Origin of the sequence: Saccharopolyspora ipomoeae, from assembly GCF_029952525.1 — a bacterium.
GTDB classification, from domain to species: domain Bacteria; phylum Actinomycetota; class Actinomycetes; order Mycobacteriales; family Pseudonocardiaceae; genus Saccharopolyspora; species Saccharopolyspora ipomoeae.
Genome location: NZ_JASAOF010000010.1, coordinates 55766 through 171108, shown reverse-complemented (window position 1 = coordinate 171108; position 115343 = coordinate 55766). Strand labels below are relative to the sequence as shown.

Here is a 115343-nt window from a genome sequence, read left to right as displayed (position 1 = left end):
TCCTCGTCGTCCGGACGCGACTCGGGACGCGGCCGGGTCGACGGGGACGACGCGGCAGACGGGGACGACGGGGACGACGCGGCTGACGGGGCGGGATCGGAGTCCTCCGGGGCCGCGGTGAACACGCTCTCCGGTTCGTCGTCGTCCGGGGGCAGGTGCCGGTTGATCAGCCGCATCGCCTCGGTGTCGCCGCCGTAGGGCGCGAAGACCTCGGCGACCTGGTGCGCGGCCTGGCGCTGCGCCTGACCGGCGACGTCGAGGATCATCTGCTTGATCCGGGTCGGCGAGCACTCGGTGATGCGCTTGCCGAGATCCAGGTCCAGCAGCGCCCCCGTCGGACTCACCGTCACCACGACGGTCCCGTCCGGGGAGCTGGCGGTGGCGTTCGCCCCGGCCAGCTCCTCCTGCAGACTCGCGGACTTCTCCGCCATGTCACCGATGCGCCGCTGGAAATCGTCCAGCCACTGCTGAGGGTCCACCTGCTCCTACTTCGTCGCCGAGTTCGGCGCGCACCGGACTCGCTCGGCGCGGAAGCAGCGGCCTCCCCCGAAAAGCCCTCCGGCGCACCGGTCATCCCTGTTCTATCACGATCAGCGGAACGCCCCGGCCACCAGCACCGGATCCGCGCAGCCGCAGGCCACCTTCCGGCCTCAGGAACTCGCGGCTTCCCGGCTGCGGAAGGTCAGAAGTCCTTCCACCCCGCGCAGGAACGTCTCGCAGAGCGGTTCCGGAGCGGTCAGGCAGCCGGCGGACATGGCGCCGTCGCGCATCATGACGAAGTGCCGGGCGGCCGGTTCCGGGTCGATCTTGCCGGTGCCGGAGAAGAGGTCGACCATCGTCTCCAGGAACCACTGCCGGTGCGCGAGAACCGCCCGGTGGACGGGATGTTCCGGGTCGGGGTACTCGGCGGCGGCGTTGAGGAACGCGCAGCCCCGGAACCCGGAGGTGCGGATGTCGGAGGCGATCGTCCGGCCGATCTCCTGGATGCTGCGGGCCGAACTCGACTCCGCGGCGCGGACCTCGGCCACTCGCGCGCGGAAGCTCTCGTCGACCTCCGTCAAGTACGCGACGAGCAGGTCGTCCTTGCTCGGGAAGTGCCGGTACAGGGTGGCGCGCGTGACCTGGGCTTCGGCGATGACCCGGTCGACGCCCACGGCGTGCAGGCCTTCGGCGTAGAAGAGCCGAGTGGCCGCCCTGAGCAATCGCGCCCGCGCCTCCGACATCGGTCCCCCTGCTCCGACAGCGTGCAGATTCGCAGCTCAGGCTAGCAGATAGAACGATCGTTCTTGACAACCCGGGCGCACAGGTCCACGCTGAATGAGACCGATCGTTCTATCTACGTGCTCCACTCCGAGGGGATCAACCCGATGTCCCGTTCTCCTGAAGCAACCCTCGCCCAGGGCGCGAGCCCGACGCCGGACGCCTCGCGCGGCCTCAGGTCGTTGCGAACGCTCTACTACGCGCGCTTCGGATTCGCCGCGGCCTGGGCCGCCCTGGTTCTCGCGACGGCCGAGACCACCGGCCCTGCGGTGATCGCCCTGCTCGTGGTCTACCCGCTGTTCGACGTCGCGGCCGCTGTGATCGACTTCCGCTCCTCCGGGACCACCCGCGCGAAAGCGCCGCTGTACCTCAACATGGCGCTGAGCCTGCTCGCGGCGATCGGGCTCGTCGTCGCGTCCACGTCCGGGATCCCCGGCGTGCTGCGGGTGTGGGGGCTGTGGGCGATCACGGCAGGTATCGTCCAGCTCGTCGTCGCGATCCTGCGCCACCGGCTCGGCGGCCAGTGGGCGATGATCCTCAGCGGCGGGCTCTCCACCGCTGCAGGCGGCGGCTTCATCCTGACGGCCGACAGCCCGAATGCGTCGCTGAGCGGGGTCGCCGGGTACGCGACCCTCGGCGGCATCTTCTTCCTCATCTCCGCGATCCGCCTGCACCGCATCCGGTGACGGCCTCGCACCGCTGAAGCTCCTGCCGCCGGCGCCTGCCGTGCAGCTCGCCCGAGCGCACGGCGAGAAGATCCTGCGCCAGAAGGTCGAGGCCGCCCTCGACATCAGACGCGTCGCGCGACTAGTGCGTGCTGCGGCGGAGTTTGACGCGGTAGGAGTACTGCTCGGGCAGGAAGTGGTTGATGGCCAGCTCGACCGGGTGCTGGTCGGTGGTCAGGTAGATGCGGTCCACGCGCAGCAGCGGGTCGCCGATGGTGCAGCCCAGCGCGTCCGCCAGGTGCTTCTCGGCGGCAGCCGCGGTGATGCTCTGCTCGGCCTCGGCGATGGGGTTCGACAACCGGGTGTCGAGCAGGCCGATGATGGTGGCGTCGCTGACCGCGCCCCTCTCGGTCAGCTCCGGCACGTCGGCGAGCACGGCCGCGGCGGCCGGGTGCAGGTGAACCGCGGTGTGGCAGAACGGCTCTCCGTCGTGGGTGCGGCGGAACACCACGGTGTGCACGGCGTCGCTGTCGAGCCGGAGGCGGCTGGCGGCGTCGATGTCGACCCGGCGGTGCAGCGGTCGCAGCACCTCGAGCTGGGTGTCCAGCGACAGGCCCATCAGGTCCTCGATGGACCCGAACTGCCGCAGGTACTGGCCCTCGCGGGGCGCGGCGAACGTGCCCCGCCCCGGTACCCGGTAGACCATGCCCTCGGCCACCAGGTCGTGGAACGCGCGGCGCACGGTCTGCCTGCTGACCTGGTGCTCGGCGGCGAGCTCGGCCTCGGTGGGCAGCCGCGTGCCGTCGACGTAGCGGCGCTGCAGGATCGCCTCCCGCAGTTCGCGGGCGAGCACCTTGTACGCCGCTTGACCGGTCTGCTCCTTGCTGCTCATCCCACCTCGCCGCACCCGTGGACTCACCGGTGATTGTGTCAGCTCCCCGGCGGCGCCGTCCCGGTCACGGGTCGAGCCCGCCGCGGGCGATCAGCTGGGAGCTGATGACGTTGCGCTGGATCTCGTTGGTGCCCTCGCCGACGATCATCAGCGGCGCGTCCCGGAAGTAGCGCTCCACGTCGAACTCGGTGGAGTACCCGTAGCCGCCGTGCACCCGCACGGCGTTGAGCGCGATCTCCATCGCGGCCTCGGAGGCGAACAGCTTGGCCATGCCCGCTTCCATGTCGCAGCGCTCGCCGCTGTCGTAGCGCTCGGCGGCGTGCAGCACCAGCTGCCGGGCGGCGCTGTACTTGGTGGCCATGTCGGCGAGGTGGTTGCCGACGGACTGGTGCTTCCAGATCGGCTTGCCGAAGCTCTCCCGCTCCTGCGAGTAGCGCAGCGCGTCGTCGAGCGCGGCCCGCGCCACCCCGAGCGCCCGCGAGGCGACCTGGATGCGGCCGATCTCCAGGCCCTTCATCATCTGCGCGAACCCGCGCCCCTCCTCGCCGCCGAGCAGCGCCTCCACCGGTGCCCGGTGGTCGGTGAACGACAGCTCGCAGCTCTCCACGCCCTTGTAGCCGAGCTTGGGCAGGTCGCGGGAGACGGTCAGCCCGGGACCGTGCTCGACGAGGACGATGCTGATGCCCCGGTGCCGGGGCTCGGCCGCGGGATCGGTCTTGCACAGCAGGGCGATGAGCTGCGAGCGGCGGGCGTTGGTGATCCAGGTCTTCGACCCGTTGATCACGTAGTGGTCGCCGTCGCGGCGCGCGTGGGTGGTCAGCGCCTGCAGGTCGGAGCCGCCGCCGGGTTCGGTCAGCGCCATCGTCGCGCGGATCTCGCCGGTGGCCATCTTCGGCAGGTAGCGCTGCTTCTGGTCCTCGGTGCCGAAGGTGTGGATGAGCTTGGAGACCACGGTGTGCCCGCCCATCGCCCCGGCGAGGCTCATCCAGCCGCGTGCGAGCTGCTCGGTGACCCGCGCGTAGCACGGCGCGGACACCGCGACCTCGCCGTATGGCTCGGGAATCGCCAGGCCGAAGATGCCGAGCCGCTTCATCTGCTCGATGAGCTCCTCGGGGTAGTCGTTGGCGTGCTCCAGGTCCCGGGCCGCGGGACGCACGTCGCGGTCGACGAAGTCGCGGACGGTGTCGACGATCGCCTGCTCTTCTTCGCTCAGGGAGCTCACGCGGGTTCCTTCTTCTCGGTTCCGGGGAGGTGTTCGGCGAGCAGCGGCGCGGCACCGCACCAGTCCACATCGGACAGCAGTGATCCGGCTCCGCAGTCGGTGATCTTGGCGGTCAGGTCCTCGTCGGACGGCGGGCGCCCGGGTGATCCCGGCGGGAGTTCCAGCGCGGCCGCGTGGCGCGTGCCGTCGCGCAGCCGCACCGAGATCTCGACCCGACCGTCGAGGAGCCAGTCACCACCCGGTGTTTCGTCCACCGTCACCTGGCGAACGAGCCGCTGGGCCTCAGCCCTGGTCACGGCCTCGTCCGTGAAGCTCGCGAATCCGGGGTGCGGGTCGAGCAGCGCCGCCGCCACGGCGTACTCCATGCTGAACTTGCCCTGCAACCCGGTGCTCGGCCGGTGGTGGATCAGCGGCTGAACGGTCCCGGCGGGCGTGCGCACCCGGACCTCCTCCACGGTCGCGGCCTCGACGTCGGGGAGCTGCTCGCGCAGCGCGCTGATCGGGCGCTGCAGCGCGTAGCAGCAGGGGAACATCTTGATCGCCAGCCCACCCGGCACCGCGGGACCGGAGAGGTCCACCCGGTCCGGGTCGCCTCCGACCAGCCGCAACCAGGCGTCCAGCGCCGTCGGGTCGGCGGTCGCGCCCGCGGCGGCCAACCTCGCGGCCCGCACCCCCGCCTCGGCGGCGAAGCCGACCTGCAGCGACTTGCCGGAGGTGCCGAAGGCCCGCTGCACGCCCCCGGCCGCCGGCACGGCCAGCGCCATCGCCGTGGCCAGCCGCTCGGCAGACAACCCGAGCGCGACCCCGGCGCACACCGCGGCGGCCGGTGCACCGGCCGTGCAGGTGGCGTGCCAGCCGCTGCTGTAGTGCGACCAGCCCAGCGCCACCCCGATCCGCGCCATCACCCCGGCCCCGGCCAGGTAGGCGCGGGCGTCACCACCGGCCGCCAAGGTCGCGGGCACGCACACCACGCTGATGTGGGTGGTCGATTCCACGTGCAGGTCGTCGAAGTCCAGCACGTGCCCGACCGCCGCCCAGCGCGCCGCGTCGGGCAGCTCGGCGGAGAGCCGCACCAGCTCGTCGTCGCGGGCGGCCAGGGTGACCGCGAGGGTGTCCAGCAGCGAGCGCCGCGCCAGCGCCAGGTCGTGGGGGTCCGGGTCGAGTTCGTGCGCCCACCGCGCCAGCGCCTCAGCGGTCGAGTCCATCCGCGCTCCCGATCGTGCGCAGCGCACGCCGCGCGGGCCGGTTCCGGGCTCACCGAGACCGGAAGAATGTACGGCCAATCGTGCGAGCCCGAACGCGGCCTGTCAACGCCCAACCGAAGGGCTGAACTGCGTTGGCACAAGTCGCTTTCGCGCTGCTACCTTGACACCCGACAAGGCCGGAGTGAAACTGACCGAGTTTTGGCCGTACATATCCAGGCGTGATGTCCCGGTGTGCGGAGCCAGCTGATCCGTCCAGCCCTCGATCCCGCCCGTCCCACCGGCCGGCGCGCGTGCGGGCTGGATCCCGAGCGCATTCAGAGCCCGTCCCACTCGTTCCGTCCGAATCCGCAGAGGTGGCCGATGAAGTCCCGTGCTGCAGTCCTGGAAGAAGGAAGCAAGGAGTTCGAGATCGTCGAACTCGACGTCGACGAGCCGCGCGTCGGCGAGGTGCAGATCAAGTTCACCGCCTCCGGGCTGTGCCACTCGGACCTGCACCTCACCGACGGCGTCTACGGCGACTCACCCCGATATCCCATCGTCGGTGGTCACGAGGGTGCCGGGATCATCGAGGCCGTGGGTCCCGGCGTGACGCACGTCGAGCCGGGTGATCACGTGGTGTGCAGCTTCATGCCGAGCTGCGGGGTGTGCCGCTACTGCGCCTCCGGGCATTCGAACCTGTGCAACCTCGGGGCGAACATCCTCAAGGGCCACATGCCGGACGGGACCTTCCGCTTCCACCGGGACGGCCGCGATCTGGGCGGGATGTGCATGCTCGGCACGTTCTCCGAGCGCGCCACGATCCCGGCCCGCTCCGCGGTGAAGGTCGACCCGTGGCTGCCCCTGGAGGTGGCGGTGCTGGCGGGCTGCGGCGTGCCGACCGGCTGGGGTTCGGCGGTCAACGCGGGCGGGGTGAAGGCCGGCGACACGGCGGTCATCTACGGCTCCGGCGGGGTCGGCATCAACTCGGTGCAGGGCGCGGCCTACGCGGGCGCCAAGTACGTGGTGGTCGTCGACCCGGTGGAGTTCAAGCGCAAGACCGCGCTCGAACTCGGCGCGACCCACGTCTTCGCCGACGCCGACGAGGCCGCGGCCAAGGTCAACGAGCTGACCTGGGGCGAAGGTGCCGATCAGGCGATCCTGACGGTCGGGGTGATGGACGAGGTCGTGGTCCGGCAGGCGTTCGACATCGTCGGCAAGGGCGGCACGATCGTGGTGGTCGGGCAGGCCAACCCGGAGAACCTGACGATCCAGCTGCCGAGCGCGATGTTCACCCGCAACGAGAAGGTCATCCGGGGCGCGCAGTTCGGCTCCTGCAACCCGCAGTACGACATCGTGAAGCTGCTGCGGCTGTGGAACTCCGGGCGGCTCAAGCTCGACGAGCTCGTCACCAAGAACTACACCCTCGACCAGGTCAACGAGGGCTACGAGGACCTCAAGGCGGGCAAGCTCATCCGAGGCGTGATCGTGCACGAGTGAGGGAGGTTCGGCATGTCCGACAACGACAAGATCAAGGTCACCATCATCCCGACCGGAACGATGCACGCCGATCTCACGTGGCTGCTCATCGACCCGTCCCGGATGGCCACCCAGGCGCAACCGTCGAAGCAGCGCGACTGGGTCCCGGTGCCCACCCACGTCGTCTACCTGGAACATCCCAACGGCCAGAAGCTGATGTGGGACGCGGGCGTGCCCCGCGACTGGGAGGACCGCTGGGGCCCGACGGGCCTCGACCAGTTCTTCCCGGTCGACACGGTGCCCGAGGAGGAGTGGCTGGATTCCCGCCTCAAGCAGCTGAAGCTGGAGCCCAGCGACATCGACTACCTGGTCCTGTCGCACCTGCACATGGACCACGCCGCCAACGCGAAGTTCTGGCAGCGCGCGGGCACGAAGATCCTCGTCGACGAGCGGGAGAAGGAGGGCGCGTTCTCCTTCGACGGCTACAACAAGGGCGCCCACATCAAGTCCGATTACGACGGCCTGGAGCTCGACACGGTCCGCGGCGACACCGAGCTGCTGCCGGGCGTCACGCTGCTGAGCACACCGGGCCACACGTGGGGCACGATGAGCCTGCAGGTGGACCTCGCCGACAGCGGGACGATGATCTTCGCCTCGGATGCCTTGTACCGCAAGGAGTCCTACGGCCCACCGGCGATCGGCGCCGGCATCGTCTACGACTCGGTGGCGTGGCTGGAGTCGGCCGAGAAGATCCGCGGCATCCAGGAGCGCACGAACGCCCAGGTGATCTACGGCCACGACCCGGAGCAGATCACCCAGCTCCGCACGGGCCCGGGCAACTACTACACCTGACGCGCTTCCCGGTCGGCCCCGCGCGCGGGGCCGACCGGTCTCCTGGAGGAGCAGCCATGCCGATGTACGACTACACCTGCACCTGCGGCATCACCTTCGAGCGGAGGGTCCCGTCGTGGTCCTCCCCCGCTCCGCCCTGCCCGGCCTGCGGCACGACGACCCGACGCCGCCCGCCGTCGCCGGCGATGCACGGCCGAGCCGCCCCACCGCCGGACCTGTCCGCGACCCCGAAGTCCTGGGAGGGACTCAACAACGGCGACCGCGACACGATCACCCACTGGCGCCGCGCAGCGGAAACCCGCCGCGACTTCGAGTCCCGCCACCCGGAGCACCGCACCCGCAAGGAAGCCATCGCAGCCCACGAAGGCCACTTCGAACGAAACCCCCTCACCTACAGGGAACTCGCCGCCAGAGCGGCCACCACCGGCAACGCCAACGAAGCAGCCCGAGAAGCCACCCGAGCCCGCAAGACCGGCAGCGAGCAGGTTTAGCGGGTGGTGAGCAACTGGTAGCTTGTCAACCGCGTCTGCCAGCACCCGCGGGATCCGGGCTGGCCTGTTCGAACACGTCACGACCGAGGCGAACCGGTGAGCGGTGAAGGCACCACGAGGCTGAGCCGGTCCCTCGTGGCCACGGCGTTGGCCGGGGCGGTCATCGGGAGCGTCGGGGCGCCGCTGATCACTCCGGTGGCCACCGGGTTGCACGTGTCGTTGAGCGCCGCCCAGTGGACGTTGACGGTGCCGCTGCTCACCGGCGCCATCGCCGGTCCGGTTCTGGGCAGGCTCGGCAGCGGGCCGTACCGGCGAATCACGATCCTGATCACGCTCGCCCTGGTCGTGGTGGGCGGGCTGCTGACCGCGCTGCCCCTCCCCTTCGCCGCGCTGATGATCGGCCGTGGTCTGCAGGGGCTCGGAGTGGCGGTGGGTGCACTTCTGATGAGCGTCGCCCGCGCGCACCTGCCGCCCGAACGCTCGGGATCGACGATCGCGGCGCTGTCGGTCGCCTCGACCGTCGGAATCGGTGTCGGCTACCCCGTGATCAGCCTCCTCGACCAGGTCGCGGGACTGCGCGCTGCCTACGGTCTCGGGTTCCTGCTGTCCGCCGCAGCCCTGGTGATCGCCTGGCGCGCGTTGCCGGTCGAGGCGCCCGGCGCGCGGCCCCGCATCGACGTCCCCGGTGCCGCGCTCCTCGCGCTCGGCACGCTCGGCGTCCTGCTCGTCGTGGCCGAACCGGCGATGTGGGACCCGCCCTGGCCGGCCGGAGGTGTTCTCGCGGGTTCGGCCGGGATTCTCGTCGGCTGGGCGGTCATCGAGCTGCGCACCCCGGATCCGCTGGTGAACCTGCGCCTGCTCGTTCGAGGCCCGGTGCTGCGCGCGAACCTGGCGATGCTCATCGCGGGGATCGGCTTGTACCTGCTGTTCAGCCTGCTCACCCGCTACGTGCAAACGCCCGCAGGGGCGCACTACGGGTTCGCCTTGCCCAGTGTGGCGGCCGGTGCGGCGCTGATCCCGTTCTCCCTGCTGGGGTTCGCGGCGGGCAAGGCCCAGCCCGCGCTGGTCTCACGCCTTGCCGAGCGCGGAACTTACGCGCTCTCGACGGGAATCGCCCTGGCCGCCGCGCTGCTGTTCGCCGTCGCCGACCAGTCGCTGCCGCTGGTGCTCGGGGCGATCGCGCTGCTCGGTTTCGCCGTCGGAGGCATCTCGTCGGTGATGCCTCGACTCGTTCTGACCGGCGTTCCGCACGGCGAGACCGCCAGCGTGCTGTCGATCAACCAGATCTCCCGCAGCATCGGCTTCAGCACCGGCAGCGCCACGGCCGGATTGCTGCTGACCACCGCCACACCGAGCGGAACGCTGCTCCCCGCCCAGAGCGGCTACACCGCGGCGGCGCTGTGGGCCTCGCTGCCGCTGGTGCTCAGCGCGCTCATCGTCGCGGGATTCCGGCCCGGTCGGATGGACTCCGGGTGATCCGTGAGCGACGGTGGGGGGATGGACACCGAAGTTCCCGATGACGTCTTCCGGGACGTTCTGGCGCAGGTCTCGGACTTCGTGCGCAGTCGTGTGCTGCCGCGCGAGACCGAGATCATGAACGCCGACGCGATCCCCGCGGACCTGCGGGCGCAAGCCGCCGAGATGGGTTTGTTCGGCTACGCCATCCCGCAGGAGTGGGGCGGGCTCGGCCTGAACCTGGTGCAGGACGTCGAGCTGGCGATGCAGCTCGGCTACACCTCGCTGGCGCTGCGGTCGATGTTCGGCACCAACAACGGCATCGCCGGTCAGGTGCTGGTCGGTTTCGGCACCGACGAGCAGAAGGCCCGCTGGCTGCCGCGCATCGCCTCCGGTGAGGTCGTCGCGTCGTTCGCGCTCACCGAGCCCGGCGCCGGGTCCAACCCGGCCGGGCTGCGCACCACCGCCACGGCCGACGGCGACGGCTGGACCATCGACGGCGGCAAGCAGTTCATCACCAACGCCACCGAAGCCGGGCTGTTCGTGGTCTTCGCGCGGATGCGACCGGCACCGGAGACCGGCAACGGCATCGCGGTGTTCCTGGTTCCGGGTGATACGCCGGGCATCGAGGTCAGCGGCCACGACGCGAAGATGGGTCAAGAGGGCTCGCGGACCGCGTCGGTGACGTTCTCGCAGGTCCGGGTCGGCCCGGAGGCGCTGGTGGGCTCCGACGGGGACGTCGGCTACCGGGCGGCCATGACCTCGCTGGCGCGGGGCCGCATCCACATCGCCGGGCTCGCCGTCGGGTGCGCGCAGCGGGCCCTGGACGAGTCGGTGTCCTACGCCGCCACCGCCACCCAGGGCGGGACCGCGATCGGGGACTTCCAGCTGGTCCAGGCCATGCTCGCCGACCAGCAGACCGGGGTCATGGCCGGGCAGGCGCTCGTCCGCGACGCCGCCCGCAAGTACCTCACCGGCGAAGACCGCCGCATCGCCCCGTCGGCGGCGAAGCTGTACTGCACGGAGATGGCGGGCAGAGCTGCCGACCTCGCCGTGCAGATCCACGGCGGCACCGGCTACATGCGCGAAGTCCCCGTCGAACGCCTCTACCGCGACGTCCGGCTGCTGCGGCTCTACGAGGGCACCAGCGAGATCCAGCGCCTCATCATCGGCGGCGGCCTGGTCCGCGCCGAGCAGAAGCGCACGTCGTGACCACCGCTCCCGCAGAGAGGAAACCCATGCTGTCCGGACGCACCGCCGTCATCACCGGAGCCGCCCAGGGCATCGGTCTGGCCATCGCCCGCCGGTTCGCCTCGCACGGCGCCCGAATCGTCATCGGTGATCTCGCCGAGGACACCGCCCGCGGCGCCGCCGAATCCCTGCCCACCGAGGCGTTCGGAATCCGCTGCGACGTCACCTCCAGCGAAGACGTGTCCCGACTGCTCGACGCCGCCACCGACCGCTTCGGCTCGCTCGACATCATGGTCAACAACGCCGGCATCACCCGCGACGCGACCATGCGCAAGATGACCGAGGACCAGTTCGACGAGGTCATCCGAGTCCACCTGCGCGGCTGCTGGAACGGCACCAGCCAAGCCGCGGGCATCATGCGCGAAGCAGGTGGCGGCTCGATCATCAACCTGTCGTCGATCTCCGGCAAGGTCGGCTTCATCGGCCAGACCAACTACTCCGCCGCCAAAGCGGGCATCGTCGGCCTCACCAAGGCCGCCGCCAAGGAAGTCGCGTCCAAGAACGTCCGCGTCAACGCGATCCAGCCCGGCTTCATCGAAACCCCGATGACCGAAGTGATGCCCGACCACGTCAAGGACCAGAAGCTCGCGGAAATCCCGATGGGCCGCACCGGCACGGCGGACGAAGTGGCCGACGTCGCCACCTTCCTCGCCAGCGACATGTCCAGCTACATGACGGGCGCGGTCCTCGAAGTCACCGGCGGACGCCACATGTGACCCGTCTCGTGGGTGGGGGAAGTTTTCATGAAAACTGCGCTCTGTCTCAGGACGGGAGGTTTTCATGAAAACTTCGTCTCTCCTGGGGACGGAGCCCCCTCAGGGGAGTCCCGTGGCCCTAGGTGTGGGGACAGTTTTCATGAAAACTGTCCCCACTCATGCGACCGCACCGATCGTCTGATCCGGCCTGCGGTAGCGGCAGTCAGGTCGTCCTGTCGCATCGCGCGGTGCGCCTGGACTCAGTGCGGTCACCAACCGGTGCGCGTCGTCGGCTTCCAGAGCCAGCACCGCTGCTCGATCCAGGTGAACCTTCGAAGCGTCCCAGCGGTTCACCGGCATGCTCAACCACCCGAGGTATTGGTGGAGTTCGGAGAGCAGACCCACGGCGTGACGACGCACGTCGCTTCGCGCGCATCGGGCCATGCGCTGGACGAGGTCGGCGCTCCCGGTGCGACGACCGCGTCCGCTTGGAGTCGGCGATGACGCCCGAACGCCGACTCGCGGTGCTGGTCCGCAAGACCCAACGGCTCCTCGACGAGGTCGCCTACCAACTCGCGGGCCACCAGTGCACCCGAGCCGATCGGGACTCCACGGCCGAGGTGCTCGACGAACTCGCAGCAGCGCTGCGACAGCGGCCACTCCCCGCACAGGTCATCGACGGGACGCAAACGGAATGATCGAGCCAGGACCGGTTCTGATCGGAATCGGCCCCCGCACTACAGAAGACCCGCTTTGCGGGCTTCGTGGACTGCTGCTGTGCGGTTTCGGACTCCGAGTTTTCGGGTGGCGTTGCGGAGGTAGGTCTTGACCGTCTCGGGGCTGAGGCCGAGGCGGGCGGCGATCTCGACGTTGGAGGCGCCGATCTCCACCAGGCGGAGGGCTTCGAGCTCGCGGGGTGCGAGGGTGATCGCCGGAGCGGCGTCGTCGCCGGCGAGCCGGCGGTGGATGCGGGTGAGGCGGGCGCGCAGGGCGTCGTCCCCGGTCTCGGCGATGACGGCGGCGAGCTCGGCCAGCGGATCACCCGCCAGGCCCGGATCGGGGCGCAGGCGCTCCTCGACGTCCCGGGCGAGTTGCGCGGCGGCGACCTCGGCCGTGCGCAGGGCGCGGTCGCCGACCGGCCGGTGGTCGCGGGCGGCGCCGTAGAGGACGCCGCGGACCGACTCGCCGATCGTGATCGGCAGGGCGAACACCGACGTCAGCCGCTCCTGGCTGACCACGATCGGGTCATACTCGTGGGTGATGTCGGCGGTGCGGGCGTAGTCCTCGACCCGGTGCGCGGCGCGGTCCCGCAGCACCCGGCCGCCCAAGCCGCTGCCGGAACCGACCTCCAGACCGCGCAAACCAGTCCCGAACGTGCCACGCAACCGGCCGATGACCAGGCGTTCCGGTGTCGTCGACGTGCCGCCGCCGAACACCACCGGGATGCCGGTCGAACGCGCCAGCCAGCGCAGCCGCTCCGGCAGCAGCCGATCGATCCACTCGGCCGCCGCGACGTCGTCGTCCATGCGCCCTCCCCGCCGGTGCATCACGCTGGAATATCCGGTGAGCACACGATCGCGCTACCCCCATGTGTGGGTAGTGTCCGACCCGGTGGTCGGTGCACCCTGCTCACCGACAGCGTCGTCGCACTCGAAGGGGATCCGCATGGACGTCACCGGCGCCTACCGGGAAAGTCGCGACCAGCTCCTGGGGCTGCGCGGTGAGCACGCGCGGGCGGTCACCGAGTTCCGCTGGCCGGAGCTGGGCGACCGGTTCAACTGGGCGATCGACTGGTTCGACGCGATCGCACGAGGCAACGACCACCCCGCGCTCGTGATCGTCGAGGAGGACGGCTCCGAGCTGCGGCGCAGCTTCGCCGAGATGGCCGCCGCCTCCGACCGCCTCGCCGCGTGGCTGTCCGACCGGGGCGTCCGCCAGGGCGACCCGGTGGTGCTCATGCTCGGCAACCAGGTCGAGCTGTGGGAGTCGATGCTGGCGATCATGAAGCTGGGCGCGGTGATCGTCCCGACCACGACCGCCGTCGGGCCCGCCGAGCTGATCGACCGGATCGCGCGCAGCGGCGCCGAGCACGTCATCGCCAACGCCGAGGACACGGGCAAGTTCGCCGAGGTGCCCGGCGACTACGGGCGGATCAGCGTCGGCCCGGCCGACGGGTGGGCCGACCTGCGCGAGGCCGCGAAGCTGCCCGCCTCGCCGGTGGATCACCCGGGGACCGCTCCGGGCGACCCGCTGCTGTACTACTTCACCTCCGGCACGACGTCGCGGCCCAAGCTCGTCGAGCACACCCAGATCTCCTACCCCGTCGGGCACCTGACGACGATGTACTTCCTGGGCCTGCAGCCCGGCGACGTGCACCTCAACATCTCCTCGCCCGGCTGGGCCAAGCACGCGTGGTCGTGCTTCTTCGCGCCGTGGATCGCCGAGGCCACGATCCTGGTGGTCAACTACCGCCGCTTCGACCCGGCGATGCTGCTGGGACGGCTCCGGGAGCAGGAGGTCACGACGTTCTGCGCGCCGCCGACGGTGTGGCGGATGCTCATCAACTCCGACCTCGGCGAACGCCCCGGGACGCTGCGCGAGGTCATCGGGGCCGGCGAGCCGCTCAACCCGGAGGTCATCGACCAGGTCCGGCGCGCGTGGGGGCTGACGCTGCGGGACGGGTTCGGGCAGACCGAGACCAGCGCGCAGGTCGCCAACACGCCCGGTTCGGAGGTGCGGCCCGGTTCGATGGGCCGCGCGCTGCCGGGCGTGCCGGTGGTGCTGGTCGACCCGGCCACGGGTCAGCCGGTGGCGGGCACCGGGGAGGGCGAGATCTGCCTGGACCTCTCGCAGGAGCCGCTGTCGCTGATGACCGGCTACCGCGACGACTCCGAGCGCAACGACGCGGCGATGGCCGACGGCTACTACCACACCGGTGACGTCGCCACGATCGACGCCGACGGCTACATCACCTACGTCGGGCGCACCGACGACGTGTTCAAGGCCAGCGACTACAAGATCAGCCCGTTCGAGCTGGAGTCGGTGCTCATCGAGCACCCGGCGGTGGCGGAGGCGGCCGTGGTCCCGGCGCCGGACCCGGTGCGGCTCGCGGTGCCCAAGGCCTACATCGCGCTCGCGCCCGGGCACGAGGCCGACGAGTCCACGGCGTTCGAGATCCTGCGCTACGCGCGCGAGCACCTCGCGCCGTACCAGCGGGTTCGGCGGGTGGAGTTCTTCGAGCTGCCGAAGACGATCTCCGGCAAGATCCGCCGCGTGGAGCTCCGCGCCCGCGAGGAGGACGAGAGCACGCACCCGACCGAGTGGCGCGACGACCAGTTCCCCGACCTCAAGAGCTGAGTCCTGGGCAGCGGGACGGTTTTAGCCATAATCACCCATGATCAATGTCCGTTTTGTCCGGACAATTATGGCTAAAACTGTCCCGATGCCGGACCCTCACACCAAGTCCGGGACGCGCTCGGACTCAGGCGGCGGGCCGGGTGGGGTGCCGTTGCCGAAGGGGCGGCCGCCCAAGCGGTCCCGGCCGTGCGGGTGCAGGAGGTCGGACAAGTCCGGACCTGCCGGGACGATGCCGGACGGGTTGAGGTTGCGGTGCACCACGTAGTAGTGCTCCTTGATCTGCGGGAAGTGGATCGTGTCGCCGAAACCCGGTGTCTGGAACAGGTCTCGCGTGTAGTCCCGCAGCACCGGCATCTCGGTGATCTTGTGCCGGTTGCACTTGAAGTGCCCGTGGTAGACGGCGTCGAACCGCACCAGCGTCGGGAACAGGTGCACGTCGGCCTCGGTGATGGTGTCGCCCACGAGGTAGCGCTGCCCTGCCAACCGGTCGGAGAGCTGGTCCAGGGCTTCGAAAAGGTCGGTGAAGGCCTTCTCGTGGGCTCCCTGGGTCCGGGCGAAACCGGTCTTGTAGACGCCGTTGTTGACCCGGAACACCAGGTCGCCGATCTCATCGATCTCGCCGCGCAGGTCCTCCGGGTAGAGGTCGGGTGCGCCGGGCCGGTGGTGCTCGCGCCACTCGCTGGACAGGTCGAGCGTGATCTGCGGGAAGTCGTTGGTGACGACCTGACCGCTGGGGATGTCGACGATCGCCGGGACCGTGATGCCCTTGGCGTAGTCGGGGAAGCGCGCCAGGAACGCCTCCTGCAACCGCTCGATGCCCAGCACCGGATCGCGCCCGCCGGGGTCGAGGTCGAAGCGCCAGCTGCGCTGGTCGTGGGTGGGACCGGCGATGCCCATCGACAGCACCGGTTCCAGCCCGAGCAGCCGCCGCACGATGACGGCGCGGTTCGCCCACGGGCAGGCCCGGGCCACCACCAAGCGGTAGCGCCCGGGCTCCACCGGATATCCGTCCCGCCCGTCCGCGGTGATCCGCGTCTTGACGTAGTTCATGTCCCGTTCGTACTCACCGGCCATGCCCCGATCGTCCACTGCCGACCGCGCTCCCGCCAAGCTCGGCGGGACGACCGGCGCGTCAGGCGGGCACGGCCTCCACCGGTGCGGGTGCGCGGGCGGTGTCGGCCAGCAGGACCGCCGACAGCACCGAGACCGCGGCGACTCCGATGAGGTAGTAGGCCGGGGCCATCGGGTTGCCGGTGGATTCCACGAGCGTGGACAGGATCAGCGGCGTCGATCCGCCGAAGATCGACACCGCGGCGCTGTAGGCCAGCGACAGCCCGCTGTAGCGCACCTTGGTCGGGAACGCCTCGGCGATCGCCGTGGAGATCGCCGCCAGGCTCGGCGCCATCAGCAGCCCCAGCAGCACGTACGCGAGCGTGATCAGCGCGAACTCGCCGGAGAGGATCAGCTGGTACATCGGCACGGCCAGCGCCATCAGCGCCAGCGGGGTGGCGATCAGGAACGGTTTGCGCCGTCCGATGCGGTCGGCCAGCAGCGCCCAGGCCGGGCAGGTCAGCAGAAGCGCGGCGATGCCCACCAGCATCGCGCTGAACATGTCCACCTGCGGGATGTGCAGGTTCTTCACCAGGAACGCCGGCCAGAACGCCTGGACCATGTAGGTGCACGTCGTACCGGAGATGATCAGACCGATCACCTTGAGCACGTTGGGCCAGTGCTCCCGCAGGGTGATCAGCAGCGGAGCGCCGCTGTCCTCGGCGGATTCGGCCTGGAACTCAGGGGTCTCGTCCAACTTCAGCCGCAGGTACAGCCCGATCGCACCCAGCGGCAGGGTGATCAGGAACGGGATCCGCCAGCCCCACTCGGTGAGCGCCTCGGGCGTCAGCGCCAGCGACAGCAGCGCGCCGATCACGGTGGCCACGAGCGTGGCCGCGTACTGGGTGAACATCTGCCAGCTGCCGTAGAAGGTGCGCCGGTTGCGCGGCGCGTACTCGACCATGAACGCCGTCGCGCCGCCGAACTCGCCACCCGCGGAGAAGCCCTGCACCACGCGGGCGATCACCAGCAGGATCGGAGCCGCCAGGCCGATCCCGTCGTAGGTGGGCAGCAGGCCGATGATGAAGGTGGCCACCGACATGCCGATGATGGAGATCGACAGCGTGGTGCGCCGCCCCATCCGGTCGCCGTAGTGGCCGAAGATCAGCGCGCCCAGCGGGCGCAGCACGAACGACACGCCGAACGCGGCGAAGGTGGCGATCAGGCTGTTGCTGCCCGGGAAGAAGTTCGCCGCGATCGCGGCGGCGAAGAACCCGTAGAGCCCGAACTCGAACCACTCGATGAAGTTGCCGATGGAAGCCGCGAGCACCGCCTTGCGGCGCACCGGCCGGGGCACGGAGTTGGTCATGATCATCTCCCCACGTGGGTGCGGGCCAGGGCGAGTTCGGCGTAGGCGGTGGCGCCGTCGGCGAGCACCGCGTCGTCGAACAGCGCTGTCGGCGAGTGGTTGTAGTCGGCGGAGTCCGGGTCGATGCCCTCCGGAACCGCGCCGAGGCCGATGAAGCTGCCGGGCACCTCGTCGAGCACGCGGCAGAAGTCCTCCGAGCCCGACAGCGGGTTCACCAGGGTCTGCTGCCGCTCCTCGCCGAAGAGCTCGCGGATGGTGCGGTCGGCGAAGGCCGTCTCCTCGGCGTCGGTGCTGGTCGGCGGGTATCCCGGCCGGTAGTCGACCTCGACGTCGACGCGGTGCGCCGCGGCCACCGCGCGCAGCACCTCGGCGGAGCGCTCCCGCATCCGCTCGCGGGACTCCGGCGAGAAGGTGCGCACGGTGGCGCCGAAGGTCGCGACCTCCGGGATGACGTTCACCGCGGTTCCGGCGTGCAGCGAACCGACGGAGAGCACGACCGGGTCGAACATGTCGAACTGCCGGGTCACCATCGTCTGCAGCGAGGTGATCATCTCGCTGATCGCGGCCACCGGGTCCTGCGTCCGGTGCGGCGCCGATCCGTGCCCGCCGGTGCCGCGCACCTCCACGTGCAGCTCGTCGGACGCCGAGAGCATCGTGCCGGGCCGGGTGACGAACAGGCCCTGCGGCGCGTTCGAGGAGAACACGTGCATGCCGTACGCGGCGTCCACCCGGCGTCCGGAGGCCTCCAGCACGCCCTCGTCGACCATGATCCGCGCGCCGTCGCAGCCCTCCTCCCCTGGCTGGAACATCAGCACCACGTCGCCGCCCAGCCGGTCGCGGTGCGCGCTCAGCAGCCGGGCCGCGCCGATGAGCATCGTGGTGTGCAGGTCGTGGCCGCAGGCGTGCATGGTGTCGCCGGTCCGCGAGGCGAAGTCGAGCCCGGTGCGCTCGCGGACCGGCAGCGCGTCCATGTCGGCGCGCAGCAGCACGGTCGGCCCGTCGCCGCCGCGCAGCACGCCGGTCACCGAGGTGGTGTCCCGCCCGGTGCTGATCTCCAGCGGGAGGTCGTCGAGCGCGGCCAGAACCCGTTCCTGGGTTCGCGGCAACCGCAGCCCGACCTCGGGTTCCCGGTGGAACTCGTGGCGCAGCGCGATCAGCTCGTCGTGGATCGCCCGCGCGTCCTCGTGCACAGTCAACTGCTACCTCCGGACGTGACCTGCTTCATAACGGCATCGGGGCGCGTCAGTGTGCGATGTCTGCCGGGTCCGAGGTGTTGAATCGCAGGATTCGTGCAACGACCGCCGTCCGGAGAGGTGATTCGTGCGTTCCCGTGCGCCCGAGCTGGCAGAAGAGGACCTCGCGCTGATCCACGCGCTGCAGATCGCGCCGCGCGTGAGCTGGGCCGAGGCCGCGCGCGTGCTGGATTCGTCGCCGACGGCGCTGGCCGCCCGGTGGCAGCGGCTGCGCGCGGCGGGCCTGGCGTGGGTGACGGTGCACTCCGGCGAGCAGTCGCGGGACGTGGTGGCGTTCGTGGACCTGCGGGTGGACCCGATCCACCGGCCCGAGGCCATCGAGCGCCTCTCCCGCGATCCGCGAGCGGTCTCCGTCGAGGAGACCGCCGGGGGCCGCGACCTGGTGCTGACCGTGATCGTCCCGGACTACGACTCGCTGGCCGCGTTCACCCTCGACGACCTGCCGACCACCCCGGGCGTGCGCGAGGTGAACACGCACGTGGCCACCAAGGTGCACCGGCAGGGTTCGGACTGGCGCCTCGACGCCCTCGACCGCGAGCAGCAGGCCGCGCTGCGCGACGCCGCCCGCCACGCCGAAAGTCCCGCGCGGGGGCGGATCCCGGACTCGTACTGGCCGGTGGTGCAGCGGCTGGCGCAGGACGGCAGGCAGAACGCGGCCGAGATCGCCCGCGCGCTGGGCCGCGATCCGGCGACGGTGCGCAGGCAGGTCGCCAGGCTGCTGGCCACCGACGCCCTGGCGTTCCGCTGCGAGGTCGCCGGACTGCGCAGCCGCTGGCCGATCGTGTGCACGTGGTTCGCGCAGGTCCCGATGACCGACCTGGACCACACGGTCCGCTCGCTGTCGACGCTGCCCGAGCTGCGGCTGCTGGTGTCCACGGCCGGCCAGTCGAACCTGATGTTCCTGCTGTGGGCGCGCTCCTCCGGCGACCTCATGCGCGTCGAGCGCTCGGTGAACGAGAAGCTCCCGTGGCTGCGCCTGTCCGAGTCGGTGCTGACGCTGCGGACCCGCAAGCGCATGGGCTGGATCCTCGACCGGCACGGACGCGCCACCGGGGAGCTCGTCCTCCCCCGCACCCTCCAACCCGGCTGACCGGGGAGGTGGTCACCGAGGGCGTCGAGAATTCGCCCCGGCACCACCGCTTTCAACTTCTCCGGAGAACGTCTCCGCGAATCGATTCGCGCCACTGTGGACACTCCCCGGATGGCGGTCACACATTTATCTGTACTGGCGCGAAATTCACTGCCCTAAACTCACAGCTGCCCAAGAGGAGAACGATTCCGCGGGAGAGCACTGCGTTCCCGCGCGTCGAACTCACCTCCGGTGAACCACTTTCATCCACGCATCAGCGATTTCCACCTCCGCAGAACGACATCGACGATCTCGTCGCCGCGCGCCCGGACCACGCCTCGGACGCTCGGAAACCGCGCGGTCGAGTTCACCGACGAAAGGTTCGTGACGTGACTGCACCCCCAGAGGACCAATTCTCATCGTTGCAGACCGAAGCGGCCCGGCTGCTGGCGACCACGACCAAGACCCCGCCGCAGATGCAATCCATCAGCTCGCGGCACCTGCTCAACCAGCTCCCCTGGGAGACCGTCGAAGGCGGCACCTACCGGGTGAACCGGCGCCTGCAGCACAAGGTCGGCCGCGGGCGCGTCTCGTTCGTCCAAGAGGGAACCGACGTCCGCGTCATCCCGGAGACGCTGGTCGAACTGCCGCCGCTCCGGGGTTATTCCGATGTGGACGTGCTGGAGCGCATCGCCCGGTCGTTCACCACGCGAGCGGTCGCGCCGGGCGACGTCCTCGCGGAGGAGGGTGCTCCCGTCCGGGAGGTGTTCATCGTCGCGCACGGCCGGGTCGAGCGGCTCGCGACGGGCGAGTACGGGACGGTCGACAAGTTGGGCGTGATCACCGATGGCACGCATGCCGGTGACGAAGCGCTCGGCACCGAGGAGCCGACCTGGTCGACCACGCTGCGCTGCGCCACCGCGGGCACGGTCCTGGTGCTGAGCTGGAACGCCCTGGTGGAACTGCGCGCCAACGCACCGGGGCTGAGCGCGCACCTCGCGGAGTTCGCCCGGCGGCGGGACCTCCCGCAGAACCGCAAGGGCGAGGCCGAGGTCGCGGTCTCCGCCGGCCACGCGGGCGAGGTCGGTCTGCCCGGGAGCTTCGTCGACTACGAGCTGGCCCCCAGGGAGTACGGCCTGTCGCTGACGCAGACGGTCCTGCAGGTCCACACCAGGGTCGCCGACCTCTACAACGACCCGATGAACCAGACCGAGGAGCAGATCCGGCTCGCCATCGAGGAGATCCGCGAGACCCAGGAGCACGAGCTGGTGCACAACCACGACTTCGGGTTGCTCCACAACACGGCCTTCGACCAGCGGATCTCCACCCGCGGCGGGCCGCCCACCCCGGACGACATGGACGACCTGCTGTCCATGCGGCGCTCCACCGACGCCTTCTTCGCGCACCCCAAGGCGATCACGGCGTTCCTGCGCGAGTGCAACCGCCGCGGCCTGATCGTCAACGCCACCGAGCTCGACGACGGTTCGAAAGCCCTCACCTGGCGCGGTGTTCCGGTGTACCCGCTGGGCAAGATCGGCGTCACCGAGCACAACACCTCGACGATCATCGCGATGCGGCGCGGTGCGCGCAGGCAGGGCGTCGTGGGCCTGCAGCCGGGGCCGCTGCCCGACGAGGTGCAGCCGGGGTTGAACGTGCGGTTCATGGGCATCACCGAGCAGGCCATCGCCCGCTACCTGGTCACCGCCTACTACAGCGTCGCTCCGCTGGTCCCGGACGCGGTCGGCCTGCTGGAGCACGTGGAGATCGGACGGGAGGAGCCGCTGTGATCGAGCTCGTCCAGCACGACACACCGGTGCCCTCCCGGCAGCAGCACACCGACGGTGTGTGGGGCACCAGCGCGTGCACCCCGCCGGGGGCGCAGCCGAGGACGACGCCGTTGTACTGCCCGCCAACACCGCCCGAACGGCCAGAGCTGGCCGCGGAGCTCAACCGCCGGGTCATCGTCTGGATGACCGAGATGGGGCTGGCTTCCGAGGAGAACGTCGCCGGCGTCCACGACCACGATCCGGGGCGCGGGATCACGCTCTGCCACCCGGGCGGCGACGACGTCGAGCGGATGACCGCGGCGACCAAGATGATCATCGCCGAGACCGTGGTGGACGACTACTACTGCGAGACCAACAGCCGCCGCGCCGCCGACGACCAGCAGATCGGACCGAACCTCTCGATGGCCCAGTCCGCGATCGACGCGCCGTGCCTGACCGGCACCCACCAGGCGCAGTGGGACAAGCGCCGCGACGACGACCCGGTGCTCAGAGCCCAGCACGACGCCTTCAACGACCTCAAGAGGTTCAGCACGCCCGCCCAGGCGCGGCGCACCACGCACGACATCGCCCAGCTCTACCTCGGCTACAACGCCGAGAACGGGTGGCGGCTGATCAACCGGCTGCCCCCGGCCTGGCAGTACCTGGCCAACCGGCAGATGAACTCGTTCCGGCCGTGCCTCGCGCTCACCGACATGCTCGACGGCTACGAGCTCCCGCCGGAGCTCTACGCCCATCCCCTGGTCCAGGACTGCACCGCTCGCGCTTCGCTGATCGCCACGCTGCACAACGACCTGGCCTCCTGCGAGCGGGAGATCCGCGGTCCCGGGCTGCCGTTCAACCTCCCCGCCGTGATCCAGGCCGAGGAGCACATCCCGCTCGACGAAGCGTTCGTCAAGTCCTGCGAGATCCACAACGAGCTGATCCAGGAATTCGAGGCCGACACCGAACGCACCACCAGCGCCCTCCCCGATCCGACGGTGGCCCGCTACCTGACCGGTCTGTGGGCGTGGATCGCCGGATGCAGGCACTGGCACTTCACCACCGCACGCCACACCGCGTAACCAGGAAGGACTAGGCCCACATGAGCACGAACACCTCGGTCGCCAGCCACTACCAGGGCAGTGTCGCGGACTACTGGAACAGGGAGGCCAACCCGGTCAACATCGAGCTCGGCGAGGTCGACGGCTACTTCCACCACCACTACGGCATCGGTGAGCCGGACTGGTCGGTCGTGGAAGGCGATCCGGGCACCGCGCGCGAACGAACCACCCGGGAACTGCACCGCTTGGAGACCCGGCAGGCCGTGTTCCTGCTCGACCACCTCGGCGAGGTGCGGCCGGACCAGCGGATCATGGACGCCGGGTGCGGGCGCGGCGGTTCCTCCTTCATGGCGCACGACCGGTTCGGCTGCCAGGTCGACGGCATCTCGATCTCCCGCAAGCAGGTCGAGTTCGCCACCGAGCAGGCGAAGGAGCGCGAGGTCGAGGGCAAGGTCGCGTTCCACCTGAAGAACATGCTCGACACCGGCTTCGAAACCGGGTGCATGCAGGCGATCTGGAACAACGAGTCCACGATGTACGTGGACCTGCACGACCTGTTCGCCGAGCACGCCCGGTTGCTTGCGCGCGGCGGCCGCTACGTGACGATCACCGGCTGCTACAACGACGTCTACGGCCTGCCCTCGCGGGCCGTGTCCACCATCAACGCGCACTACATCTGCGACATCCACCCGCGCTCCAACTACTTCCGCGCCATGACCGCGAACAGGCTGGTGCCCACCGAGGTGGTCGACATGACCGAGATGACGCTGCCCTACTGGCGGCTGCGGGCGAAGTCCCCGCTGGCGACCGGGATCGAGCAGACCTTCATCGACGCCTACACCTCCGGCAGCTTCCAGTACCTGCTCATCGCCGCCGACCGCGTCTGACGCGTCCGGGACCATCGGGGCCGAGCGGCGCACGACCGCTCGGCCCCGATCGCCGCTGGTCGCAGGCCGGATCAGGCGGGCAGCGGCGGGAGCTCCTCCTCGTGCAGCCACGCGGTGAAGAAGCCGCCGGGGACGCCGAACTCCGCGGCGAGGGCGGTGAAGTCCGATGTGGACACCGTGCCGTGGCGGTGGTCGGTGGCCCAGCGGTGCAGGAGCGCGAAGAACGGCCGGTCACCGAGCTCGTGGCGGAGCGCGTGCAGGGTGATCGCGCCGCGCTTGTAGACCTGGGGGTCGAACATCCGGTCCACGCCCGGGTCGGCGATGACCAGGTCACCGGCGATCCGGGCGTGCCAGTCCGCCGCGTGCTGCTGGGCGGTCGGACCGCCCGAGCGCTCCGACCAGAGCCACTCGGCGTAGGTCGCGAAGCCCTCGTTGAGCCAGATGTGCCGCCAGTCGGCGAGACCGACGCTGTTGCCGCACCACTGGTGCGCGAGCTCGTGCACGACGAGGCGTTCGTGGGTGCGCCGCCCGTCGACGTGGTTCGCGCCGAAGATCGAAATGCCCTGGGCCTCGACCGGGTCGTCCAGGTCGTCGTCGGTGACCACCACGACGTACTCGCCGAACGGGTACGGGCCGAACAGCTCCCGCAGGAAGTCCATGATCTCGCCGTGGCGGCCGAAGTCGTGGGCGAACGCCCCGGCCAGCCGCGCCGGGATCGCCGCGCGCTGCGGCACCTCGCCGGAGCCCAGCTCCACCTCGTCGTACAGGCCGACCTGCACGCTCATCAGGTACGTCGAGGTCGGTTCGGGCCGCTCGAAGACGTGCGTGGTGGTGCTGCCGCCCCGCTTCTGCGACCGCGGGTTCCCGGTCACCTGCACCGAGAACGGCGATGCGGTGGTGAACGAGACCCGGTAGGTGGCCTTGTCGGCCGGGTGGTCGTTGCACGGGAACCACGACGGCGCGCCGATCGGCTGGGCGGCGACCATCGAGCCCTCGGTCAGCTCCTCCCACCCGATCTCGCCCCAGCGGCCGCTGATCGGCGCCGGGGTGCCCGAGTACCGGACCTCCACCCGGAACCGGGCGCCGTCGGCGATCGGCCGCTGCGGGCGGATGCGCAGCTTGCCGCCGCTGTGGGTGTACTTCGCGGGCTTGCCGTCGACCTGGACGCGGCGCACCCGCAGGTCACCGAGGTCGAGGCTGAACCGCAGCAGGGGCTGCGTCGCGGTGGCCGCGATGCGGGCGTGCCCGCCGAGCCGGTTGGGCCCCACCTGGTAGTCCAGGTCGAGGTCGTAGTGGGTGACGCGGTAGCCGCCGTTGCCGTGCTCGGGCAGGTAGGAGTCGGTCGATCGATCCGCACCCGGTGCCGGAGCAGTGCTCAACGATCGCGTCCCTTCCCGTTCGTCCAGACCGTGATCGGGTTGCCGAGCCAGCGGGTGCGGGCCGGAACCTCGTCGCCGCGGGTCACCAGCGAGCCGGGGCCGATGGTGGTGTCGGATCCGATGCTCGCGCCGGGCAGCACGATCCCGTGCGGCCCCAGCGTAGCGCCGGCCTCCAGGCTCACCTCGTCCAGCCGCATGACGCGGTCGTGGAACAGGTGGGTCTGCACGACGCAGCCGCGGTTGACGGTCGCGCCGTCGCCGAGGCGCACCAGGTCGGCCTCGGGCAGCCAGTAGGTCTCCAGCCACACGCCGCGGCCGATCTCGGCGCCCATGCTTCGCTGCCACAGCGTCAGCAGCGGGGTGCCCGCGGCGGAACCGATCAGCCACGGCACGGCCAGGACCTCGACGAACATGTCGGCGAGCTCGGTGCGCCACACGAACGAGCACCACAGCGGGCGCTCGCCGTCCCGGTAGCGCCCGATCAGCAACCACTTCACGGCGGTGGCCACGAGGCAGGCGAGCAGCCCGGCGCCCAGCACCACCGGTCCGGCCAGCAGCGCGGCGCCGAGCAGGCCGAGGCTCGCGTGCAGCTGCGCGAGCGCGAACAGCACCAGCACCGACAGCGCGACGCTCACCATCACCGGCACGATGCGGAACAGCTCGACGACCGCGCGGGCGATCTTGAGCCGCAGCGGTGGCGCGAAGGTGCGGCTGCGGTCACCGCCGTCGACCGAGCGGCGCAGCGGCATCGGCGGCATGCCCAGCCACGACGAGCCCTTCTTGGCCTTGCGCGGTGTCGAGGACAGCACGCCGACCAGGCCGCGCTTGGGCACCCGGCGTCCGGCGGCGGTCATGCCCGAGTTGCCGAGGAACGCCTGCTTGCCGATGCGCGCGGGCGCCACGTGCAGCCAGCCGCCGCCGAGCTCGTAGGCGGCGACCATCGTGTCGTCGGCGAGGAACGCGCCGTCGGCGACGTTGGTCATCTTCGGCAGCGCCAGCACCGTGGAGGCCTCCACGTCGCGGCCGACCTTGGCGCCCAGCAGCCGCAGCCACACCGGTGTGATGAGGCTGGCGTAGAGCGGGAACAGGCCCACCCGCGCCATGTCCATCAGCCGCTCGGTGGTCCACGCCTGCCAGGCGACGCGGCCGTGAACGGGGTGGTAGCCCTCGCGCAGCCCGATGCTCAGCGCGCGCACGCTCACCAGCACCAGCAGCGCGTAGCTGAGGAAGTAGGTGATGCTCGCCAGCGGCACCACCGGCAGCACCCGCAGCAGCGCGGTGCTCAGGTCCGGCGACCCGGTCAGGGCGCGGGCGAGCAGGACGACGCCCGGAGCCGCTGCCAGGACCGGCAGCACGCCGAGCAGCATCGACGACAGGCCGTAGAGCGCCACCCAGGTCCGCGACCGCGGCGGGCGGCTGGTCGGCCAGTCCTGGGTGGACCTGGCGACGCGACTGGCCGGGGACCCGGACCAGCGCTGACCGGCGGGCACCGAGCCGTGCACGGTGGATCCGGCGGCGATCTCGGCGCGCTTGCCGATGCGCGCGCCGGGCAGCAGGGTGCTGCGCGCGCCGACGCGAGAGCCTGCGCCGATGCGGATCTTGCCGATCCTGACCTGGTCGCCGTCGACCCAGTAGCCGGAGAGGTCCACCTCGGGTTCCACGGCCGCGCCCTTGCCGATCTTGAGCAGTCCGGTGATCGGCGGCGGTGTGTGCAGGTCGACGTCGTCGGCGACCTGGGCGCCCAGCGCACGCGCGTAGAACGCGGTCCACGACGCGCCGGAAACGCCGGTGGCGCCGGAGAACTCGGCGAGCTGCTGCGCCGTCCACAGTCTCAAGTGGACGCTGCCGCCGCGCGGGTAGCTGCCGGGCCGCACCCCGTCGAGCAGGAAGCGGGCGCCCACGGCCGAGATCGTGATGCGACCGGCCGGGGTGAACAGCACCGCCCACGCCCCGGCGATCCACCACCAGGGCACCGCGGGCAGGAAGTCCACGGCACCGATCCAGGTCAGGACGTTGCCGAGGGCGGCGAGCGCGGTCAGCCAGCGCAACCCGACCAGCGAGAGCATCGGCAGCAGGATGAGCAGCTGCAGCAGCCCGGTGCGGCGCGGAGTCGGGGTGACCTCGTGCTGCGGGTTGTCGGTGGCGGCGTCCAGCGCGTCGAGGTGCGCGGCGAGCCCGCCGAGCGTGGGCTCCTGGTAGATGTCGGCGACCGACACCTGCGGGTGGCGCGTGCGGATGCGGGCGATGAGCTGCGCGGCGGTGAGGCTGCCGCCGCCGTGGGCGAAGAAGTCGGCGGCCGGGTCGGCGACCTCGACGCCGAGGATCTCCGCCCAGCCCTCCGCCAGCCACGACTCGGTGGCCGACAGGGTTCCGCCGGGGCCGGTGTTGGGCAGCGGCCAGGGCAGGGCTGCGCGGTCGACCTTGCCGGACGTGCGGGTCGGCAGGTCGTCGATGGCGGCCAGCAGCGGCACCAGCGCGGCGGGCAGGCGTTCCTGCAGCTGCCGCACGGAGGCGTCGTGGTCGAACTCCGCGCCGCTGGGCACGACGTAGCCGACGAGGACCTGGTTGCCCGCGGCGGTGGTCTGCACGGCGGCGGCCGCCCCGGCGACGTGCGGCAGCGCGGCCAGCGCCGCGTCGACCTCGCCGAGCTCGATCCGCCGCCCGCCGAGCTTGACCTGCTCGTCGGCGCGGCCGACGAACAGCAGGCCCTCGGGTTCGGCGCGCACCACGTCGCCGCTGCGGTAAGCGCGGTCCCAGCCCAGGGAGGGCAGCGGGGCGAACTTCTCGGCGTCCTTGGCGGTGTCGAGGTAGCGGGCCAGGCCCGCGCCGCCGATGACGAGCTCACCGGTCTCGCCCATGCCGACGGGCTGCCCGGCCTCGTCGACGACGGCGAGCCGCCAGCCCGCCAGCGGCAGGCCGATGCGGACCTCCTCGTCGGCGCTGAGCTGGGCGGCGCAGGCCACGACGGTGGCCTCGGTGGGCCCGTAGGTGTTCCAGACCTCGCGTCCTTCGACGTCGAGGCGTTCGGCGAGCTCCTGGGAGCAGGCCTCGCCGCCGAGGATGAGCAGCCGCACGTCTTCGAGGGCTTCGACCGGCCACAGCGCGGCGAGGGTGGGCACGGTGGAGACGACGGTGATGCGCTGGGCGACCAGCCAGGGGCCGAGGTCGACGCCGGTGCGCACGAGCGCGCGGGGCGCGGGCACCAGGCAGCCGCCGTGCCGCCACGCCAGCCACATCTCCTCGCAGGAGGCGTCGAAGGCCACCGACAGCCCGGCCAGCACCCGGTCACCGGGCCCGATGGGTTCGTCGGCGAGGAACAGGCGGGCTTCGGCGTCGACGAAAGCCGCGGCCGAGGCGTGGCTGACGGCCACGCCCTTGGGCTTGCCGGTGGACCCGGAGGTGAAGATGATCCACGCGTCGTCGTCGGGGGTGGGCGCGCGCCGGTCGCCGCCCGGCGTGCGGCGCAGGTCGAGGGCGTTCCCGCCGGTCAGGACGGCGCACACGTCGGCTTCGGTGAACACGAGCTCGGCGCGGTCGTCGGGGTCGTCGGCGTCGACGGGCACGTAGGCCGCGCCCGCGGCCAGCACGCCCAGGATCGAGACGTAGAGCTCGGCGGTGCCGGAGGGGATGCGGATGCCGACCCTGTCACCTGCGCCGATGCCGCTGTCGGCGAGACGGCGGCGCACGGCCTCGATCTCGCCGGTGAGTCGGCGGTAGGTCAGCGCCCCGGTGCCGTCGTCGATCGCGGCGGCGTCGGGGTGGCGCCGGGCCGTGGCGTGCAGGACGTCGATCAGGGTGCGGCGGTCGGAGGTGGGGTCCGACCAGTAGACAGCGCTGGTCGAGGTCTCCTGCAGGGATTCCCGTGCCGTGGTCAGCGTCACCGCGTCCGCCGTTTCGCCGGCTGCGCGGTCCTCGAACTACGTGTGCCCACGGTATCCCTCTCCTGTCGTCTCCGGCGCGTGCTCCGAACGACCCACGCGCGGCAGGCTGAACAGCCTACGATCTCCCGAAGATCGATGCCGCACCACACGCCTGGCCACGTGCCGGTTGTCACACTCCAGCGATGTCGTGTAACGCCGCGTGACCGCGACGGCGGAAACCGGAAGAAGCCCTTCGCACTTCGGCGGTTCAGGCCCGAAAAGCCGTTCCTCTCAGGGCACTTGGTCCCTGGTTGGAATTGGCGCGATGGAGCCACAGTTGCTTGGTTCCCGGCTTGGTCGAGGTGACGGTGATGATCGACGTAGATCGCAAGAAGTCCTGCGCGGTGCTGTCCGCGCTGGCCTTGCTGGTGGCCGGGTTGCTGGTCGCACCGGCTCCGGTCGCCTCCGCCGCCCCGTCGCTGCCGCCGGGGTTCGTGGTGCGCGATCAGCCCAGCGGGCAGGCGGCCTACGACCTCACCGACTTCACGTACCTGCCCGACAACAGCACCCTGACCACCGGGAAGCGCGGCAAGGTCGCGTGGGTGTCGACCAGCGGGAAGGTCAACACGCTCGGCCAGCTGCCGGTGGACACCGTGCAGGACCTCGGCCTGGTCGGCGTCGCCGCCGCGCCCGACTACGCGACCTCGCGCCACATCTACCTGGCGCGGGCCGTGCCGGATGCGGCGGACGGTTTCCTGCTGCGGCTCGCGCGCTGGACGGTCACCGGCGGCGCGGAGCCGACCGGGCTCGCCGACGAGCAGGTGATCTTCGAGACCAAGAGCTTCTCCGACGTCCACGCCATCACCGGCATCGTCGCCGCGCCGGACGGCACGCTGTGGGTGTCGATCGGGGACCTGGCGAGCTTCCGCTTCACCGATCCGGCGGCGTTCCAGACGTTCAACCCGGACTCCCCGGCGGGCAAGATCATGCACATCACGCCGGACGGACGCGGCGTGCCGAACAACCCCTTCTACCAACCGGCCAACCCGAGTTCGTGGCGAAGCCGCGTGTACGCCAGCGGTTTCCGCAGCCCGTTCCGGCTGTCGCTGGACCCCACCACCGGCACGCCGCTCGTCGGCGACGTCGGCTACGGCACCTGGGAGGAGGTCGACGCGGTGCGGCCGGGGCAGAACTACAAGTGGCCGTGCTGGGAGGGCAACCACCCGGCGCCGGGCTACGCCGACCGGCCCGAGTGCGCCAACGTCGCCAACACTCCCCCTGTCTGGGAGTACCAGCACGGCAGCGGCACCGACCAGGGCAACAGCGTCACCGGCGGAATCGTCTACCAGGGGCAGAACTACCCGGAGGCCTACCGCGGCGCGTACTTCTTCGGCGACTACAGCCAGAGCAAGCTGTGGAGCATGCGGCTGGACTCGCAGGGCAACCTCGTGCAGCCGCCGCAGAGCCCGCCGCTGGGCACCGGGATCGGCGGTCCGGTGAAGTTCGAGGCCGCCCCGAACGGCGATCTGGTCTACGCCGACATCTACAGCGGCGCGCTCCGGCGGCTCAGCTACTCGTCGGCCAACAGCGCCCCGGTCGCGTCGGCCACGACCACCACCGATCCGGCCACCCGCACGGTCACCTTCGACGGGTCCGGCTCGGTCGACTTCGACGGCGACCCCCTGCGCTACGAGTGGGACTTCGGCGACGGCACCACCGGATCGGGCGTGCACGTCACCCACACCTACGCGCCGGGAACACCGCGGTTCACCGCCCGGTTGACGGTCCGCGACCCGTTCGACGCGACCGGCAGCACCGACATCGTCGTCGCCCCGTCCAACCACTCCCCCGAGCTGACGCTCACCCCGCCCCCGCAGGCGGACTTCGCCGTGGGCGACCCGATCTCGCTGTCGGCCCAGGCCACCGACGCCGAGGACGGTCCGCTGGAGGTCGCGTGGACGAGCTCGGTGGTGCACTGCCCGGAGGCCACCACCTGCCACGACCACCCGGGCGACGGCGCGCAGGGCCCGGTGCTGGACACGACGTTCACCGACCACCCGGACGCGCGGATGGAATTCACCGCCACCGCAACCGATTCCGAGGGCGTGACGACCAAATCCACCTACACCGCGCTGCCCCGGGAGCACCTGCTGACCTTGACCAGCAACGTGCCCGCGGTGCTGCAGATCCCGGTCGAGGGAGGCGCGAGCTCGGCGAAGGTCACCGAGGGCGCGCAGCTCGACGTGCTGGCCGCGGCCACGGCCACCGACGGCGGCTCAACCTTCTCGCGGTGGTCCGACGGGCCGACCGAGCGGTCCCGGTTCATCACGATGGGTCCCGCCGATCAGACGCTCAACGCCGAGTACCTGTCGCCGATCGACCAGCGCTACAACAGCGATCCCGGGGTGCGCGGGCTGCTGGGCGCGCCGACGGGACCGGAGATCACCGACGGCCCGGTGCACTACCGCACCTACGCGGGCGGCCGGCTGTACTGGACCAAGGAGACCGGGGTGCACGAGGTGCACGCCGGGAACCTCGCCAAGTACCTGGAACGCGGCGGGCACGCGTTCTTCGGCGCCCCGACGACCGACGAGACGTCCACACCGGACGGAGCGGGCCGCTACAACCACTTCGCCTACGGCGCTTCGGTGTACTGGACGGCGAACACCGGCTCGCACGCCGTGTGGGGCGCGATCCGCGCGCAGTGGGCCCGGCTCGGCTGGGAGACCGGTCCGATCGGGTACCCCACGACCGACGAGACCGGCACGCCTGACCGCGTGGGGCGGTTCAACCACTTCAGCAAGGCGTCCTCGATCTACTGGACGCCGCAGACCGGGGCGCACGGCATCTGGGGCGCGATCCGCGACCTGTGGAGCCGGATCGGCTGGGAGACCGGGCCGACGGGATACCCGACCACCGACGAGAGCATCACGCCCGACGGCGTCGGCCGCTACAACCACTTCAGCAAGGCGGCGTCGATCTACTGGACTCCCCGCACCTGGTCGCACGAGGTCTACGGCCGGATCCGGGAGCGCTGGGCGGCCCTGGGCTGGGAACGCTCCTACCTCGGCTACCCGACGACGGGCGAGTTCTCGGTCTCCGGCGGCCGCCAGAACAACTTCGAACGCGGCTACATCCGCTGGTACGCCTACAACAACTCGGTGATAGACCGCCGCTACTAACCCTCCGGAGTGGTGGTCGCGGGGCGCTCGATCGTCACCAGGGGACGGTTTTTCCTCGAATTGACCGGACAAAAGGGATGTTGATCACGGGTGATTCGAGGAAAAACCGTCCAGGGGCGACCACCGGGAAAGCCGGGATCCACTTCGGACGGTGAGAGCAGCTGACCTGGCGGTTATCCGCCAGTGTCCGGATCCGGGTGGGGATCGTGCCTAGCCTCGCCGTCGTCGCCAGCCACACCCCGGCGGGCGACGACGAGAGTGAGGAGCCGAGATGCCCAGGTTTTCCACGTCCACCGCGCTCGCCGGTGCGGCGACGGCGTTGCTGCTGGTCACGGGTGCGCCGCTGGCCGGTGCCGCCGTCGGCGACACCGCCGCACCGCACGTGGTCACCTACGACGCCAGCCAGGCCGCGGAGTTCCAGGCCGCCATCGACGAGGCCACCGCCACCTGGAACGAGCAGGTCGCCAACGTGAAGTTCGAGAAGGCCACCGACGGTCAGGCCGACCTCGTGGTCCTCGCCGACGACGGCTGGCCCCGCGCCCAGACCGACTCGCTGGGCGCAGGCACGGTGTGGATGGGCCGCGAGGCCGTCAACGAGGGCCACCACATCCCCCGCATCGCCACCCACGAGATCGGCCACATCCTCGGCCTTCCGGACAACCGCACCGGCGTGTGCGAGGACCTGATGTCGGGCGCCAGCGCGGGCACCGACTGCGCCAACGACCTCCCCAACGCCGAGGAGAAGGCCGAGGTCGAGCAGAACTTCGCCGAGGGCACCGAGATCGCCCCGCAGCTGTTCACCGAGGCCCCCGCCGCCCGCTAGGAGTTCTGGAGCGAGCGGAGCCGGCGCTTGAGGATCTTGCCCTGCGGGTCCAGGGGAAGCTCGTCCACCAGGTGGACCTCCTTCGGGACCTTGTAGCCGGCCAGCAGCCGCCTGCAGTGCTCGGTGAGCTCGTCCGCCGCGAGGTCCCGGCCGGGTTGCGCGACGACGAACGCGGTCACGGCCTCCGACCAGTACGGATCGGGCACGCCGACCACTGCGGCGCGCTGCACCCCGGCGTGCTCGTAGAGCGCGCGCTCCACCTCCTGCGAGGAGACGTTCATCCCGCCGGTCTTGATCATGTCCTTGAGCCGGTCGTGGAAGAACAGGTTCCCGTCGGCGTCGACGCGCACCATGTCGCCGGTGCGCACCCACCCGCCGCGGAAGACCTCCGCGGTCCGCTCGGGATCGTCGAGGTAACCGAGCATGACCGAGGGCGTGCGGCAGATCAGCTCCCCGATCTCGGCATCGGCGTCCTCGGCGTCGACCACCCGGATCTCCAGGTGCGTCACCGGTTTCCCGATCCAGGACGGGTCGCCGCCGGGGATGTCGTCGAGGGTCCGGAAGAACCCGACGGTGCCCAGCTGCGAGAGCTCCGACTGACCCCAGTAGGTGCCCCACAGGACCTCCGGAGCGGCGGCCGCCCAGGCGTCGATGACGTGCGGCGGGATCTGCCCGCCGTAGGTCATGCACCGGCGCACGCTGCCGACCGCGTCCGGGCCGAAGCCGTCGCGCCCGCTGAGCGCGATGTAGAACGTCGGCGTCTGGGCGATGACCGTGACCCGCTCCCGCTGGATGATCCGCAGCGCCGCGTCGGGCTCGACGGTCGCGGGCAGCACCAGCGTCGCGCCCATCAGCGTCAGGCTCGTCATCGAGCCGAGCCCGGCGATCGTGTGGAAGGGCATCACGAACAGCCACGTGTCGCCGGGCCCGGTGTCCAGTCCCCAGCCCCAGGCCGGGGCGGTGGAGGCGAGGTAGTTGCGGTGCGGGATGAGCACGCCCTTGGGCGCGGCCTCGGTGCCGGAGGTGTAGACGATGAGCGCGACGTCGTTCTCGTCGAGCTCGACCTCCGGCTCTTCGGCGGGGTGTTCGGCCAGCAGCGCGTCGAGTTCCGGGCCGTAGCCGAACTGCTCGACCCCGTCCGGCCGGACCGCGGCCACGACCTCGCCGAACTCGGTCCCGGCCAGCACGATCTCGGCCTTGCTGTGCCCGAGCTGGTGGGCGACCTCGGCCTCGCGGTAGAGCGGGTTGATGCCGGTGAACGCGGCACCGACCTTGAGCGCTCCGTAGTACGCGGCGACCACCTCGACGCCGTTGCGCGCCATCGAGGCGATCCGGCCGCCGCGCTCGATGCCGCGCGCGAGGAAGAACTGCGCGTAGCGGTCGGCCCGCTCGTTCAGCTCGGCGTAGGTCGTCTCCGCCCGGGTGCCGTCGGCGCCGTAGGAGACGAGGGCGACCTTGCGGGGCTGGGTGCGGGCGTGGCGGCGGAGCTGGTCGCCGATGGTGGCGCGGCCCAGCGCGGTGCGGTGGTGAGCGGCGAGTTCGGCCACGGCAGGTCCCTTCGGGGTTGAGCTCGCCCGTTCACACCGCGGAGGCGGCGAAGTAGGGCCGGGTGTAGGTCTCGGAGGCGACGATGTCCTCCACCGGGCTGCGGGTGAGCTTGGTGGGGAACCGCTTCTGCGGGTAGCCGACGGCGACGTGCGCGGCGGTGAGCACCCCGTCCGGGATCTCCAGCAGCGCGCGGACCTCGGGTTCGGCGTGGCAGAGCAGCGTGGTGACGGCCGAGGCGACGCCCTGGTCGCGCAGCGCCAGGCAGAAGTTCTGCATGGTCGGGTAGATCGACGCCCCGCCGACCACCGACAGCCGGTCCAGCTCCAGATCGGTGGGGTGCAGCCCGTCGATCTCGGCGCAGACCACGACGATCGCGGGAACCTCGGCGAGGTGCTCGGCGAAGTGGTCGGCGTCGCGGACCGCCTTGGGCATGGCCCCGACGTTGACCGAACCGTCGCCGATGCCGCCGAGGTAGGCCTTCCACATCGGCAGGTACAGGTCGGCCAGCGCCTGCTTGCGCTGCGGGTCGCGGACGACGATCCAGCGCACCGGCTGGCGGTTGCCGCCCTGCGGGCCGAATCGGGCGGCGTCGAACGCCTGGTGCAGCACCTCGTCGGGGACGGGGTCCGGTGCGAAGTACCGGCAGGTCCCCACGGTGCGCATCGCCTCGGTCAGCTCCATCGCCAACTCCTCGCCTATCCGCTGTTAGGTCCGGGGCCTGATGGTGCTGTGACTCACCGCACAAGTCAAGACCCTGAGGTGCGCGGATAAGTGGACGAACGACCCGCTGTTGACGTGAGAGGGGCGGACGTGGCAAGACTGATTGCCTAACAGTGGACAGGCTAGGGGGACGCATGACCGTCGACGACCGCAGCGGGCTGGCCGGGGCGCTGGAGCGCGCGAACCTGCCGTCGCTGGTCCCGGTCCTGTTCCAGCTCACCGGCGACGACCGCTGGCTGCGCGAGCCCTACCGGCCCACCCGCAGCCGCGGCATGGACGACAACGACTCCGGCGGCTTCACCCCCGAGGTGGCCGCCGAGATCCGGAGCGCCGCGCTCGACGCCGTCCTGGCGCACGAGTCCGGGACACCGGCCGCGGTCCCCGCCCCCACGGGCGAAGCGCTGCGCGCGCTGCTGGAGCTCGCCAACGGCGAGCCCGCCTCGCCCGAGTACGCCGAGATGCTGGCCGAGGACATGGGTTTCGCCCCGACGGAGTCCAAATCCGCTGCCCCGAAGGACATCGACGCCATCATCATCGGCGCGGGCGTGTCCGGGATGCTGGCCGCGATCAAGCTCGCCGAGGCCGGTGTCGAGCACGTCGTGCTGGAGAAGAACCCCGACGTCGGCGGGACCTGGTACGAGAACGCCTACCCCGGAGCCGGGGTCGACACCCCCAGCCACCTGTACTCGTACTCGTTCGAGCCGCGCCCCTGGCGCACCCACTTCGGCAAGCGCGACGAGGTCTGGCACTACCTGCGCGACGTCGCCGAGCGCCACGACCTGCGCGCGGTCACCCGGTTCGGCACCGAGGTCACCGACGCCGCCTACGACGAGACCACCGCGACCTGGACGGTGCGCACCGCCGACGGCCAGGAGCTCACCGCGCGGGTCCTGATCAGCGCCACCGGAGCGCTCAACCGACCGAAGGTCCCCGACATCGACGGTCTGAACTCGTTCCGGGGCAGGATCTTCCACACCGCCGACTGGCCGTCCGACGTGGACCTGCGCGGCAAGCGGGTGGCCGTGGTGGGCGCCGGGGCCAGCGCGATGCAGGTGGTGCCCGCGATCGCCGACGACGTCGCCTCGCTGGCGGTGTTCCAGCGCTCGCCGCAGTGGATCGCGCCGAACGACGTCTACTTCAGCGAGGTCGACGACGCGGTGCACCTGCTCATGGACCGGGTGCCGTTCTACCGGGTCTGGTACCGGGCGCGGCTGGCGTGGAACTTCAACGACCGCGTCCACCCGACGCTGCAGGTCGACCCTGACTGGGAGCACCCGGAGCGCTCGGTCAACGCCGCCAACGACGGCCACCGCCGGGTGTTCACCCGCTACATCGAGTCCGAACTGGACGGACGCCCGGACCTCATCGCCAAGGCGCTGCCCGACTACCCGCCGTTCGGCAAGCGGATGCTGCTGGACAACGGCTGGTACCGGACGCTGCGCCGCGAGCACGTCGAGCTCATCACCGAGGGCGTCGCCGAGATCACCCCGACGGGCCTGCGCGGCAGCGACGGCACCGAGGTGACCGCCGACGTCATCGTGCTGGCCACCGGTTTCCACACCCACCGGTTCCTGTGGCCGATCGACGTCCGGGGGCGTTCGGGCCTGTCGCTGGCCGAGGTCTGGGGACCGGAGAACGCCCGCGCGCACCTGGGGATCACCGTTCCGGGCTTCCCGAACCTGTTCCTCACCTGCGGCCCCGGCACCGCCCTGGGGCACGGCGGCAGCTTCATCACCATCGCCGAGTGCCAGGTCCGCTACATCGTCGACGTGCTCACCGCGATGGCCGAGCGGAACCTGCGCTCCGCGGAGGTCCGGCCCGAGGTCGAGGCGGCCTACACCCAGGACCACGACGAGGCGCACTCGCGGATGCTGTGGACCCACCCGGGCATGACCAACTGGTACCGCAACGCGGCCGGCCGGGTCGTCTCCACGATGCCGTGGCGGATCGTGGACTACTGGCGGATGACCCGCCGAGCCGACCTCGACGAGTTCCTGGTGGAGCGCGACGAGGAGGTGGCGGCGCGATGACCGGCCCGGCGCGGGCGGGTGCGAGACTGGGCGGCGTGCAGGGAACGGCCGGGCGCAAGCAGCGCACCTCGCAGCGGCGCGCCGACATCGTCACCGCCGCCGCTCGGATCTTCGCCGAGCAGGGCTACGGCAACGTCGGGATGCGCGACATCGCCGAGGCGGTCGGCATCCGGGGCGCCAGCCTCTACCACCACTTCCCCGCCAAGGAGGAGATCCTCTACGCGATCTGCCTGTCGGTGACCCGCGAACCGGTCGAGGAGACCCTGCCGCTGCTCGACGCGGCGGGCACCCCGACCGAGCGGCTGACCGAGCTGATCCGCGCCCACATCCGGCACCTGCTGCACCGCCGCGTCGAGTACCGCGTCGGCCAGCACGAGCGCACCTCGCTGACCGCCGAGCACCGCGCCGAGATCGACCGGTACCTGCAGCACTACAACCAGCGGGTGCGCGACGTGCTCGCCGCGGGGATGCGCAGCGGCGAGTTCCGGGAGATGAACCCGAAGCTCGCCGCGCTGGGCCTGCTCGACATGCTCAACGGCGTCAGCAACTGGATCCGCGGCAGCACCGACGCCGCGGCCGACGAGGTCGCCGACACCTACGTCCACCTGCTGCTGGACGGCCTCAGAGGTAGTCCGGGCGCTTGATCAGCAGGTCGGGCCGCCCGGCGATCTCGGGCTGCACGACGGTGTCGTTCCAGACGTCCTTCTCGACCGGTTCCAGACTGATCGACACGGCCCCGTCGCGGGTGCCCAGGTGCTCGATCAGCGCAGCGGTGATCGACTCGGCCAGCCCCCGCTTCTGCTCCTCGCTGACCTCTTTCGGGAAGAACTTGACGTTCACGTGCGGCATCGCTCGCTCCTCGTTCTCGATGTGGTGGTTGCGACGTTAGCCGTCAGCGCTGCCGGGCGTGCGCGGCCCGCAGAGCGGCGGCGAGCTCGGCGACCCCCTGCTCCCCGAGCACCGCGTAGTGGTCACCGCCGAGCTCGACCACCCCGGGCGGCTCGGCCGAGTAGCCGGTGCTGCCCTCGATAAACGAGTAGTCGTCGCCGACGGCCTTGAACAGCGTCACCGGTGCGCTGACGCTCCTCTCGGCCAGCTCGTGGAAGGTGTAATCGAACTCGTAGGTCCGCTCCACGATCCGCGTGATCCGCCGGATCACGTCCTCGTCCAGGCTCGGGTACCGCTCGTGGACGAACGCCACGAAGTCGTCCTCGCCCTCGACCTCCGCCAGGCAGCGGTCCAGGTCCGGACCGCTGATCGTCCCGGCGAACACCGAAAACAGGATCGTCAGGTACGTGGTGTCGGAGTACGAGGCCGCCCTCGCACCGTCGGTCGTCCCGGCGACCTCCGGGTTGCCCGGGCAGATGAGCATCAGGTGCTCGACCTGCTCGCCCTGCTGCTCCAGCTGCCACGCGGCCTCGAAGGCCACGCGCGCGCCGAAGGAGTACCCCCACAACCGGTACGGCCCGGCCGACTGCTCCCGCCGGATCTCGGCCAGGTCCGCGGCGGCCATCCCGCTGATCGTCTCGTAGGGCTCTTCACCTGCGTTGATGCCGTGCGCCTGCACTCCGTAGAACGGTCCGCCGAGGCCGGATTCGCGGGCCAGCGCGCGCAGGTTCATCGGGTAGCCGCCCAGTCCGGGCCAGCAGTGCACCGGCCGATCGTTCCCGCCGTCGTGCAACCGCACCAGGCGCGAGGACTCGACCGGGGAATCGTCGGCGATGCGCGTCGCCAGCTCGGCGAGCTCGGGGTGCACGAACAGGACCTGCAGCGGCAGCTCGGTGCCGAACTCGCGGTTGATCCTGTTCACCAGGGTCACGGCGATCAGCGAGTTGCCGCCCGCGGCGAAGAACTCGTCCCGGGTCGACACGTCCTCGTACTTCAGGGCCTCGCCCCACAACCCGGCCAGCCGCCGCTCGACGTCGGTGGCCGGGGCGACGTACGGCGCGGCTTCGGCCTCGCGCACCTCGCTCGACCCGGCCAGCGCCCGGGTGTCGACCTTGCCGTTGGCGGTCAGCGGTAACCGGTCGAGCACCAGCACCCGGTTCGGCAGCATGTAGTCGGGGAGCAACCGCGCGAGGTCGTCCTTGACGATCTCGGCGGGACCTCGCATGTGCACGGCGTCCTCGTGCATGCCCTCGCTGCGCCGTTGCCGCTCGCTGGTCTTGCCGCCGAGGAAGAAGTACGACGCGCCCGGTTCGATCCCGCAGGAGGCCAGGATCTCGTCGACCCGTCGCGCGGCCGCCAGCGGATGGCCCGTCTTCGAGCTGTAGCCGGAGGACATGAACCCGAGCCCGAGGTCGTTGCGCTGCAGCCGGTGCAGGGTGGCGCCGAGGTCGACGTACTCCAGCCGGTCGTCCTCGGCCCGGCTCACCGCGGTGATGCCGAAGCTCGACCTGTCGTGGACCGCCTGGTTGATGGCGATCACGTGCCGGGCCTGCACGAGCTCGTCGGAGATCCGCAGCAGTTCCGCACCGGTCCAGCGGTACTGCCCGGCGGGCAGCCCGTCGACGCGGCCGGGGTTCGCCTGGACGTAGAGCTCGGTGGCGTTCGGGCGCCGGGTGCCGTCGTTCGGCCGGATCTCGAAGGTGCCGAGGTAGTGGTCGGCATCGGCCGCACCGATTTCGTCCATGATGGACGGTTGGTGCCCGCCGGCCCGGACGTCGAGTCCGTGACCGGGCAGGACCTCTTCGAGAACGCCGAGCATGTGGCCGGTTTCGAATTCGAGCACTTCCCGGACGTTGTTGGCGTAGACCGGTTCGATCGCGCTGGTCCGGCCCGCGAAGTGCAGCCGGAACGTCGGTTCGCGCGTCTCGGACCGCTCGGCGACGCGCACCAGGACGTGATCGACCGGGTGGTAGTAGTACACGCCGGGGTCCACGGCGTCGAGGCCGGTGATCTCCACGTAAAGCTGGGTGGCGTAGAGCGCCCCGGGCGAGGCGTAGGAGTACTTCGGCAGCAACCGCTCCGGGCTGTGGAACTGCCCGAACCACCGCAGGATCTCACCCCACTCGGCCAGGCCGGGTTCGTCGAGGCCGCGGGAGCGCTCCGGGCGCGGCGAAGTCCGCAGCAGCGCCTCGATGTCCGCGCGGGTGACCTCGCCGCCCTCGTAGAAGCGGTAGGTCTTGCGGGCGAAGGTCTCGCGCCGCTGGTGCGCGGTCTCCTGCTTACCCGGAAGCCCCACGACGGGCCTGCCCCGCAGCTCCTCGGGCCCGCGGACCCCCGGGTTGGACAGCTGGGCCTTGACCTGCAGCTTGTTGGACTTGGACCGGTGGTGGGCCCCTTCGTTGCCCTGGTCCATCACCGTCGCCTCGCGCGGGTTGAGCTCGACGCAGGCGATCAGGTTCTGGAACCCGGTGCGCGGGTCGTCGGTGACGATCGCCGCCGCCTGCCGCACCCACGCGTGCTCGGCGATGCCCAGGGCGATCTCGTCGAGCTCGACCCGGTGACCGCGCAGCTTGACCTGGTTGTCGGCCCGGCCGCAGAACTGGATGCTGCCGTCGGGGTTCCAGTGCGCCAGATCCCCGGTGCGGTACAGCCGTTCGGTGGGCACGAACGGCGACGGGACGAACTTCTCCGCGGTCTGCTCCGGGCGACCCAGGTAGCCGCGCGCGAGCTGGACGCCGCCGACGTGGAGCTCGCCGGTTTCGCCGATGTCGGCGGGAGAGCCGTTCTCGTCCAGGATGAAGCACTGGGTGTTGTCCACCGGGACGCCGATCGGGACCGCACCCGTCCCGTCCCCGATCTCGGCCGGGTCGACGAGGTGCGCGGTGGCGTTGATGGTGCACTCGGTGGGCCCGTAGAGGTTGATCAGCGACACCCAGGGCAGTTCGTCGGTCACCTGCCGCGCCAGCGGCCGGGACAGGGCCTCACCGCCGGAGAACACGCGGCGCAGCGACGTGCAGGTGCCGAACCGCTCGGTGTCGAGCAGCGCCTGCAGCAGGGTCGGCACGCACTGCAGCGTGGTCACCTGGTGCGCGTTGATCGCGTCGATCAGCGCATCCGGGTCCCGGTGGATCCCGGGTGCGCCCAGCACGACCCGGGCGCCGAAGGCGGGCGCGAGGATCTCCCACTGCGCGGCGTCGAAGCTCATCGGGGTCTTCTGCAGCACCGAGGCCTCCGCACCGAGGTGGCCGAAGGCGTGCAACCACCGCATCTGGGAGGCGATGCTGCGGTGCTCGATGAGCACGCCCTTCGGTCGGCCGGTGCTGCCCGAGGTGTAGATGACGTACGCCAGACCCTCGGGGCGCGGCGGCACCCCACCTCCGACCGCACCGCTCCCGGTGGTGTTCGGGGTGATCACCCGGATGCCGGGCGGGGCGAGCTCGGCGAGCCGGGCGGCGAGGTGCTCCTGGGCGACGACCACCTGCGCGCCGCTGTCGGCGAGCATGTAGCGCAGCCGTTCCTCGGGGTACTCCGGCGACAGCGGCAGGTAGGCGCCGCCCGCGGACAGGATTCCCCACACCCCGCCCACCAGGTCCGGGGAGGGGTCGACGAACAGCCCGACGCAGTCGTCGGGCGCCACGCCGGCGTCGCGCAGGTCGTCGGCCAGCCGGGCGCTGCGCCCGTGCAGGTCGCGGTAGGTCAGCCGTTCGCGCTCGCTCTCGACCGCGATCGCGTCGGGCCTGGAGAGCGCCTGCTGCTCCAGCAGGCTGGGCAGGAAGAATCCCGCGAGCGCGTCGTGCGCGCGCGGCGGGGACAGGGTTGTTTCCACGGTCGTCCTCGCTGGGAAGTGCGTCATCGCGTCGGTGCGGACGGGCGGGAGGCGGGGTCGGGCGGCTGCGGCGCGGGCGCCTGCCGGGGTTGCGCGAGCACCACGGAGGCGATCACCGCCAGCGCACCGAGGAGTTGCAGCGGCGACAGCTCCTGACCGAGCACCGCGTAACCGAGCGCGGCGGCGGCCAGCGGACTGGCGAATCCCAGGAACGACACCGCGACGGCGGGCAGCCTCTCGATGCCCCGGAACCACAGCGCGTAGGCGAGCAGCGCCCCGATCAGGCTGAGGTAGGCGAATCCGGCCAGGTTCTCCGCCGAGACGTCCTGGGGAAGCCCTTCCACCAGCAACGTCATCGGGAGCAGCAGCAGGCCGCCGACGGCCAGCTGCCACCCGGTGAAGGTCAGCAGGTTCACCCCGTCCGGACGCCCCCACCGCTTGGTGAGCACGATCCCCGAGGCCATGCACGCCGCACCGCCGAGTCCGCTGAGGACACCGATCAGGTCGACCCCGGCGCGCGGGGTCAGGACCAGCATCGCCACCCCGGCGGCACCGAGCGCGCAGGCGCCCACCTGGACCGGGCGGACCCCGCTCTTGAGCAGCACCGCCGACAGCCCCAGCACGAGCATCGGCTGGGTCGCGACCACGAGCGCCGCAACACCGCCCGGCAGGTGGTAGGCGGCCACGAACAGCAGGTAGAAGAACGCGCCGATGTTGAGCGTCCCCAGGACCAGCGCACGCCACCACCACGCACCTCGCGGCAGCGTCCGGCCCGCGGCCAGGAGCACCAGCCCCGCGGGGAGCGCGCGCACCGCGGAGGCCAGCAGCGGCCTCCCGGGCGGGAGGAGCTCGGTGGCCACCAGGTAGGTGCTGCCCCAGACCGCCGGCGCGATCGCGGTCAGCGCCGAGTCGAAACCGATCCCCTTCCTCATCGGACACCTCGCGCGGATCGAAAGTCCCGGTGCCGCAACGTAAATCGTGATCGCATCAGCACCCCTCCTCGCCGATCATAAGGCGAGGCAAACCTAAGATCCGTAGCCCGGACGGGTCAATGCGCGGATCCGGACGGGCGACCTCCCCGCCCCCGGCGCAACTCCGTGACGTGCGCTCCCGCCGGATCCGAGCGCCGCGGGTGACGCTGACCACCGACCCCTGGAGGGGTCAAACGCGTTGCTATGCGGAGGCTTTCCCTCCACGAGGGGTTCCGCGGGGCGCCCTCACCGGCGTTCGACGTGGTGGTGCGGTATTCCGCGGACCGCGTGGTCGGCGAATTCCAGGGACTCGGCGACCAGGGCGGCGAGGTGATCGCTGGCGATGCGGTAGAGCATGCGGCGCCCCTCGCGGCGGGACTGGACGAGCCCGGCCAGGCGCAGCCTGCCGAGGTGCTGCGAGACCGAGGAGCGCGACGCGGCGACCTGGTCGGTGAGCGTGCTGACGTCCTGCTCGGTCGTCAGCAGCCGCAGCAGGTGCAGCCGGGTCGGGTCGGCGAGGTGGCGCAGGACGTCGGCCGCCACCGCGAACCTGGCGTCGCCGGGTTGCTGCGAATCGGTGGCTGTTGCCATGTCGTCGTGCGCGCGCATGCTTGCATGTTGCCCCCGACCAGGGCATCCTGGCAAGCCGACGGCACGCGAGCGAAGGTGACGAGCACATGGCGCACGACTCCACCGGGCACGGCCACGGGCATGGGCACGTCCGGCGACGCTGGTGGCACCACCTCAAGCACGCCGTCACGCCGCACGGTCACGACAGCGCCGACCGGTTCGACTCGGCGCTGGAGACCAGCAGGCGGGGCGTGCGGACCCTGGTGTGGTCGTTCGCCGCGCTGCTGGTCACCGCGATCGCGCAGCTCGTGCTGGTGCTGCACACGCACTCGGTGGCGCTGCTGGGCGACACGATCCACAACTTCGCCGACGCGCTCACCGCGCTGCCGGTGGGCATCGCGTTCCTGCTGGGCCGCCGGGTGGCGACCCGCCGCTACACCTACGGTCTGGGCCGGGCCGAGGATCTCGCCGGGGTCGTGGTGGTGCTCATCATCGCCGCCTCGGCCACCTTCGCCGGGTACGAGGCCGTGCTCCGGCTGGTCGAGCCGCGCCCGGTGCAGCACCTGTGGGTCGTCGCGGCGGCGGGGCTGATCGGGTTCGCGGGCAACGAGATCGTGGCGCGCTGGCGGATCGCCGTGGGACGGCGGATCGGTTCGGCGGCGCTGGTCGCCGACGGGCTGCACGCACGCACCGACGGGTTCACCTCGCTGGCAGTGGTTCTCGGCGCCGCCGGGGTCGCGCTGGGCTTCCCGCTGGCGGATCCGATCATCGGCCTGGCCATCACCGCGGCCATCCTGTTCGTGCTGCGCGACGCGGCCAAGCAGGTCCTGCACCGGCTGATGGACGCGGTCGACCCGCGCACCGTGGACCTGGCCGAGCAGGCCGCCGCCGGAGTCGCCGGCGTGCGGGGCGTCGACCGGGTGCGGATGCGCTGGATCGGCCACAGCCTGCACGCCGAGCTGGCCGTGGCCGTCGATCCCGCGCTCACCGTCGAACGAGCCCACCTGCTCGCCCACGACGTGGAACACGCGCTGGTGCACCGGGTTCCGCGCCTGACCGCGGCGGTCGTCCACACCGAGCCCGCGACCGGCGCCGACTCGGCCCACGCGCTGCTCGCCCACCACGGGCGCTGAGCCCGCTCAGCCGCCGAGGATGTCCTTGGCGCGTTCGCGCATCTCGACCTTGCGGACCTTGCCGGTGACCGTCATCGGGAAGTCGTCGACGACGTGGACGTAGCGCGGGATCTTGTAGTGCGCGAGCTTGCCCTTGCAGAACTCGCGCAGCGCCTCGGCGGTGAGCTCCTCGGCTCCCTCGCGCAGGCGCACCCAGGCCATGAGCTCCTCGCCGTAGCGGTCGTCGGGGACGCCGATGACCTGCGCGTCCAGCACGTCCGGGTGGGTGTAGAGGAACTCCTCGATCTCGCGCGGGTAGACGTTCTCGCCGCCCCGGATCACCATGTCCTTGATCCGGCCGGTGATCGAGACGTAGCCGTCGGAGTCCATCACCGCCAGGTCGCCGGTGTGCATCCAGCGAGCCGCGTCGATGACCTCGTGGGTCTTCTCCGGCTGCTCCCAGTAGCCCAGCATCACCGAGTAGCCCCGGGTGCACAGCTCCCCCGGCTCGCCGCGCGGCACGGTCAGGCCGGTGCTCGGGTCGACGATCTTGACCTCCAGGTGCGGGCCCACCCGGCCCACCGTCGACACCCGGCGCTCCAGCGAGTCGTCGGCCCGGGTCTGCGTCGACACCGGCGAGGTCTCGGTCATGCCGTAGCAGATCGCGACCTCCGACATGCCCATCCGGTCGATGACCTGCTTCATCACCTCCACCGGGCACGGCGAGCCCGCCATGATGCCGGTGCGCAGCGACGACAGGTCGAACGAGTCGAACTCCGGGTGGTCCAGCTCGGCGATGAACATCGTCGGCACCCCGTACAGCGACGTGCACCGCTCGGCCGACACGGCCGCCAGCGCGGTGCCCGGGTCGAAGCCCTCCGACGGGATCACCATCGCCGAACCGTGCGAGGTGCAGGCGAGGTTGCCCATCACCATGCCGAAGCAGTGGTAGAACGGCGGCACGATCGCCACCCGGTCCACCTCGCTGTAGCCGCACAGCTCACCGACGAAGAAGCCGTTGTTGAGGATGTTGTGGTGCGACAGCGTCGCGCCCTTCGGGAAACCCGTGGTGCCCGAGGTGTACTGGATGTTGATCGCGTCGTCCGCCGACAGGGTCGCGGCCACCTCGCGCAGCCGCTCGCGGTCGCCCGCGCGCCCGTTCTCCAGCAGCTGCGCCCACTCCGGGTCGTCGAAGAGCACGACCTGTTCCAGCCCAGCGCATTTCGGCCGCGCCTCGGCGATCATGCCCGCGTAGTCGGAGGTCTTGAACGAGCGCGCGGCCACCAGCATCCGGATCCCGGCCTGGTTGAGCACGTACTCCAGCTCGTGCAGCCGGTAAGCGGGGTTGATGTTGACCAGGATCGCGCCGATCCTCGCCGTCGCGTACTGGGTCAGCGTCCACTCGGCGCGGTTCGGCGCCCAGATGCCCACCCGGTCGCCCTTGGTGATGCCGGCGTCGAGCAGTCCGAGCGCGACCGCGTCGACCTCGGCGTCGAACTCCCGGTACGTCCAGCGCCGGCCCGTGGCGTGCTCCACCAGCGCGTCGCGGTCCGGGACGCGCTCGGCGGTGCGGCGCAGGTTGTCGCCGATGGTGTCGCCCAGCAGCGGCGTGTCAGAGGTACCGGACGAATAGGAAATCTCGACCGCGGTCACGGCGTCCTCCCGGGCAGGTGGCGTGTGTTGGTGACCACACACCGTAGAGTCCCCGTCCCAGCGGCGTTACACCCGAATTGGGGTACCACTCGTCCGGGTCACGGCAGCAGCCACGCCGACCGGGCGCGCACCACGGCCTCGTGCCGCGTGTGGGCGCCGAGCCTGCGCATGGCGGTGCGCAGGTATGCCTTCACCGTCTCGGGCGACAGCGACAGCCGCTCGGCCACCTCGGCGTTGGTGCAGCCCAGCGCCACCTGGGCGAGCACGTCGATCTCGCGGCGCGACAGGCGGAACTCCGGTGGCGGCTCGGTCTCCCCCGAGCGCAGGTCGGCCAGCCGCTGAGCGACCTCGTACATCCGGCCGCGCAGCGCGGAGTCCTCCACGGTCCCCGCGATCGCGCACAGTTCGGAGTGGACGGAGCGCAGCTCCTCCAGCTTGGCGACGTCGGGAACCTCGGGGCGGCTCGTGGCCGCGATCGTCTCGGCCATCGACAACCTCCGGTCCACCTCGTCGCGCACCGCCAGCTCGGCGGCCAGCCGACGCCCGGCCAGCACCAGCGAGTCCCGCGCGCGGTCGCCGACGCCGACGCGCTGCCGGATCGCGCCGTAGAGCACGGCGCGGCACTTGCCGCGCACCCGCACCGGGACGGCGAGCACCGCCGAGAGCCGCTCGGCCTTGACCGGTCCGTCGTAGTCGTGGGTGATGTGGCGGGCGGCGCTGTAGTCGGCCACGCCGATCGGCTTGCCGAAGGCCAGGGCCTGCCCGCCGAGGCCCTTGCCCTCGCGGACCTCCAGGTTGTGCAGCCGCTGGGTCAGGGCCCCGAAGCACTCGGTGAGCCGGACGCCGCCGTCGGCGACCTCCCCGCCGAAGGCGACCGGGAACTCCAGTTCGGTTGACACCGAACGCAATTCGGCGCGCAGCGCGTCCCGATCGTCCGGGCGCAGGCGCGCACGGTTCTCGGCCCCCCGCGACACGGCGCCGTTGCCGTCTCCGCTGCCGGTCATAGTGTCCGTCCTCCATCGGCTGATCGGCGCGTTCCGGTCCGCCTGCTCCGTCCCACGCCGAAGACACCTGCCACTCCGACGTGGCATCGAGTTGCAACACTATACCGGCCATTTGGCGGCTGAACCGATTCTCCGCGTGCACGAATCGCGCCAATACCCCCGTCCGGGGGCGGCTGTTCGAGTGGACTTGTCCCACGCTGCGTGATCGGGGTTCGGATGTGGTGCCCTCTGACCACCGGAGATCGGTCCTCACGCGCCGCCGCGCCCTCACCACCCCAACTCGGGGGTATGTGAACTGGAATTCACTCCTGCACCATTGCTCGCCAACCGACACACACGGCGAAACCACCACGTCCGAACTGACCGCTTCGTCGAAAGGTTGAGCCCCCATGCGATCTCCTCGCACGGACACCACGGCTCCGGATCCCGGCGCCACCGCTCCCACCAGACGCCGCTTCCTGGGTTACCTGCTGGCGGCACCGACGCTCGTCGCGGCGGCCGAACTCGGCGGCGCATCGGTGTTCGGACCGTCCGCGCACGCCGCCGAGACCGGGGCGGGCTTACCCCCGACACCGCAGGTCGCCGATCACGTCGACCTCACCGACGGCCTCGTCTACGCGGCAAGACCCACCGCCAACCTCATCGCCGTCCAGCTCAACGAGGACGGCTCGGCGTCGTTCGCGCTGCACCGCACCGAGGTCGGCCAGGGCCTGACCACGGCGATCGCGATGCTCATCGCCGAAGAGCTCGAACTGCCGTTGGAGAAGGTGCACATCACCCTCGCCGACGCCCGGCCGGAGCTGGTGTTCAACCAGCTCACCGGCGGTTCGGCGTCGATCAGCGCGCTGTACTGGCCGGTGCGCACCGCCGCGGCCGTGGCCAAGGGCAGGCTGCTGGAGGCCGCCTCCCACGTGCTCGGTGAGCAGACCGACCTGCTCACCGCCAAGCTCGGCACGATCACCTCCGCCGCGGGCAACGCCATCCCCTACGGCGACCTGGTGCGCAAGGCCGCCAGCGACAGGACCCGCGAGGTCGAGGCGACGCTCAAACCGGAGTCCGAGTTCACGATCGTCGGCAAGCCCACGCGCCGCATCGACGCGCTGGAAGCCGTGACCGGGCGCAAGAAGTTCACCACCGACCTCCAGGTCCCGGACGCGCTGCCGACGATGGTGTGCCGCCCGCCGACGATCAACGGCACCGTGCGCGGGGCCAACAACCTCGACCAGGTTCGGCAGATGCCCGGCGTCACCGACGTCGTGGAGATCACCAGCGGTGTCGCCGTGCGCGCCAAGACCTTCGGGCAGTGCATCGACGCGGTCAACGCGCTCGACGTGGCGTGGGGCCCCGGCCCCGTCGACGACGAGTCGGACGCGACCGTCGAGGAGAAGCTCAAGGCCGCCACTCCCCCGGCGGTGATCCCGCCGACGCCGGCGACCAAGACGCTGGAGCGCCAGTACACCTTCAGCTTCGTCAACGGCAGCGCGCTCGGCGTGAACTCGGCGATCGCCGACGTCCGGTCCGACCGGGCCGAGATCTGGTCGACGGTGAAGATCCCGATCGTCGCCCAGGCCGCCATCGCCTCGGAGCTGGGACTCGCGCAGCAGCAGGTCACCGTGCACGTGGTGCCCGGCGGCGGGTCGTTCGGCCGGTGCCTGTTCCACGACGCGGCCTCCGAGGCCGCCGAGGTGTCGAAGAAGATCGGCAAGCCGGTGAAGCTGATGTGGCACCGCGCCGACGACTGCAGGCAGGGCCGCGTGCACCCGATGTCGGTGGGCACGATCCGCGCGTCGTTCACCGACGACGTGATCAGCCTGGAGCAGCACCTGGCCAACGTGCGCACCGACTTCAGCCACGGCTTCGGCGAAGCGCTGACCTCCACGGCGACGCGGCTGCCGCTGGCCGGTTACTCGGTCTCGGAGGTCATCTTCACGCTGACCACGCCGTCGCTGTACAACTTCGGCGTCACCAAGACGCTGCTGACCGAGACCCACCAGTCGCCGTCGAACAACCAGAAGCGCGGCGGGTTCAACACGGGCAGCACGCGCAACGTGTACTCGCCTGACGTGGCCACCACGCGGGAGCTGTTCGTCGACGAGCTCGCCGAGACGATGGGCATGGACCCGTACAGCTTCCGGCGCAAGTACGTCAAGAACGAGAACCTGCTCAAGGTCCTCGACAAGGCCGCCGAGGTGGGCGGATGGGGTCAGCCGACGCCGGACGGCGTCGGGCACGGCATCGCGCTGCACCACGAGTACAAGAACACGATGGCCTGCTTCGTGGAGATCGACTGCCGGCCGGAGACCGTCAACCGCCCGGTCCGCAACGGCGTGACCGGTCCGCGCGTGACGCGCGGCGTGCTGGTGACGCTGCCCGGGCACATCGTCGTCAACCCGCTGGGCCTGGAAGCGATGATGCAGGGCGGGTTCATCGACGGCTTCGCCCAGGCGCTCACGGCCAGCGTGCACCTCGACAAGGGCGCGATCGCCGAGGCCAGCTGGGACAACTTCTTCTACTGCAGGCAGTGGAACCTGCCGTTCGAGTTCACCCCGGTCATCCTGCCCGCCGAGGAGAGCGAAATGCCCTCCGGCGGTGGGGAGATGGGCGTCGCGCCGGCGTTCGCGGCCACCGCGTGCGCCTACCGCGCGGCGACCGGGACGACCCCGACGCACTTCCCGATCAACCACAAGGAGCCGCTCGCGTTCGAGCCCTACCCGCACGTGCCACCGCTGCCGCCGTCACCGACCAACGGCCTGGACTACACCTACTGAGGAGACGACGCATGCCTGAGCACACCTTCAAGCTGAACGGGAAGCAGATCACCGTCGAGGCCGAGGACGACGTCCGGCTGCTGTGGGTCATCCGCGACCTGCTGGGCGTGACGGGGCCGAAGTACGGGTGCGGGATCAACGTCTGCAAGGCCTGCACGTGCCACATCAACGGCAAGGCGTTCAACCCCTGCTCGGTGCAGGTCAAGGACGTCGGACCGTCCGACGAGATCACCACGATCGAGGGCCTGCCGGACACCGTCGGCCAGGAGCTGCACCCGATGCAGGAGGCCTGGCTGGACCACGACGTCGTCCAGTGCGGCTACTGCCAACCGGGCCAGATCATGGCCGCCGTCGCCAAGGTCAAGCAGGCCCGCGCCGAAGGCCACGAGATCACCGACGCCGACATCGAGGAAATCCGCAACGTCTGCCGCTGCGGCACCTACTTCAGAATCCGAGAAGCCATCAAGGACGGCTCCACCCGCATGTGACCCACCCACCGTCGAGAACCCCTGCGTTCATCGTGCGAACGCAGGGGTTCTCGCGACCTATCACCCCAAAGTGCGGTTGCGAGAAGCCGACAGTTTTCATGAAAACTGTCCCCCACTCCACCCATCTGACGAGGGCCACCGCCCCCGTGAGTCCCCTTCAGTGAAGAGGACAGTTTTCATGAAAACTGTCACCCCTCAACGAGACCCGTCCACCAGCCGTCACGGCGTATGCAGCGGTTTTCGGCGCCCACCCACCTCGAGGTGCGGGTGTGAGGGTGGGGGAAGTTTTCATGAAAACTTCCCCCACCCCACCCATCTGACGAGGGCCACCGCCCCCGTGGGTTCCGTTCGGTGGGGAGGACGGTTTTCATGAGAACTGTCCTCACTCTCGGGAAACGGTCACCGATCGTAGTCGCGAATGCAGGGGTTTTCGTCGCGTCGAATGTTGGGGTTTGGACGGGGTGGGGTTAGGCCGCTTCGGGTTTGGGGTCTTCGAGGCGGTGGGTTCCGGTGTAGATGTTCATGGAGTCGCCTCGGAGGAAGCCCGTGAGGGTGAGACCCGCGTCCGCCGCGAGCTCCACCGCCAGGGAGGAGGGGGCTGAGACCGCCGCCAAGGCCGGGATTCCCGCCATGATGGCCTTCTGGACGAGTTCGAAGGAGGCCCGGCCGCTGACCACGAGGATCGTCTCGCGGAGCGGGAGGCCATCCGCGCGGACGGCGTCGCCGATGACCTTGTCGACCGCGTTGTGGCGACCGACGTCCTCGCGGACTCCGAGGAGCTCGCCGTCGGCGGTGAACAGACCGGCGGCGTGCAGGCCGCCGGTGCTGTCGAAGACCTTCTGCGCCTCGCGCAGCTTGTCGGGCAGCTCGGCGAGCACGTCGGCGTCGAGCCGCAGCGGGTCGTCGGCTACCTGCCACGTCGAGGTGGTGCGCACCGCGTCCAGGCTCGCCTTCCCGCACAGCCCGCACGAGGACGTCGTGTAGAAGTTGCGCTCCAGCGACGCGTCCGGGGCCGCCACGCCGGGGGCCAGCAGCACGTCGACGACGTTGTAGGTGTTGCTCCCGTCCTCGGCCGTGCCCAGGCAGTACCGGATGCCGGCGATGTCGGACCCGCTCCGCACCACGCCCTCGCTGACCAGGAACCCGGCGGCCAGGTCGAAGTCGTGGCCCGGGGTGCGCATGGTGACCGTCAGCGGTCGCCCGCCGACGCGGATCTCCATCGGCTCCTCGGCCGCTAGGGTGTCCGGCCGCTGCGACCGCTTGTCGCCGCGGATCCGCAGCACCGGGCGCCGCACCGTCACTCGTCCCATCGTGACCACCTCTCCAGGGTCAGGACTGCTGGGCCACCGGCTCCAGCCGGACGATGACGCCCTTCGACGTCGGGGTGTTGCTGACGTCGGCGACGCTGTCCAGCGGGACCAGCACGTTGGTCTCCGGGTAGTAGGCGGCCGCCGAGCCGCGCGCGGCCGGGTACGACACGACGGTGAAGCTCGGCGCGCGCCGCTCGACCCCGTCGTGCCACACGCTGACCAGGTCCACCTCGGCGCGGTCGGTGAGCCCCAGCGCCTCGATGTCGTCGGGGTTGACCAGCACGACGCGGCGGGCGTTGTGGATGCCTCGGTAGCGGTCGTCCATCGCGTACGGGATGGTGTTCCACTGGTCGTGCGAGCGCAGCGACTGCAGCACCAGGTAGCCCTCGGGGGCGTCGAGCCACTCGAACTCGTTGGTGCTGAACTCGGCCTTGCCGCTGGCGGTGCGGAACTCGCCGCGGTTGACCGGGTTGGGCAGCCGGAACCCGGCCGGGTCGGCCACCCGCTGGTTGAAGTCCTCGAAATCGGGCACCACGCGCGAGATCCGGTCGCGGATCGCGTCGTAGTGCTCCTCGAAGGACTCCCACGGGATCTCCGGCGAGTCGCCGAGCACGCGCCGAGCCAGCCGCGACAGGATCGACACCTCGCTGAGCAGCGACTCCGAGGCCGGTTCCAGCCGCCCGAAGGAGGCGTGCACCATGCTCATCGAGTCCTCGACGGTGACGAACTGCTCGATGCCGTTCTGCACGTCGCGGTCGCTGCGGCCCAGAGTCGGCAGGATCAGCGCGGTTTCACCGCAGACGGTGTGAGACCGGTTGAGCTTGGTGGAGATGTGCGCGGTCAACCGGCACTGGCGCAGCGCCTTCTCGGTGACCTCGCTGTCCGGCGTGGCCCGCACGAAGTTGCCCGCCACGCCGAGGAAGAACCGGGCCCGGCCGTCGAGCATGGCGCGGATCGAGTCGACCGAGTCGAGGCCGTGCTCGCTCGGCGGCGTGAAGCCGAACTCGGCCTCGATCGAGTCCAGGAAGGACTGCGGAACCCGCTCCCAGATGCCCATCGTGCGATCGCCCTGCACGTTGCTGTGGCCGCGCACCGGGCACGCGCCCGCGCCGGGCTTGCCGAGGTTGCCGCGCAGCATCAGGAAGTTGACGACCTCGCGGATCGTGGCCACGCCGTGCTTCTGCTGGGTCAGCCCCATCGCCCAGCAGGCGATGACGCTGTTGCTGGCCAGAACCCGGTCGCGCACCTGCTCGATCTCGGCGCGGGTCAGGCCGGTCGCCGCGTGCACCTGGTCCCAGGACAGCTCGCGGGCGCGGCGGGCGAACTCCTCGAAACCGGTGGTGTGAGTGCGGATGTAGTCGTGGTCCAGGACGGTGCCGGGGTTGGCGTCCTCGGCTTCGAGCAGCAGCAGGTTCAGCGCCTTGAACAGCGCCAAGTCACCGCCGGGGCGGATCTGCAGGAACTGGTCGGCGATCTCGGTGCCCCGGCCCAGCACGCCGCGGACCTTCTGCGGGTTCTTGAACCGCAGCAGCCCGGCCTCGGGCAGCGGGTTGACCGCGACGATCTCGCCGCCGTTGCGCTTCGTGCGCTCCAGGGCGGTGAGCATCCGCGGGTGGTTGGTGCCCGGGTTCTGGCCGATCACGAAGATCAGGTCCGAGTTGTGGATGTCGTCGAGGCTGACGGTGCCCTTGCCGACCCCGAGGGTCTGCTGCATGGCCGAGCCGCTGGACTCGTGGCACATGTTGGAGCAGTCCGGCAGGTTGTTGGTGCCGTAGGCGCGGGCGAACAGCTGGAGCAGGAACGCGGCCTCGTTGCTGAGCCGGCCGGAGGTGTAGAACAGCGCCTCGTTCGGGGAGTCGAGGCCGCGCAGCTCCTCGGCGATCAGGTCGAGCGCCGCGTCCCAGCTGATCGGCTCGTAGAAGTCCGAGTCCGAGCGCTTGATCATCGGCTCGGTGAGGCGGCCCTGCTGGTTGAGCCAGTAGTCGGACTTGTCGTCCAGTTCGGACACCGAGTACTGCTGGAAGAACTCGCGGGTGATGCGCTTGGACGTCGCCTCGTCGTTGACGTGCTTGGCGCCGTTCTCGCAGTACTCGTTCATCGGGCGGTGGTTCGGGTCGGGGTCCGGCCACGCGCAACCGGGGCAGTCGATTCCCTTGCCCTGGTTGAGGTTCAGCAGCGTCAGCGCGGTGCGCTTCGGGGAGGTCTGGCTCAGCGAGTACTGGATCGCGTGAGCGACGGCGGGGGCGCCGGTGGCCCACTTCTTGGGCCGGGTGACCTTCAGGTCGTCGCTCGGGTCTTGCATCCCACTCATGCTGTCGCCGTTCCCCTGTTCACCTCAGCGCACCGGTGCGCTGAACGAAATCGTTGCGAACGTCAGCTTTGGCTCCGTTCCGGGCGAAGTCAAAGAACCGTCGCCTATGGGTTGATAAACAGCGGTTCACAACCCGCACCAGCACCGCCTTGATCGATCAAACCAGCTGGTCACGGACCCAGGATCTGTTCAGAAAGCGCCCCGAACCGGGCTCGACTGTGCCCAGGATCACGCCGAATCGCGACACGCCTTTTCCCGCTGAAAATGGGAAACGCGATAGTCCCGAGTTATCGGTTCTTCGGTGAATTCGATTTGACTTCCGGCCCCTGCGGTTCAATCATGCCGGTCATGGCGAGCACGTCCGCCGGCAACGCGGCTCCGGTCGTGGAACCGCACTCCTCCGTCCTGAGCTGGGATCGAGCACGAGCCACCGCCCGGGACGCCGGCGAGGCCCTGCCGGCCGAGACCCGGCCGCTCGACGGTGCCCCCTCCCAGACGGCCCCCTCCCAGACGGCCCTCTCGCACGCGCTGGCCGCGCCGCTGATCGCGCGGACCGACCTGCCCTCGTTCGACACCTCGGCGATGGACGGCTGGGCCGTCTCCGGCCCCGGACCGTGGCGGCTGACCGGCGGCGAGGTCCTCGCGGGCGACGCCCCCTCGCCGCTGGCCGCCGGGGACGCCGTCGGCATCGCCACCGGCGCTCCGCTGCCTCCGGGTGCGACGTCGGTGCTGCGCCGCGAGCACGGCCGCGTCGACGGCGAGCGGCTGGCGGACCTGGTGGGCGGCCGGAGCGACGGGCAGGACGTGCGCCCGCGCGGGCGGGAGTGCTCCCAGGGCGAGGTGCTGCTCCCGGCCGGGACAACGGTCACCCCGGCGGTGCTGGGGATGGCGGCGGCCGCCGGGTACGACCGGCTGGAGGTGCACCGGCGCCCGAGCGCGGAGCTGCTGGTGCTGGGCGACGAGCTGCTGTCGTCGGGGCCGCCCCGCGATGGGCGGGTTCGGGATGCGTTGAGCCCGATGCTGGTGCCGTGGCTGCAGGGCTGCGCCGACGTCGTCGGGTGCCGGCGGCTGCCCGACGAGCTCGACGCGCTGCGGGAGGCGATCTCCGCTTCCACGGCTGATGTGGTGATCACGACCGGGAGCACCGCGGCCGGGCCCGTGGACCACCTGCACACCGCGCTCGCGGAGCTGGGGGCGCGGTTGCTCGTCGACTCCGTGGCCGTGCGGCCCGGGCACCCCATGCTGCTGGCCGAGCTCCCGTCCGGGGGTCGGCTGGTCGGGTTGCCGGGGAATCCGCTGGCGGCGGTGGCCGGGGTGGTGACCCTGGCGATGCCGCTGCTCGACCGGCTCGGGGGTCGCTCCGAGGTCGAGAACCGGACTGCCCGAGCCGGGGATCTGCTGCCTCACCCGGGAAGCACCCGGTTGGTTCCGGTGCTGGTCCGGGACGGGGTGGCTCAGCCGCTGCCGTTCGGGGGGCCTGCGATGTTGCGGGGGCTCACGCTGGCGGACGGGCTTGCGGTGCTTCCTCCTTCGGAGGGTCCGCTGCCCGAGGGGGACGTTGAGGTGCTGCCACTGCCCTGGGGTTGAGGGAGTTCAGCGGTGGTTTCTTTTTTGTCGTCGTGCTCGGTGCGTGGGCAGTTTTAGTCATAACTGTCGTGCCAGGGCACTGACAGTTATGACTAGAACTGCCGTCGCTCACCCCATGATGCTCAGGACGAGTTCGTAGGTGGCCCAGAGGCCGACGGCGCCGATGGCTACGAGGATCGCCGTCTCCCACCACTTGTTGACGTGGCCTTCGAGCATGAGGGAGCGCTTCGAGGTCATGACGATCAGGCCGACGATGATCATCGGGACCGTGAGGACGTTGACCGAGTTGCCGAGCAGGGTGATGATCACCATCCCCGGCATGCCGGGCAGCGAGAACACGATCGGCACCGTCATGATCACCGTGAGGATGATCCAGAACAGCCGGTCGTAGGAGAACGCGTCCTTGTCCTCCACCCCGGTCAGGTCGCGCTGGGCGCGCAGCCGGGCCAGCCGCTCGGGACGGGACTTGTGCAGCGATTCCACGAACATCCGCACGAACACCCGGGGCTGGGTGACGATGTTGTTGAACACCGTGAAGAAGATCGCCAGCCACATGATCGGCGGACCGGCCGGGCCGATGGCCTTCTCCATCATGCTCGCCAACCCGTCGGCGGAGGACACGCTCTCGCCCGTGCCGTGCAGGGTTTCGGCCGCCACGACCCACACCGCCAGCACGAGGCCGAACATCACGAGGCTGCCGAAGCGCAGGTCCAGCCGCTGCAGCTTGAGGAAACCCGGTCCGCGCCAACCCTTCTCGTGCATCAGGTACGGGTAGAGCAGGTTCGCGGCCGAACCGCCCACGGCACCGATGAGCCCGACCGCGGTGCTCGCCGCGGTGATGTAGCCCAGGTCCCCCGGCGGCATCTCGAACAGCAGGCCGCCGAACAGCTTGCCCACGTCGAGACCGGTGCCGAACAGCGCCAGCAGGAAGCACAGCACCAGCACTGCCATCGTGATCTGGGCGACGATCTCCAGACCCCGGAAGTGCCCCTTGCGGCGCGACGCAAGCGCGTAGGCCACGACGGTCGTGAACACCGCCCACAGCGGGATTCCCCAGCTGCCCAGCGGAAGCACCGGCCGGACCAGCGCGTCGAGCGCCGTGGCCGCCGCCAGCGTCAGGAACGAGACGTAGACGAAGCCGAGCACGCAGGTGGTGGCCCCGATGAACATCGGGAAGCCCTTCCACACCCGGCCGTACCCGTCGAGGATCGTCTCGTCGCCGACGGCGTTGCACAGCTGGTACTTCGACATCGACGACACGATGAAGTACCGGGAGAAGGTGGCGATCAGCAGCGTCCAGATCAGCGCGTAGCCGAAGGTGGAGCCGGAGACCGAGGCGCTGATGAAGTCGCCCGTCCCCAGCCAGGACATCACCACGACGATGCCGGGTCCCATGTTCCGCAGGAATCCCGCCCAGGTGTCGGGTGGACGCGGCGCCGCGGTGGTCGCCTTGAGTTCACTAGCCATGATTGCTCCGTTGCACTGGCAGGACGTCAGCCGCCGATCCACTCCGCGGACACGCGAACGTGCTTGATGGCGCGGCGGAAGTGGGTGAAGGCGACGTGCACGTCACCGTCGGCGGTCTGGGTGATGGAGGGGTAGGACAGCTCTCGGTTGAGGCCGTCGCGGGAGTTGTTGGTCAAGCAGTAGCCGTCGCCGACCTCCACGTCGCGGCGCACCGGCCAGCTGCGGCCGCCGTCGGCCGACAACGCCACCGTCAGCGGGGCGCGCGGGGCGCCCCAGAAGGCGGTTCCCGGCGGTTGTTCCTGCACCGCAGCGGGTTCGGCGAGCGAGTCGCCGTCGATCTCGTCGTAGAGCGAGGCGCGGCGCTCGGTGGCGTCGGCGGCGCTGCTGTGGTTGTAGGCCAGCGCGAGCCTGCCGTCGCGCAGCGCGGTGACCTGGATGGAGGAGTTGTTGTTGGGCAGCTCGGTCGGCTCGGGTTCGCTCCAGGTGATCCCGTCGGCGGAGCGGCTGGCGTGGATCGCGTCGGCCTGGCGCCTGCGGAACAGCGCGAGCAGCCCGCCCCCGGCCAGCGGAACAACGTTCATGTGCACGCAGCCGGTGCTGCCGGGGACCTCGTGGTGGGACCAGGTGGCGCCCCGGTCGTCGGAGACGAGCACCGCGCTGGTGTCGTCGTCCCCGCGCCAGCGGCCGGTTTCCGGCTTCACGCAGTGGAACACCGGCAGCAGCCACCGGCCGTCGTCGAGCACGACGACGGGCTGGCGGACGAACACGCCGCCGGTGTCGGACGCGGGCACCAGCGTGCGCGGTGCGCTCCAGGCGCGGCCCTCGTCGTGCGAGACGATCAGCCGCACCTCGGCGGTGTCCTGGTTCCCGGAGCGCTGCGCGGTGTAGAGCAGCCACAGCTCGCCGTCGGGCGTGGGGAACAGCACCGGGTTCTGCTCGGAGCGCTCGGCGTCGGCCGAGACCTGCACGGGTTCGCTCCAGCGGCCTTCGGCGTCGAGGCGGGCGAACCAGATGTTGATGTCCGACAGGCCTTCCTGCGTCCCGGCGAACCAGGCGCAGGCGAGCTCGCCGCTGGGCAGCGGCATGAGGTTCGCGGCGTGCGACTGCGCGGTCCCGGAGCTGAGGTGGGTCTCGCTGCGCTGCGGTTCGACCTCGCGCAGGACGCCGTCGGTGATCATGTCCGTCACGGCTTCACCGCCGCCAGGTGCTCGCCGGCCACGCGCTCCAGGTGCGTCAGGTCGCTGGCGACGCTGGCGAAGGTGTAGCCCTGCTCCAGCCTGCGCGCGGCGGTGGCGCCGTCGGACGTGTGGATGCCCGCGGCGATCCCGGCTTCGGCGGCGGCCCGCTGGACGTCGGCCACGGCCTGCTCGAACTCCTCGGCCACGGCCGGGTCGCCCGGGAACGCGCCGCCGACGGCCAGGCACAGGTCCGACGGGCCGACGTAGACGCCGTCGATGCCTTCGGTCGCGCAGATCTCGCGGACGTTGGCCAGGCCCTCCGGGGTCTCGATCATCGCCAGCAGCACCACGGACTCGTCGGCCTCGGCCGGGCGCGGTCCGATCCGCAGGCCGGAGCGCATCGGGCCGTAGGAGCGGCGGCCGCGCGGCGGGTAGCGGGTGGCCTCGACGGCGGCGCGGGCGTCCTCGGCGGTGTCGACCAGCGGCACGATGATGCCGCTGGAGCCCGCGTCGAGCGCGTGGCCGATGGCGGCAGGGTCGTTGGCCTCGACCCTGGTCAGGCCGATCGAGGCGCCTCCGGCGTCGATGGCCATCATGGCGTTGAGCAGCCCCGAGTAGCCGAGCAGGCCGTGCTGGGCGTCGACCGCGACGTAGTCGTAGCCCAGGCGCGCGATGCGCTCGGTGCCGATCGGGTTGTCGAGCACGATCCAGTAGCCGACGACCCTCTCGCGGGCGCGCAGCTTGCGCGCGAATTCCGCAGCGGACACGGTTCTTCCCCTCTTCCTCAGGTGAGATCAGCGGTTGTAGGCGGGCATCGGGCCGCGCAGGAACGCGCCGACCTCGTCGCAGGCGTCCACGACGTCGGCCGGCAGCGCCCCGGCGCCCAGGGCCGCGATGTTGGCTTCGAGCTGCTCGACCTTCGAGCCGCCGAGCAGCAGCGCGGAGGTCACCGGCTTGCTCAGGACCCAGCGCAGCGCCAGGTCGACCAGCGGGATCCCGGCGTCGTCGGCGATCGAGGCGAGGCGGGCGATGGCGTCGAAGAGCCGCTCGTCCCAGTAGCGCTCGCGGTACATCCCGGCGAGCCGGGAGTCGGCGAAGCGCCCGGAGGAGGGATCGCACTCGAAGCTGTGCCTGCCGGTGAGCAGCCCGCCCGCCAGCGGGTTGTAGACGACCGTGAGCAGCCCGGTGACCCGGGCGAACTCGACGTACTCCTCATCGACGCGCCGGGCCAGCAGGTTGTAGAGCTGCTGGGCGACGACCGGGCGCGGGGCGCCGACCTCGTCGGCGACGTGGCGGAGCTCGGCGATCTGCCAGGCGGCGAAGTTGGAGACGCCCCAGGCGCCGATCTTGCCCTCGGCGACCAGGTCGGCGAGCGTGGCGAGCGTGTCGGCGAGCGGCGTCGCGCGGTCGGGCTGGTGCAGGTAGAACAGGTCGACGCGCTCCACACCGAGCCGCGAGAGGCTGCCGTCGAGGCCGGCGCGCAGGCCCTTCGGGGACAGCGGCGCGTGCTCGCCCGCGTCCGGGTGCGGCATGCCCGCCTTGGTGGCCAGCGAGACGCGGTCGCGGCGGGCGGGCAGCAGTTCGCCGAGGATGCGCTCGGTGTCACCGCCCGCGTAGCCGTTGGCGGTGTCGACCGCGTTGATGCCCGCGTCGAGCGCGGTGTCGAGCATCCTCGCGGCGGTCGCGGCGTCCGCGGTGTCGCCGAACGTCATCGTCCCGAGCACGAGGGACGACAGGGGCACCTCGACGCCGGGCACCTCCAAACGCGGAACGGTCATGCGGGAACTCCTCGGGGGAACGGCGGTGGCCACCCGGCCTCGTTGTGGAGCTCACGATGGCAGGGTTGCGCGTTTCACGCAATAGTCATAGCGCGAAACGCGCAAACCAGCTAGCGTGGAGACACCCCGCCACAGCGGCCGGAGGGCGCGGCCAGCCGCTGCCACCATCCACGACGAGGAGCTGAACGTGCTGACAGAAGGGCTGCTCGCGCTGGCGGACGACCTGTCCGGAGCGGTGGAGACCGCCGCGTGCCTGCGCCCTCTCGGCCGCTCGACGACCGTCGAGCTGAGCGGACCGAATTCCGCGCCACTTGCGCACAACGCGCAGAGCGTGGTCGTGGCGGACCTCGACAACCGCGCCCTCCCGGCCGCCGAGGCGAGCCAACGCGCCCGGGAGGCGCTGCGCGAGCAGGGCGGGCGACCGGTGTTCATCAAGATCGACTCGCAGCTGCGCGGCCCCGTGGCGGCGGTGCTGGGCGCGGCGGCGGACCGGCCGCTGGTCGTCGCACCTGCCCTGCCCGCGCTGGGCCGGACCGTGGCAGGTGGGGTCGCGCACGTGCGCGGAGTGCCGCTGCACCTCTCGGACGGCTGGCGGGTCGAAGGCACCGCGCCGCCGCGCAGCGTCGCCGAAGCGCTGACCCCGCTCCGCTGCCGCGGCATCGCGCTGGAGATCGTCCGCTCGGACGCGCTGGCCGGTGCGATCGCGGAATGCCTCGCCGCGGGCCGGGTTCCGATCTGCGACGGCGAGACCGACGCCGACCTGGACGCCGTGGTCGCCGCGGCACCGGACGGCGCCCTGCTCGCCGGGTCCGGTGGTCTGGCCGCCGCGCTCGGCCGCACCGCCACGGCCCCGGTGGCCGAAAATCCGCACCCGGCAACGGGAAACCCGCTGCTGATGGTCGTCGGCACGGGCTCGCCCACCGCCGCCGAGCAGCTGCGCCTCGCCGAACTGCGCGGAACGCGCGTCCTCGACCACACCGGCGAGATCGTCCCCCGCGCGCTGGCCGCTCTGGAGCACGGCCCGGTCGCGCTGCGCATCGACCCGTCCGAACCGATCGCACCGGAGCGCTCCCGGGAGCGGGCGCGCGGCCTGGCCGCCACCGCCGCGCGCATCGTCGAAGGCTGCCCGAGCCCGGTGGACCTGGTGCTCACCGGCGGGGAGACCGCGCGGCTGGTCCTCGACGCGCTGGGCGTGCGCTCGCTGAGCCCGGTCGGTCAGGTCCACCACGGCGCGGTCGTCTGCCGCACGCCGGAGGGCACCTCGGTGGTGACCCGGCCCGGCAGCTTCGGCGAGGCCGACAGCCTCGCCCGCATCGTCGAACACCTCAGTCCCGCAGGAATCGAAAGGTTGCCCCAATGAACAGTGCCTCCCCCACCCCGGTGATCGCCGTGACGATGGGCGACGGCGCCGGAGTCGGCCCCGAGGTCACCGTCGGCGCGCTCCTCGACGCCGACACCGCCGGCCGCTGCCGCCCCGTCGTCATCGGCGACGCGGCCCGGCTGCGCCAGGCCGCGGAGATCCTCGGTGCCGAGGCCGAGATCGTCGCGGTCGACTCGATCGACGACGCGGTCTTCACCCCGGGCCGGATCAACGTCGTCGACCTCGGCCTGCTGCCCGACGACCTGGCCTGGGGCGAGGTGTCGCCGGTGGCCGGGGACGCCGCCTTCCACTACATCCGGGTGGCCAGCGAGCTGGCGACCAGCGGTGCCGCCCAGGCCATCTGCACCGCGCCGCTGAACAAGGAGGCGCTGCACGCGGCCGGGCACATCTTCCCCGGTCACACCGAACTCCTCGCGCACCTGACCGGCACCGAGGAGGTGTCGATGATGCTCGCGGCGCCGACGATGAAGGTCATCCACGTGACCACCCACGTCGGGCTCCTCGACGCCGTCGCCAAGATCGAACCCGGTCTGGTGGAGCGCACCGTGCGCCGGGGCGACCGGACGCTGCGCGATTCCGGGGTGGAATCCCCGCGCATCGGCGTCTGCGGGATCAACCCGCACGCGGGCGAGAACGGGCTGTTCGGCTACGGCGAGGAGGACTCCAAGATCGTCCCCGCGCTGGAGAAGCTGCGCGCCGACGGCATCGACGCGCAGGGCCCGCTGCCGGCCGACACCGCGTTCTTCCTGGCCACGCGCGGCGAGTACGACCTGATCGTCGCGATGTACCACGACCAGGGCCACGGCCCGGTGAAGGTGCTGGGCATCGAGACCGGCGTGAACATCACCGTCGGGCTGCCGGTCATCCGCACCTCGGTCGACCACGGCACGGCCTTCGACATCGCGGGCACGGGCAAGGCCAGCTCCGACAGCATGGTCGAGGCCCTGCGGCAGGCCGCGAACCTCTGCGCGTGAGGGGCAACGGGATGGCGCGCGGGGCGCGGGAACGACGGGACGCGATCCTCGACCTGGCCGAGGGTTCCGGGCTGACCAGCGTCGAGGAGCTGTCGCGGGCGTTCGGGGTGACGGCCTCGACGATCCGGCGGGACCTGGCCCAGCTGCAGGCGGCGGGCCGCCTCGCCCGCACCTACGGCGGGGCGATCCCGGTGCAGCACGAGGCCTCGCTGGGCCAGCGCAACGGCGAGGCCGCCGACGCCAAGCGCACCATCGCCCGCTGGGCGGCCGAGCAGGTGCGCCCCGGTGAGACGGTGCTGCTCGACTCGGGCAGCACCACCACCGCCCTGGCCCGCGAGCTGGCGCACCGCAGCGACCTGACGATCGTCACCACCTCGATCACGGTGCTGCACGAGCTGGCCCACTCGGACCTGCGCATCGAGTGCCTGGGCGGTGCCCTGCGGCCGCTGAGCCAGGGCTTCGTGGGGCCGCTGACCGAGGCCGCCCTGGAACGGCGGACTTTCGACCGCGCGTTCCTGGGCGCCGACGGCGTCACCGCCGAGCACGGGATCTGCGAGGCGGACCTGGAGCAGACCCGCCTCAAGGAGCTCATGGCACGGCGGGCCGATCGCGTCTACGTGCTGGTGCACGCCGACAAGCTCGGCCGCCGCCCGTTCCGCGCCCAGGCCCCGCTCAGCCCCGACTGGATCCTGGTCACCGACGCCGCGGCGGACCCGGCCACCACGGCCCACTTCCACGCCCGAGGTCTCGACCTCGTCGTGGCGTCGTAGGTCGGCTGAGCGCCGTCAGGTGATCGCCCTCGGCTGAGCCTCGTGCGGCAGTGGACGGTTTTAGCCAGAATCACCCATGATCAATGTCCTTTTTGTCTGGACAATTATGGCTAAAACTGTCCTCAGGCCCGGGGGCCCAGCCGGACCGGCAGGGTTCGCGGGGCGTGGACGTGGACGCTGCGGCGGTAGGTGAGCTCGGCCGGGTCGGCCTCGATCGAGAGGTCCGGGTGCCGGGTGAACAGGGCGGACAGGGCGATCTCGCCTTCGAGCCGGACCAGGGCCGCGCCGAGGCAGCGGTGGATGCCGTGGCCGAAGGCGACGTGGCCGCTGACGTCGCGGTCGGGGTCGAGGACGTCCGGGTTCGGGTAGCGCTGCGGGTCGCGGTTGGCGGCGCCGGTCGACAGGGTCACCGACTCGCCGCGGGCGATCCGCACGCCGCCGATGTCCACGTCCTCGGTGGCGAAGCGCAGCGAGGCGTTCAGCGCCGGTGACAGCCAGCGCAGCAGCTCCTCGACCAGCGACGGCACCTTCTCCGGTTCGGACAGCCGGGCGCGGGCCGCGTCGTCGTCGACCAGGGCGCGCACCGCGTTGGTGATGAACACCGCCGTGGTCTCGTGCCCGGCCATGAGCAGCAGCATCGCCATCGCGACGATCTCCAGGTCGGAGAGCCGGTCGCCCTCGTCGGAAGCGGAGATCAGCGCCGACAGCAGCGCGTCGTCGGGGGCGGCGCGCTTGGCCGCGACCAGGCCCTCCAGGTAGGTCGCCATCTGCGCGGAGGCGCGGGCCAGCTCCTCGTCGGGGCACTCGTCGATGAGCACTGTGGACAGCCGGGCGAACTCCGCCTGGTCGATCTCGGGCACGCCGAGCAGTTCGCTGATCACCACCATCGGCAGCACGATCGCGAACCGCGCCACCAGGTCCACGGTCTCGTCCTCGGGCAGCTCCGCCAGCAGCTCCTCGGCGAGCTCCTCCACGCGCGGGCGCAGGGTGGCGATGCGGCGGGCGGTGAACGCCTGGGTGACCAGGGCGCGGAGCCGGGTGTGCTCCGGCGGGTCGAGGGAGGTCAGCATGTGCGACATCGGCGCGGGCAGGCCGGGCGGGGCCGTTTCGCGCTCCTCCGGGGGCAGGCAGGCGCGCCAGTCCTTGGCGAGCCGCTCGTCGGTGAGCCCGGCCTTGACGTCGTCGTAGCGGGTGACCAGCCACGTCCGGCCGCCCTCGAAGTCGACCGCCTGGACGGGGCAGGTCGCGCGCGCCTCGGCGAACGCGGCGTGCGGGTCCTGCCAGTAGTCCTCGGTGAAGGAGTCCTGCTGCGTCGCGCCGGTCATGCGTGTTCTCCGTTCGTGAGGCGCTGCGAGTTGCGGTAGCGGCCGAGGGCGCGCAGCGCCATGCCCTGGGCGAGCGCGGGATTGCTGTAGCGGCTGACGTGGCGCACGTACTCGTTGACGCTCTCCGACGGCCACCCACCACCGGGCTCGCGCCGCTCCAGCAGCCGGTCGACGCCCGCGCGCACCGACTCCGGGTCGGCTCCGGCGGCGAGCAGGCCGGAGACGGCCCAGCCGGTCTCCTCGACGGTGGCGGGCGCACCGTGGCCGTCGCCCCACGAGCCGTCGTCGAGGCGAGCCCGCTCCAGCCACCGCTGCGCGCGGCGGGCGGTGTCGCCGTCGGCCTGACCGGCGCGGGCGAAGGTCTCCAGCACGGCGGCGGTGGCCATCGTGTGGTGCCGGTACCAGACCGACTCGAACGCGCCGTCGGGCAGCTGGGCGGTCGACAGCCAGCGCAGCGCGCGGCGGATCCTGCTGTCGGAGGAGGGGATTCCGGCGTCGAGCAGCGCGTCGACGGCCTGCACGGTCGTCATCGGGCAGGGCCCGCTGTTGGCGACCTTGGTGTTGCGCACGCACAGCCCCCACGAGCCGCGCGAGTCCTGCATGCGGGTCAGCCAGTCGACCCCGGCGGTCACCGCCCCGGCCTGCCGGTCACCGGGCAGGCGGGAGAGCACGGACAGGATCTCGCCGGTCTCCAGCGTCGAGGGCCATCCCGCGGTGCCCGCCCAGCCCCAGTAGCCGGGCGGGCAGCCGAAGGCCAGGAACGGGCGGTGCTGCTGCAACCGCACGAACAGGTCCACCGAGGCGGTCAGCCGGGGGTCGTCGGCGTAGCCGGCTTCGGCGAGGCCGCGCGCGGCGTACATGGTCCAGGCGGCGTCGAGCGGGCCGGTCTGCCACCAGCCCTCGGGGTCCATCGTCTTGCGGAACCACTGCACGGCGGCCTCGACGAGGTCGGGCGCGAGCCCTGCGCGGGCGAGTCCGGTGCACACCAGCCCCGTCACCCACGCGTTCTCGCACCAGGCGCCGGTGGAGCCCTCGTGCTCGTGGACCTGGCGGATCGCCTTGAGCGCGCCCGGTTCGCCGAGCTTGGCCAGCAGCTTCTGCACGGGGTTGAGCGGCTTGTGCCGGGCCTGGGCGAGGCCGAGCGCGAAGGCCATCGGGATGCGCAGGTCGAAGACCTTGCGGTGCAGGCCCGGCAGCATCCCCAGCTCCAGCGGGAACCGGCGCATCTCGTCGGCGGAGAGCCAGCCGACGAAGCCGTAGTACTGGCGGCACCAGGACACGACCTCCGGGTGCGGGATCGCGTCGAGACCGCCGAAGTCGTCCATCCAGCGCTGCCCGGCGCGCACCGCCTCGGCGCTGCCGTCGGGGTCGACGAGGTGCAGCACCGCCGAGCTCACCGCCGTGGGACCGGCTTCGCTGTCCAGCCCGGGGACCATCGCCCAGCCGCCGTCGGGGTTCTGGGTGCGCCGCAGCCAGCCCACCCCGGCCTCGATCAGGTCGGCGCTGCCCCGCGGGTCGGCGTGGTGCAGCGCAGACAGGGCCCCGACGGTGCCGAGGGTGGAGGTCAGGTTGTCCGCGCTGTAGTCGAACACGCCGTCGGCGCGCTGGGCCGCGAACAGGGCTTCAGCGCCCTCGCCGATCGCCCGGTCGAGCTCCTCGGGGACGGTCGTCATGCGGCTGCCTCCACTCCGGTCGCGCACGATCGCGCGGCCTCATGCTCAGGGGTCGCGTCGAATTCGTTGCCCGATGGCCGTTTTCGACGCGCGGCCGGACTCTACGCCAGCGCTCGATCTTCGACCAGGTGCTGTTCCGCGGCCGCAACAATTGTTAATCCGGCAAATTCCCGGACCTCCGGGAAATTCTCGATCCATCCACAGTGAACTGTTCCGCGACCCCGAGTCCGAGCTGGGCTTTTCAGGGTCATCCCTGGGATTTACCCCGTGTTGACCGGGATTCGTTGACAACGCGGGAGAACGCGGATCAAGATCGTCGACGTCAGGCTCTGAGTGCGGGGAGAACTGCGAAAAATTCGTCTCGCCTGATTTCCGGAACTTCCCTCTGCGCTCGAACGCTGCGCGCTCGTGAGCAGGCACGCGCGCACTTGTCGAGGAACGGAGACCGGCCTGTGCCCACCATTCGGCACCAGTTGTCCCTCAACGAGAACTTCGCGCCACCGCTGCCCGGTGTCCGCGAGGCCGTCGTGGCGGGATCGGAGCGGATCAACCTCACCCTCGACGCGATGTCGGCCGGTCTGACGCGGGCCATCGCCGAGCACCACGGGGTGGACGCCTCGCGGGTGTTCGTCGGGCCCGGTTCGGGTGCGCTGCTGCAGCAGTTCCTGACAGCGTTCGCCGGCGGTGGCGAGATCGTGCACGCGTGGCCGTCGTTCGAGATGTACCCGCTGCTGGTGCGCTGCGCGGGTGCGACGGCCGTGCCGGTGCCGCTGCGCGACGACGCGCACGACCTGGCCGCGATGGCCGACGCCGTCACCGAGCGGACCAGCGTCGTGCTGCTGTGCAACCCGAACAACCCGACCGGCGCGGCGTTCGGCGCGGACGAGCTGCGCGCGTTCCTGGACCGGCTGCCCGCAGGGGTGCGCGTGCTCATCGACGAGGCCTACGCCGACTTCGCCGATCCCGCCGAGCTCGCCGACGGACTGCGGGCGGCGGCCGAGGACTCGCGGGTGACGGTGGTGCGCACCTTCTCCAAGTCGCACGGGCTGCTGGGCCTGCGGGTCGGCTACCTCGTCGCCGACCCCTCGGTGGTGACGGCGCTGACCCCGGGCTCCTACTTCTACCGGGTCAGCACGGTCGCCCAGGACGCCGCGATCGCGGCGCTGGGAGCCGAGGAGGCGATGCGCGAGCGGTGCGCGGCGGTGGCCGCCGAGCGCGACCGGGTGCACGCGGGACTGCGCGAGCTCGGCATCGACGTGCCGCGCAGCCGGGCCAACTTCCACTGGCTCAAGCTGGGCGAGGGCAACGAGGAGTTCGTGCGCCGATGCGCGGAGGAGGGCATCGCGGTGCGCACGCTGGCCGACGGCGCCGGGGTGCGGGTCACGGTCGGCACGGCCGAGGCCAACGACGAGCTGCTGGAGGTCGCGCGCCGGTTCGTCGCGGATTCCGCAGCGCAGCGACCGGTTTCGGCATGAACGACGACGGATTCGCCCCGGAGCTCGTCGAGCTGCTCGGCCGGGAGATGGACAAGCGGTGGTCGGCGGTGGCCGACCGCACCGAGCAGATGGCCGGGCACGCGCTGCTGGCTCCGGGCAAGATGCTGCGGCCGGTGCTGCTGCTGACCTCGGCGGAGGCCACCGGCGGGAACAGCGCCCCGCTGCTGCCCGCCGCGCTGGCGGTGGAGTACCTGCACGTGGCGACGCTGGTGCACGACGACATCATCGACGACGACGAGCTGCGCCGGGGCCGCCAGACGGTGCACGCCCGCTACGGGATGGCCGACGCGCTGGTCACCGGCGACTTCCTGATCCTGACGATGGTCACCGCCCTCTCGGAGTGCTCGGCCGAACCGGGCGCGGTGCTGGAGGCCGCGCGGGTGCTGGCCGGCGCGGGCGCCGACGTGTGCCGGGGCCAGGTGCGGGAGTCGGAGATGGCGGGCGATCTGACCTGCCCGGTCGCCGACTACCAGGAGATGGCGGCGCTCAAGACGGGCGCGCTGTTCCGGGGTGCCTGCCGGGCCGGAGCGATCCTGGGCGGCGCGACCCCCGAGCAGGCCGACGCGGTCACCCGCTACGCCGAGCACCTCGGCGTCGGCTTCCAGATCTACGACGACCTGCTGCCCTACCTGGGCGAGGGCACCGGCAAGCCCGCCACCAGCGACGTGGCGAACCTGCGCCCGACGCACCCGGTGCTGGTGGGCCACGAGAACGCCGACAGCGCCGGGAAGGCCCGCTTCGCCGAGGCGCTGTCGGGCGAGCTCCCGGCCGAGGAGGCGCACCGGTTGATGCGCGAGCTGCTGGAGTCGACCGGCGCGCTGGAGCTCAGCCGCTCCCGCGCCGCCGAGGAGATCACCGCCGCCCGCGACAGCCTGGCGGGCCTGCCGGGCGCGGAGGCGGTCGAGCGGATGCGGGCGATCGCGGACCTGTCCATCGACCGGAGCCGGTGACGATGCGGACCGCGCTGTGGGCGCACGTCCAGACCTCCCGGCCCTACACCCTCTCGTACCCGGTGCTGGTGGGCGTGGCGGGCGCCGGGGTCAGCGGGGCGGCCGGGTTCGCCGAGTTCGCGCTCGCGGGCTCCGGCACCGCGTTCGGCTGGCTGTCCGCGCACTACCTCGGGGACTACTTCGACCGGGACCTGGACCGGCTCGCCAAGCCGCAGCGCCCGATCCCGTCGGGGAGGCTGGCGCCGGGCACCGCCGTGTTCTGCGGCGTCGGCTTCGCTCTGGCCTCGGCGACGGTGCTGACCTGGGCGAACTCGCTGGCGTTGCCGCTGGTGCTGCTGGCGCTGTGCGGGATCGTGGCCTACAGCCGGTTCTGCAAGGCGATCGGCCTGTCCGGGAACCTGGTGCGCGGTCTGGTGACGGCGCTGGCGTTCCTGATCGGTTCGATGGTCGCCGACCCGCTCCCCGGGTGGTCGGCGGTGGCGTTCGCGCTGGTCTTCCTGCTGCACGACACGGCGTCGAACCTGGTCGGCACGATGCGGGACGTCGACGGCGACCGCTCCGCCGGGTACCGCTCGGTCCCGGTCCGCAAGGGGCAGCGCTACGCCGCCCGGCTGGCCGTCGGGCTCTACGTCGCGGCGATCGGCATCGCGATGCCGGCTCTGCTGTGGCCGCACCGGCCCGGTTTCGCGCTGCTGCTGACCGTCGCGGCCGGGGCCGGTCTGATCGCGGTGCTGCCGCTGGTGCGGCTGGCGCCCACGTTGAGCCAGGCTCGGGCGCTGCGCGCGCACGAGATCCTCGTGGTGGAGCGCCTCGTGCTCGCCGCGGCGATCCTCGCGCGCACGGTGCCCCTTCCCGTCGTGCTGGCCCTGCTGGTCCCGGCGCTGGTGTTCAGCGCGTGGACCCAGGCGGTGATGCGGTCGCGGCACGAGATCCCGGACGAGGAGGCCCTTCCCGGATGAGTGCGGAGAACGCCGATGCCGTGGTCTGCGGCGCGGGTGTGGGCGGGCTCGCCGCCGCGCACGCGCTCGGTGCGCTGGGCCTGCGGGTCGTGGTCGTCGAGAAGCGCGCGACGGTCCCCCGCATCCCCAAGGGCGAGGTGCTGCAGCCCGGCGCGCTGAAGATCCTCCGAGCCTGGGGCGTGAGCGAGGTCCTGGAAGAGCGCGGCGCGGTGCGTCTTTCGCGGCTGGTGGCGGTGGAAGCGCGCGGCCGGATGGCGCTGGACTACTCGCAGCTGCCGGACGGGTCGAACTGGCTGCTCTCGGCCGACCACGAGTCGATCCTGGAGGCGCTGGCCGACACGCTGCCCGACACCGTCGAGCTGCGCCGGGGCGTCCCGGTCTCCGACGTGGTCCGCGACGGGGGCCGGATCGCCGGTGCGGCGCTCAACGACGGCGAGATCCGGGCGCCGCTGGTGGTGGCCGCTGACGGGATCTCCTCGCGGTTGCGCAAGGCGGCCGGGATCGAGGCGCGGCGGCGGGACTACCCGCACCGGCTGGTCGCCCTGGACCTCGCCGACGTGCCCGACGCCGCTCCCGAGGTCGTCGCCCACACCACCGCGCGCGGCCTGCGGATGCGGTACCCGTTGCCGGGCAGCAGGATTCGCCTCTACGTGCAGATCCAGCCGGACGAGTTCCGGGGCATCGACGACGTCGGGCTGCGCGGCTGGACCGACTCCCTGCTCACCGAGCTGCCGGAGCTCGCGGAGTTCGAGGAGCAGCTGCGCACCGCCGTGGAGCACCGGCAGACGCTGCCGGTCTCGCACTTCACCGCGCCCGCGATCGCGGCACCCGGCATCGCGCTGGTCGGCGAGTCGGCGCACTCGGTGCACCCGATGGCTGCCCAGGGCATGAACAGCGCCATCTACGACGCCCACGCCCTGAGCACCGGCCTCGCCGAGCGGTCCGATGTGGACGGCGCGTTGCGGGACTACCAGGACCGCAGGCTGCCGGAGATCGAGCAGATCGGCACGATCAGCCACAACGCCTCGCGGATGCTCACCGACCTGTCGTGGGCGGGCCGCGCCATCGGGCGGCGGGCGCTGCGCAACACCGGCGCGAACCGGCGGCTCAGCTACCAGGTGATGCACAACCTCGCCGGGCTCGGGCTGCACCCGATGACGCCGTTCGACCGGCTCTGCCAGCTCGGCCTGGTGCCCGATCCGCGGTCGCGGCGCCGGCCCCGATGGGCGTGAGGACCGGCGCCGTGCGCGGCTCAGCGCTTCCCGCACTCCACGACGACGAGACCACCGGGCCAGGTGCGGGTGTCCAGGACGGTCAGGCCCGCCTTGTCCGCCAGCACCTCGAAGTCGGCGACGCTGCGCTCCCGGCCGCCGAGCAGCACCAGCGACTGCAGGTCGAACGAGGTGTTCTGCTGGGCGTGGGAGTCCCCGGCGAGCACCTCGACGATCACCACGCGGCCGTGGCCCGCGGCTTCGGCGCAGCGCCGCAGGATCCGCGCAGCGTCCTCGTCGTTCCAGTCGGTGAGCACCCGCGAGACCAGGTAGACGTCCCGGCCGGTGGGCAGCTCGTCGAAGAAGCTGCCGGGCACGAACGTCGCCCGCTCGGCCACCCCGGCCTCGCGCAGGAACTCCTCGGCCTCCGGCTCGACGGCGGGCAGGTCCAGGACCTCGCCGTCGAGGTGCGGGTTGGCCTTGACGATCTCCGACAGCAGCGCGCCCTGCCCGCCGCCGATGTCGATGACGCTCCGGACGGGCTCCCAGTCGAACTCGGCGGCCAGCACCGGGCCGGTCTGCCAGGCGTAGGCGACCATGACGTCGCCGAAGAAGCGCCGCAGGTCGTCGTCGCGCTGGTAGTCGTCCCAGAACGGGGTGCCGTGCACCGCGCCGTAGGCCGACGCGCCGGTGCGCACCGAGTGCAGCATGCCGCTGAAGGCCAGGTCCATCCGCGCGCCCGGGCCGTCGAGGAGCAGCCAGTCCTTGAGCCACTTGCCGTCCTCGGCGAGCAGCCGGCGGGACAGCGCCGTGAGCCCGTAACTCCCGTCCTCGTCGCTGAACAGTCCGATGTGGACGAGGTGGCGGAGCAGCCGCTCCAGCGCGTCCCGGTCGGCGCCGCTCGCCTCGGCCAGCGCGGCGACGTCGCCGGTGCCATCGGCGATGAGCTCCGGCAGCTTCAGCGTCACCGCCGTGCGGATGGCGAAAGGTGTCGCCAGGTCGATGAGGCCGGCGAGTTCGAGACCGGCCTTGCGCGATTCCTCGGAATCCATGGAACTCTGCTTTCTCTCGGATTGAAGACCCGTCCGCCTCCGTGCTTTTCATCCTTACCGACTGCTCAACACCACGTCAACGCACGTGCGCGCAACGACCCACGTGGGCGCGAGCGCGCCCGAAAACGACTGCAGCAGAGAGAGAACGAGGTGATCACCCATGTCGAGCATCGACGTGCGCCCGGCTTCCGGCGCGCTGGGCGCCGAGGTCCGCGGAGTCGACCTGGAAGGGCTGACCGAGGAGACCTTCGCGCAGCTGCACGCGCTGCTGCTGGAGAACCTGGTGCTGTTCTTCCCCGAGGCCGAGGAGCTCTCGCCCGAGGCGCACAAGGCCTTCGGTCGGTTCCTGGGCGAGCCGGAGGTGCACCCGTTCCTGCCGAAGCTGGAGGGCCACGACGAGATCGTCGTGCTCGACTCAGACCAGGGCGCGAAGGCCGACGTGTGGCACACCGACGTCACGTTCCAGGCGAGCCCGCCGATCGCGTCGATCCTGCAGATCGTGCACTGCCCGCCGCGCGGCGGTGACACGATGTGGAGCAACCAGCACCTGGCCTACGAGAACCTCTCGGCGCCGCTGCGGGACTTCCTGGACGGGCTCACCGCCGTGCACTCCTTCACCCACCCCAACGGCACGGTGTTCGAGGCCGAGCACCCGGTGGTGCGCGCGCACCCGGTGACGGGCCGCCGCTCGCTGTACGTCAACCGCATGTTCACGCTGCGCATCCCGCAGCTGCGGCGCGCGGAGAGCGACGCGATCCTGCAGCACCTGTTCACCGCGGCGGAGCGCCCGGAGAACGTCTGCCGCTTCAGCTGGACCGAGGGCGCGATCGCCATGTGGGACAACCGCGCCACCCAGCACTACGCGGTCAACGACTACACCGAACGCCGCATCGGCCGCCGCGTCACGATCCTCGGCGACGACCCCAAGGGCGACGAACCCCGCTGGCCCCACCTCACCGACGCCACGTCGGCGGCGGACTTCCGCTCCAAGTAGTGCGCGGTTCTGGCCCGAACCGTCCTGGCTCAGACGAAGTCACGCCCGGGCGGTTCGGACCAAGACCGCCGGCCGCCCTCACCCCCGGCGCCGCGCGTACACCCGGTTCCCCGACGGCCCGGTCCACTCCATCCGCACGATCCCCGCCACGGCGGCGTCCTCCTTCCGCCCGGGAACGCTCCAGTACCCGGCGGCGGGGTTCCGGAAGAACGTCGCCCACAACGCCCCGTCGGCGTCGACGAACAGGTTGTTGTGCCCGGCCCCGATCCCCGCGGTCCACCGCCGGGAGTACGGCCCCTCGAACCGGTCCGACACCGCGATCACCGCGTCGTACTGGAACTTCTCCCCCTCCGGCGTGTAGGCCTGCCGCCCGTTCGCGCCCTTCTTGTTCCACGCGGCGTGCACGAGGTAGTACTTGCCCTCGTACTTGATCACGTGCGCGCCTTCGAGGTAGGGCTCCGGGTCGTAGCGCTGCTGCTGGAACGTCGGGAGGTTCGTCTTCGGGACGATGTCCTCCATGTCGTCCTGGAACTCGGCGTAGAGGTCGTTGTGCAGCACCAGCCAGGCCTTGTCGCCTTCGGTGTGGAGACCCCCGTCGATGTGGTAGTACCGCTTCTCGTCGACGTCGTCGGGGACACCGGGGTTGCGGTCGCCGAAGGGCTTCTCCAGGTTCCCGTTCACCACCCGGTACGGCCCGGCCAGGCCGCCTTCGCTGCGCAGCATGAACGACCCGACCTTCCGCGACGAGTCCCCCATGCACGCCACGATGAACCAGGTCCCCCGGAAGTGGTGCACCTCGGGCGCCCACGCGGCGCCGCGCTTGTTCTCGCCCTCACCCCAGTAGGTCTGCCACGGCGCGACGACGGTCCGGCCCGGCTCGTTCTCGGTGACGAACTCCGGCGACCACACCTTGCCCTTGTCAGCGTCCGGCCGGATCCCGGTGGTGTCCACCAACTTCCACGGCCCGTCGAGGGATTCGGCGGTCCACACGAAGATCCCGTCGTTGTACCCGCCCGCCGTTGCGGTCCCGGCGGGCCGAGTGGTCCCGGTGGCGACGTAGACGGACTTGCCGTCGACGACGAAGTGGTTGACGTAGGTGTCGCGGATCCACACCCGCCCCCGCTCATCGTCCCGGGGCCGCAGTTCGAGGTCCAGGACCCGCGTGTTGTCCGCCCGCAACTTCAGGTCCTCCCGCTGGTCAGCCGTGCCGTAGGGCTCCACGGCGGGCCAGTTCGGCGGGTACTCCTGCGCCGACCCGGTAGCGGGCAGGACGGTCGCCACCCCCAGCGCTCCGACCCCGCCGATCAGCGCGGACCGACGGTTCACCTGCGCACCGAACATCGCTGCCTCCCCAGTTCTCCGATCTCGCGGTCGACGTTCCCCCATCGACCGCGAGATCGACGCTACCGCGATCTCCGGAGCACGGCCGCGAATTCGCCCTCCCCCATCAGGATCGCTTCGCGGCGGGAGAGCCCGAGGTTGCCCGGACGTGATCGGGGACACATCAGCGCGTAGTCACCGCCGGGTCTGGATGAGGGCGTGGGAGCCCTGCGTGCGCCAGGCCTGACCTTCGGCGTCGAGCGCGGACACCGCGTCGGTGTCGAGGCCGACGATGACCTCGGACTTGAGCACGCGGAGCGTCGCCACCGGTCCGGGGAAGTGCGCGACGGCATCGGCGAAGGGCAGGGTCGCGGGCCAGTGCCGGTCGCCGACGAGGCGCCGGTAGTTGAGGTCGCCCTTGAAGATCGTGACCGAGGCCGCGGCGAACTCGGCGCGCAGGTCGTCGGGCATGTCGGCGTACTCCTTCGGCGCGCAGAAGAACGGGTGCGAGCGCACGCCGATCCGCCCTTCCCGCAACGAGTCCTGGACTCGACGTCCGATCTCGCCCGCTTCGCCGGGGATCGCGACGAGGTGGTGCAGGACTTCGACGACGTCGGTCGGGGTGGCGTCGGAGACGTAGTAGGGCGTCGGCTTGACGTGCAGCACGACCCGCTCGGCGCGGCCGGTGGTCAGCAGCCGGTCGAGGAGCACCAGGTCGGCGGCGAGCTCGCCGGCGGCGTTGTCGGCGACGAGGTGGACCTCGCCGGGTTCGCCGAACAGCGCCCAGAACTGCTCGGGCGAGCCGGTGACCAGCCCCGACGTGGTGCCGCTGGCGTCGGTGGACAGCTGGAACGCCAGGTCGGCCTGGTTGCCCCACACCGCCGCCCGCACGGCGGCGGCGTCGCGTTCGGCGACGTCGAGCTGCGGGAGCGCGTCGAGGGCCTTGAGCGTGTCGGCGGTGGCGGCGCTGTGCAGCTCGGCCCGCTTCATCGGCGCGAACGGGTCGACCCCGCGCCACGGCCCGGAGGAGAAGAATCCGGTTGCCGCGAGGAGCTTCCGGAAGAAGTAGCTCTCGGCGAACAGGAACGAGGTCTGCGACCACGGCTTGCCGACCTCGTCGGCGATCCAGGCGTTCCAGACGTCGTGATCCGGAGCGTCGTCGTCCAGCGGCGCGACGACGCCGCCGGTGGATTCCTCGAACAGCGCGGACAGGGCGTCGCGCACGTCGGGGCCGAAGGGGTGCGCCGCGCACAACCGCTCGATCATCACCGGGTGCCGCTCGTGGAACACCCGCCACCCGAACGAGCCCGGTTCCTCAATACCGATCAACGGCGCGTCCACGTTCCCTCCTCGGTTCACCCCACGTGCGGCCGCACCGATTCGATCATCTCGATCCGGAACCGGCTCATCGACGGCGTCCACGGCGTCGGCCCCGCGGTCCACGTCGGGCGGGACGTGCAGGTCGCACGGCACCCCGGCCTCACGCAGCCGCCGAGCGTAGCCGAGGCCCTCATCGCGGAACAGATCGAGGCCGCCGACTTCGAGCCACCCCCGGTGGCAGCTCGCCCGGGCCGCCGCGCCGCCCACGTTGCCATCGGCCGTTGACAGGGGACAGTTTTAGCCATAATCACCCATGATCAATGTCCGAAATATCGGGACAATTATGGCTAAAACTGTCCCCCTCCAGAGGCGACCACCCCACTGAACGCGGAAAGGGCACAGGGTGAAGACGTGAGCCGTCGCTTGCGATTCTAGTCCGCGAAGCGGTTGAGCTTGAGCGCGTGCACGAACGCACTCCACTGGGAGGGAGTCGCCGTGACGAAGCCGCCTGCCGGGTGCTTCGAGTCGCGCACTGCGGTGTGGCCGGATAATCGGGCGACCTCGACGCATTCGCCGTTCGGGCCGCTGTAGCTGGACTTGCGCCAGTTCCGCACTTCGTTCACCACTGGGCCTCCGTGCTGCTCGCGATCTCTTCGATGAGCTCTGAGGTAGTTTCAGGACTCAAGGCAACTCTGCCGATCAGGTCGACCGCGTGTCCATACTCGTGAACGTCATCTGTGTCGACGACGAAGGCTCCCGAGCTGAAGTGCTCGAAGTGAACCACTGAGGGCGAGTCCGGGAACTCGTACAGGACGAAGGGACCGAGCACTCCGGGGTGCCAGCCCACGCTGGGGCGCACGAGCTGGACCGTCACGTTGCCCCGGAGCATCAGCTCGCGGATGTGGCGGAGCTGATCAACCATAACCTCGCTCGACCCGATTCGATCCCGCAACGCGTTCTCGCCCAGCAGCACGTGCAGGTCGAGGGGTTTTTTGCGCGTGATCACCTCCCGGCGAGCGATGCGCACCATGATCCGGGCCTCGATCTCGTTGGGTGGCAAACCGGCTGCTTTCAACAGCGCCCGCGCGTAGTCGGTCGTCTGGAGCAGCCCTGGGATGAGCATGGGCGCCCACTGGTAGATCGCCGAGGCCGAGCGTTCGCATTCGACTGCGCCTGCGAGTTGCTGGGGGATGCCTGGCATGCCGACTGTGAGCCAGTTGGGTTCGCTGGCGTGCTTGGCCAGATCGACGATCCGCCTCTTCTCAACTCCCGTGATGCCGGCTGCGGTGAGGAGGGAGGCGACGTCTTCCGGAGTCGGTACTCTGCGGCCGGTTTCCCAGTGGGAGATCGTGCCGTGGCTCATGCCGAGGCGTTTGCTGAGTTCGCGGCCGCTGATGCCGCATTCCTCGCGGACCGTGCGGATCGCTGCGGCCAAGGCGCGAGCTCTCGGGGTCATCGTGTTGGCGTCTACAGGCACGAGACGAAACGTAGGCCCTCTGAACTGGTATATCCATCGCTCGATCAGGTACTTGATCGCTGACTAGTAGACGTCGATTCTGATGTGGACAGTCACAGATCACCTGGGGGTCAGCGATGTATCCGTTTCATTGGGTTCCGTCGGCATTGGCACGTCATGCGAGCGAGGACCCGCGCCCGGAAGGAACTTTCGTCTACCCGACCGGGACTTCGGTGTCGACGCTGTGCGGCTTGACCGAGCAGAGCGCCGACAACTCCGAACTCGCCTGGTTCTGGCCCACCTGCGAGGACTGCTACGAGAAGGCTCGAAAGATAGCGGACTCCTTGCCCTAGCCCACCTCCCATCCCGAGGTGACGGATTACGGCAGTATTCCGTCACCCCGATTACTCCCGTAATCCGCCACCGGAATACGGGAGTAATCCGTCACCGGATTACGGCAGTTTTCCGTCACCGGATTACGGCAGTTTTCCGTCACCGGATTACGGGAGTTTTCCGTCACCGGATTACTCCGGTAATCCGTCAGCCCACCGGGGGTCAGGACGAGCGGAGGGCGGGGGCGACCTCGGTGGCGAGGAGGTGGAGCGACGCCAGGGCGTCTTCCACCGGCATCCCCGCCCAGTCGGTGCGGAGGATGAAGTGGTTGACACCCAAGGAGTCCCGCCACGGGAGCAACGCGTCGACGCAGTCCTGCGGGGAGCCGACGATGAAGCGGTCGTCGGCGAGTTCGGCGTAGTCGGTGCGGAAGGATTCCCGGTCCGGCATCACCTTGTCCTGGCCCCAGTCGGCGTAGACCTGGTACTTGCGGGTCAGGTGCGGTCGGGCGAGCTCCAGGGCGCGATCTTTCGTGGGGGCGCAGTAGATCTCGCGCATGAGCGGCAGTTCGCGGACGGGTTCACGGCCCGCTACCGCGCGTTCGGCGTGGAACAGGTCGAGCTGCCTGCGGATCGTGGCGCTCGTGGCGTGCGGGTTGATCATCCACGTGTCGGCGAGCCGGGCGGCGCGGCGGACCGCGCCGTCGGAGTTCGCCGCCATCCACACCGGGGGCTTGCTGCGCGGCAGCGACGTGGAGCGGACGCCATCGAGGCGGCACCACGGGTTGTCGGCGTGGACCGGTTCGCCGCTCCACAGCTCCTGGACGATGCGCAGGTTCTCGGTGAACCGCTTGACCTTCTGCTCCGGCGGGATCCCGAACGCCGCGTACTCGACCTCCCGGTAGCCCAGGCCCACGCCGAAGACCGAGCGCCCGCCGGTGACCGCGTCGAGGCTCGCGAAGTTCTCGGCCGTGTCGACCGGGTTGTGCAGCGCGAGCAGGTGGATCCCGGTCCCGATGCGCATCTCCCCTGCCTCGGCCGCCAGCCGGGCCAACCACGGCAGCGGCTGGATGTGCGAGAACGACTCGGGCAGGTGGTGCTGCCCGGCGAACACCGAGTCCAACCCGCCGTCCCGGGCGGCCCGGACGAGGCGGAGCTGTTCGCCCAACGCCTCGACCGGGTCCCGCCCTTCGGGCTGCTGGTGGGTCAGGAAGACTCCGACCCGCACCCCGTCAGCCACAACAGAATCAGCCACAACAGAGTCGGCCACCACGGGGTCAGCCACGGCAGGCCTCCGCGAAGTCGGCCGCCGGGGTGTTGTCGCCGAGCGAGAGGACCGCGTCGAGCACCTTCTCGGCGGTGGCCGTCGAGGCCGCGGTGCCGATGGTGTCGTGGAACTTCGCGACGATCTCGTCGTTGCTCAGCGGGCGCTCGTCGTGGCCGCGGTTGACCTGCTCGCGGTGCCGCAGCACCCGCCCGTCGGCCAGCTCGATCTCCACGTATCCGGAATACGCTCCGGGGAAAGCGCTCTCGTCGTCGTCGACGACGGTCACCTTGCCCGCCAGGTCGAGAATCCCCCTGTCCCGCAGCGCCTCGTCCTCCAGCTCGGTGAGCGTGAAGCGCCCGCGCTGCAGGGCGGCCGCGACCACGAACGGGAGGCTGAACTTGGCGTCGTACTCGTCGCGCGGAGCCCACTTGACCTCCAGCGGCTCGCACACGACCTTGCCCGGCACCGGGTGGATGGCGCACCGGATGCTGCTGATCTCGGTGTCGCCGATCTCGGGGCGCAGGATCAGCGCGGCGTCGGCGAAGGCGTGGATGAAGTGGCAGATCGGGTAGGGCTTGACGGCGGTGCGCATCAGCTCCCACGTCTCGCCCCAGCCCTCGACCACGGCCTCGGGGCGCGTCTCGCGGCCGGTCAGGTGCGTGTTGTAGAGCCCGAACCGGCCTTCGTAGACCTCGTTCGGCCCGGTCCAGCCCGCCTTCGCGAAGCCCGCGGCGGTCAGGCCCGACATGGCCGCCCAGCCCGGGTGCAGGCGCTTGGTCCAGGCGCCGTCGGCGAGGAACTCCAGCAGACCGGAGCTCATCGACCCCACGATGCCCTGGGCGGTGGCGAGCCCGTCGGCGTCGAGCCCGGTGATCTTGCCCGCGGCCACCGACGCGCCGAACGCGCCCGCGACGGCCGTCGGGTGGAACCCGACGTCGTGGAACCCGCCGGCCCCGCCGACGCCGACCCGCGCCGAGACCTCCACGCCGAGGACGTAGGCCAGCAGCAGGTCCCGGGTGGTGGCGCCCTGGGCGACCGCCGCCGACAGCGCCGCGGGCAGCGCGGCCGCCGAGACGTGCGTGACCGCCGGGATGTGGGTGTCGTCGAAGTCCATGCCGTGGATGAGCACGCCGTTGAGCACCGCGGCGTCGCGCGCCGGGAGCCGGTCGGGCATCGCCAGCACCGGGTGGTCACCGCCGCCGAACGCGCTCAGCGCGTCCCGCGCGACCGCCGCGAACGGGTAGCGGGTGGAGGCGAAGGCGAGTCCGACGGCGTCGAGCACGAGGTGCCGGGCGCGCAGCAGCACCTCCTCCGGTACGTCCGAGAGCGAGGCCTTCGCGGCGAAATCGGCCACCTGCCGGGACAGAGTCATCGTCGATCCTCCTGTTCGCGTCACCGCAACGTCGCCTTGCCCGCGAGCAGCGCCTTGGCGACCACGCCGCGCAGCACGTCGTTGGTGCCCTCGCCGATCGACATCAGCGGGGCGTCCCGGTACAGCCGCTCGACCTCGAACTCCGTGGAGTAACCGTAGCCGCCGTGGATGCGCATGGCGTCGGTCGCGCAGGCCAGGGCCTGCTCGGAGGCGAAGATCTTGGCCATGCCGGACTCGGTGTCCATCCGCACCCCGTCGTCCATCCGCGAGGCCGCCCAGTAGGTCATCAGCCGCGCCGACTGCAGGCGCACGGCGATCTCGGCGATGCGCAGCTGCACCGCCTGGAAGTCGCCGATGGGCTGGCCGAACGCGGTGCGGTCGCGGGCGTAGCCGAGTGCTTCCTCGTAGGCGCGCTGGGCGATGCCGACGCTGCGCGCCGCGATGTTGATCCGCCCGGTCTCCAGCGACGACAGCGCCTGCTGCATGCCGCGCCCCTCGACGCCGCCGAGCAGCTGGGAGGACGGGACCCGCACGTCGGTGAGCACGACCTCGCAGGACTCGGTGCCCTTGTAGCCGAGCTTGCCGATGTCGCGGGTGACTTCCAGGCCGGGCGTGTCGGCGTCGACGAGCAGGATGCTCATGCCCCGGTGCGCGGGGCTGGCGCCGGGATCGGTCTTGACCAGCACCGGCAGCGGGTCGGCGTGCCGGGCGTTGGTGATCCACATCTTGGTGCCGTTGATGACGTAGTCGTCGCCGTCGCGGCGGGCGGTGGTGAGGATGCCCTGCAGATCGGTGCCCGCGCCGGGTTCGGTGAGCGCGATGCCGGTGCGGCGCTGCCCGGTGGCCAGTTCCGGCAGGTACTTGGCCTTCTGCTCCTCGGTGCCGTGCCGGGCGAGCATGAAGCAGGACACCGAGTGGCTGCCGAGGATGCCGGCGATGCCCATCCAGCCGCGCGAGATCTCCTCGAAGGCCAGCGCGAACGACACCGTGTCGGCACCGAGCCCGCCGTGCTCCTCGGGGACGGCGAGGCCGAACAGGCCGAGCTGCTTCATCCCCTCCACGATCTCGGTCGGGTACCGGCCGGACGCCTCCCAGTCGCGGGCCACCGGCACGATCTCGCGGTCGACGAAGTCGCGCAGCGTGTCGCGGAACAGCCGTTGTTCGTCGTTGAGCGTGAAGTCCATTGCTCAGCCCTTCCCCAGCACGCCGGCTTCGTGCAGCTCGGCGATCGCCTCGTCGGTGTAGCCCAGGTCCCGCAGGATCCGGTCGGTGTCGGCGCCCATCGCGGGCGCCGGTCGGGTCGGCGCCCGGTCGGCTCCGGGCGGGCCGACGCGGACGGCGCTGCGCAGGGTGCGCACGGTGCCGAACGCGGGGTGCTCGGTGCTGGCGATGAGGTCGCGCTGCACGGTGTGCGGTTCGGTCATCGCCGCGGCGACGTCGTTGATCGGCGCGCACGGGATCGACGCCGCGTACAGCGGTTCCAGCCAGTCGGCGACGGTGCGGGTGCGCAGGATCCCCTCCAGCTCCGGGAGGAGTTCCGCGCGGTGGCGGTCGCGGTCGGCGAAGGTCTTGAAGCGCTCGTCGGCGGCGAGGTCGGGCCTGCCGATGACCTCGGTGAGCCGCTGCCAGAACTTCTCCTTCGCGCAGCCGATCACCAGCCACCCGTCGGCGGCCTCGAACGCCTGGAACGGCACCAGCGACGGGTGCGCCGACTGCCGGGTCCGGGCGGGCTCGTACCCGGCGGTGAGGTGCCAGGTGCCGGGGTAGGTGAGCAGGCTGATCGCGGTGTCGTAGAGCGACAGGTCGCAGTCGGTGCCGATGCCGTCGCGGCGGGCGGCGTGGATGCCCGACAGCAGCGAGATCGCCGCCACGTACCCGCCGCAGTAGTCCACGAGGGACAGACCGGTCTTCTGCGGCGCACCACCGGGTTCGCCGGTCAGCGACATCCACCCGCCGAGGGCCTGCAGCACGTAGTCGTAGCCGGGTTCCTTCGAGCGCGGCCCGGTCATGCCGAAGCCGGTCAGCGAGCAGCAGACGATGCGCGGGTTGACGTCCTTGAGGTCGTCGTAGCGGATGCGCAGCTTCTCCGGCACGTCGCCGCGCAGGTTCGAGTACACCGCGTCGGCCTCGCGCACCAGGTCCTCGAAGACCCCGCGGCCCTCGTCGGTGCGGATGTCGAGGGTGATCGAGGACTTGTCGCGGTTGAACGACTGGAAGAACAGCGAGTCGCCGTCGGTGGCGTAGGGCGGGACGGTGCGCCCCACGTCGCCGTCGACCGATGGGTCCTCGATCTTGATGATCTGCGCGCCCAGCTCGGCCAGGTGCATCGAGCCGAAGGGGCCCGCGCCGTACTGCTCCAGCGAGACGATCCGCACGTCCTCCAGGGGCCTCATGACTCCTCCAGGCTCAGCGGCTCGGTGGCCTGCGGGAACAGCGTCCCCGCCCCGCCGGCTTCCTTCTTGTGCACGTAGAAGGTGCGCTTGAACGACAGGACCTCGACCGCGTCCTGGTTGAGGGTGCGGGTCTTGACGGTGACGATGCCCGCCTTCGGGCGCGATCCGGACTCGCGCTTGGACAGCACGATCGACTCCGACCACAGGGTGTCGCCGGAGAAGACCGGCGCGGTCAGCTTGAGCTCGTCGAGACCGAGGTTGGCGAAGGCGTTCTGGGTCAGGTCGGTGACCGACTGCCCTATGGCGATGGAGATCGTCAGGGGCGAGACCACCAGCATCTTCCCGAATTCCGAGTCCGCGCCGACCTGGGCGTTGAAGTGCGCCTGGTTGGTGTTCATCGTCAGCAGCGTGAACCAGGTGTTGTCGGTGTCGGTGATCGTGCGGCCCAGCGGGTGCTGGTAGATGTCGCCGATCTCGAAGTCCTCGAAGAATCGGCCCTGCCAGCCGGGTTTCACGGACATGCGTTGCACACTCCTTCGTCGCGCTCAGGCGCGTTCGATCTCTTCCAGTCGGCGGTTGGTGGTGCGCTCGCCGAACAGCAGCATCACCAGGCCCATCGCCAGGGCGGCGACGGCGAGGTAGACGTAGACGGCGGGCAGCCCGAGGCCGGAGTACAGGCCCGCCACCAGCAGTCCGCCGACCACACCGGCCAGCCGCCCGGAGCCGTTGGCGATGCCGGATCCGAGTCCGCGCAGGTGCAGCGGGAAGACCTCGGCGATGTAGGTGTAGAGCGTGGCGACACCGGTCTGCATCAGCATCGCGGCGCCGAAACCGCAGATCAGGATGGCGGCCGAGTGCGGGATCAGGCCGAACAGCAGCAGCAGGACGGCGACCGCGACCTGCAGCCCGAAGATGACGGTCTTGCGCTCGAAGCGGTCGATGATCGGCATCGCCAGCAGCGCGCCGGGCACCGCGGCGATCGCCAGGATCGAGGAGAACGTCAGGCTCTGCGCGGTGGTGTAGCCGCGCTCGACCAGCAGCGTCGGGACCCACGAGCTGAAGCCGTAGAACGACAGGATCAGGAACACGCAGGCCAGCGCGGCCACGATCGTCTTGCGCAGGGTGGCGCCGCGCAGCAGTTCGCCGACCTTGCCCGCGACGACGGGCTTCTCGGCGACGGGTTCCGGCAGCGGTTCGCCGGTGCGCTTCTCGGCCTGGGCCTCCAGCTTGGCGACCAGGGCCTCCTCGCCGCCGGTGAGGCCGTGGGCGGCGCGCCAGCGCACCGACTCCGGCAGCACCTTCAGCGCGATGACACCGGCGATCGCGCCCAGCGCGCCGATCACGAAGATCCACCGCCAGCCGCCCTCTCCCAGCGGCACCAGCAGGCGCGCGGCCCAGGCCGCGATCGGAACTCCGGCCAGGCCGATGGCCAGCAGCAGCGCCTGCCAGCGGCCGCGGTGGGCGCGCGGGAACATCTCGCTGACCCACACCAGCAGCACGCCGGTCATGGCCTGCAGGCCGAAACCGGTGAGCACGCGCAGGATTCCGAGCGACCACGGGCCGACCGCGAAGGCGCTCAGCAGTGAGAACAGCGAGTAGGTGAACACCGCGCCGATGAGCACGGGACGACGTCCGATCCGGTCGGAGAGCCGGCCGCCGACGATGGCGCCGACGAACATGCCGACGAACCCGGCGGAGGTGATCGCGCCGACGGCGCCGATCGACAGGCCCCACTCGGCGCGCAGGGCCGGGGCGGCGAAGGCGAAGGAGTTCAGGTCGACCAGGTCGAAGACGAACAGCGAGCCCAGCAGCCAGGCCCAGCGGTGGTGCTGCGGGGTGACGACCGGGATGCGGTCCAGGCGGGCGGTGAGGTCGGTGGTCGTCGGCGGTGCCGCGCCGGTGCCGGGTTCGGACGGTCGAGACGCCATTGTCGTGCTCCCTCCGGCGCGCTGCGCTGCGCGCTCCTCGGGCCCCGCGCCGGTGGTGCGCGGGGCGACCGGGTGGTCCCGGCCACACCCCGGACACTAATCATCAGACATTTAGAACCGCAAGGGTTCACCGCGGAAATTCGGACTCGCCGGCGCGCAGCAGGATCGCCCGCGCCCGCAGCTCGACCGGGCGGTCGATGAGCTTGCCGTCGAGCACCGCCACTCCCCCGGCACCCGCCGCGACCAGCACTTTCCTGGCCCACTCGACCTCTTCGGCGGTGGGCGCGAAGGCCCGCGAGACCGGTTCGACCTGCGCCGGGTGGATGCAGAGCTTGGCGGTGCAGCCGAGCGAGAGCGCGTGCGCGGAGTCGGCCAGCAAGGTCTCCTCGTCGCGCACGGCGGTGGTGACGCCGTCGATCGGCGCCCCCGCCCCGGCCACCCGCGCGGCCAGCACCAGCGCGGAGCGGGCGTACCGCAGGGCCTCGTTGTCGGCCGGGTCCACGCCCAGCTCGGCGGCCAGGTCGACGCTGCCGAACGCGGGCCGGACCACCCCCGCCACGGCGCAGACCTCGGTGGCCCGGTGGATCCCGAGCGCGGTTTCGACCAGCGGGATGATCTGCGGGTTCGGGCCGAGATCGGCGGCCAGCGCGGCGACCTCCGCGGGGTCCTGGGCCTTCGGGAGCATCACCGGGACGCCGGGCACCGCCGCCACGTCCTCGGCGTACCACGGGGTCGCGGGCGGGTTGACGCGCACGATCACGTTCGACGGCGCGGTCTTCAGCCAGTCCGACACGGCCCGTCGGGCGTCCGGTTTGGACTCGGGCGCGACCGCGTCCTCCAGGTCCAGGACCACGAAGTCCGCGCCGGTCGCGACGGCCTTGCCGAACCGGTCGGGGCGGTCACCGGGGACGAACAGCACGCTGCGGGCACCGATCAGAGATTTCTCACTCATACATCAGACTTTTGCACAACAATCCCGCTCGGGGTAGCCGTGCGGGGATACGATGCAATGGCAGGCAGGGTCGCGACGCGGTCGCGGCACCACGAGGAGCACTCCGGAGCGTGAACAGATGAGCTCGAACCCGGACCGTCGGGGCACCGCCACCGACGCCGCCGACGAGACGCCCCGGAGCGCACCGCGCGCGAACCTGCGGGTGCAGAAGGTGCGGCCCGCCTACCGGCAGGTCGCCGACGAGCTCCGCTCCCAGATCATGCGCGGCACCCTCGAACCCGGCTCCCGGCTGCCCTCGGAGTCCGAGCTGACCGGCATGTTCGGCGTCAGCCGCTCCACCGTCCGCGAAGCGCTGCGCGCCCTCGCCAGCCAGCACCTCATCGAGACCCGGCGCGGCGTGCAGGGCGGATCGTTCGTCGCCGCACCCGAGCCCACCAAGCTCGTCGACGATCTCGGCGGCATGCTCGGCGTTCTCGTCACCACCCCGCAGATGGGCATCGGCGACCTCCTCGAAGCGCGCCTGCTGCTGGAGCCCGCCGCGGCCCGGCTGGCCGCCCAGCGCGCCGACGCCGACACCGTCGAAGCGCTGCGCGCCGCGGCCGAAGCCCCGCGCGATTCCCGCGATCCCAGCGGATTCGTCACGCACATGGACTTCCACACCATGATCCTCATGGCCACCGGGAACCTGATGCTGACGATGATGGGCCAGCCCGTCAGCGACGTCCTGCGCACCCGTCTCGACCGCGCCTCGGTCGCCCCGGAGCAGTGGGACCAGGTCGACTCCTGCCACATCGCCATCACCGACCACATCGCCCGAGGCGAAGCCGCCGAGGCCGAGTCCCTGATGCGCGACCACCTGCTCGACCTCAAGGACCTCTACACCGAGACCTGGCGCGGCTCGACGCAGGACTGAGCCGGGTCAGGTCTCCGGGTCGAGGTGGGCCTGGATCCGGTAGTCGACCCGGACGTCGTGGTAGGTCGTGTTCTCCGCGACCGGGCGCGGGAGGTTCGTGCGGTCGCTTCCGGATGTCGACCGGTCGGCGGCGTCACCGGTGAAATCGACTCGGGTGTCAGGTGCTTCGCGGAACGTCATCTCCTCCGCGCGGACGGTGCTGGTGAAGGTGATGTCCGGGTCTTCGGACGTCATCGGCGGCGCTCCCTCCTGGACGACCGGGAGGTGCTGTCGCGACTGGTGCGCCTGGTCCTGCGCTCGGAATCGGCTGGTGCTCGGCGCTTTCGGGGCCGATCGGAGTCGTCGTCGCTCCCGACCACCTCGCGGGCGCCCTGCCCGACGTCTTCGACGGTGTCGCCCACGTCCTCGACGGCTTCGCCCGCGCCGCTGCCGACCTGCTCGACCGCCTCACCCGTGCTCTCGACCGCGTCACCGGCACCGGAACCGACGTCCTCCACCGCCGATCCTGCTCCCTCACCTACGTTCTCCACAGCCGACCCTGCTCCCTCACCCACGTTCTCGACCGCGCTGCCGGCGCCTTCGCCCACGTCCTTGACCGCCGACCCGGCCCCCTCACCGACGTCCTCGACCGCCGATCCGGCGCCCTCACCGACGCTCTCCACCGCGCTGCCGGCCCCGGCGCCGACCTCCTTGACCGCCGAGCCCGCGCCTTCACCCACGTCCTCGACGGCTTCGCCCGCACCCGCGCCCACGTCCTTGACCGCCGATCCGGCGCCTTCACCGACGTCCTCCACCGCGCGGCCGAGGCTCTGCGTGAGGTTCTCCAGGATCTGCGGGTTGCGGTCGATGGTCGTCAGAACCCGGTCGAGGACCTTGGCGACGTTGTCCAGGCGGACGTCGAGGTGGGCCTGCGCCTCCACGCCCTTGATCTGCAGCGCCACGCGGCCGAGCTCGGCGTCCACACCTACGTTGAGCTTGAGGAGATCGAGAACCTCGGCCTGCAGGGAAACCCGCGCGCGGAGGTTCTCCACCTCCAGGCTGATCTCCTCGACCTTCACCACGGGAATGTCGAGGTACACGTCGGGGTGCTCGTCGTTCGAGCTGTACCCACCGGGCGAGCCGGACCCGTCGGGCGAGCTCGACACCCGCTCCCCCTCGACGCCGGATTCCACCAGCTCCCCGTTGACGCCGTCGTCCTCGAGTCGCTCGTCCCTGTCGGCCATCGTCGAATCCCCCCGTTCCCGCGCGGTCGGCAGGCGCGCCCTGCGCCAGCTCCAGCCTTAGTCGATGGGGCCGCCTGCGGAGAAGAGAACTTCGCCCCTACCCGTCGCGTTGCTGCGCCCCTAGGTTCGGCTCCCTGCACCAGATGCAAACGCACCGCACCGCTGACGCGTGCCACCGGGGACAACGCCGCGCTCGCTCCACTGCGGACGATCAGTGAACTCGATGTGTGGACGCACTCGTCCGGGGGTAGGTCTGACTGGACCGCGCTTCGCGGTCAGCGGATTCCATCGCTCCTGCAGGAGGTCGGGATGAAACAGGGACCTCAGATCGCGACGGCGGTGGCGATCGGGTACGCCCTCGGTCGCAGTCGCCGGATGAAGCTGGCCCTCATGGTCGGCGGGGTCGTTCTCGGGCGCCGCATGGGAGATCCCAAGGAACTGCTGGCCAAGGCCGGCAACACCCTCTCCCCGTCCGGCGAGCTCCGCGACCGCCTCGTCGACGCGGCCAAGACCGCAGCCGTCGCCGCGGCGAGCAGCAAGCTCGACTCCCTGGGCGACAACCTCTCCGAACGCGCCGCGAAGATCCGATCCCCGCAGTCGGATTCTTCGGAATCCGAGGACGAGGAAACGAAATCGACTTCTTCCGAGCAGGACGAGTCCGGTTCGGAGCAGGAACAGCCGAGCGGCGAGAAGCAGGAGCGAACCTCGGCGGCGAAGTCCGCTCGTCCGCCGCGCAAGCCGTCCGCGCCGCGCGCCGCCTCGACGACCCCGCGCAAGAAGGCCGCCGCGTCCTCGTCCAGCAGGTCGGGTGGGAACGATGGCTGAGCGCGAGAAGACCCTGAAGGACGACCTGCCGCTCGATCACCTCAAGGACGCCGGGCAGGAACTGCTCGAAGCGGTCGTCTCCCGCGCCGTCGGCTCGGTCACCGGCAAGGTCACCGGGCTCACCGACAAGCTCACCGGTGTCGCCGACAACGGCGGGTCCGGGCTGACCGCGGCGCTGACCGGCGCCAAGGACCTCGCCGAGGGCAAATCACCGGTCACCTCCGCGCTCAGCGCCGGGATGGCCGGGGTGAAGGACAAGGTCAAGAAAGCCGTCGGTGGCGGTAACGGCGGTGGCGGTGGCAGCGGTGGCTCGAAGGTCGTCAACATCATCGAGGAGGTCGACGTCGGCCTTCCGCTGCGCGTCGTCTACGACCAGTGGACCCGCTTCGAGGACTTCCCCGGCTTCACCAGGAAGGTGGAGAAGGTCGAGCAGGAGTCCGACGAGACGATCTCCTGGCGCGCCCGGATCTTCTTCTCCCACCGCGACTGGGAGTCCACCATCGTCGAGCAGGTCCCGGACGAGCGGATCGTGTGGAAGTCGACCGGCGCCAAGGGCTACGTCGACGGCGCGGTGACCTTCCACGAGCTCGCGCCCACCATGACGCGGATCCTGCTGGTCCTGGAGTACTACCCGCAGGGCTTCTTCGAGAAGACCGCCAACCTCTGGCGGGCGCAGGGCCGGCGCGTGCGCTCCGACTTCAAGCACATCAAGCGGCACATGATGACCAGCACGATCCTCGAACAGGAGGAGGTCGAGGGCTGGCGCGGCGAGATCCGCGACGAGGAGGTCGTCAAGACCCACGAGGAAGCGCTCGACGAGGAGGACCGGGGCCCGGAAGAAGAAGACCAGGCAGAACAGGACCGGGAAGAACAGGGCCAGGAGGACACCGACTACGAGGACGAGGAGCAGGACGAGGAGGAGCCCGAGCGGCGCGTGCCCGCTCAGACCTCCCGCTCGAAGTGACCCCTGCTCCACGACCGCACCGCTGCGACTGCGCCCCGCTCGATGCGGGGCGCAGTCGCGTGATCAGGACCACGGCGACCGACCTCGGGGCTGTGTCAACATCGTTGACGTCACGCCTGCGCAGCACGAGGAGACGAGTGTGGAAACGAGCACCATCCGGCACGACGTCACCGACGGGGTTCTCGTCGTCACGCTCGACCGCCCCGACCAGCTCAACGCCTTCACCCCCACCATGGCCGACGAGCTGGAGCGGACGTTCGTCCAGGTCAACGACGACGACTCGATCCGCGCCGTGGTCGTCACCGGCGAGGGGCGCGCGTTCTGCGCCGGGATGGATCTCAGCAGCGAGGGCAACGTCTTCGGGCTCGACGAGTCGAAGTCGCCGACGCTGGCCGACATGGACGACCTCTCCTCCCCCGAGCTGAGCCGCGTCCGCGACACCGGCGGGCGGGTGACGCTGGCCATCCACGACTGCCGCAAGCCCGTCATCGCCGCCATCAACGGCGCCGCCGTCGGCATCGGGGCGACGATGACGCTGGCGATGGACGCGCGGCTGGTGTCGAGCAAGGCCCGGTTCGGCCTGGTCTTCGGGCGGCTCGGGATCGTGCCCGAGGCCGCGTCGACGTGGTTCCTGCCGCGCATCGTCGGAATGCCCCGGGCCCTGGACCTCGTCTACCGCGCCGACATCCTCGACGCCGCCGCGACCGCCGAGATCGGCCTGGCCAACTCGGTCCACGAGCCCGACGAGCTGCTGCGGGCCGCGCTGGACCTCGCGGACGCCTGGACGAAGGGCAAGTCGCCGGTGGCCACGGCCCTGACCAGGCAGATGATGCGCCGCAACAGCGCCTACGACCACCCCCGCGAGGCGCACCGGATCGACTCGCTGGCGATGTTCCACACCAGCGTCGGCGACGGCAAGGAAGGAGTCGCCGCCTTCACCGAGAAGCGGAACGCCGAGTTCCAGGGCCGCGCCTCGGAGCTGCCCGCCTTCTACGACGAGTGGATGCACCGCTGATCGAACGTTCCCAGGTTCTTCCCAGCTCGTTCACCGCGAGCACGCGCATTTCCCGCCTAACTTGGTGAGCGCAGTCGGGGAGAGCGTGGGAAGGCGGATCATGGGTGGTCTCACCAGGCGGGTCGCCGAGCTCTCGGGGGAGCTCCGCGGCCACGTCGTCGGCCAGGCAGCGCTGTTCACGGGGATCGGCGCGGCCACCACGCTGGGCAACGCGGCGCTGTACGTGCTGCTGCGCGGCACGTTCAGCGCCGGGTTCGCCAACGTGCTCTCGGTGCTGATCACCACGATCGCCAGCAGCCTGGCGCACCGCCGCTGGGTGTTCGCCGGTCGCGACGAGCACCCGATGCGGATGCACGTGCAGACGCTGGCGACGTTCGTCTTCTACTGCGCCTCGAACCAGGTCGCCCTCTGGCTGCTGGGCCTGGCCGTCACCGACCCGTCCAGCACCGCGGAGGCCACCGCCGTCACGGCGATGGCCCTCCTCGGCGGCACCACCAGATTCCTCGCGATGCGCCTCTGGGTCTTCGCCCGCCGCCGGTCCGCGGTGGAGGCACCCGGCCGGTCCGAGGCGCAGGTCGTCACGCGCTGAGGTCGGTGTCCCGGGGCTCGCGGACCGCGGTGGCCGCGAGGAGGGAGATGACGCTGAGCACCATGATGTAGGCGCCGACGGCGTAGGCGCTGCCGGTGGCCTGGGTGAGGGCTTCGGCGATCGTGGGCGCGAACGCCCCGCCGAGGATGGCGCCGAAGGCGTAGCCGATCGAGACGCCGGAGTAGCGCACCTTCGCCGGGAACATCTCCGCGTACATCGCCGACATCGGACCGTAGGAGAGCCCGATGCCGAACGACAGCACCACGATGGCCAGCGCGAACATGACGCCGGAGCCGGTCTCCATCATCAGGAACATCGGCAGCATCCACGCGAACACCGCCGCGTAGCCGATCTGGAAGGTCCGCACCCGCCCGATCCGGTCGGACAGCGCGCCCGCGTAGATGGTGAACACCAGCCAGCCGACGGCGCCGACGATCGTCGCGAGCAGCACCGTAGGCCGCGCGAGGCCGAGCGTCTTGCCGTAGCTGAGGAAGTAGGCGATGACCAGGTAGCCGGCCGCGTTGTTGGCGACGAAGATCAGCGCCGAGAGCACGACGTTGCGGGTGTTGGTGCGGAACAGCTCGCTCAGCGGCGCCGAGGAGTGGGCCTTGCGCTCCAGCATCTCCTGGAACACCGGGCTCTCCTCGACCAGTCGGCGCACCAGGTAGCCGAACACGATGAGCACGACGGACAGCAGGAACGGGATCCGCCAGCCCCAGGCGTTGAACTGCTCCTCGCTGGTCGACGAGCTGATCACCCACAGCACACCGGTCGCCAGGATCAGCCCCAGCGGCACCCCGGTCTGCGGGTAGGCGCCGAAGTAGCCCCGCTTGCCGCGCGGCGCGTGCTCCACGGCCATCAGCGCCGCGCCGCCCCACTCACCACCTGCGGAGAAGCCCTGCACGATGCGCAGCACGATCAGCAGGATCGGCGCCCCGACCCCGATCTGGGCGTAGGTCGGCAGCAGGCCGATCAGGGCGGTGGCCGACCCCATCATGATCAGCGTCATCACGAGCATGGCCTTGCGCCCGAGCCGGTCGCCGAACCGCCCGGCGATCACCGCGCCCAGCGGCCGGAACAGGAAGCTGATCCCGATGGTCGCCAGCGACAGCAGGCTGGCCACGCCCGGCGCGTCCTGGCTCAGCGGCGCGAAGAAGTGCGGCGCGAACACCAGGCTCGCGGCCTGCGCGTAGATGAAGAAGTCGTACCACTCGATGGTCGTCCCGACGAGCGTGCTGGCGAGCAACCGCCGCTCATCGCGGGTACGGCTGACGCGCGGTGGCGAGTCCGACATGGCTGAACCTCGTTGTTCGGTCGTAGTGTCGACTGCCTGTCTAGCCGGGACACCGCCCCAGGTCGAGACCTACCCGCGCACATTTCCGACGAGTTCTCGCTTCCGCCGGCGCACCAGGCGCAGCACCACCCAGGTCAGCAGCGCCAGAACGGCCACCACGAGGTATTCGATGAGCGGGATGCGGACGATCTCGTTCAGGCCGAGCAGCGACCGCCCGGAGTACACCGCGACCGCAGCGGCGAGGTAGAGCGCGGCCAGCACCCAGCGGACGGTCCGGGACAGCCCCAGGCCGTGCATCTGGGTGATCACGAAGACGCCGAGGAAGCCGAACAGGAACATCGGCCACATGCCGTCCGGCCCGGAGTTCATCACCGCCACCAGCGTTCCGTGCACGGCCACGAGCAGTTCGAGGGTCAGCGTCCACCAGCGGTCGGTGTGCGCGCGGGTGAAGAACAGGCTGCCCTGCAACAGCAGCAGGAACATGTAGGCGAAGCCGATCAGGTGCCCGCTGGTGGTCTCCATCGGGTGGTACCAGAAGGTGTAGATCGCGGCCCAGCTGAACAGGTACCCGTGGTACTCGCGGAAGAAGCGGGTGATCTCCGCCGAGATCGGCGCCGGGCGGCCGAAGAACATCCCGCGACGGCGGTTCTCCATGATCAGCACGACGATCAGCAGCAGGATCACCGAGCCCTGCGAGGAGAAGATCGAAACGTCCTGCGCGAGACCGTCGTAGAACACCTGCGTCTGCACCTCGTGCAGCGCGATGAACCCGAGGTGGGCGATCAGCGCGACCACGTTCACCGGGTGCAGGCCGCCGGTGTAGCGGCGCACGTGCCGCTGCGCGTAGTAGATCAGCCCCCACCCGACCAACTGGTGCGCCGCGTACCCGGCCCACGCCGAAGCCCTGGTCCAGAAGGTCGGCTCGGGCAGCTTCCAGTAGTACCAGGAAGCACCTTGATCAGGTGATAACCGCACGTCCCCGAGCCAGAACCCACCGGCCCACACGGCCGCGGTGAGCACCAGGCTCACCACCACCCCCACACCGAGCACAACCCGCGCGCTGTTCACCACGCGCACCATCATCCCGCACGCGGGCCGGTTTCGGTTCGATCGTCCGTTCTTGACCTGGTGTGATCCTGGACGTAGCTTGCCCAGCAAGCGCTTGGTTCGGGGAGGTGTTGGCGGTGGTCGCTGCCGAGGTGGTGGATCGGCGTCAGGTGCGGAAGGTGGCCCTGTCCGGGCTGCTGGGGACCGTGATCGAGTACTACGACTTCCTGCTGTACTCCACGATGGCCGCGCTGGTCTTCGGGACGCTGTACTTCCCCGGGTCGAACCCCGCGGTGTCGACCATCGCCGCGTTCGGGACGCTCGCCGCCGGGTACGTCGCACGGCCGTTGGGCGGGTTGCTGTTCGGCCACTTCGGCGACCGCGTCGGGCGCAAGTCGGCGCTGGTCACGAGCATGGTGCTGATGGGTGTGGCGAGCGTGCTCATCGGCGTGCTGCCCACCTACTCCTCCATCGGACTGACCGCGCCGGTGCTGCTCGTGCTGCTGCGTTGCGTGCAGGGCATCGCCGTCGGCGGCGAGTACGGCGGGGCCGCGCTGATGGTCATCGAGCACGCCGACGCGCGGCGTCGCGGCACCTGGGCGGGGATCATGCAGGCGGGTTCACCGCTGGGCTCGCTGCTGTCCAACGGGGCGGTGGCGCTGGTGACGCTGCTGCCCCGGGAGGACTTCACGTCCTGGGGCTGGCGGGTTCCGTTCCTGGCCAGCGCCGTGCTGCTGATCATCGGGCTGTACGTGCGGCTGAGCGTGGTCGAGAGCCCGCTGTTCCGGCAAGCTTTGGAGAAAGGCGTTGAGCGCGAGCAGGTTCCGCTGCTCCGGGTGCTGCGCGAGCCTCGCGCGGTGCTGCTGGCGTGCGCGGCCGGGATCGGGCCGTTCGCGATGACCGCGCTGATCGGGTCGCACAGCGTCGCCTACGCCAAGGGCCTCGGCTACGACCTGCCGGACATCATGCGGGCGCACCTGCTGATCAGCCTGACCGGGTTGATCGGGATCCCGCTGTTCTCCGCGCTGTCGGACCGCATCGGGCGCCGGCGGGTGCTGCTGATCGGGGCAGCGGGCGCGGTGCTGTTCGCGTTCCCGATGTACGCGCTGCTGGGGATGCGGACGGTGCCCGCGATGATCGCGGCGCTGGTGATCGCGCAGGTCTTCCAGAACCTCATGTACGCGCCGCTCGCTCCGATGCTCTCGGAGATGTTCGGCACCCGCGTCCGCTACACCGGCGTGTCGCTGGGCTACCAGATGGCGAGCCTGCTGGGCGCCGGGTTCACGCCGATGATCGCCGCCGCGATGGTGGCCGGGAGCGGCGGGTCGAGCCTGCCGCTGAGCTGCATCATCGTTGCGGCGGTGGGGATTTCGATCGTCTCGGTGCTGCTGATCTCCGAGACCCGAGGCCGGGACCTGGGCGAGTGAGCACGTTCGCGGAGATCGTGCTCGCGCGGGCCCGCGACTCGAAGACCGGGCTGCGCTTCGGCGACCGGTCGTGGAGCTGGGCGCAGGTGGTCGCCGAGGGGACGCGCCGGGCCGGTCTGCTGCGCCGCCTCGGCGCGCGGCACGTCGGGGTGCTGCTGGAGAACGTGCCGGACTACGTGTTCTGGATCGTGGCCGCGGCGCTGGAGGGCGCGGTGGTGGTCGGGATCAACCCGACCCGTCGCGGGGCCGGGCTCGCCCGCGACATCCGGCACACCGACTGCGATCTCCTCGTCACCGAGGAGCGTCTCGCCGGGCTGCTCGACGGGATCGACCACGGGGTGCCGGTGCTCGACGTCGACGGCGATCTGGACCTGCGCGACGAGGAGCTCCCCTCGCGGGTGCCCGACGCGGACCGGACGTTGCTGCTGCTGTTCAGCTCCGGCTCGACCGGGGCCCCGAAGGCGGTGATCTGCTCGAACGGTCGGCTGGGGGTGCTGGCGGAGTCGCTGGCCGCGCGCACCGAGCTGACCCGGGATTCGGTGTCCTACCTGTGCATGCCGCTGTTCCACGGGAATTCGGCGATGATGAACCTCGCGCCCGCGATGCACGTCGGATCGACCGTGGTGCTGGCGCGGAAGTTCTCCGCATCGGGATTCGCCCGCGACGTCCACCGCTACGGCGTCACGTTCGTCAACTACGTGGGCCGCACGCTGTCCTACGTGCTCGCCCAGCCCGAGCGAGCCGAGGACCGGGACAGCGCGTTGCGGCTCGCCGTGGGCACCGAGGCGTCGCCGGTGGAGGCGGAGCGCTTCGCCGAGCGGTTCGGCTGCCGGGTGTCCGAGGGCTACGGGATGAGCGAGGGCGTCCTGCGGATCAACCGGACTCCCGCCGCTCCCCCGGGCTCGCTGGGCCTGCCGGTCGGCGGCGCCGACGTGCGGGTGCTGCGGCAGGACACCGGAACCGAGTGCGCGCCGGCGGAATTCGACGAGAGCGGAGTTCTGGTCAACGCCGAGGAGGCGGTCGGGCAGATCGTGGCGATCGGCGGCGCGGCGGCGTTCGAGGGCTACTACAACAACCCGGAAGCGCAGGCCGAGCGCGTGCGCGGGGACGACTTCTGGACCGGCGACCTCGCCTACCGCGACGCCGACGGGTTCTTCTACTTCGCCGGGCGCACCGCCGACTGGCTGCGCGTCGACGGCGAGAACTTCGCCGCGGCCTCGGTCGAGCGCGTCCTGCAACGCTGGGACCCGGTCGAGGCCGTCGCGGTCTACCCGGTCCCGGACCCCACGACCGGAGACCAGGTCATGGCCGCCCTCCAGCTCCGCTCCGACTTCGACCCGGACGCCTTCGCGGCCTTCCTCGCCGAACAGCCCGACCTCGGCACCAAGTGGCTCCCCCGCTTCGTCCGCATCACCCCGGAACTCCCCACCACGGCCAGCAACAAGACGGCCAGAACCCCACTCCGCCAAGCAGCCTGGAGAACCGACGACCCCGTCTACTTCCGCCAGGGCCCGACCCCGAGCTACCACCGCCTCACCCCGGAACGCCGCGAGGCGTGGGAGCGGGGCTTCGCCAGCGCCGGGCGCACGGGTGCGGCGCCTCGGGGTGAGACCGGCGACAGTTTTAGCCATAATTGACCCATGATCATGTCCGTTATGTCCGGTCAATTATGGCTAAAACTGTCCGACTGCCGACCCCCACCCCCGTGACGCGCCGGGCTCAGTCCATCGGCCACCGGGGTTCTGCCGTGGGGTCGATGCCGAGGGCCGACTTGCCGATGGTTTCCAGGGCGACGTCGTTGTTCGGCGGGTGGAACTGGCCCGCTCGGACGTCGCGGTAGTAGCGCTCCAGCGGCAGCTTCCGGAAGATCCCGTGGCCGCCGGTCATCCGGACGCAGCGGTCCACCGCCGCGTCGGCGGCGTTGACGGCGGTGTGCTTGATGGTGTTGAGCTCCAGCGGGCTGAGCATGCCGGTCTCGGCGCGGCGGCGCAGGCCGTCGGAGACCAGAGCCTCGGCCGGGCGCAGCAGGAGTTCGATCTCGGCGGCGTTGAAGATCTGCGCGGGCTGCCGCGACATCGGCAGCGACGCGCCCGTCACCGTCCTGCTCGTGACGTGGTGGTAGGCGTAGCGCACCGCAGCGCGGGCCACGCCCAGGTAGATCGAGGCCACGTTGAGCGCGAACCACGCGAACCCGCGCTCCCGCGCCGCGTCCCACACCAACGCCGCCTCGGCCGGATCCGCGCCCTGCTGCACGGCCGCGTCGGGCACGAACACCTCGTCGAACTTGACGTCCCACGAACCGGTTCCGCGCATCGACATGGTGTCCCAGGTGTCGATGAACTCCAGTCCGGGCGTGTTGCGGGTGAGCCCGAACAGCAGCAGCCTGCCGGTCTCGGTGTCGGCGGCGGTGCCCCAGAAGAACCCGAGCACCGGCGCCAGCGAGCAGAACGACTTGCGCCCGCTGACGACGTACCCGCCCTCGACCGGCCTGGCCGGGGTCGACGACGTGCGCACGTTGAGCCCGGTGGCCGCGTCGGTGAGGCTGCCGCCGACGACCGTGCCGTCGCTGACCATCTCGAACAGCGGCCCGGTCTCCTTCTCCCCGTTGCGCCAGCCCTCGGCCGCCGCGCCGAGCCCGAACAGGTGCATGTTGATCGCCAGCGCCGTCGACGCGCACCCGCCCGCGAGGATGTTCTGGCAGCGCACGACGGTCTCCAGATCGGCGCCCCCGCCGCCGAACTCCTCCGGCACGGTGAGGGTGAGGTAGCCCGCCTCCTTCATCCGCTCGACGTTCTCGACCGGGAACCGCCCGGAGCGATCGGTCTCGGCGGCGGTCTCGGCGAACTCGGCGGCCAGGGTGGTGGCGACCTCGGTCCAGTCGGTCATTCACGGCTCCACGATGATTTTGCAGTGCTCTTCCGGGTTTCCGAGCGCGTCGAAGGCCCACGAGATCTCGTCGAGGGGAACCCTCGCGGTCACCAGCGGCCCCACGTCGATGACGCCCTCGGCGATGTTGTGCAGCGAGGTCGCGAACTCCTCGGGGCTGTAGCCGAGGGCGAACCGGACGCTGAGCTCCTTGCTGATCCCGAAGTAGGGGTTGATCGAGTCGGTCTCCATGCACACCCCGACCACGACCACGCGCGCCTCGCGCGGCGCGCGCTTGAGGACGTCGTCGAGGATGCCGGGCACGCCGATGGCCTCGAACACCACGGGATTCCCGCCCTCCCAAGGGCTTTCCTCACGAGGGTCGACGGTGCGCGAGGCCCCGAGCGCGCCCGCGAGCGCCCGGCGCGCCGGGGACAGGTCCGAGGCCACGACCTCCTCCACCCCGCGCGCCTTCAGGGCCGCGATCACCGACAGCCCGACCGGGCCGCAGCCCAGCACCAGCGCGCTCTCGCCGTCCTGGATGCCGGACTTGTTGACCGCGTGCAGCCCGACGGCCATCGGTTCGGTCAGCGCCGCGTGATGCGCGGGCAACCCGTTGGGCACGGGCAGCAGCAGCGGCGCCGACAGCAGCAGCCGCTCGCCGTAACCGGCGGCGACGGTGTTGGAGTAGACGATCGGCTGCATCCCGCTCTCGCCGAGCAGGATCGGCATCGAGGTCACCAGGTCCCCGGCCCGGGCGGTGTCGACGCCGGGCCCCACCTCCAGGACCTCCGCGGCGAACTCGTGCCCCATGAACACGTCGCGGTCCAGGTCGATCCCGCTGGGCCGACCCATCTCCTCGCCGAGCGCGAGCATCTGGTCGCCGAACTTCGCGAAGTGCAGGTCCGATCCGCAGATCCCGCACGCGCTGACCTGCGCCAGCACCTGCCCCGGCCCGGGAACGGGCTCGGGAACGTCGTCGCGGACCACGATGCGTCCGGAGTTCAGCGCCGCCGCGCGCATCAGGGGCTCGCCTCGGTCTCGGCGACGTGCTGCTTGTGCGCCTTGACCACGGCTTCCCCGGCGCGGCCGAAGATCTCCTCGCGCTTGCCCACGGCCCACTCGTGCGAGGCGCGCGGCGCCGCCAACCGGCCCTTGAAGTGCGGGATCACGTACTGGGCGAACAGCCGGTAGGAGTTGAGGGTGCGCTCCGGCGAGGCCCAGTCGTGCCCGAGCAGCAGGAACGTGCCGAAACCCCCGGCCTGGTCCAGCAGGCCTTCGATGTAGTCGATGGCGTCGTCCGGGGTGCCGATGACGACGCTGTCGGACTGGGCGTAGGACTCGACGAACTCCCTGCGGCTCTGGGGTTTTCCGTCGGTGTTCTCGGCCAGGGGCACGAATCCGGCGCCGCCGCCGAAGTACCCGGCGAACTCCTGCAGGCCGTAGGTGCAGTCGTCGATGGCCTGCTCGCGGGTCTCGGCGAGGTGCATGGTGCCGAGCACCCGCCAGGACGCGCGGTCGGGTTCGGGGTTCCCGGCCTTCGCCGCCTGCTCCTCGACCACGCCCCAGGCCTTGCCGATCGCGGCGAATCCCTCGTTGGCGGCCGACATCGACAGCGACAGCAGCGAGGTCCCGTACTTGCCCGCCAGCCGGGGCCCCGACGGCGACACCATCGCGGCCACCGCGACTTCCGGGTGCGGCCACTGGTGCGGCCGGACCTGCAGCCGCGCCTCGTTGAGCTGGAACCAGTCGGTCTTGCGGGTCACCGGTTCCTCGCCGCGGAACAGCGCGAGGATCGTCTCCAGCGACTCCTCCATCATCCGCCGCTGCTCGACCGGGTCGATGCCCAGGACGTAGGCGTCGGTGGGCAGCGCCCCGGGCCCGGCGCCGAAGATGAGCCGGCCGCGCGTGAGGTGGTCGAGGGTGACCAGCCGGTCGGCCAGCAGCCACGGGTTGTGGTACGGCAGCGAGACGACGCCGGTGCCGAGCCGGATCCGGCGGGTGCGCTGCGCGGCGGCGGCGATGAAGATCTCCGGGCAGGAGATGATCTCGTAGCCGCCGGAGTGGTGTTCGCCGAACCAGGCTTCGTCGAAGCCGAAGCGGTCCAGCGCCTCGACGCGCTCCAGGTCGTACTCCAGCGCCAGCGTCGGGTCCTGGCCGATGGGGTGGAACGGCGCGTAGAAGACCCCGAAGTTCAGCGGCTTTTTCATGCGTTCTCCCGGTAGCCGATCGAGTCGAGGAATCCGAGGATGGCCGTGTTGACCTCCTCGGGCGCCTCCTGCTGCACCCAGTGCCCGGCGCCCTCGACGAGGACGCTGCCGCGGCTGTCGGACAGCCAGGGCTCCTGGATGGACGGTGGTGTCATGGCGATCACCGGGTCGGCCGTGCCGCCGATGAAGAAGCTGGGCACCTCGACCTTCGCCCCGGCCAGCTGCGGCGTGCGCTCCCAGCTGCGGTCGAAGTTGCGGTACCAGTTGAGCCCGCCGGTGAACCCGGTTCGGGTGAACTCGCCGATGTAGAAGTCGAGTTCGTCCTGGCTCAGCCAGGACGGCAGTTCGGTCATCTCGGGGAAGCGGTCGACGAATCCGCGCCCGTCGTCGGCGACGTCCATGCCGCCGGGCCGGTCCGGTTCGACACGGGTACCGGCGAGCATCCGCCGCATCGTCTCCGCGGGCCGGGCGTTGAGCTCGGCGTCGGCGACACCGGGTTCCTGGAAGTACAGGATGTAGAAGAAGTTCTTGCCGTAGCGCGCCCGGAACGCCTCGGTCGGCGGGACCGGCGGGCGCGGCGTGAACGGCACGCTCATCCCGCACACCCCGGCGACGCGCTCGGGGTGCAGCAGCGCGGTCTGCCACACGACCATCGAGCCCCAGTCGTGGCCGACGAAGACGGCCTTCTCCTCGCCGAGCTCGTCGAGCAGTGCGATGAGGTCGCCGCTGAGGTGCTCGATGTCGTAGTCGGCGATGCTCTCCGGTCGCGAGGAGCGACCGTATCCGCGCTGGTCAGGCGCGACCGCGCGGTATCCGGCCCGCGCGAGGGCGGGCAGCTGGTGCCGCCACGAGTAGGCCAGCTCCGGGAAGCCGTGCGAGAAGATCACCGGCGGTCCGGAGCCTTGTTCCACGACGTGCAGGTCCACGCCGTTGCAGCTGAGGGTGCGTTCGGGCATGCGGGGCCTCCTTGCCCTGGCCGTGCGAACGAGGCGGGATGACTGGAAACAGCCGTTGCCAGAAACATACGTTATGGTAACGCGTGTTGCCAAGACCTGATGATTCCGCGAAACCCACCCGCTGGGCAGGCGTTCCGGCCGCCGACCGGGTGTCGGCCCGGCGCGCCCTGCTGCTCGACGCCGCCCTCGAACTGCTGGGCACCGAGGGCTGGTCGGGCACCTCCGTGCGCGCGATCTGCCAGTCCGCGCGGCTCAACCCGCGCTACTTCTACGAGAGCTTCACCGATCTCGACGACCTGGTCATCGCCCTCTACGACCAGCTCATCGACGAGCTGCGCGAGCAGGTCACCGACGCCGTCGAAGCCGCGGGCGAGCACGACCGGATGCGCGCGCTGGTGCGCGCCACGGTGGAGTTCATCGACGCCGACCACCGCCGCGGCCGCGTCCTCTACGTCGAGGCGCTGGGCAACGAGAAGCTCAACCGCCGCCGCGTCGAGACCGGCTTCATCATCGCCGGCCACGTGGACGCCGCGGGCGGTTCGGGCGACCCGCTGAGCATGATCACCGCCTCGATCCTGGTCGGCGGCTTCAGCGAACTCCTCCTCGCCTGGCTCAACGGCCTCATCACCGTCACCCGCGAGCAGCTCATCGACACCGCCACCGCCCTGTTCACCGCCATGACCGACGAGGCGGGCACCCTCCCGCGCTGCTGAGAGCAGATCCGCCGGTGGCAGCGCGGCGCTCGCGCGGTGGGGTTCCCGGGGCAGGCTCGGGGAATGAGCGATGACGACAAGCAGCCGATGTTCGACCACCGGCTTCGCGAGAAGTTCTACGACCAGCGGGTTCTGGTGCTCGACGGCCCGCTCGACGACGACAACGGGACCGTGCTGATCACCCAGATGCTCTCGCTGGCCCACGCCGATCCCGCCAAGGACATCGCGCTGTGGATCCACTCCCCCGGCGGCTCGGTGCCGTCGATGCTGGCGATCCGCGACGTGATGCGCCTGGTGCCCTGCGACATCTCCACGCTCGCGCTCGGATTGGCCTGCAGCGCGGGGCAGTTCCTGCTGTCGGCGGGCACGCCCGGCAAGCGGTTCGCGCTGCCGCACGCGCGGATCCTGATGCACCAGGGCTCGTCGGGGATCAGCGGCTCGGCCGTCGAGGTGGAGGTGCAGGCCGACGACCTGCGCTACACCCGCGACACCGTGCTCGGCCTCATCGCCGAGGACACCGGGCAGCCGCTGGAGCGGATCTTCGCCGACTCGCTGCACGACCGCTGGTTCAGCAGCGAGCAGGCGCGCGACTACGGGTTCGTCGACCGCATCGTCGACGGGCTCGGCCAGGTGATGCCGACGCGCACGCCGATGGGGCTGGGCGCCGAGACGGGGGTGCGGGCATGAGCAGCTACACGATCCCCAACGTGATCACGCGCAACGGCGGTGCCGAGCGGATCATGGACGTCTACTCGCACCTGCTCGCCGAGCGCATCGTCTACCTGGGCACACCGATCGATTCCGGGGTGGCCAACGCGCTCATCGCGCAGCTGCTGCACCTGGAGGCCGACAGCCCGGAGCGGGAGATCAACCTCTACATCAACTCCGAGGGCGGCGATCCGTCGGCGATGCTGGCGCTCTACGACACCATCCGATACATCAAGGCCCCGGTCGCCACGACCTGCGTCGGCCAGGCGGTCGCGGCCAGCGCCGTCCTGCTCGCGGCCGGAGCACCGGGTCACCGCGCGGTGCTGCCGCACACGCGGGTGGTGCTGCACCAGCCCGCCGCGCAGGGCCGGGGCGCCATCCCGGACCTGATCCTGCAGGCCGACGAGGTGATCCGGGTGCGCACGCAGCTGGAGGAGATCCTGTCGAAGCACACCGGACGGGACGCGGCGACCCTGCGGCACGACACCGACCGCGACCGCGTCTTCGACGCCCGGGAGGCCGTCGCCTACGGCCTCGCAGACCACGTCCTGGACGAACGCGCCTAGGCGGCGGAACTCTTTGAGGATCACCTTGCTTGGCGGTGCGGGTAGCAGAACCTGATCGGCTCCGTGGACTCCGTCCGCCGCTCCTTGAGCATGCCAATGCGCGGCGTCCCGGCGTACTCGCCACGAAGCCGATCAGAACCTGCGGCGGTGCCGGCTGCCAGGATGGTGAACGAGAATGCGGCCCCGCCGCATACCTCACAGCGCTTAGGCGGCCATGAGTACCGGGCCGGAGGGTCGCCCGATCGGGGCGGCGCGGCGGACGTCACCGGCGATGGTGATGAGCAGGTCCGGCAGCTCGATGCCGAGGGCGCCGGTGATCGCGGCGATCATCTCGCTCGACGGTTCCTTGCGGCCCCGTTCGACCTCCGAGAGGTACTGCGGGGACACACCGGCTCGCTCGGCGATGTCGACGAGCCGGTCCCCGCGCTCCTCCCGCGCCGCGCGCAGGCTGCGGCCGAGCTCCTCGCGCCACAACGGCTCGGGCCGGGCCTTGCGCCTCCGCTGGAGGTCCACGACGTCCGCCATGCCCACATCCTGACACCTCCCGCACTCACCACCGGAGCCGTTCTGCTGACGGCGGAACAGGATCACTCCGGGGCGAGCCGGTCGGTGTAGCCGGCAGCGCGCAGGCGGCGGTAGGCGGCGTCGACGTCGTCGGGGACGTGCTGCTCGACGGCGAAGCCGCGCTCCGCGTAGAGGGTGATGCGCTGGGTGTCGCCGACGAGCATGTGCAGGACGCGGTCGGCGTCGCCGATGGCGCGGACGTAGTCCTCCAGCGGAGCGCGCTGGGAGCTGCAGACGATGTCGACCTCCGGCCAGACCTTCTCGGCCGTGGCGTGGGCGCGTCGCTGCTGGTACGGCTTGGACACCAGCAGGATCGACCGGACTTCCCGGTGTTCCAGGGCTTTTCGGGTGAACTCGATGTTCTCGGCGGTGTTGGTGGCGTTCGGCTCGACCAGGATGTCGGCGTCCGGGACACCGCGCCGCAGGGCGTGCTCGCGGTAGTGGACGGCCTCGCCGCGCGGGAACCGCTCGGCGGTCGTCGGCGCGTTCGCGCCGGTGAACACGATCAGCGGGAACCACCCGGCCGCGTGGAGGTCGACCACGTGGTCGGCAACACCGAGGTCATGACTGCCCAACCCCACGCCGACGTCGCAGCGCCGCAACTCGTGGTGGAGGTCGTGGTAGTCCCACAACGTCCGCGCGTCCTCGCGCAACTCCTCGGGCAGCTCATCGGTTCCCACCCCGGCACTGTATCGAGCTCCAGCTGCTCCGCTCCGCCGCGCGGGGGTGCTGGAGGGGGACGGTTTTTCCTCGAATTGAACGGACATAACGGACATTGATCATGGGTGATTCGAGGAAAAACCGCCCCCTGGCGACCCGACGCAGCCCCTGGAGTCACGCACCCCCGGGGTCAGGTGTAGGCGCGGAGGAAGGCGTCGACCCCGTCGGCGATGAGGTCGTGGAGCTCGTCGGTGTCGCGGGCGAGGTCGGGGGTCTGGTCGAGCACGTCGAGGGCCAGGCGCATGGTCAGGGCGATGAAGTGCTGGACCGCGCGGCGGGGGTCGCGGAGCCGCAGCGCGCCCGCGTCCGCGTAGCGGGTGAAGCGCTCCTCCAGCGAGCGTTCCGGCTCGTCGTGGAGGCCGTCCGGCAGCCGCGGAGCGGGCGGGTTCTGGCCGTTGAGGCGCCGGAAGTTGACGTAGACCGACGACGGGAAGGTCTCGGTGGTGACCCGCTGCGCGAAGGCGTGCAGCGCCTCCCGGAGATCGCGCCCCTCGGTCAGCTCCTCGTCGATGGCGGCGCGGATGGTCCGCAGCAGCACCTCGCCGGAGCGCTCCAGCACGCCCACGAACAGCCCGCGCTTGTCGCCGAAGTGGTCGTAGACGGTGCGCTTGGAGACGCCGGCCCGCGCTGCGATGGCATCGACGCTGGTCACCTCGAAGCCGTCGGAGACGAACAGCTCCTCCGCCGCGTCCAGGATGGCCGCGCGCTTCATCTCGGTCCGCTTGCGCCGACCGTCCGCCTGCGGGGCCGCCCTGGGAGTCGTCATGTTCTCATCCTATTCTCAGACGTTCCACACTACACCGTGTAGTGTAGTTTTTGCCCGGCATCGAGCACGGCGACACGAGGAGCGAGCGGATGACAACCGTCGACGAGGTCGAGACACCCCTCCACACCAGGTGGAGCGGCCGTCTCATCGGACTGGTGTCGGTGCTCGTCCTGGTGAACTTCATGGTCGACACCGCCATCAGCGCACCGCTGATCGTCCTCCCGCAGATGCTCGACCACTTCGGCACCGACCAGGCGGCCTGGCTCAACGCCAGCGCGATGCTCGCCGGTGCGATGTGGGCTCCCCTGCTCGGCAAGAGCGCCGACGTCCACGGCAAGCGCAAAGTCCTGGTGCTGACGCTGCTGATCAGCTGCGCGGGAGCCCTGGTCTGCGCGGTGGCACCGACGACGTGGGTGTTCGTGGTGGGCCGGTTGCTGCAAGGCGCGGCCGTGGCGGCGCTGTTCCTGATCGTGGCGATCGTGCGCGACGTCTGCGCGCCCCGCCTGGCGATGGTCGTGGTCGGCATCGTGACGTCCGGTTCCGCCGTGCTCAACATCGTTTCGCGCTTCGCCGCGGAGAAGCTGGCCGCCGAGAACGGGTTCCAGGTCCTGTTCGTCATCTCGGCCGCGGTCGCGGCGGCGATGGCGCTGACCGTGCGCGCGGTGGTGTCCGAGTCGGCGATCACCACGCCCGGCCGGATCGACTTCACCGGAGCCGCGCTGCTCGGCACCGGACTGATCGGCGTGCTCAGCTGCATCAGCCTCGGATCCGAACTCGGCCCGCTCCACCCGGCCCCGGTCTCGCTGCTCGTCGTCGGTGCGGCGGCGCTCACCGGCTGGTGGAGCACCTCGCGGCGCAAGGTCGAACCGCTCATCGACGTGCGAGGGCTCGGCGGCCCGCTGCTGCTGACCCTGCTGATCGTGGTGCTGGCGACCGGGGCGTACCAGAGCCTGCTGCAGCTGTTGCCGCAGGTCGGAGACGTTCCGCTGAGCCTCGGGCTGGGCTACGGGCTCGGCGGTCAGGGTTCGCTGGCGACGCTGCTGGCCGCTCCGGCGCTCGGCGTCATGATCGGCGGCCCGCTGGCCGGGGCGCTGGCGGGCCGCGTCGGTCCGGTGCCGACGCTGACCGGCGCGGTGGGGCTCGGGACGATCGGCAGCCTCGGCATGCTCGCCGGTGTCAGTTCGTTCCCGGTGGCCGTGGTCTTCGCGCTGCTGCTGGGTTTCACGGTCGGGGCGCTGGGCACCTCGGGGTTCAACGTGGCGGGCGAGCTCGCCCCCGCGAGCCGGCGGGCGACGGTGTCGAGCCTGGTCATGGTCGTGGTGGCGGTCGGGTCCGTGGTGTTCAACTTCGCCGCGACGGCCGTGCTGCAGGCCACCGCGCTGCCCGCGGGGAATTCGAGCTCGGGCGTCTTCGGCTGGATCGCGGTCTGCGCGACCGCGTTCTGCCTGTCCACTGTGCTCGCCGTCGCGCTGATGCGTCGGCAGTTGTCGAGTTGAGGGGAAGAGAGATGCGAGTGCTGGTGTCCGGAGCGAGCATCGCGGGTCCTGCGGTGGCGTTCTGGTTGTGCCGCAGCGGGTTCGAGGTGACGGTGGTCGAGAAGGCCGCGACCGTGCGGTCCGGTGGGTACCCGATCGACGTGCGGGGAACGGCGCTGGAGGTCGTGCGCCGGATGGGGCTGTTGCCGCGGCTGCAGGCCGCCGACGTGGCGACTCGGCGGCTGACGTTCCTCAACACCGACGGCTCCGTCGCGGCCTCGGTGCACCCGCAGCACGTCGTGGGCGGTGTCGACGGGGAGGACCTGGAGATCCGGCGCGGCGATCTGACCGACGTGCTCCACGCCGCGGTGCGCGAGGACGTGGAGTTCGTCTTCGGCGACTCGATCGAGGTCCTCGACGAGCGCGCCGACGGCGTGCACGTCACCTTCCGCAGCGGTGCGGAGCGGGACTTCGACCTGGTCGTCGGCGCCGACGGGCTGCACTCCCGCACCCGGGAGCTCGTCTTCGGGCCGGAGCTGGAGTTCCACCGCTACCTGGGATTCTGCTTCGCCGGGTTCACCATGCCCAACACCTTCGGGCTCTCCCACGAGGGCGTCATGTGGAACGCGCCGGGCAAGGGCGCGATCCTCTACGGCGTCGAGGACGGCGAGACGGTGCACGGGTTCCTCAACCTGGCCTGCCCGCGACCACCGATGGAGCTGCTGCGCGACCCGGAGGCGCAGCGCGCGATGGTCGCGGAGGCGTTCGCCGGGCACGGGTGGGAAACCCCGGCGATGGTCGAGGCCATGCAGGTGGCCGACGACCTGTTCTTCGACACCGTCAGCCAGATCCGGATGCCCGCGTGGTCGCGCGGCCGGGCGGTGCTGGTGGGCGACGCCGCGCACGCGCCGTCGTTCCTGACCGGGCAGGGGTCGAGCCTGGCGCTGGTCGGTGCCTACATGCTCGCTCACGCGCTGACCACCCACGCCGATCACACCGCGGCCTTCACCGCCTACGAGGCGAGCACCCGCGAGTTCGTCGAGCTCAACCAGGCGCTGGTCGGCGAGGGCGACGCCGTCCTGTTCCCCACCACCGCCGAGGAGCTGGAGACCCGCAACGCCGGGCTGCGGTCGCTCACCGGGGAGTTGCCCGAGACCGGGCGGGTCGAGCACTCCGCTCTCACGCTGCCGGGCTGAGCGGTCCGGGGCGGGTGAGGCGACCGCGGGCGACGATCTCCAGCACGGCTGCGATCGCCACCGCTTCCACCGCCAGCAGTCCCACCAGCACGAGCAGCTGGACCGCACCGGCCTGCACCGGGCTCGCGCCGCCGAGCAGCATGCCGACGAACGCGCCAGGCAGGGTCACCATGCCGACGGTGCGGGTCTGGTCGAGCGCGGGAACCAGCGCGGTTCCCGCGCTCGGCCGCGCGATCTCCAGCCGGGCGTCCCGGTCGGACAGCCCGAGCGACAGCGCCGCCTCGACCTCGCCGCGGCGCTGCTCCAGCTCGTCGAGCAGCCGGCGCCCGGCCAGCGCCGTGGCCGTCAGCGCTCCCCCGATCAGCTGTCCCACCAACGGAACCAGCACCAACCCGGTCACCGGCACGGCCCGGCTCACCACGAGCACCGCCGCCACCGGCGCGACCCCCGCGGCGATCGGCACGCCCGCCCACCACCAGGTCCGGTCACCGGTGATCCGCCGCCCCGCCGTCCGCACCGCCACCGCGAACATCACGACGACGAACACCCCGACGAGCCACGACGACCGCACCACGTAGGCGATGACCAGCGACACCACCGCCAGCTGCACGGCCCCGCGCACCCCGGCCCCCAGCACAGACCACCACCGCGCGAACCCGCCCAACCACCCCACAGCACCGGCCGCGACCAGCAGAAACCCGATCACGCCACCGAGCACCGGAGTCACCGCAACAGAACCCACCCGCCGACCCTACGACCCCCACGTCGAAAACCCCCGCATAGGTCACGTCGAAAACCGCGGTTTTCACGCCGCGAAAACCGCGGTTCTCACCCGACGAATGTTGCAGTTTTTGACCGGGGTGGGGTCAGGGGAGGAGGTCGCGGCGGGCGGCGTTGACCATGTCGACCGCGTGGTGGAGCCCTGCTCGGGTGAAGCGGGTGTGGAGTTCGGTGAGGGTCTTGGCCACCTCGTCGGGTGACATGCCTTGGTGGGATTGGGATTTGATGAGGCCGAGGCGGGCGAGGGATTCCCCCCGGGGTTCGGCGATCCGGGTGAACTCCTCGATCGTCGCCGCGTAGACCTGCTCGGCTTCGGCGTAGCGGCCCGCGCGGTAGAGGACGTTGCCGCGCATCTTGTGGTTGTAGGCCAGCGCGGCCTCCAGGCGCATCGCACGGCAGGCCTGCTCGGCCTCGGCGAGCAGCTCCAGCGCGCCGTCGACGTCGCCGCGCAGCGAGGTGAGGTCGGCGATGCCGCGCAGCGCCCAGGCGCGTCCGCGCTGGTCATCGCTGTCGGTGGCGATCGCGCAGGCCTCGGTGAACAGCGTCAGGGCCCGGTCGTGGTCGCCGTTGTGCCGGTGGATCTGCGCGATGCCCTCCAGCGCCCAGACGACGTGGCGCGGCTGCCCGTGCGCGCGGGCCTCGTCCAGCAGCTTCTCGTGCAGCCGCAACGTCCCGGCGAAATCTCCCTGCACGCGCCCGGTTTCGGCCAGACCGGCCAGCGAGTAGCCGCGGGCGACGACGTCGTTGCCGCGCTCGGCGGTGGCCGCGGCGCGGGTGAGCAGCCGGTGCGCCAGCGGGTAGCGGCCGCGCTGGCGGGCCAGGGTTCCGCCGCTCCACAGCGCCCAGGCCATCGCCGCCGCGTCACCGGCGTCGCGGGCGGTGCGGTAGCTGGCGCGCCAGGCCCGCTCGGCGCGGTCGACCCGCCCGAGCCTGCGGCACGCCTCGGCGATGGCCAGCTGCGCCCCGGCCCGCTCCCCGGCCGTGGTCGCCGCCGCGTCGTGCTGCTCGGCTTGGACCAGGACCTCGTCCAGCGAGGCGTTCACCGACAACGCCGCGAGTCCGCCCCGGTACTCGGCTGCCTTGGCGCGCATGGGGTCTCCCTCCAGTAGGCGGATCACCCGCCCCCAGGCGCGGGTGATCATTTCCACTGGAGACGCTAGGCGGCCCGAGACGCCGAATCCTCAGGTCCGAACCCGGAAATCCGGTCGCGCGACCCTGAGACCGACCCGTACGACCAAAGTCGTACGACCGCCCGGACCAGGCTCTTCCGGCGCAGGTCAGCCGAACAGCTCCTGGCCCCAGTGCTCCCCCGGTCGCACTCCGGGCGGGCACGCGAACAGCGCGGAGCCGTTGTGCTCCAAGTACTCCATCATCGTGTCGTCGCGGGCCAGCGCGCGCTGCATCGGCACGAACTGCCTGCGCGGATCGCGGTTGAAGCACACGAAGAACAGCCCGGCGTCGAGCCTGCCGAGGCCGTCCGAGCCGTCGGTGAAGTTGTAGCCGCGGCGCAGCAGGCGCGCGCCGGTGTTCTCCGCCGAAGCCAGCCGCACGTGGCTGTCGGCTGGCAGCGCGTGCACGTTCACCGGGGCGAACTCGTCGGCGGCGCCCAGCGGAGCGCCGGAACCCTTGGCGCGCCCCACGATCTGCTCCTGCTCGGACAACGACGTCCGGTCCCAGGTCTCGATGTGCATCCGGATCCGGCGCGCCACCAGGTAACTCCCGCCGACCATCCACTCCGGACCGTCGCCGGGCCGCACCCAGACGTGCTCGTCGAGGGCGGCGGTGTCCTCGGACTTGATGTTGTTGGTGCCGTCCTTGAAGCCGAACAGGTTGCGCGGCGTGGTCTGCTCGCGGGAGGTGCTGGAGGTGCGTCCGAACCCGAGCTGCGACCAGCGCACCGAGACCGTGCCGAACCCGATCCGCGCCAGGTTGCGGATGGCGTGCACGGCGACCTGCGGATCGTTCGCGCACGCCTGCACGCACAGGTCTCCCCCGCTGCGAGCCGGATCGAGGTTGTCCTGCGGGAAGTGCGGCAGCTCGGCCAGCGCGGGCGGGCGCTGCCCCGCGAGCCCGAACCGGCCGTCGAACAGCGACGGGCCGAACCCGACGGTCAGCGTCAGCGCCGACGGCGGCAGGCCGAGCGCCTCGCCGGTGTCACCGGGAGGTTCCTGCTCGCCGCCGCCGGTCGCGCCGTGCTCGACGGCCTCCTGACCTGCGGTCATGCGCTCGGCTGCGCGGGTCCAGTCCTGCAGCAGGCGGACGAGCTCGGCGCGGTCCGAGGTGGTGACGTCGAAGGCGACGAAGTGCATCCGGTCCTGCGCGGGAGTCGTGATCCCGGCCTGGTTCGGACCGTGGAACGGGACCCGCTGTGCGGCCGGGTCGTGCGCGTGCCCGCCGAAGGCGGTGGCGCCGACCGCGCCCCCGGCGCCGGCGATGGCCACGCCGGCGCCGGTGAGCCCGAACAGCTTCCGGCGTGAGAAGGTCACCGCGTCACGACCCCCGCGGTCTTGCTCAGCGGTTCGCTGAGCGCGTCGACGGCGGCCGCGAGCTCCTTGACCTGCTCCGGGGACAGCTCCTGGTAGAGCTTGAAGCCGTCGCCGGCCTTGTAGCGGTCCAGCAGCGACTGCACCGCGGCGAAGTCGCGGTCGAGCTCGCCCAGCAGCTGCGGGTCCTTGGCCGACAGCACCGGTCGCAGCGAGTCGACGACCTTCGCGGCACCGTCGACGTTGGCCTGGAAGTCCCACAGGTCGGTGTGCGAGAAGATCTCCTCCTCGCCGGTGACCTTGCCGGTGGCGACTTCCTCGAGCAGCTCCTTGGCGCCGTTGGCGGTGTCGGCCGGGGTGGGCTCGACGCCGTGGGCCTGGGCGACGAGCTGGTCGACGTCGGCGACGAGCTGATCGGCCACCGCCGGGGTGTCGGGCTGCGGGCCGGTGACCCACAGGTCCTTCTCCAGGCGGTGGTAGCCGGTGAAGGGCTGGCCGGGTTCGAGGTCGGCCTCGCGGCCGTCGATCTTGGGGTCGAGGTCGCCGAAGCTCTCGGCGACGGGCTCGATGCGCTCCCACGGCAGCCGCGCCTTCGGGTACAGCGCCTTGGCCCGCTCGACGTCACCGGCCTTGACGGCCTGGACGAACGTGCCGGTCTCGGCCTTGAGCTCCTCGGCCTGCTGGTCCACGTAGGACTTGTAGGCGGCGACGGCCTGGGCGGCTTCCGGGCTGGTCACGGCCTCGGCCGAGCCGGTCACGGTGAACTCGCCGCGGATGCCGTCGCCCTGCATGCCGGGCTTGCAGGCGGTGGTGTACTTGCCGCCTTCGGGCACCTGGGCCACGAGCTGCCGGTTCATGCCGGGGCCGATGTTCTCGACCTCGCTGATGATCTTGTCACCGTCGCCGAGCAGGTAGAACTCGGTGACCTGCGAGCCCGTGTTGCGCACGTCGAAGGTGATCGTCCCGGCGGGTGCGGTGGTGCTGGAGACCTTGCAGGCGTCGTCGCCGGCTTCGACGCCGATCGCGCCCGGAACTGCGGGGGCGGCCTGCTGGCCGCAGGAGGCGAGCGCGAGCAGGGTCAGCGGGAGTGCGGACTTGGCGAGGGTTCTCACGAGATCTCTCCGGTCGGGGTCGGGGCGGCGGCGCGCTGCGGCCGCAGGAACAGGACGAGGACGGGCACCGCGTAGCCGACCCAGACGACGGCCTCGAACACGGTGGTCTGCGGCGAGAAGTTGAAGATCCCCTTCAGCAGCGTCCCGTACCAGGACGACGGCGGGACCTGCGCGCTGACGTCGAAGGCCAGCACGTGCAACCCGGGCAGCACCCCGGCTTCCTGCAGGTCGTGGACGCCGTAGGCGAGAACGCCGGCGGCGACGAACACCAGCAGGACTCCGGTGGCGGTGAAGAACTTCCCGAGGTCGATCTTGATCGCGCCCAGGTACAGGGCCCAGCCGATCGCCACCGACGCGGCGATGCCGATGAGGAACCCGGCCAGCGGCAGGATCGTGCCGCCACCGGCGGATTGGACGCTGGAGAAGAAGAAAACCGCTGTTTCCAGGCCTTCTCGCGCCACGGCGAGGAAGGCGACGGTGATCACCGACCAGTTGCCGAGCCGCAGCGCTTCGTCGAGCTGTCCGCGCAGCTGCGCCGACAGGGTGCGCGCGGTGGTGCGCATCCAGAAGATCATCGTGGTCACGAAGACCACGGCCAGGACGGACATCCCGCCGCCGAACATCTCCTGCTGCTCGAAGGTCAGCGTCGCCGAGGTGTAGGTGAGCAGCGCGCCGACTCCCACCGACAGCGCGACGGCGGCGGCGACGCCGGTCCACACCAGGCGCAGCGCCCACCGGTGCTGACCGCGCACCAGGAATGCGATCAGGACGCTCACCACGAGAACCGCTTCCAGGCCCTCGCGCAACCCGATCAACGCGTTGCCGATCAGCACGCCAATCCCCTCTCCTCCTCATCTCGCTCCGAGACGTGAAGGGACAATAGGCATGCCTAACCTCATGAGCAAAACCCTGTGCCCGGAGTCACCGGAAATCGCGATCGAGAAGCGTTGGCGGCTAAATCAGTACAGCATCATGACCTGCTGATACAGGGAACCAGAAATCATTTCGAAAACATTTGGAGAATGCCTCTCCGCTTATCCGGAAGCCCATCGAGAAATGGATTAAAGGAACCATCCAGACATTCCCGAGCCGGAAATCCGGAAAAGCCCCCACCATTCGATCGACGCTGAAATCAGAAATCTACGGCGAAACGCCCCAAAAGGCGATCGCACCACCAGGGCGAATCACCCGTGATCAATTTCCGAAATACCGGGACGGTTCGAGGAGAAGTCGTCCGCCGGTGAGGACCGCGTCGCGAAGTGGTGCAGCAGGGCGGTGGTGAGCGCTGAGCGTTGCAGGAGGCCGGAGACCGTCGCGTGCTCGTTGCGGGCGTGGGCGCCTGCGCCGACGGCGCCGAGGCCGTCGAGCACCGGAGCCCCGGCCGCCTGGGCGAAGTTGCCGTCGCTCGCGCCGCCGACGGCGGTCTCGCGCAGGTCGAGCCCCAGCGGGACGGCGCAGTCGCGCGCCACCTCGTAGAGCGCGGCGACCTCGGGCGTTCGCTCGAAGACCGGGCGGTTCCAGCCGCCGGAGACGGTGATCCGCGTCTTCGGGTCCACCGGCTCCAGCGACGCCAGGGCGGCGTCGATCCGGCTCGCCTCGACGGCGTCGGCGACCCGGACGTCGAGCTCCGCGGTCGCGCTGCCCGCCGTGACGTTGGCCCGGGTGCCTCCGCGCACCACCCCGACGTTCACCGACGTCCCGGCGTCCAGGTCGGTGAGCGCCCGGCAGCGCAGCACCTGGTGGGCCATCTCCACCACCGCGCTCGCCCCGGCCGTCGGGTCGAGGCCCGCGTGCGCCTCTTCGCCGGTGACGGTCACCGTGAACAGCCCGACGCCCTTGCGGGCGGTCTTGACCGCGCCGTCGGCGCTGGCCTCGAACACGAGCGCGGCGCGGGACTTCCGCGCCTCGGCGGCGATCACGTCGGACGAGCCGAGGCTGCCGGTCTCCTCGTCGCCGTTGAGCAGCAGCGTGACCGGAGGCCGGGGAAGCCCGAGCTCCTGCAGCGCGCGCAGCGCCCAGACCGCCTGCACCAGACCGGCTTTCATGTCGAAGACGCCGGGACCGCTGATCCGGTCTCCGTCCACCGCGAACGGCCACCCGGCGAGCGTGCCGGTCGACCAGACGGTGTCGTAGTGGGCCAGCAGCAGGATCGGCTCGGCACCGCTGCCGGAGTACCGGCGGATCACGACGTCGCCTGTCTCGTCGCGCGGCAACCGCTCGTGCTCGACCGGCGGGCCGATGCGGGCGTCGAGCCAGTCGCACACCCACCGCAGGCACTCGTCGAGCGCGGCGAGGTCGTCGCTGGAGCTCTCGTGGTTCACGTAGGCGGCGAGGTCGGCGATCATCTCGTCGCGGTGCTGGGTGAGCCACGCGTGCGCGGCCGCGGCGGTCACACCAGGCTCCCGGCGATGCGGTCGAGCTCGTCGAGCCGCCGCTCGGACATCGCGGCGGGGTCGTCCTCCAGCTCGCGCAGCCCGGCCATCACCGCCCGGAGCAGGGGCGTGCCGATGCCGAGCCGGTCCGCCTCGGCCAGGACCGTGGCGTAGTGGGTGGTCACCTCGACCTCCCGACGTCGGACCGCGAGGTCCCGCCAGATGCCGCTGCGGGTCTTGGGCTGGGTTCGCAGCCAGGCCGTCAACTCCGCCACCGCGCGTTCCCGGTCGTCGCGGTCGGCGCCGCGCGCGAAGGCGGTGGGGCGGAACGCGTCGAACGCCTCCAGCCGGACGCCCAGGGTTCCGGCGACGGCGAAGACCTCCTCGCCCAGCGCGTGCATCGCGGGCCGGTGCCGGTCGATCAGGTCGGCCATCGGCTCGTCGGCCAGCGCCGTGGCGGCCAGCATCGCGCCGAATCCCGCCTTGGCCCAGAGGAATCCCTCGACGTTGTCGCTGGCCTGCGCCGGACCCCACGCCCGCAGGTCGGCCACCAGCGACCGCACCCGGTCCGACACCGCCCCGCCGGGTTCACCCAGCACGAGGGCCCCGGGGCCGCCGTCGGCGATCACGCCGGGCTCGGTGCGGTCGGCGAAGATGTTGACGAACGCCGCGACGGTGCGCGCGAGGCCGAGGTGCTCGGCCAGGACGGGCTCGTTGAACCCGTTCTGCACCGACGCCACGTACCCGTCGGGTGCGAGCCGGGGCGCGATCCAGCGCACCGCCGACTCCGTGGCCTGGGCCTTCACCGCGAGCAGCACGTGCTCCAAGGTGCCGGTGAACTCCTCGGGAGTCGCGGCCGCCACCGGCGCGGCGGTGCGCTCACCGGCCCGGTCCAGGACCAGACCGCGTTCGGCGATGGCGGCCACGTGCTCGGCGTCGGCGTCGATCACGGTGACGGGGTGCCCGGCGCGGGCGAGGTGGAAGGCGAGCGTGCCCCCGATCGCTCCCCCGCCGACCACCGCGTACGTCGTGGAACTCATGCGTTGCGTCCTTCCCGGACCTCGTTCGGCCCCACCGGGTGAGGCCACAGTCGTGGCAGGTGTGCGGCACCGGCGGCGGATCCGCCGTCGACGCGCAGGATCTCGCCGGTGATCCAGGAGGCGTTGTCCCCGGCCAGCCAGCGGACGGCGCGGGCGACGTCGGCCGGGACGCCCGGTCTGCCGAGCGGGTTCACCGACACCGCGGCGGCGTAGTCCTCGGCGACCGGGTTGCAGTCGCTGTCGACCGCCACGAACCCCGGGCTGACCGCGTTGACCCTGATGCCCCGCTCCCCCAGCTCCAGAGCCGCTGCGCGGGTGGCCATCTCGAGCGCCGCCTTGGAGCTCGCGTAGGGTCCGCCGCCCGGCCGGGCGCGCAGCGCGGCCCCGGAGGAGATGTTGACGATCGCCCCGCCGCGAGCCCGCCGCGCGAACGCGGCGGTGGTCAGCACCGGGGCGCGCGCGTTCAGCGCGAAGATCCGGTCCCAGCTCTCGGCGTCGACGTCGGCCATGTCCAGCGACGGGTAGATCCCGGCGGCGTTGACCAGCACGTCCAGCGGCCACGCCTGCTCGACGACCGCTTCGCAGGCCTGCGGTGAGGTGAGATCGGCGGTGATCCGCGCTCCCGGCACCGACGAGTCGGCCAACCGGTCGCCGTCGATGTCGACGAGGGTGAGCGCGACGTCCTCG

Annotated in this window: 100 protein-coding genes (2 of these 100 running past the window's edge); 42 read left to right on the top strand and 58 right to left on the bottom strand. The window is 71.0% G+C overall.

From position 1 onward, the window contains the following. Together QFW96_RS17510 and QFW96_RS17505 are read right to left on the bottom strand one after the other, a co-directional pair. Positions 1 to 479, bottom strand: the 5' portion of a protein-coding gene (locus tag QFW96_RS17510; RefSeq protein ID WP_281456743.1) for a YbaB/EbfC family nucleoid-associated protein. It extends 31 nt beyond the left edge of the window; the window shows 479 of its 510 coding nt (coding positions 1-479); its start codon is at positions 477 to 479; its stop codon lies beyond the left edge, outside the window. A 171-nt stretch (positions 480 to 650) separates the two neighbouring features. Continuing rightward, positions 651 to 1223, bottom strand: coding sequence for a TetR/AcrR family transcriptional regulator (locus QFW96_RS17505; protein ID WP_281456742.1), 573 nt, complete (start codon positions 1221 to 1223; stop codon positions 651 to 653). Positions 1224 to 1367: 144 nt separating this feature from the next. Between QFW96_RS17505 and QFW96_RS17500 the strand changes: the two genes are divergently transcribed. After that, positions 1368 to 1946 (top strand): hypothetical protein, encoded by a 579-nt coding sequence (locus QFW96_RS17500; protein ID WP_281456741.1) that lies wholly within the window; start codon positions 1368 to 1370, stop codon positions 1944 to 1946. A gap of 121 nt (positions 1947 to 2067) precedes the next feature. On the opposite strand, the gene QFW96_RS17495 is transcribed toward QFW96_RS17500, so the two are convergent. The 3 genes from QFW96_RS17495 to QFW96_RS17485 form a co-directional block, all read right to left on the bottom strand. Beyond that, entirely contained in the window at positions 2068 to 2817 is a 750-nt protein-coding gene (locus tag QFW96_RS17495; RefSeq protein ID WP_281456740.1) for a GntR family transcriptional regulator, read from the bottom strand. A gap of 64 nt (positions 2818 to 2881) precedes the next feature. Next, the gene (locus QFW96_RS17490; RefSeq protein ID WP_281456739.1) at positions 2882 to 4039 is read right to left on the bottom strand and encodes an acyl-CoA dehydrogenase family protein; all 1158 of its coding nucleotides are present in this window, start codon (positions 4037 to 4039) and stop codon (positions 2882 to 2884) included. Then, complete coding sequence (locus QFW96_RS17485) at positions 4036 to 5244, bottom strand: MmgE/PrpD family protein (protein WP_281456738.1); 1209 nt, start codon at positions 5242 to 5244, stop codon at positions 4036 to 4038. Before QFW96_RS17485 ends, QFW96_RS17490 begins: the two co-directional genes overlap by 4 nt. A gap of 360 nt (positions 5245 to 5604) precedes the next feature. On the opposite strand from QFW96_RS17485, the gene QFW96_RS17480 reads away from it, so the two are divergent. From QFW96_RS17480 to QFW96_RS17450, 7 genes are all read left to right on the top strand, one after another. Next, positions 5605 to 6720 (top strand): NDMA-dependent alcohol dehydrogenase, encoded by a 1116-nt coding sequence (locus tag QFW96_RS17480; RefSeq protein ID WP_281456737.1) that lies wholly within the window; start codon positions 5605 to 5607, stop codon positions 6718 to 6720. 12 nt (positions 6721 to 6732) lie between these two features. After that, entirely contained in the window at positions 6733 to 7551 is an 819-nt protein-coding gene (locus QFW96_RS17475) for an N-acyl homoserine lactonase family protein (protein ID WP_281456736.1), read from the top strand. Positions 7552 to 7607: 56 nt separating this feature from the next. After that, entirely contained in the window at positions 7608 to 8042 is a 435-nt protein-coding gene (locus QFW96_RS17470; RefSeq protein WP_281456735.1) for an FmdB family zinc ribbon protein, read from the top strand. 96 nt (positions 8043 to 8138) lie between these two features. Next, entirely contained in the window at positions 8139 to 9518 is a 1380-nt protein-coding gene (locus QFW96_RS17465) for an MFS transporter (RefSeq protein WP_281456734.1), read from the top strand. 21 nt (positions 9519 to 9539) lie between these two features. Continuing rightward, complete coding sequence (locus QFW96_RS17460) at positions 9540 to 10709, top strand: acyl-CoA dehydrogenase family protein (RefSeq protein ID WP_281456733.1); 1170 nt, start codon at positions 9540 to 9542, stop codon at positions 10707 to 10709. Between the two features lie 26 nt (positions 10710 to 10735). After that, the gene (gene fabG / locus QFW96_RS17455; RefSeq protein ID WP_281456732.1) at positions 10736 to 11464 is read left to right on the top strand and encodes a 3-oxoacyl-ACP reductase FabG; all 729 of its coding nucleotides are present in this window, start codon (positions 10736 to 10738) and stop codon (positions 11462 to 11464) included. A 479-nt stretch (positions 11465 to 11943) separates the two neighbouring features. Next, positions 11944 to 12141 (top strand): hypothetical protein, encoded by a 198-nt coding sequence (locus QFW96_RS17450; protein WP_281456731.1) that lies wholly within the window; start codon positions 11944 to 11946, stop codon positions 12139 to 12141. Between the two features lie 39 nt (positions 12142 to 12180). Here QFW96_RS17450 and QFW96_RS17445 read toward each other — a convergent pair whose 3' ends face one another. Next, entirely contained in the window at positions 12181 to 12969 is a 789-nt protein-coding gene (locus QFW96_RS17445) for a LuxR C-terminal-related transcriptional regulator (RefSeq protein ID WP_281456730.1), read from the bottom strand. 139 nt (positions 12970 to 13108) lie between these two features. On the opposite strand from QFW96_RS17445, the gene QFW96_RS17440 reads away from it, so the two are divergent. Continuing rightward, complete coding sequence (locus tag QFW96_RS17440; protein WP_281456729.1) at positions 13109 to 14800, top strand: AMP-binding protein; 1692 nt, start codon at positions 13109 to 13111, stop codon at positions 14798 to 14800. Between the two features lie 96 nt (positions 14801 to 14896). Here QFW96_RS17440 and QFW96_RS17435 read toward each other — a convergent pair whose 3' ends face one another. The 3 genes from QFW96_RS17435 to QFW96_RS17425 are packed head-to-tail and all read right to left on the bottom strand — an operon-like array spanning position 14897 to position 18415. Continuing rightward, a complete protein-coding gene (locus QFW96_RS17435; protein WP_281456728.1) occupies positions 14897 to 15874 on the bottom strand; it encodes a glutathione S-transferase family protein in 978 nt (325 codons plus the stop codon). Positions 15875 to 15932: 58 nt separating this feature from the next. Then, a complete protein-coding gene (locus tag QFW96_RS17430; protein ID WP_281456727.1) occupies positions 15933 to 17219 on the bottom strand; it encodes an MFS transporter in 1287 nt (428 codons plus the stop codon). 2 nt (positions 17220 to 17221) lie between these two features. Then, on the bottom strand, positions 17222 to 18415 hold the full coding sequence (locus tag QFW96_RS17425) for a M20 metallopeptidase family protein (protein ID WP_281456726.1): 1194 nt from the start codon (positions 18413 to 18415) through the stop codon (positions 17222 to 17224). Between the two features lie 124 nt (positions 18416 to 18539). Here QFW96_RS17425 and QFW96_RS17420 point away from each other — a divergent pair, with 124 nt between their 5' ends. The 4 genes from QFW96_RS17420 to QFW96_RS17405 all read left to right on the top strand — a co-directional run bounded on the left by QFW96_RS17420 (position 18540) and on the right by QFW96_RS17405 (position 23255). Continuing rightward, complete coding sequence (locus tag QFW96_RS17420; protein ID WP_281456725.1) at positions 18540 to 19562, top strand: Lrp/AsnC family transcriptional regulator; 1023 nt, start codon at positions 18540 to 18542, stop codon at positions 19560 to 19562. A gap of 401 nt (positions 19563 to 19963) precedes the next feature. Beyond that, positions 19964 to 21328: a family 2B encapsulin nanocompartment shell protein gene (locus tag QFW96_RS17415; RefSeq protein WP_281456724.1), complete on the top strand. Its 1365-nt coding sequence runs from the start codon at positions 19964 to 19966 to the stop codon at positions 21326 to 21328. Next, positions 21325 to 22389, top strand: a complete 1065-nt coding sequence (locus QFW96_RS17410) for a family 2 encapsulin nanocompartment cargo protein terpene cyclase (RefSeq protein WP_281456723.1) — start codon at positions 21325 to 21327, stop codon at positions 22387 to 22389. Before QFW96_RS17415 ends, QFW96_RS17410 begins: the two co-directional genes overlap by 4 nt. A gap of 20 nt (positions 22390 to 22409) precedes the next feature. Then, on the top strand, positions 22410 to 23255 hold the full coding sequence (locus QFW96_RS17405) for a geranyl diphosphate 2-C-methyltransferase (RefSeq protein ID WP_281456722.1): 846 nt from the start codon (positions 22410 to 22412) through the stop codon (positions 23253 to 23255). 71 nt (positions 23256 to 23326) lie between these two features. Here the strand turns inward: QFW96_RS17405 and QFW96_RS17400 are convergent, their stop codons facing one another. Beyond that, complete coding sequence (locus QFW96_RS17400) at positions 23327 to 24634, bottom strand: M1 family metallopeptidase (RefSeq protein ID WP_281456721.1); 1308 nt, start codon at positions 24632 to 24634, stop codon at positions 23327 to 23329. Next, positions 24631 to 28515 (bottom strand): Pls/PosA family non-ribosomal peptide synthetase, encoded by a 3885-nt coding sequence (locus QFW96_RS17395; RefSeq protein WP_281456720.1) that lies wholly within the window; start codon positions 28513 to 28515, stop codon positions 24631 to 24633. The genes QFW96_RS17400 and QFW96_RS17395 overlap by 4 nt, the downstream gene beginning before the upstream one ends. 350 nt (positions 28516 to 28865) lie before the next feature. Here QFW96_RS17395 and QFW96_RS17390 point away from each other — a divergent pair, with 350 nt between their 5' ends. Continuing rightward, on the top strand, positions 28866 to 31676 hold the full coding sequence (locus QFW96_RS17390) for a PQQ-dependent sugar dehydrogenase (protein WP_281456719.1): 2811 nt from the start codon (positions 28866 to 28868) through the stop codon (positions 31674 to 31676). 271 nt (positions 31677 to 31947) lie between these two features. Next, positions 31948 to 32499: a snapalysin family zinc-dependent metalloprotease gene (locus QFW96_RS17385; protein ID WP_281456718.1), complete on the top strand. Its 552-nt coding sequence runs from the start codon at positions 31948 to 31950 to the stop codon at positions 32497 to 32499. Here QFW96_RS17385 and QFW96_RS17380 read toward each other — a convergent pair. Further along, a complete protein-coding gene (locus tag QFW96_RS17380) occupies positions 32496 to 34046 on the bottom strand; it encodes a class I adenylate-forming enzyme family protein (protein ID WP_281456717.1) in 1551 nt (516 codons plus the stop codon). The genes QFW96_RS17385 and QFW96_RS17380 overlap by 4 nt on opposite strands. A 31-nt stretch (positions 34047 to 34077) precedes the next feature. Further along, positions 34078 to 34728, bottom strand: coding sequence for a nitroreductase family protein (locus QFW96_RS17375; protein WP_281456716.1), 651 nt, complete (start codon positions 34726 to 34728; stop codon positions 34078 to 34080). Between the two features lie 173 nt (positions 34729 to 34901). Between QFW96_RS17375 and QFW96_RS17370 the strand changes: the two genes are divergently transcribed. Continuing rightward, positions 34902 to 36797 carry a flavin-containing monooxygenase gene (locus QFW96_RS17370; RefSeq protein WP_281456715.1) on the top strand — a complete coding sequence of 632 codons (1896 nt, stop codon included), beginning with the start codon at positions 34902 to 34904 and terminating at the stop codon, positions 36795 to 36797. Beyond that, positions 36794 to 37441, top strand: a complete 648-nt coding sequence (locus QFW96_RS17365) for a TetR/AcrR family transcriptional regulator (protein WP_281456714.1) — start codon at positions 36794 to 36796, stop codon at positions 37439 to 37441. Before QFW96_RS17370 ends, QFW96_RS17365 begins: the two co-directional genes overlap by 4 nt. Here QFW96_RS17365 and pptA read toward each other — a convergent pair. The 4 genes from pptA to QFW96_RS17345 all read right to left on the bottom strand — a co-directional run bounded on the left by pptA (position 37419) and on the right by QFW96_RS17345 (position 43091). Continuing rightward, complete coding sequence (gene pptA / locus QFW96_RS17360) at positions 37419 to 37646, bottom strand: tautomerase PptA (RefSeq protein WP_281456713.1); 228 nt, start codon at positions 37644 to 37646, stop codon at positions 37419 to 37421. The genes QFW96_RS17365 and pptA overlap by 23 nt on opposite strands. 43 nt (positions 37647 to 37689) lie before the next feature. After that, positions 37690 to 41511, bottom strand: a complete 3822-nt coding sequence (locus tag QFW96_RS17355; RefSeq protein WP_281456712.1) for a non-ribosomal peptide synthetase family protein — start codon at positions 41509 to 41511, stop codon at positions 37690 to 37692. A gap of 23 nt (positions 41512 to 41534) precedes the next feature. Further along, on the bottom strand, positions 41535 to 42443 hold the full coding sequence (locus QFW96_RS17350) for an EamA family transporter (RefSeq protein WP_281456711.1): 909 nt from the start codon (positions 42441 to 42443) through the stop codon (positions 41535 to 41537). Positions 42444 to 42728: 285 nt separating this feature from the next. Beyond that, on the bottom strand, positions 42729 to 43091 hold the full coding sequence (locus tag QFW96_RS17345; protein WP_281456710.1) for an ArsR/SmtB family transcription factor: 363 nt from the start codon (positions 43089 to 43091) through the stop codon (positions 42729 to 42731). 68 nt (positions 43092 to 43159) lie between these two features. Here QFW96_RS17345 and QFW96_RS17340 point away from each other — a divergent pair, with 68 nt between their 5' ends. Beyond that, on the top strand, positions 43160 to 44185 hold the full coding sequence (locus tag QFW96_RS17340) for a cation diffusion facilitator family transporter (protein WP_281456709.1): 1026 nt from the start codon (positions 43160 to 43162) through the stop codon (positions 44183 to 44185). A gap of 6 nt (positions 44186 to 44191) precedes the next feature. Here the strand turns inward: QFW96_RS17340 and QFW96_RS17335 are convergent, their stop codons facing one another. Next, on the bottom strand, positions 44192 to 45817 hold the full coding sequence (locus QFW96_RS17335; protein WP_281456708.1) for an AMP-binding protein: 1626 nt from the start codon (positions 45815 to 45817) through the stop codon (positions 44192 to 44194). A gap of 98 nt (positions 45818 to 45915) precedes the next feature. Next, positions 45916 to 46821 carry a helix-turn-helix transcriptional regulator gene (locus QFW96_RS17330; RefSeq protein WP_281456707.1) on the bottom strand — a complete coding sequence of 302 codons (906 nt, stop codon included), beginning with the start codon at positions 46819 to 46821 and terminating at the stop codon, positions 45916 to 45918. 389 nt (positions 46822 to 47210) lie between these two features. On the opposite strand from QFW96_RS17330, the gene QFW96_RS17325 reads away from it, so the two are divergent. Further along, a complete protein-coding gene (locus QFW96_RS17325) occupies positions 47211 to 49589 on the top strand; it encodes a molybdopterin cofactor-binding domain-containing protein (protein ID WP_281456706.1) in 2379 nt (792 codons plus the stop codon). A gap of 11 nt (positions 49590 to 49600) precedes the next feature. After that, positions 49601 to 50077 (top strand): (2Fe-2S)-binding protein, encoded by a 477-nt coding sequence (locus tag QFW96_RS17320; protein ID WP_281456705.1) that lies wholly within the window; start codon positions 49601 to 49603, stop codon positions 50075 to 50077. A gap of 467 nt (positions 50078 to 50544) precedes the next feature. Here the strand turns inward: QFW96_RS17320 and fdhD are convergent, their stop codons facing one another. Together fdhD and QFW96_RS17310 are read right to left on the bottom strand one after the other, a co-directional pair. Continuing rightward, a complete protein-coding gene (gene fdhD, locus QFW96_RS17315; protein ID WP_281456704.1) occupies positions 50545 to 51387 on the bottom strand; it encodes a formate dehydrogenase accessory sulfurtransferase FdhD in 843 nt (280 codons plus the stop codon). A gap of 19 nt (positions 51388 to 51406) precedes the next feature. Further along, a complete protein-coding gene (locus QFW96_RS17310; protein ID WP_281456703.1) occupies positions 51407 to 53698 on the bottom strand; it encodes an FdhF/YdeP family oxidoreductase in 2292 nt (763 codons plus the stop codon). A 348-nt stretch (positions 53699 to 54046) separates the two neighbouring features. Here QFW96_RS17310 and QFW96_RS17305 point away from each other — a divergent pair, with 348 nt between their 5' ends. Further along, entirely contained in the window at positions 54047 to 55285 is a 1239-nt protein-coding gene (locus QFW96_RS17305; RefSeq protein WP_281456702.1) for a molybdopterin molybdotransferase MoeA, read from the top strand. A 108-nt stretch (positions 55286 to 55393) separates the two neighbouring features. Here QFW96_RS17305 and QFW96_RS17300 read toward each other — a convergent pair whose 3' ends face one another. The 4 genes from QFW96_RS17300 to QFW96_RS17285 are packed head-to-tail and all read right to left on the bottom strand — an operon-like array spanning position 55394 to position 59708. Beyond that, the gene (locus QFW96_RS17300) at positions 55394 to 56752 is read right to left on the bottom strand and encodes an Nramp family divalent metal transporter (RefSeq protein WP_281456701.1); all 1359 of its coding nucleotides are present in this window, start codon (positions 56750 to 56752) and stop codon (positions 55394 to 55396) included. 26 nt (positions 56753 to 56778) lie between these two features. Further along, the gene (locus QFW96_RS17295) at positions 56779 to 57930 is read right to left on the bottom strand and encodes a sialidase family protein (RefSeq protein ID WP_281456787.1); all 1152 of its coding nucleotides are present in this window, start codon (positions 57928 to 57930) and stop codon (positions 56779 to 56781) included. Positions 57931 to 57935: 5 nt separating this feature from the next. After that, a complete protein-coding gene (locus QFW96_RS17290; protein ID WP_281456700.1) occupies positions 57936 to 58697 on the bottom strand; it encodes an HpcH/HpaI aldolase family protein in 762 nt (253 codons plus the stop codon). A 27-nt stretch (positions 58698 to 58724) separates the two neighbouring features. Then, on the bottom strand, positions 58725 to 59708 hold the full coding sequence (locus QFW96_RS17285; RefSeq protein WP_281456699.1) for an aldo/keto reductase: 984 nt from the start codon (positions 59706 to 59708) through the stop codon (positions 58725 to 58727). Positions 59709 to 59895: 187 nt separating this feature from the next. Between QFW96_RS17285 and QFW96_RS17280 the strand changes: the two genes are divergently transcribed. Genes QFW96_RS17280 through QFW96_RS17270 form a run of 3 tightly spaced genes read left to right on the top strand, consistent with a single transcriptional unit; the run spans position 59896 to position 62833 of the window. Beyond that, the gene (locus QFW96_RS17280) at positions 59896 to 61068 is read left to right on the top strand and encodes a four-carbon acid sugar kinase family protein (RefSeq protein WP_281456698.1); all 1173 of its coding nucleotides are present in this window, start codon (positions 59896 to 59898) and stop codon (positions 61066 to 61068) included. Then, positions 61065 to 62063, top strand: a complete 999-nt coding sequence (gene pdxA, locus QFW96_RS17275; protein WP_281456697.1) for a 4-hydroxythreonine-4-phosphate dehydrogenase PdxA — start codon at positions 61065 to 61067, stop codon at positions 62061 to 62063. The genes QFW96_RS17280 and pdxA overlap by 4 nt, the downstream gene beginning before the upstream one ends. Continuing rightward, a complete protein-coding gene (locus tag QFW96_RS17270; protein ID WP_281456696.1) occupies positions 62060 to 62833 on the top strand; it encodes a DeoR/GlpR family DNA-binding transcription regulator in 774 nt (257 codons plus the stop codon). The genes pdxA and QFW96_RS17270 overlap by 4 nt, the downstream gene beginning before the upstream one ends. 122 nt (positions 62834 to 62955) lie before the next feature. On the opposite strand, the gene QFW96_RS17265 is transcribed toward QFW96_RS17270, so the two are convergent. Next, a complete protein-coding gene (locus QFW96_RS17265) occupies positions 62956 to 64158 on the bottom strand; it encodes a cytochrome P450 family protein (RefSeq protein WP_281456695.1) in 1203 nt (400 codons plus the stop codon). After that, positions 64155 to 65831, bottom strand: coding sequence for a prenyltransferase/squalene oxidase repeat-containing protein (locus tag QFW96_RS17260; protein ID WP_281456694.1), 1677 nt, complete (start codon positions 65829 to 65831; stop codon positions 64155 to 64157). Before QFW96_RS17260 ends, QFW96_RS17265 begins: the two co-directional genes overlap by 4 nt. A gap of 452 nt (positions 65832 to 66283) precedes the next feature. Here QFW96_RS17260 and QFW96_RS17255 point away from each other — a divergent pair, with 452 nt between their 5' ends. Genes QFW96_RS17255 through QFW96_RS17240 form a run of 4 tightly spaced genes read left to right on the top strand, consistent with a single transcriptional unit; the run spans position 66284 to position 70468 of the window. Further along, a complete protein-coding gene (locus QFW96_RS17255) occupies positions 66284 to 67306 on the top strand; it encodes an aminotransferase class I/II-fold pyridoxal phosphate-dependent enzyme (protein WP_281456693.1) in 1023 nt (340 codons plus the stop codon). Further along, positions 67303 to 68277 carry a polyprenyl synthetase family protein gene (locus QFW96_RS17250; RefSeq protein WP_281456692.1) on the top strand — a complete coding sequence of 325 codons (975 nt, stop codon included), beginning with the start codon at positions 67303 to 67305 and terminating at the stop codon, positions 68275 to 68277. Before QFW96_RS17255 ends, QFW96_RS17250 begins: the two co-directional genes overlap by 4 nt. Before the next feature lie 2 nt (positions 68278 to 68279). Beyond that, positions 68280 to 69236, top strand: a complete 957-nt coding sequence (locus tag QFW96_RS17245; RefSeq protein ID WP_281456786.1) for a UbiA family prenyltransferase — start codon at positions 68280 to 68282, stop codon at positions 69234 to 69236. Continuing rightward, positions 69233 to 70468, top strand: coding sequence for an FAD-dependent oxidoreductase (locus QFW96_RS17240; protein WP_281456691.1), 1236 nt, complete (start codon positions 69233 to 69235; stop codon positions 70466 to 70468). Before QFW96_RS17245 ends, QFW96_RS17240 begins: the two co-directional genes overlap by 4 nt. A 20-nt stretch (positions 70469 to 70488) precedes the next feature. On the opposite strand, the gene QFW96_RS17235 is transcribed toward QFW96_RS17240, so the two are convergent. Then, entirely contained in the window at positions 70489 to 71499 is a 1011-nt protein-coding gene (locus tag QFW96_RS17235) for a methyltransferase (RefSeq protein WP_281456690.1), read from the bottom strand. A gap of 160 nt (positions 71500 to 71659) precedes the next feature. On the opposite strand from QFW96_RS17235, the gene QFW96_RS17230 reads away from it, so the two are divergent. Beyond that, a complete protein-coding gene (locus QFW96_RS17230) occupies positions 71660 to 72493 on the top strand; it encodes a TauD/TfdA dioxygenase family protein (RefSeq protein ID WP_281456689.1) in 834 nt (277 codons plus the stop codon). A gap of 78 nt (positions 72494 to 72571) precedes the next feature. On the opposite strand, the gene QFW96_RS17225 is transcribed toward QFW96_RS17230, so the two are convergent. The 4 genes from QFW96_RS17225 to QFW96_RS17210 form a co-directional block, all read right to left on the bottom strand. After that, entirely contained in the window at positions 72572 to 73834 is a 1263-nt protein-coding gene (locus QFW96_RS17225) for a family 43 glycosylhydrolase (protein ID WP_281456688.1), read from the bottom strand. Positions 73835 to 74008: 174 nt separating this feature from the next. Continuing rightward, a complete protein-coding gene (locus QFW96_RS17220; protein WP_281456687.1) occupies positions 74009 to 75154 on the bottom strand; it encodes a damage-control phosphatase ARMT1 family protein in 1146 nt (381 codons plus the stop codon). Between the two features lie 410 nt (positions 75155 to 75564). Next, positions 75565 to 75756 (bottom strand): DUF397 domain-containing protein, encoded by a 192-nt coding sequence (locus QFW96_RS17215; protein WP_281456686.1) that lies wholly within the window; start codon positions 75754 to 75756, stop codon positions 75565 to 75567. Continuing rightward, positions 75753 to 76610 (bottom strand): helix-turn-helix domain-containing protein, encoded by an 858-nt coding sequence (locus QFW96_RS17210; RefSeq protein ID WP_281456685.1) that lies wholly within the window; start codon positions 76608 to 76610, stop codon positions 75753 to 75755. Before QFW96_RS17210 ends, QFW96_RS17215 begins: the two co-directional genes overlap by 4 nt. 116 nt (positions 76611 to 76726) lie before the next feature. Between QFW96_RS17210 and QFW96_RS17205 the strand changes: the two genes are divergently transcribed. Next, positions 76727 to 76942 carry an HC3 family zinc finger protein gene (locus QFW96_RS17205; protein ID WP_281456684.1) on the top strand — a complete coding sequence of 72 codons (216 nt, stop codon included), beginning with the start codon at positions 76727 to 76729 and terminating at the stop codon, positions 76940 to 76942. A gap of 202 nt (positions 76943 to 77144) precedes the next feature. On the opposite strand, the gene QFW96_RS17200 is transcribed toward QFW96_RS17205, so the two are convergent. The 7 genes from QFW96_RS17200 to QFW96_RS17170 form a co-directional block, all read right to left on the bottom strand. Then, the gene (locus tag QFW96_RS17200; RefSeq protein ID WP_281456683.1) at positions 77145 to 78161 is read right to left on the bottom strand and encodes an LLM class flavin-dependent oxidoreductase; all 1017 of its coding nucleotides are present in this window, start codon (positions 78159 to 78161) and stop codon (positions 77145 to 77147) included. Between the two features lie 37 nt (positions 78162 to 78198). Further along, the gene (locus QFW96_RS17195) at positions 78199 to 79560 is read right to left on the bottom strand and encodes an MmgE/PrpD family protein (RefSeq protein ID WP_281456682.1); all 1362 of its coding nucleotides are present in this window, start codon (positions 79558 to 79560) and stop codon (positions 78199 to 78201) included. A gap of 20 nt (positions 79561 to 79580) precedes the next feature. Then, the gene (locus tag QFW96_RS17190; RefSeq protein WP_281456681.1) at positions 79581 to 80744 is read right to left on the bottom strand and encodes an acyl-CoA dehydrogenase family protein; all 1164 of its coding nucleotides are present in this window, start codon (positions 80742 to 80744) and stop codon (positions 79581 to 79583) included. Positions 80745 to 80747: 3 nt separating this feature from the next. Next, positions 80748 to 81953: a CaiB/BaiF CoA transferase family protein gene (locus QFW96_RS17185; protein ID WP_281456680.1), complete on the bottom strand. Its 1206-nt coding sequence runs from the start codon at positions 81951 to 81953 to the stop codon at positions 80748 to 80750. Beyond that, complete coding sequence (locus tag QFW96_RS17180) at positions 81950 to 82474, bottom strand: MaoC family dehydratase (protein ID WP_281456679.1); 525 nt, start codon at positions 82472 to 82474, stop codon at positions 81950 to 81952. The genes QFW96_RS17185 and QFW96_RS17180 overlap by 4 nt, the downstream gene beginning before the upstream one ends. A gap of 24 nt (positions 82475 to 82498) precedes the next feature. Further along, a complete protein-coding gene (locus QFW96_RS17175; RefSeq protein ID WP_281456678.1) occupies positions 82499 to 83881 on the bottom strand; it encodes an MFS transporter in 1383 nt (460 codons plus the stop codon). A 127-nt stretch (positions 83882 to 84008) separates the two neighbouring features. Then, on the bottom strand, positions 84009 to 84833 hold the full coding sequence (locus QFW96_RS17170; protein ID WP_281456677.1) for an HpcH/HpaI aldolase/citrate lyase family protein: 825 nt from the start codon (positions 84831 to 84833) through the stop codon (positions 84009 to 84011). Positions 84834 to 84951: 118 nt separating this feature from the next. Between QFW96_RS17170 and QFW96_RS17165 the strand changes: the two genes are divergently transcribed. Next, positions 84952 to 85746, top strand: a complete 795-nt coding sequence (locus QFW96_RS17165) for a FadR/GntR family transcriptional regulator (RefSeq protein ID WP_281456676.1) — start codon at positions 84952 to 84954, stop codon at positions 85744 to 85746. Between the two features lie 6 nt (positions 85747 to 85752). On the opposite strand, the gene QFW96_RS17160 is transcribed toward QFW96_RS17165, so the two are convergent. Both QFW96_RS17160 and QFW96_RS17155 read right to left on the bottom strand, forming a co-directional pair. Continuing rightward, positions 85753 to 85980 (bottom strand): hypothetical protein, encoded by a 228-nt coding sequence (locus QFW96_RS17160; RefSeq protein ID WP_281456675.1) that lies wholly within the window; start codon positions 85978 to 85980, stop codon positions 85753 to 85755. Next, entirely contained in the window at positions 85977 to 86969 is a 993-nt protein-coding gene (locus tag QFW96_RS17155) for a collagen-like triple helix repeat-containing protein (protein WP_281456674.1), read from the bottom strand. Before QFW96_RS17155 ends, QFW96_RS17160 begins: the two co-directional genes overlap by 4 nt. Positions 86970 to 87278: 309 nt before the next feature. Between QFW96_RS17155 and QFW96_RS17150 the strand changes: the two genes are divergently transcribed. The 4 genes from QFW96_RS17150 (at position 87279) to QFW96_RS17135 (ending at position 90362) form a co-directional block, all read left to right on the top strand. Continuing rightward, a complete protein-coding gene (locus QFW96_RS17150; RefSeq protein ID WP_281456673.1) occupies positions 87279 to 87794 on the top strand; it encodes a hypothetical protein in 516 nt (171 codons plus the stop codon). After that, positions 87787 to 88758, top strand: coding sequence for an SRPBCC family protein (locus QFW96_RS17145; protein WP_281456672.1), 972 nt, complete (start codon positions 87787 to 87789; stop codon positions 88756 to 88758). The genes QFW96_RS17150 and QFW96_RS17145 overlap by 8 nt, the downstream gene beginning before the upstream one ends. Positions 88759 to 88897: 139 nt before the next feature. After that, positions 88898 to 89773 (top strand): crotonase/enoyl-CoA hydratase family protein, encoded by an 876-nt coding sequence (locus QFW96_RS17140; RefSeq protein WP_281456671.1) that lies wholly within the window; start codon positions 88898 to 88900, stop codon positions 89771 to 89773. 64 nt (positions 89774 to 89837) lie between these two features. Then, on the top strand, positions 89838 to 90362 hold the full coding sequence (locus QFW96_RS17135) for a GtrA family protein (RefSeq protein ID WP_281456670.1): 525 nt from the start codon (positions 89838 to 89840) through the stop codon (positions 90360 to 90362). On the opposite strand, the gene QFW96_RS17130 is transcribed toward QFW96_RS17135, so the two are convergent. Both QFW96_RS17130 and QFW96_RS17125 read right to left on the bottom strand, forming a co-directional pair. Further along, positions 90352 to 91656, bottom strand: a complete 1305-nt coding sequence (locus QFW96_RS17130) for an MFS transporter (RefSeq protein ID WP_281456669.1) — start codon at positions 91654 to 91656, stop codon at positions 90352 to 90354. The genes QFW96_RS17135 and QFW96_RS17130 overlap by 11 nt on opposite strands. Before the next feature lie 69 nt (positions 91657 to 91725). Then, the gene (locus QFW96_RS17125) at positions 91726 to 92724 is read right to left on the bottom strand and encodes a hypothetical protein (protein WP_281456668.1); all 999 of its coding nucleotides are present in this window, start codon (positions 92722 to 92724) and stop codon (positions 91726 to 91728) included. A gap of 116 nt (positions 92725 to 92840) precedes the next feature. On the opposite strand from QFW96_RS17125, the gene QFW96_RS17120 reads away from it, so the two are divergent. Both QFW96_RS17120 and QFW96_RS17115 read left to right on the top strand, forming a co-directional pair. Continuing rightward, entirely contained in the window at positions 92841 to 94130 is a 1290-nt protein-coding gene (locus QFW96_RS17120) for an MFS transporter (protein WP_281456667.1), read from the top strand. Then, positions 94127 to 95767 carry an AMP-binding protein gene (locus QFW96_RS17115; protein ID WP_281456666.1) on the top strand — a complete coding sequence of 547 codons (1641 nt, stop codon included), beginning with the start codon at positions 94127 to 94129 and terminating at the stop codon, positions 95765 to 95767. The genes QFW96_RS17120 and QFW96_RS17115 overlap by 4 nt, the downstream gene beginning before the upstream one ends. A gap of 82 nt (positions 95768 to 95849) precedes the next feature. On the opposite strand, the gene QFW96_RS17110 is transcribed toward QFW96_RS17115, so the two are convergent. The 4 genes from QFW96_RS17110 to QFW96_RS17095 are packed head-to-tail and all read right to left on the bottom strand — an operon-like array spanning position 95850 to position 100161. Then, on the bottom strand, positions 95850 to 97016 hold the full coding sequence (locus QFW96_RS17110) for an acyl-CoA dehydrogenase family protein (protein ID WP_281456665.1): 1167 nt from the start codon (positions 97014 to 97016) through the stop codon (positions 95850 to 95852). Continuing rightward, a complete protein-coding gene (locus QFW96_RS17105; protein WP_281456664.1) occupies positions 97017 to 98018 on the bottom strand; it encodes a zinc-binding dehydrogenase in 1002 nt (333 codons plus the stop codon). Continuing rightward, on the bottom strand, positions 98018 to 99205 hold the full coding sequence (locus QFW96_RS17100; RefSeq protein WP_281456663.1) for an LLM class flavin-dependent oxidoreductase: 1188 nt from the start codon (positions 99203 to 99205) through the stop codon (positions 98018 to 98020). The genes QFW96_RS17105 and QFW96_RS17100 overlap by 1 nt, the downstream gene beginning before the upstream one ends. Beyond that, complete coding sequence (locus tag QFW96_RS17095; RefSeq protein ID WP_281456662.1) at positions 99202 to 100161, bottom strand: alpha/beta fold hydrolase; 960 nt, start codon at positions 100159 to 100161, stop codon at positions 99202 to 99204. The genes QFW96_RS17100 and QFW96_RS17095 overlap by 4 nt, the downstream gene beginning before the upstream one ends. Before the next feature lie 86 nt (positions 100162 to 100247). Here QFW96_RS17095 and QFW96_RS17090 point away from each other — a divergent pair, with 86 nt between their 5' ends. The 3 genes from QFW96_RS17090 (at position 100248) to QFW96_RS17080 (ending at position 102148) form a co-directional block, all read left to right on the top strand. Further along, complete coding sequence (locus QFW96_RS17090; RefSeq protein WP_281456661.1) at positions 100248 to 100874, top strand: TetR/AcrR family transcriptional regulator; 627 nt, start codon at positions 100248 to 100250, stop codon at positions 100872 to 100874. 63 nt (positions 100875 to 100937) lie between these two features. Beyond that, the gene (locus tag QFW96_RS17085) at positions 100938 to 101561 is read left to right on the top strand and encodes a ClpP family protease (protein ID WP_281456660.1); all 624 of its coding nucleotides are present in this window, start codon (positions 100938 to 100940) and stop codon (positions 101559 to 101561) included. Further along, on the top strand, positions 101558 to 102148 hold the full coding sequence (locus QFW96_RS17080; protein ID WP_281456659.1) for a ClpP family protease: 591 nt from the start codon (positions 101558 to 101560) through the stop codon (positions 102146 to 102148). Before QFW96_RS17085 ends, QFW96_RS17080 begins: the two co-directional genes overlap by 4 nt. Positions 102149 to 102352: 204 nt before the next feature. On the opposite strand, the gene QFW96_RS17075 is transcribed toward QFW96_RS17080, so the two are convergent. From QFW96_RS17075 to QFW96_RS17065, 3 genes are all read right to left on the bottom strand, one after another. Beyond that, positions 102353 to 102673, bottom strand: coding sequence for a helix-turn-helix domain-containing protein (locus QFW96_RS17075; protein WP_281456658.1), 321 nt, complete (start codon positions 102671 to 102673; stop codon positions 102353 to 102355). A 62-nt stretch (positions 102674 to 102735) separates the two neighbouring features. After that, on the bottom strand, positions 102736 to 103392 hold the full coding sequence (locus tag QFW96_RS17070; RefSeq protein WP_281456657.1) for a YdcF family protein: 657 nt from the start codon (positions 103390 to 103392) through the stop codon (positions 102736 to 102738). A gap of 170 nt (positions 103393 to 103562) precedes the next feature. Continuing rightward, positions 103563 to 104198, bottom strand: coding sequence for a TetR/AcrR family transcriptional regulator (locus QFW96_RS17065; RefSeq protein ID WP_281456656.1), 636 nt, complete (start codon positions 104196 to 104198; stop codon positions 103563 to 103565). Positions 104199 to 104287: 89 nt separating this feature from the next. On the opposite strand from QFW96_RS17065, the gene QFW96_RS17060 reads away from it, so the two are divergent. Together QFW96_RS17060 and QFW96_RS17055 are read left to right on the top strand one after the other, a co-directional pair. Continuing rightward, entirely contained in the window at positions 104288 to 105694 is a 1407-nt protein-coding gene (locus QFW96_RS17060) for an MFS transporter (RefSeq protein WP_281456655.1), read from the top strand. 11 nt (positions 105695 to 105705) lie between these two features. Beyond that, complete coding sequence (locus tag QFW96_RS17055; RefSeq protein ID WP_281456654.1) at positions 105706 to 106869, top strand: FAD-dependent monooxygenase; 1164 nt, start codon at positions 105706 to 105708, stop codon at positions 106867 to 106869. Here QFW96_RS17055 and QFW96_RS17050 read toward each other — a convergent pair. The 8 genes from QFW96_RS17050 to QFW96_RS17015 form a co-directional block, all read right to left on the bottom strand. After that, positions 106853 to 107611, bottom strand: coding sequence for an ABC transporter permease (locus tag QFW96_RS17050; RefSeq protein ID WP_281456653.1), 759 nt, complete (start codon positions 107609 to 107611; stop codon positions 106853 to 106855). The two genes, QFW96_RS17055 and QFW96_RS17050, sit on opposite strands and share 17 nt — an antisense overlap. Positions 107612 to 107735: 124 nt before the next feature. Beyond that, the gene (locus tag QFW96_RS17045) at positions 107736 to 108740 is read right to left on the bottom strand and encodes a tetratricopeptide repeat protein (RefSeq protein WP_281456652.1); all 1005 of its coding nucleotides are present in this window, start codon (positions 108738 to 108740) and stop codon (positions 107736 to 107738) included. Positions 108741 to 108926: 186 nt separating this feature from the next. Beyond that, positions 108927 to 110135, bottom strand: a complete 1209-nt coding sequence (gene efeB, locus QFW96_RS17040) for an iron uptake transporter deferrochelatase/peroxidase subunit (protein ID WP_281456651.1) — start codon at positions 110133 to 110135, stop codon at positions 108927 to 108929. Then, positions 110132 to 111244 (bottom strand): iron uptake system protein EfeO, encoded by a 1113-nt coding sequence (efeO, locus tag QFW96_RS17035; RefSeq protein WP_281456650.1) that lies wholly within the window; start codon positions 111242 to 111244, stop codon positions 110132 to 110134. Before efeO ends, efeB begins: the two co-directional genes overlap by 4 nt. Continuing rightward, the gene (gene efeU / locus QFW96_RS17030; RefSeq protein WP_281456649.1) at positions 111241 to 112077 is read right to left on the bottom strand and encodes an iron uptake transporter permease EfeU; all 837 of its coding nucleotides are present in this window, start codon (positions 112075 to 112077) and stop codon (positions 111241 to 111243) included. Before efeU ends, efeO begins: the two co-directional genes overlap by 4 nt. 351 nt (positions 112078 to 112428) lie before the next feature. Continuing rightward, positions 112429 to 113637 (bottom strand): M20 family metallopeptidase, encoded by a 1209-nt coding sequence (locus tag QFW96_RS17025; RefSeq protein WP_281456648.1) that lies wholly within the window; start codon positions 113635 to 113637, stop codon positions 112429 to 112431. After that, a complete protein-coding gene (locus tag QFW96_RS17020; RefSeq protein WP_281456647.1) occupies positions 113634 to 114656 on the bottom strand; it encodes a ketopantoate reductase family protein in 1023 nt (340 codons plus the stop codon). The genes QFW96_RS17025 and QFW96_RS17020 overlap by 4 nt, the downstream gene beginning before the upstream one ends. Next, positions 114653 to 115343, bottom strand: the 3' portion of a protein-coding gene (locus tag QFW96_RS17015; RefSeq protein ID WP_281456646.1) for an SDR family NAD(P)-dependent oxidoreductase. It continues 71 nt past the right edge of the window; 691 of the gene's 762 nt are visible here — the last part of the coding sequence; the start codon falls outside the window, past its right edge — the gene reads right to left on this strand; it ends in the stop codon at positions 114653 to 114655. The genes QFW96_RS17020 and QFW96_RS17015 overlap by 4 nt, the downstream gene beginning before the upstream one ends.

Bases quoted from the DNA above. Each gene is read 5' to 3' on its own strand.
- QFW96_RS17505 (WP_281456742.1), bottom strand. From the start codon at position 1,223: ATGTCGGAGGCGCGGGCGCGATTGCTCAGGGCGGCCACTCGGCTCTTC.
- QFW96_RS17500 (WP_281456741.1), top strand. From the start codon at position 1,368: ATGTCCCGTTCTCCTGAAGCAACCCTCGCCCAGGGCGCGAGCCCGACG.
- QFW96_RS17495 (WP_281456740.1), bottom strand. From the start codon at position 2,817: ATGAGCAGCAAGGAGCAGACCGGTCAAGCGGCGTACAAGGTGCTCGCC.
- QFW96_RS17485 (WP_281456738.1), bottom strand. From the start codon at position 5,244: ATGGACTCGACCGCTGAGGCGCTGGCGCGGTGGGCGCACGAACTCGAC.
- QFW96_RS17480 (WP_281456737.1), top strand. From the start codon at position 5,605: ATGAAGTCCCGTGCTGCAGTCCTGGAAGAAGGAAGCAAGGAGTTCGAG.
- QFW96_RS17475 (WP_281456736.1), top strand. From the start codon at position 6,733: ATGTCCGACAACGACAAGATCAAGGTCACCATCATCCCGACCGGAACG.
- QFW96_RS17470 (WP_281456735.1), top strand. From the start codon at position 7,608: ATGCCGATGTACGACTACACCTGCACCTGCGGCATCACCTTCGAGCGG.
- QFW96_RS17460 (WP_281456733.1), top strand. From the start codon at position 9,540: ATGGACACCGAAGTTCCCGATGACGTCTTCCGGGACGTTCTGGCGCAG.
- fabG (WP_281456732.1), top strand. From the start codon at position 10,736: ATGCTGTCCGGACGCACCGCCGTCATCACCGGAGCCGCCCAGGGCATC.
- QFW96_RS17450 (WP_281456731.1), top strand. From the start codon at position 11,944: ATGACGCCCGAACGCCGACTCGCGGTGCTGGTCCGCAAGACCCAACGG.
- QFW96_RS17445 (WP_281456730.1), bottom strand. From the start codon at position 12,969: ATGGACGACGACGTCGCGGCGGCCGAGTGGATCGATCGGCTGCTGCCG.
- QFW96_RS17440 (WP_281456729.1), top strand. From the start codon at position 13,109: ATGGACGTCACCGGCGCCTACCGGGAAAGTCGCGACCAGCTCCTGGGG.
- QFW96_RS17435 (WP_281456728.1), bottom strand. From the start codon at position 15,874: ATGGCCGGTGAGTACGAACGGGACATGAACTACGTCAAGACGCGGATC.
- QFW96_RS17430 (WP_281456727.1), bottom strand. From the start codon at position 17,219: ATGACCAACTCCGTGCCCCGGCCGGTGCGCCGCAAGGCGGTGCTCGCG.
- QFW96_RS17405 (WP_281456722.1), top strand. From the start codon at position 22,410: ATGAGCACGAACACCTCGGTCGCCAGCCACTACCAGGGCAGTGTCGCG.
- QFW96_RS17390 (WP_281456719.1), top strand. From the start codon at position 28,866: ATGATCGACGTAGATCGCAAGAAGTCCTGCGCGGTGCTGTCCGCGCTG.
- QFW96_RS17385 (WP_281456718.1), top strand. From the start codon at position 31,948: ATGCCCAGGTTTTCCACGTCCACCGCGCTCGCCGGTGCGGCGACGGCG.
- QFW96_RS17375 (WP_281456716.1), bottom strand. From the start codon at position 34,728: ATGGAGCTGACCGAGGCGATGCGCACCGTGGGGACCTGCCGGTACTTC.
- QFW96_RS17370 (WP_281456715.1), top strand. From the start codon at position 34,902: ATGACCGTCGACGACCGCAGCGGGCTGGCCGGGGCGCTGGAGCGCGCG.
- QFW96_RS17365 (WP_281456714.1), top strand. From the start codon at position 36,794: ATGACCGGCCCGGCGCGGGCGGGTGCGAGACTGGGCGGCGTGCAGGGA.
- pptA (WP_281456713.1), bottom strand. From the start codon at position 37,646: ATGCCGCACGTGAACGTCAAGTTCTTCCCGAAAGAGGTCAGCGAGGAG.
- QFW96_RS17350 (WP_281456711.1), bottom strand. From the start codon at position 42,443: ATGAGGAAGGGGATCGGTTTCGACTCGGCGCTGACCGCGATCGCGCCG.
- QFW96_RS17345 (WP_281456710.1), bottom strand. From the start codon at position 43,091: ATGCGCGCGCACGACGACATGGCAACAGCCACCGATTCGCAGCAACCC.
- QFW96_RS17340 (WP_281456709.1), top strand. From the start codon at position 43,160: ATGGCGCACGACTCCACCGGGCACGGCCACGGGCATGGGCACGTCCGG.
- QFW96_RS17330 (WP_281456707.1), bottom strand. From the start codon at position 46,821: ATGACCGGCAGCGGAGACGGCAACGGCGCCGTGTCGCGGGGGGCCGAG.
- QFW96_RS17325 (WP_281456706.1), top strand. From the start codon at position 47,211: ATGCGATCTCCTCGCACGGACACCACGGCTCCGGATCCCGGCGCCACC.
- QFW96_RS17320 (WP_281456705.1), top strand. From the start codon at position 49,601: ATGCCTGAGCACACCTTCAAGCTGAACGGGAAGCAGATCACCGTCGAG.
- fdhD (WP_281456704.1), bottom strand. From the start codon at position 51,387: ATGGGACGAGTGACGGTGCGGCGCCCGGTGCTGCGGATCCGCGGCGAC.
- QFW96_RS17310 (WP_281456703.1), bottom strand. From the start codon at position 53,698: ATGAGTGGGATGCAAGACCCGAGCGACGACCTGAAGGTCACCCGGCCC.
- QFW96_RS17305 (WP_281456702.1), top strand. From the start codon at position 54,047: ATGGCGAGCACGTCCGCCGGCAACGCGGCTCCGGTCGTGGAACCGCAC.
- QFW96_RS17300 (WP_281456701.1), bottom strand. From the start codon at position 56,752: ATGGCTAGTGAACTCAAGGCGACCACCGCGGCGCCGCGTCCACCCGAC.
- QFW96_RS17295 (WP_281456787.1), bottom strand. From the start codon at position 57,930: ATGATCACCGACGGCGTCCTGCGCGAGGTCGAACCGCAGCGCAGCGAG.
- QFW96_RS17285 (WP_281456699.1), bottom strand. From the start codon at position 59,708: ATGACCGTTCCGCGTTTGGAGGTGCCCGGCGTCGAGGTGCCCCTGTCG.
- pdxA (WP_281456697.1), top strand. From the start codon at position 61,065: ATGAACAGTGCCTCCCCCACCCCGGTGATCGCCGTGACGATGGGCGAC.
- QFW96_RS17265 (WP_281456695.1), bottom strand. From the start codon at position 64,158: ATGACCGGCGCGACGCAGCAGGACTCCTTCACCGAGGACTACTGGCAG.
- QFW96_RS17260 (WP_281456694.1), bottom strand. From the start codon at position 65,831: ATGACGACCGTCCCCGAGGAGCTCGACCGGGCGATCGGCGAGGGCGCT.
- QFW96_RS17250 (WP_281456692.1), top strand. From the start codon at position 67,303: ATGAACGACGACGGATTCGCCCCGGAGCTCGTCGAGCTGCTCGGCCGG.
- QFW96_RS17245 (WP_281456786.1), top strand. From the start codon at position 68,280: ATGCGGACCGCGCTGTGGGCGCACGTCCAGACCTCCCGGCCCTACACC.
- QFW96_RS17240 (WP_281456691.1), top strand. From the start codon at position 69,233: ATGAGTGCGGAGAACGCCGATGCCGTGGTCTGCGGCGCGGGTGTGGGC.
- QFW96_RS17235 (WP_281456690.1), bottom strand. From the start codon at position 71,499: ATGGATTCCGAGGAATCGCGCAAGGCCGGTCTCGAACTCGCCGGCCTC.
- QFW96_RS17230 (WP_281456689.1), top strand. From the start codon at position 71,660: ATGTCGAGCATCGACGTGCGCCCGGCTTCCGGCGCGCTGGGCGCCGAG.
- QFW96_RS17225 (WP_281456688.1), bottom strand. From the start codon at position 73,834: ATGTTCGGTGCGCAGGTGAACCGTCGGTCCGCGCTGATCGGCGGGGTC.
- QFW96_RS17205 (WP_281456684.1), top strand. From the start codon at position 76,727: ATGTATCCGTTTCATTGGGTTCCGTCGGCATTGGCACGTCATGCGAGC.
- QFW96_RS17195 (WP_281456682.1), bottom strand. From the start codon at position 79,560: ATGACTCTGTCCCGGCAGGTGGCCGATTTCGCCGCGAAGGCCTCGCTC.
- QFW96_RS17190 (WP_281456681.1), bottom strand. From the start codon at position 80,744: ATGGACTTCACGCTCAACGACGAACAACGGCTGTTCCGCGACACGCTG.
- QFW96_RS17185 (WP_281456680.1), bottom strand. From the start codon at position 81,953: ATGAGGCCCCTGGAGGACGTGCGGATCGTCTCGCTGGAGCAGTACGGC.
- QFW96_RS17180 (WP_281456679.1), bottom strand. From the start codon at position 82,474: ATGTCCGTGAAACCCGGCTGGCAGGGCCGATTCTTCGAGGACTTCGAG.
- QFW96_RS17175 (WP_281456678.1), bottom strand. From the start codon at position 83,881: ATGGCGTCTCGACCGTCCGAACCCGGCACCGGCGCGGCACCGCCGACG.
- QFW96_RS17170 (WP_281456677.1), bottom strand. From the start codon at position 84,833: ATGAGTGAGAAATCTCTGATCGGTGCCCGCAGCGTGCTGTTCGTCCCC.
- QFW96_RS17165 (WP_281456676.1), top strand. From the start codon at position 84,952: ATGAGCTCGAACCCGGACCGTCGGGGCACCGCCACCGACGCCGCCGAC.
- QFW96_RS17160 (WP_281456675.1), bottom strand. From the start codon at position 85,980: ATGACGTCCGAAGACCCGGACATCACCTTCACCAGCACCGTCCGCGCG.
- QFW96_RS17155 (WP_281456674.1), bottom strand. From the start codon at position 86,969: ATGGCCGACAGGGACGAGCGACTCGAGGACGACGGCGTCAACGGGGAG.
- QFW96_RS17150 (WP_281456673.1), top strand. From the start codon at position 87,279: ATGAAACAGGGACCTCAGATCGCGACGGCGGTGGCGATCGGGTACGCC.
- QFW96_RS17145 (WP_281456672.1), top strand. From the start codon at position 87,787: ATGGCTGAGCGCGAGAAGACCCTGAAGGACGACCTGCCGCTCGATCAC.
- QFW96_RS17130 (WP_281456669.1), bottom strand. From the start codon at position 91,656: ATGTCGGACTCGCCACCGCGCGTCAGCCGTACCCGCGATGAGCGGCGG.
- QFW96_RS17110 (WP_281456665.1), bottom strand. From the start codon at position 97,016: ATGACCGACTGGACCGAGGTCGCCACCACCCTGGCCGCCGAGTTCGCC.
- QFW96_RS17105 (WP_281456664.1), bottom strand. From the start codon at position 98,018: ATGCGCGCGGCGGCGCTGAACTCCGGACGCATCGTGGTCCGCGACGAC.
- QFW96_RS17100 (WP_281456663.1), bottom strand. From the start codon at position 99,205: ATGAAAAAGCCGCTGAACTTCGGGGTCTTCTACGCGCCGTTCCACCCC.
- QFW96_RS17095 (WP_281456662.1), bottom strand. From the start codon at position 100,161: ATGCCCGAACGCACCCTCAGCTGCAACGGCGTGGACCTGCACGTCGTG.
- QFW96_RS17085 (WP_281456660.1), top strand. From the start codon at position 100,938: ATGAGCGATGACGACAAGCAGCCGATGTTCGACCACCGGCTTCGCGAG.
- QFW96_RS17080 (WP_281456659.1), top strand. From the start codon at position 101,558: ATGAGCAGCTACACGATCCCCAACGTGATCACGCGCAACGGCGGTGCC.
- QFW96_RS17075 (WP_281456658.1), bottom strand. From the start codon at position 102,673: ATGGCGGACGTCGTGGACCTCCAGCGGAGGCGCAAGGCCCGGCCCGAG.
- QFW96_RS17065 (WP_281456656.1), bottom strand. From the start codon at position 104,198: ATGACGACTCCCAGGGCGGCCCCGCAGGCGGACGGTCGGCGCAAGCGG.
- QFW96_RS17060 (WP_281456655.1), top strand. From the start codon at position 104,288: ATGACAACCGTCGACGAGGTCGAGACACCCCTCCACACCAGGTGGAGC.
- QFW96_RS17055 (WP_281456654.1), top strand. From the start codon at position 105,706: ATGCGAGTGCTGGTGTCCGGAGCGAGCATCGCGGGTCCTGCGGTGGCG.
- QFW96_RS17045 (WP_281456652.1), bottom strand. From the start codon at position 108,740: ATGCGCGCCAAGGCAGCCGAGTACCGGGGCGGACTCGCGGCGTTGTCG.
- QFW96_RS17020 (WP_281456647.1), bottom strand. From the start codon at position 114,656: ATGAGTTCCACGACGTACGCGGTGGTCGGCGGGGGAGCGATCGGGGGC.